Annotated in this window: 110 protein-coding genes, 1 tRNA gene and 1 riboswitch (1 of these 112 running past the window's edge); of the genes, 58 read left to right on the top strand and 53 right to left on the bottom strand. The window is 63.6% G+C overall.

Annotated features, from left to right (window positions below):
* Nucleotides 1-391: the start of a M20 aminoacylase family protein gene (locus tag NKJ81_RS08880; protein ID WP_352540219.1), read on the bottom strand. The gene continues 773 nt to the left of window position 1, outside the view; the window shows 391 of its 1,164 coding nt (coding positions 1-391); it begins with the start codon at nt 389-391; its stop codon lies off the left edge, out of view.
* Nucleotides 392-661: 270 nt separating this feature from the next.
* On the opposite strand from NKJ81_RS08880, the gene NKJ81_RS08875 reads away from it, so the two are divergent.
* Both NKJ81_RS08875 and NKJ81_RS08870 read left to right on the top strand, forming a co-directional pair.
* Entirely contained in the window at nt 662-1,840 is a 1,179-nt protein-coding gene (locus NKJ81_RS08875) for a D-alanyl-D-alanine carboxypeptidase family protein (RefSeq protein WP_352471494.1), read from the top strand.
* A gap of 4 nt (nt 1,841-1,844) precedes the next feature.
* On the top strand, nt 1,845-2,972 hold the full coding sequence (locus NKJ81_RS08870) for a CobW family GTP-binding protein (protein WP_352540218.1): 1,128 nt from the start codon (nt 1,845-1,847) through the stop codon (nt 2,970-2,972).
* Between the two features lie 194 nt (nt 2,973-3,166).
* Here the strand turns inward: NKJ81_RS08870 and NKJ81_RS08865 are convergent, their stop codons facing one another.
* From NKJ81_RS08865 to NKJ81_RS08845, 5 genes are all read right to left on the bottom strand, one after another.
* Entirely contained in the window at nt 3,167-3,442 is a 276-nt protein-coding gene (locus NKJ81_RS08865) for a sulfurtransferase TusA family protein (RefSeq protein ID WP_352471458.1), read from the bottom strand.
* A gap of 5 nt (nt 3,443-3,447) precedes the next feature.
* Nucleotides 3,448-4,776: a L,D-transpeptidase family protein gene (locus tag NKJ81_RS08860; protein WP_352471493.1), complete on the bottom strand. Its 1,329-nt coding sequence runs from the start codon at nt 4,774-4,776 to the stop codon at nt 3,448-3,450.
* Nucleotides 4,777-4,986: 210 nt separating this feature from the next.
* Nucleotides 4,987-5,937 (bottom strand): acetyl-CoA carboxylase carboxyltransferase subunit alpha, encoded by a 951-nt coding sequence (locus NKJ81_RS08855; protein WP_352471457.1) that lies wholly within the window; start codon nt 5,935-5,937, stop codon nt 4,987-4,989.
* 99 nt (nt 5,938-6,036) lie between these two features.
* Nucleotides 6,037-6,945 carry a site-specific tyrosine recombinase XerD gene (locus NKJ81_RS08850; RefSeq protein WP_352540217.1) on the bottom strand — a complete coding sequence of 303 codons (909 nt, stop codon included), beginning with the start codon at nt 6,943-6,945 and terminating at the stop codon, nt 6,037-6,039.
* Complete coding sequence (locus NKJ81_RS08845; RefSeq protein ID WP_023677884.1) at nt 6,942-7,091, bottom strand: hypothetical protein; 150 nt, start codon at nt 7,089-7,091, stop codon at nt 6,942-6,944. Before NKJ81_RS08845 ends, NKJ81_RS08850 begins: the two co-directional genes overlap by 4 nt.
* A gap of 158 nt (nt 7,092-7,249) precedes the next feature.
* Between NKJ81_RS08845 and NKJ81_RS08840 the strand changes: the two genes are divergently transcribed.
* The 4 genes from NKJ81_RS08840 to NKJ81_RS08825 are packed head-to-tail and all read left to right on the top strand — an operon-like array spanning nt 7,250 to nt 10,734.
* Nucleotides 7,250-7,852, top strand: a complete 603-nt coding sequence (locus tag NKJ81_RS08840) for a shikimate kinase (protein ID WP_352471455.1) — start codon at nt 7,250-7,252, stop codon at nt 7,850-7,852.
* Nucleotides 7,849-8,991: a 3-dehydroquinate synthase gene (gene aroB, locus NKJ81_RS08835; RefSeq protein ID WP_352471454.1), complete on the top strand. Its 1,143-nt coding sequence runs from the start codon at nt 7,849-7,851 to the stop codon at nt 8,989-8,991. The genes NKJ81_RS08840 and aroB overlap by 4 nt, the downstream gene beginning before the upstream one ends.
* Nucleotides 8,988-9,884, top strand: coding sequence for an HlyC/CorC family transporter (locus tag NKJ81_RS08830; RefSeq protein WP_352471453.1), 897 nt, complete (start codon nt 8,988-8,990; stop codon nt 9,882-9,884). Before aroB ends, NKJ81_RS08830 begins: the two co-directional genes overlap by 4 nt.
* A gap of 40 nt (nt 9,885-9,924) precedes the next feature.
* Complete coding sequence (locus tag NKJ81_RS08825; RefSeq protein ID WP_352540339.1) at nt 9,925-10,734, top strand: alpha/beta hydrolase; 810 nt, start codon at nt 9,925-9,927, stop codon at nt 10,732-10,734.
* Between the two features lie 3 nt (nt 10,735-10,737).
* Here NKJ81_RS08825 and NKJ81_RS08820 read toward each other — a convergent pair whose 3' ends face one another.
* Nucleotides 10,738-11,040 (bottom strand): BolA family protein, encoded by a 303-nt coding sequence (locus NKJ81_RS08820; protein WP_352540216.1) that lies wholly within the window; start codon nt 11,038-11,040, stop codon nt 10,738-10,740.
* A gap of 133 nt (nt 11,041-11,173) precedes the next feature.
* Here NKJ81_RS08820 and NKJ81_RS08815 point away from each other — a divergent pair, with 133 nt between their 5' ends.
* The 6 genes from NKJ81_RS08815 (at nt 11,174) to NKJ81_RS08790 (ending at nt 16,866) form a co-directional block, all read left to right on the top strand.
* On the top strand, nt 11,174-11,803 hold the full coding sequence (locus tag NKJ81_RS08815; RefSeq protein WP_036238769.1) for a J domain-containing protein: 630 nt from the start codon (nt 11,174-11,176) through the stop codon (nt 11,801-11,803).
* A 123-nt stretch (nt 11,804-11,926) separates the two neighbouring features.
* Nucleotides 11,927-12,913, top strand: coding sequence for a cobaltochelatase subunit CobS (gene cobS, locus NKJ81_RS08810; protein ID WP_352451201.1), 987 nt, complete (start codon nt 11,927-11,929; stop codon nt 12,911-12,913).
* An 11-nt stretch (nt 12,914-12,924) separates the two neighbouring features.
* Complete coding sequence (cobT, locus tag NKJ81_RS08805) at nt 12,925-14,823, top strand: cobaltochelatase subunit CobT (RefSeq protein ID WP_352451202.1); 1,899 nt, start codon at nt 12,925-12,927, stop codon at nt 14,821-14,823.
* Nucleotides 14,820-15,842 carry an esterase-like activity of phytase family protein gene (locus NKJ81_RS08800; RefSeq protein WP_352540215.1) on the top strand — a complete coding sequence of 341 codons (1,023 nt, stop codon included), beginning with the start codon at nt 14,820-14,822 and terminating at the stop codon, nt 15,840-15,842. The genes cobT and NKJ81_RS08800 overlap by 4 nt, the downstream gene beginning before the upstream one ends.
* 176 nt (nt 15,843-16,018) lie before the next feature.
* On the top strand, nt 16,019-16,387 hold the full coding sequence (locus NKJ81_RS08795) for an ArsR/SmtB family transcription factor (protein ID WP_352540338.1): 369 nt from the start codon (nt 16,019-16,021) through the stop codon (nt 16,385-16,387).
* Complete coding sequence (locus tag NKJ81_RS08790) at nt 16,384-16,866, top strand: SRPBCC family protein (RefSeq protein ID WP_352540214.1); 483 nt, start codon at nt 16,384-16,386, stop codon at nt 16,864-16,866. Before NKJ81_RS08795 ends, NKJ81_RS08790 begins: the two co-directional genes overlap by 4 nt.
* A 59-nt stretch (nt 16,867-16,925) precedes the next feature.
* On the opposite strand, the gene NKJ81_RS08785 is transcribed toward NKJ81_RS08790, so the two are convergent.
* The 3 genes from NKJ81_RS08785 to rpmB all read right to left on the bottom strand — a co-directional run bounded on the left by NKJ81_RS08785 (nt 16,926) and on the right by rpmB (nt 18,715).
* A complete protein-coding gene (locus tag NKJ81_RS08785) occupies nt 16,926-17,600 on the bottom strand; it encodes a polyamine aminopropyltransferase (RefSeq protein WP_352540213.1) in 675 nt (224 codons plus the stop codon).
* A 55-nt stretch (nt 17,601-17,655) separates the two neighbouring features.
* Nucleotides 17,656-18,336: a queuosine precursor transporter gene (locus NKJ81_RS08780; RefSeq protein ID WP_352451206.1), complete on the bottom strand. Its 681-nt coding sequence runs from the start codon at nt 18,334-18,336 to the stop codon at nt 17,656-17,658.
* Nucleotides 18,337-18,418: 82 nt separating this feature from the next.
* Complete coding sequence (rpmB, locus tag NKJ81_RS08775) at nt 18,419-18,715, bottom strand: 50S ribosomal protein L28 (RefSeq protein ID WP_006328411.1); 297 nt, start codon at nt 18,713-18,715, stop codon at nt 18,419-18,421.
* 612 nt (nt 18,716-19,327) lie between these two features.
* Here rpmB and NKJ81_RS08770 point away from each other — a divergent pair.
* The 3 genes from NKJ81_RS08770 to NKJ81_RS08760 are packed head-to-tail and all read left to right on the top strand — an operon-like array spanning nt 19,328 to nt 21,717.
* On the top strand, nt 19,328-20,119 hold the full coding sequence (locus NKJ81_RS08770; protein WP_352540212.1) for a DUF3108 domain-containing protein: 792 nt from the start codon (nt 19,328-19,330) through the stop codon (nt 20,117-20,119).
* 42 nt (nt 20,120-20,161) lie between these two features.
* Nucleotides 20,162-21,049, top strand: coding sequence for an aromatic amino acid exporter YddG (gene yddG / locus NKJ81_RS08765; protein ID WP_352540211.1), 888 nt, complete (start codon nt 20,162-20,164; stop codon nt 21,047-21,049).
* The gene (locus tag NKJ81_RS08760; RefSeq protein ID WP_352540337.1) at nt 21,049-21,717 is read left to right on the top strand and encodes a lysoplasmalogenase family protein; all 669 of its coding nucleotides are present in this window, start codon (nt 21,049-21,051) and stop codon (nt 21,715-21,717) included. Before yddG ends, NKJ81_RS08760 begins: the two co-directional genes overlap by 1 nt.
* 4 nt (nt 21,718-21,721) lie before the next feature.
* Here the strand turns inward: NKJ81_RS08760 and NKJ81_RS08755 are convergent, their stop codons facing one another.
* Both NKJ81_RS08755 and gloB read right to left on the bottom strand, forming a co-directional pair.
* Nucleotides 21,722-22,150 (bottom strand): cupin domain-containing protein, encoded by a 429-nt coding sequence (locus tag NKJ81_RS08755; RefSeq protein WP_352540210.1) that lies wholly within the window; start codon nt 22,148-22,150, stop codon nt 21,722-21,724.
* Nucleotides 22,151-22,171: 21 nt separating this feature from the next.
* Complete coding sequence (gloB, locus tag NKJ81_RS08750; protein WP_352540209.1) at nt 22,172-22,939, bottom strand: hydroxyacylglutathione hydrolase; 768 nt, start codon at nt 22,937-22,939, stop codon at nt 22,172-22,174.
* A 98-nt stretch (nt 22,940-23,037) separates the two neighbouring features.
* Here gloB and NKJ81_RS08745 point away from each other — a divergent pair, with 98 nt between their 5' ends.
* From NKJ81_RS08745 to NKJ81_RS08735, 3 genes are all read left to right on the top strand, one after another.
* Nucleotides 23,038-23,820, top strand: coding sequence for a class I SAM-dependent methyltransferase (locus tag NKJ81_RS08745; RefSeq protein ID WP_023677904.1), 783 nt, complete (start codon nt 23,038-23,040; stop codon nt 23,818-23,820).
* Nucleotides 23,821-24,042: 222 nt separating this feature from the next.
* Complete coding sequence (locus tag NKJ81_RS08740; protein WP_352540208.1) at nt 24,043-25,875, top strand: ABC transporter ATP-binding protein/permease; 1,833 nt, start codon at nt 24,043-24,045, stop codon at nt 25,873-25,875.
* Between the two features lie 76 nt (nt 25,876-25,951).
* Nucleotides 25,952-26,758 (top strand): DUF1194 domain-containing protein, encoded by an 807-nt coding sequence (locus NKJ81_RS08735; RefSeq protein ID WP_352540207.1) that lies wholly within the window; start codon nt 25,952-25,954, stop codon nt 26,756-26,758.
* A gap of 18 nt (nt 26,759-26,776) precedes the next feature.
* On the opposite strand, the gene NKJ81_RS08730 is transcribed toward NKJ81_RS08735, so the two are convergent.
* Entirely contained in the window at nt 26,777-27,802 is a 1,026-nt protein-coding gene (locus NKJ81_RS08730; protein ID WP_352540206.1) for an RNA polymerase subunit sigma-70, read from the bottom strand.
* A 42-nt stretch (nt 27,803-27,844) separates the two neighbouring features.
* A complete protein-coding gene (locus NKJ81_RS08725; RefSeq protein ID WP_352540205.1) occupies nt 27,845-28,591 on the bottom strand; it encodes an SDR family NAD(P)-dependent oxidoreductase in 747 nt (248 codons plus the stop codon).
* Between the two features lie 235 nt (nt 28,592-28,826).
* On the opposite strand from NKJ81_RS08725, the gene NKJ81_RS08720 reads away from it, so the two are divergent.
* Nucleotides 28,827-29,147, top strand: a complete 321-nt coding sequence (locus tag NKJ81_RS08720) for a DUF1330 domain-containing protein (RefSeq protein WP_352540204.1) — start codon at nt 28,827-28,829, stop codon at nt 29,145-29,147.
* 85 nt (nt 29,148-29,232) lie between these two features.
* Here NKJ81_RS08720 and NKJ81_RS08715 read toward each other — a convergent pair whose 3' ends face one another.
* The 3 genes from NKJ81_RS08715 to metX form a co-directional block, all read right to left on the bottom strand.
* Nucleotides 29,233-29,580: a hypothetical protein gene (locus NKJ81_RS08715; RefSeq protein ID WP_352471436.1), complete on the bottom strand. Its 348-nt coding sequence runs from the start codon at nt 29,578-29,580 to the stop codon at nt 29,233-29,235.
* Nucleotides 29,581-29,710: 130 nt separating this feature from the next.
* Nucleotides 29,711-30,325 carry a methionine biosynthesis protein MetW gene (gene metW / locus NKJ81_RS08710; RefSeq protein WP_352540336.1) on the bottom strand — a complete coding sequence of 205 codons (615 nt, stop codon included), beginning with the start codon at nt 30,323-30,325 and terminating at the stop codon, nt 29,711-29,713.
* Between the two features lie 115 nt (nt 30,326-30,440).
* On the bottom strand, nt 30,441-31,610 hold the full coding sequence (gene metX, locus NKJ81_RS08705) for a homoserine O-acetyltransferase MetX (protein ID WP_292661143.1): 1,170 nt from the start codon (nt 31,608-31,610) through the stop codon (nt 30,441-30,443).
* Nucleotides 31,611-31,686: 76 nt separating this feature from the next.
* Nucleotides 31,687-31,764, bottom strand: a riboswitch (SAM riboswitch).
* Nucleotides 31,765-31,902: 138 nt separating this feature from the next.
* On the opposite strand from metX, the gene hisC reads away from it, so the two are divergent.
* Nucleotides 31,903-33,012, top strand: a complete 1,110-nt coding sequence (hisC, locus tag NKJ81_RS08700; protein ID WP_352540203.1) for a histidinol-phosphate transaminase — start codon at nt 31,903-31,905, stop codon at nt 33,010-33,012.
* Between the two features lie 6 nt (nt 33,013-33,018).
* A complete protein-coding gene (locus NKJ81_RS08695; RefSeq protein ID WP_352471433.1) occupies nt 33,019-33,954 on the top strand; it encodes a prephenate/arogenate dehydrogenase family protein in 936 nt (311 codons plus the stop codon).
* Nucleotides 33,955-34,087: 133 nt separating this feature from the next.
* On the opposite strand, the gene NKJ81_RS08690 is transcribed toward NKJ81_RS08695, so the two are convergent.
* On the bottom strand, nt 34,088-35,089 hold the full coding sequence (locus NKJ81_RS08690) for a DUF2125 domain-containing protein (RefSeq protein ID WP_352502688.1): 1,002 nt from the start codon (nt 35,087-35,089) through the stop codon (nt 34,088-34,090).
* Nucleotides 35,090-35,203: 114 nt separating this feature from the next.
* On the opposite strand from NKJ81_RS08690, the gene NKJ81_RS08685 reads away from it, so the two are divergent.
* On the top strand, nt 35,204-35,737 hold the full coding sequence (locus NKJ81_RS08685; RefSeq protein ID WP_352471431.1) for a gamma-glutamylcyclotransferase: 534 nt from the start codon (nt 35,204-35,206) through the stop codon (nt 35,735-35,737).
* Between the two features lie 20 nt (nt 35,738-35,757).
* Here the strand turns inward: NKJ81_RS08685 and NKJ81_RS08680 are convergent, their stop codons facing one another.
* Both NKJ81_RS08680 and NKJ81_RS08675 read right to left on the bottom strand, forming a co-directional pair.
* Entirely contained in the window at nt 35,758-36,033 is a 276-nt protein-coding gene (locus tag NKJ81_RS08680; protein WP_352540202.1) for a hypothetical protein, read from the bottom strand.
* A 166-nt stretch (nt 36,034-36,199) separates the two neighbouring features.
* Nucleotides 36,200-36,628, bottom strand: a complete 429-nt coding sequence (locus tag NKJ81_RS08675; protein WP_352540201.1) for an alcohol dehydrogenase catalytic domain-containing protein — start codon at nt 36,626-36,628, stop codon at nt 36,200-36,202.
* 347 nt (nt 36,629-36,975) lie between these two features.
* Here NKJ81_RS08675 and NKJ81_RS08670 point away from each other — a divergent pair, with 347 nt between their 5' ends.
* The gene (locus tag NKJ81_RS08670; protein WP_352540200.1) at nt 36,976-37,923 is read left to right on the top strand and encodes an aldo/keto reductase; all 948 of its coding nucleotides are present in this window, start codon (nt 36,976-36,978) and stop codon (nt 37,921-37,923) included.
* A gap of 78 nt (nt 37,924-38,001) precedes the next feature.
* Nucleotides 38,002-38,622 carry a LysE family translocator gene (locus NKJ81_RS08665; protein ID WP_352540199.1) on the top strand — a complete coding sequence of 207 codons (621 nt, stop codon included), beginning with the start codon at nt 38,002-38,004 and terminating at the stop codon, nt 38,620-38,622.
* A gap of 27 nt (nt 38,623-38,649) precedes the next feature.
* Here the strand turns inward: NKJ81_RS08665 and NKJ81_RS08660 are convergent, their stop codons facing one another.
* Nucleotides 38,650-39,450, bottom strand: coding sequence for a lysophospholipid acyltransferase family protein (locus NKJ81_RS08660; RefSeq protein WP_352540198.1), 801 nt, complete (start codon nt 39,448-39,450; stop codon nt 38,650-38,652).
* A 106-nt stretch (nt 39,451-39,556) separates the two neighbouring features.
* Nucleotides 39,557-40,465 carry a LysR family transcriptional regulator gene (locus tag NKJ81_RS08655; protein WP_352540197.1) on the bottom strand — a complete coding sequence of 303 codons (909 nt, stop codon included), beginning with the start codon at nt 40,463-40,465 and terminating at the stop codon, nt 39,557-39,559.
* Nucleotides 40,466-40,596: 131 nt separating this feature from the next.
* Between NKJ81_RS08655 and NKJ81_RS08650 the strand changes: the two genes are divergently transcribed.
* The gene (locus NKJ81_RS08650) at nt 40,597-41,217 is read left to right on the top strand and encodes a pyridoxamine 5'-phosphate oxidase family protein (protein ID WP_352540196.1); all 621 of its coding nucleotides are present in this window, start codon (nt 40,597-40,599) and stop codon (nt 41,215-41,217) included.
* Nucleotides 41,218-41,246: 29 nt separating this feature from the next.
* Here the strand turns inward: NKJ81_RS08650 and NKJ81_RS08645 are convergent, their stop codons facing one another.
* From NKJ81_RS08645 to ftsE, 3 genes are all read right to left on the bottom strand, one after another.
* On the bottom strand, nt 41,247-41,837 hold the full coding sequence (locus NKJ81_RS08645; RefSeq protein WP_502898855.1) for a YdcF family protein: 591 nt from the start codon (nt 41,835-41,837) through the stop codon (nt 41,247-41,249).
* Nucleotides 41,838-42,099: 262 nt separating this feature from the next.
* The gene (locus NKJ81_RS08640) at nt 42,100-43,083 is read right to left on the bottom strand and encodes a cell division protein FtsX (protein WP_352540194.1); all 984 of its coding nucleotides are present in this window, start codon (nt 43,081-43,083) and stop codon (nt 42,100-42,102) included.
* Entirely contained in the window at nt 43,076-43,735 is a 660-nt protein-coding gene (gene ftsE / locus NKJ81_RS08635) for a cell division ATP-binding protein FtsE (protein WP_023677923.1), read from the bottom strand. Before ftsE ends, NKJ81_RS08640 begins: the two co-directional genes overlap by 8 nt.
* A gap of 236 nt (nt 43,736-43,971) precedes the next feature.
* Here ftsE and NKJ81_RS08630 point away from each other — a divergent pair, with 236 nt between their 5' ends.
* The 3 genes from NKJ81_RS08630 to NKJ81_RS08620 all read left to right on the top strand — a co-directional run bounded on the left by NKJ81_RS08630 (nt 43,972) and on the right by NKJ81_RS08620 (nt 45,553).
* A complete protein-coding gene (locus tag NKJ81_RS08630; RefSeq protein WP_352540193.1) occupies nt 43,972-44,262 on the top strand; it encodes a hypothetical protein in 291 nt (96 codons plus the stop codon).
* Nucleotides 44,263-44,447: 185 nt separating this feature from the next.
* Nucleotides 44,448-44,990 (top strand): hypoxanthine phosphoribosyltransferase, encoded by a 543-nt coding sequence (gene hpt / locus NKJ81_RS08625; RefSeq protein ID WP_254816654.1) that lies wholly within the window; start codon nt 44,448-44,450, stop codon nt 44,988-44,990.
* A gap of 191 nt (nt 44,991-45,181) precedes the next feature.
* A complete protein-coding gene (locus NKJ81_RS08620) occupies nt 45,182-45,553 on the top strand; it encodes a response regulator (protein ID WP_352540192.1) in 372 nt (123 codons plus the stop codon).
* Nucleotides 45,554-45,571: 18 nt separating this feature from the next.
* Here the strand turns inward: NKJ81_RS08620 and NKJ81_RS08615 are convergent, their stop codons facing one another.
* Nucleotides 45,572-46,522 (bottom strand): DMT family transporter, encoded by a 951-nt coding sequence (locus NKJ81_RS08615; protein WP_352471417.1) that lies wholly within the window; start codon nt 46,520-46,522, stop codon nt 45,572-45,574.
* Nucleotides 46,523-46,745: 223 nt separating this feature from the next.
* Here NKJ81_RS08615 and NKJ81_RS08610 point away from each other — a divergent pair, with 223 nt between their 5' ends.
* A complete protein-coding gene (locus NKJ81_RS08610; RefSeq protein ID WP_352471415.1) occupies nt 46,746-47,603 on the top strand; it encodes a LysR substrate-binding domain-containing protein in 858 nt (285 codons plus the stop codon).
* Nucleotides 47,604-47,674: 71 nt separating this feature from the next.
* Here the strand turns inward: NKJ81_RS08610 and NKJ81_RS08605 are convergent, their stop codons facing one another.
* Entirely contained in the window at nt 47,675-50,290 is a 2,616-nt protein-coding gene (locus NKJ81_RS08605; RefSeq protein WP_352540191.1) for a TIGR02302 family protein, read from the bottom strand.
* A gap of 212 nt (nt 50,291-50,502) precedes the next feature.
* The gene (locus NKJ81_RS08600; protein ID WP_352540190.1) at nt 50,503-51,444 is read right to left on the bottom strand and encodes a threonine/serine dehydratase; all 942 of its coding nucleotides are present in this window, start codon (nt 51,442-51,444) and stop codon (nt 50,503-50,505) included.
* Between the two features lie 50 nt (nt 51,445-51,494).
* On the opposite strand from NKJ81_RS08600, the gene NKJ81_RS08595 reads away from it, so the two are divergent.
* A complete protein-coding gene (locus tag NKJ81_RS08595) occupies nt 51,495-51,797 on the top strand; it encodes an ArsR/SmtB family transcription factor (protein WP_352471409.1) in 303 nt (100 codons plus the stop codon).
* Between the two features lie 10 nt (nt 51,798-51,807).
* On the opposite strand, the gene lysA is transcribed toward NKJ81_RS08595, so the two are convergent.
* The 3 genes from lysA to argH form a co-directional block, all read right to left on the bottom strand.
* Nucleotides 51,808-53,076: a diaminopimelate decarboxylase gene (lysA, locus tag NKJ81_RS08590; protein WP_352540189.1), complete on the bottom strand. Its 1,269-nt coding sequence runs from the start codon at nt 53,074-53,076 to the stop codon at nt 51,808-51,810.
* A gap of 15 nt (nt 53,077-53,091) precedes the next feature.
* On the bottom strand, nt 53,092-53,298 hold the full coding sequence (lptM, locus tag NKJ81_RS08585; RefSeq protein WP_352540188.1) for an LPS translocon maturation chaperone LptM: 207 nt from the start codon (nt 53,296-53,298) through the stop codon (nt 53,092-53,094).
* 71 nt (nt 53,299-53,369) lie between these two features.
* Nucleotides 53,370-54,770: an argininosuccinate lyase gene (gene argH / locus NKJ81_RS08580; RefSeq protein ID WP_352540187.1), complete on the bottom strand. Its 1,401-nt coding sequence runs from the start codon at nt 54,768-54,770 to the stop codon at nt 53,370-53,372.
* Between the two features lie 35 nt (nt 54,771-54,805).
* Here argH and tlpA point away from each other — a divergent pair, with 35 nt between their 5' ends.
* The gene (gene tlpA / locus NKJ81_RS08575) at nt 54,806-55,489 is read left to right on the top strand and encodes a thiol:disulfide interchange protein TlpA (RefSeq protein WP_023677933.1); all 684 of its coding nucleotides are present in this window, start codon (nt 54,806-54,808) and stop codon (nt 55,487-55,489) included.
* A gap of 2 nt (nt 55,490-55,491) precedes the next feature.
* Here the strand turns inward: tlpA and NKJ81_RS08570 are convergent, their stop codons facing one another.
* Nucleotides 55,492-57,924 (bottom strand): bifunctional diguanylate cyclase/phosphodiesterase, encoded by a 2,433-nt coding sequence (locus tag NKJ81_RS08570; RefSeq protein WP_352540335.1) that lies wholly within the window; start codon nt 57,922-57,924, stop codon nt 55,492-55,494.
* 294 nt (nt 57,925-58,218) lie between these two features.
* Here NKJ81_RS08570 and ugpB point away from each other — a divergent pair, with 294 nt between their 5' ends.
* The 4 genes from ugpB (at nt 58,219) to ugpC (ending at nt 62,427) form a co-directional block, all read left to right on the top strand.
* A complete protein-coding gene (gene ugpB, locus NKJ81_RS08565; protein ID WP_352540186.1) occupies nt 58,219-59,529 on the top strand; it encodes a sn-glycerol-3-phosphate ABC transporter substrate-binding protein UgpB in 1,311 nt (436 codons plus the stop codon).
* An 81-nt stretch (nt 59,530-59,610) separates the two neighbouring features.
* Entirely contained in the window at nt 59,611-60,495 is an 885-nt protein-coding gene (ugpA, locus tag NKJ81_RS08560) for a sn-glycerol-3-phosphate ABC transporter permease UgpA (protein WP_352540334.1), read from the top strand.
* Nucleotides 60,496-60,503: 8 nt separating this feature from the next.
* The gene (gene ugpE / locus NKJ81_RS08555) at nt 60,504-61,352 is read left to right on the top strand and encodes a sn-glycerol-3-phosphate ABC transporter permease UgpE (RefSeq protein WP_352540185.1); all 849 of its coding nucleotides are present in this window, start codon (nt 60,504-60,506) and stop codon (nt 61,350-61,352) included.
* A 7-nt stretch (nt 61,353-61,359) separates the two neighbouring features.
* Nucleotides 61,360-62,427, top strand: a complete 1,068-nt coding sequence (gene ugpC, locus NKJ81_RS08550; protein WP_352452447.1) for a sn-glycerol-3-phosphate ABC transporter ATP-binding protein UgpC — start codon at nt 61,360-61,362, stop codon at nt 62,425-62,427.
* Between the two features lie 22 nt (nt 62,428-62,449).
* Here ugpC and NKJ81_RS08545 read toward each other — a convergent pair whose 3' ends face one another.
* The 3 genes from NKJ81_RS08545 to NKJ81_RS08535 all read right to left on the bottom strand — a co-directional run bounded on the left by NKJ81_RS08545 (nt 62,450) and on the right by NKJ81_RS08535 (nt 66,289).
* Nucleotides 62,450-63,532, bottom strand: a complete 1,083-nt coding sequence (locus NKJ81_RS08545) for an ABC transporter ATP-binding protein (protein ID WP_023677939.1) — start codon at nt 63,530-63,532, stop codon at nt 62,450-62,452.
* Entirely contained in the window at nt 63,529-65,112 is a 1,584-nt protein-coding gene (locus tag NKJ81_RS08540) for an ABC transporter permease (RefSeq protein ID WP_352540184.1), read from the bottom strand. The genes NKJ81_RS08545 and NKJ81_RS08540 overlap by 4 nt, the downstream gene beginning before the upstream one ends.
* 169 nt (nt 65,113-65,281) lie before the next feature.
* A complete protein-coding gene (locus NKJ81_RS08535; RefSeq protein WP_352540183.1) occupies nt 65,282-66,289 on the bottom strand; it encodes an iron ABC transporter substrate-binding protein in 1,008 nt (335 codons plus the stop codon).
* Nucleotides 66,290-66,491: 202 nt separating this feature from the next.
* On the opposite strand from NKJ81_RS08535, the gene NKJ81_RS08530 reads away from it, so the two are divergent.
* Both NKJ81_RS08530 and NKJ81_RS08525 read left to right on the top strand, forming a co-directional pair.
* Nucleotides 66,492-67,034, top strand: a complete 543-nt coding sequence (locus tag NKJ81_RS08530) for a sigma-70 family RNA polymerase sigma factor (protein WP_352489432.1) — start codon at nt 66,492-66,494, stop codon at nt 67,032-67,034.
* A gap of 7 nt (nt 67,035-67,041) precedes the next feature.
* Nucleotides 67,042-67,680, top strand: a complete 639-nt coding sequence (locus NKJ81_RS08525; protein ID WP_352471395.1) for an NrsF family protein — start codon at nt 67,042-67,044, stop codon at nt 67,678-67,680.
* A gap of 8 nt (nt 67,681-67,688) precedes the next feature.
* Here NKJ81_RS08525 and NKJ81_RS08520 read toward each other — a convergent pair whose 3' ends face one another.
* The 7 genes from NKJ81_RS08520 to NKJ81_RS08490 all read right to left on the bottom strand — a co-directional run bounded on the left by NKJ81_RS08520 (nt 67,689) and on the right by NKJ81_RS08490 (nt 73,243).
* Complete coding sequence (locus NKJ81_RS08520; RefSeq protein ID WP_023677945.1) at nt 67,689-68,567, bottom strand: 3-hydroxybutyryl-CoA dehydrogenase; 879 nt, start codon at nt 68,565-68,567, stop codon at nt 67,689-67,691.
* A 114-nt stretch (nt 68,568-68,681) separates the two neighbouring features.
* On the bottom strand, nt 68,682-69,611 hold the full coding sequence (locus NKJ81_RS08515; RefSeq protein ID WP_023677946.1) for an electron transfer flavoprotein subunit alpha/FixB family protein: 930 nt from the start codon (nt 69,609-69,611) through the stop codon (nt 68,682-68,684).
* A 156-nt stretch (nt 69,612-69,767) separates the two neighbouring features.
* Nucleotides 69,768-70,517 (bottom strand): electron transfer flavoprotein subunit beta/FixA family protein, encoded by a 750-nt coding sequence (locus NKJ81_RS08510; protein ID WP_023677947.1) that lies wholly within the window; start codon nt 70,515-70,517, stop codon nt 69,768-69,770.
* Between the two features lie 208 nt (nt 70,518-70,725).
* Complete coding sequence (locus tag NKJ81_RS08505) at nt 70,726-71,529, bottom strand: rhomboid family intramembrane serine protease (RefSeq protein WP_352540182.1); 804 nt, start codon at nt 71,527-71,529, stop codon at nt 70,726-70,728.
* A gap of 25 nt (nt 71,530-71,554) precedes the next feature.
* On the bottom strand, nt 71,555-72,136 hold the full coding sequence (locus NKJ81_RS08500) for a cob(I)yrinic acid a,c-diamide adenosyltransferase (RefSeq protein ID WP_352540181.1): 582 nt from the start codon (nt 72,134-72,136) through the stop codon (nt 71,555-71,557).
* Between the two features lie 25 nt (nt 72,137-72,161).
* Entirely contained in the window at nt 72,162-72,353 is a 192-nt protein-coding gene (locus NKJ81_RS08495; protein ID WP_023677950.1) for a twin transmembrane helix small protein, read from the bottom strand.
* Between the two features lie 23 nt (nt 72,354-72,376).
* Nucleotides 72,377-73,243, bottom strand: a complete 867-nt coding sequence (locus NKJ81_RS08490) for an SDR family oxidoreductase (RefSeq protein ID WP_352540180.1) — start codon at nt 73,241-73,243, stop codon at nt 72,377-72,379.
* A 57-nt stretch (nt 73,244-73,300) separates the two neighbouring features.
* Between NKJ81_RS08490 and NKJ81_RS08485 the strand changes: the two genes are divergently transcribed.
* A complete protein-coding gene (locus NKJ81_RS08485; protein WP_352540179.1) occupies nt 73,301-74,155 on the top strand; it encodes a YihY/virulence factor BrkB family protein in 855 nt (284 codons plus the stop codon).
* On the opposite strand, the gene NKJ81_RS08480 is transcribed toward NKJ81_RS08485, so the two are convergent.
* Both NKJ81_RS08480 and gluQRS read right to left on the bottom strand, forming a co-directional pair.
* Nucleotides 74,122-75,012: a DMT family transporter gene (locus NKJ81_RS08480; RefSeq protein WP_352540178.1), complete on the bottom strand. Its 891-nt coding sequence runs from the start codon at nt 75,010-75,012 to the stop codon at nt 74,122-74,124. The two genes, NKJ81_RS08485 and NKJ81_RS08480, sit on opposite strands and share 34 nt — an antisense overlap.
* 127 nt (nt 75,013-75,139) lie before the next feature.
* Complete coding sequence (gene gluQRS, locus NKJ81_RS08475) at nt 75,140-76,015, bottom strand: tRNA glutamyl-Q(34) synthetase GluQRS (protein WP_352471387.1); 876 nt, start codon at nt 76,013-76,015, stop codon at nt 75,140-75,142.
* A gap of 122 nt (nt 76,016-76,137) precedes the next feature.
* Between gluQRS and NKJ81_RS08470 the strand changes: the two genes are divergently transcribed.
* Both NKJ81_RS08470 and NKJ81_RS08465 read left to right on the top strand, forming a co-directional pair.
* On the top strand, nt 76,138-76,779 hold the full coding sequence (locus NKJ81_RS08470; protein WP_352471385.1) for a DNA-3-methyladenine glycosylase family protein: 642 nt from the start codon (nt 76,138-76,140) through the stop codon (nt 76,777-76,779).
* 129 nt (nt 76,780-76,908) lie between these two features.
* Nucleotides 76,909-77,466, top strand: coding sequence for an HNH endonuclease (locus NKJ81_RS08465; protein WP_023677956.1), 558 nt, complete (start codon nt 76,909-76,911; stop codon nt 77,464-77,466).
* Between the two features lie 151 nt (nt 77,467-77,617).
* Here the strand turns inward: NKJ81_RS08465 and NKJ81_RS08460 are convergent, their stop codons facing one another.
* The gene (locus NKJ81_RS08460) at nt 77,618-78,136 is read right to left on the bottom strand and encodes a disulfide bond formation protein B (RefSeq protein WP_352540177.1); all 519 of its coding nucleotides are present in this window, start codon (nt 78,134-78,136) and stop codon (nt 77,618-77,620) included.
* A 29-nt stretch (nt 78,137-78,165) separates the two neighbouring features.
* On the bottom strand, nt 78,166-78,753 hold the full coding sequence (locus NKJ81_RS08455) for a YqaA family protein (protein ID WP_023677958.1): 588 nt from the start codon (nt 78,751-78,753) through the stop codon (nt 78,166-78,168).
* Between the two features lie 456 nt (nt 78,754-79,209).
* On the opposite strand from NKJ81_RS08455, the gene NKJ81_RS08450 reads away from it, so the two are divergent.
* From NKJ81_RS08450 to NKJ81_RS08410, 9 genes are all read left to right on the top strand, one after another.
* A tRNA-Leu gene (locus NKJ81_RS08450) sits at nt 79,210-79,294 on the top strand.
* A gap of 643 nt (nt 79,295-79,937) precedes the next feature.
* Nucleotides 79,938-81,377: an NAD(P)-binding domain-containing protein gene (locus tag NKJ81_RS08445; protein ID WP_352540176.1), complete on the top strand. Its 1,440-nt coding sequence runs from the start codon at nt 79,938-79,940 to the stop codon at nt 81,375-81,377.
* 24 nt (nt 81,378-81,401) lie between these two features.
* On the top strand, nt 81,402-82,577 hold the full coding sequence (locus NKJ81_RS08440) for an acyl-CoA dehydrogenase family protein (protein WP_352540175.1): 1,176 nt from the start codon (nt 81,402-81,404) through the stop codon (nt 82,575-82,577).
* A 13-nt stretch (nt 82,578-82,590) separates the two neighbouring features.
* Nucleotides 82,591-83,946, top strand: coding sequence for an LLM class flavin-dependent oxidoreductase (locus tag NKJ81_RS08435; RefSeq protein ID WP_352540174.1), 1,356 nt, complete (start codon nt 82,591-82,593; stop codon nt 83,944-83,946).
* Between the two features lie 7 nt (nt 83,947-83,953).
* Nucleotides 83,954-84,295: a DUF3088 domain-containing protein gene (locus tag NKJ81_RS08430; RefSeq protein ID WP_352540173.1), complete on the top strand. Its 342-nt coding sequence runs from the start codon at nt 83,954-83,956 to the stop codon at nt 84,293-84,295.
* A gap of 4 nt (nt 84,296-84,299) precedes the next feature.
* The gene (locus NKJ81_RS08425) at nt 84,300-85,481 is read left to right on the top strand and encodes an acyl-CoA dehydrogenase family protein (RefSeq protein ID WP_352540172.1); all 1,182 of its coding nucleotides are present in this window, start codon (nt 84,300-84,302) and stop codon (nt 85,479-85,481) included.
* Nucleotides 85,478-86,833, top strand: coding sequence for an LLM class flavin-dependent oxidoreductase (locus NKJ81_RS08420; RefSeq protein WP_352540171.1), 1,356 nt, complete (start codon nt 85,478-85,480; stop codon nt 86,831-86,833). Before NKJ81_RS08425 ends, NKJ81_RS08420 begins: the two co-directional genes overlap by 4 nt.
* 74 nt (nt 86,834-86,907) lie before the next feature.
* The gene (locus tag NKJ81_RS08415) at nt 86,908-87,984 is read left to right on the top strand and encodes an LLM class flavin-dependent oxidoreductase (protein ID WP_352540170.1); all 1,077 of its coding nucleotides are present in this window, start codon (nt 86,908-86,910) and stop codon (nt 87,982-87,984) included.
* A 68-nt stretch (nt 87,985-88,052) separates the two neighbouring features.
* Entirely contained in the window at nt 88,053-88,913 is an 861-nt protein-coding gene (locus NKJ81_RS08410) for an NADPH-dependent oxidoreductase (protein WP_352540169.1), read from the top strand.
* 31 nt (nt 88,914-88,944) lie between these two features.
* On the opposite strand, the gene gcvA is transcribed toward NKJ81_RS08410, so the two are convergent.
* On the bottom strand, nt 88,945-89,955 hold the full coding sequence (gene gcvA / locus NKJ81_RS08405) for a transcriptional regulator GcvA (protein WP_352471368.1): 1,011 nt from the start codon (nt 89,953-89,955) through the stop codon (nt 88,945-88,947).
* A gap of 342 nt (nt 89,956-90,297) precedes the next feature.
* Here gcvA and NKJ81_RS08400 point away from each other — a divergent pair, with 342 nt between their 5' ends.
* Together NKJ81_RS08400 and NKJ81_RS08395 are read left to right on the top strand one after the other, a co-directional pair.
* Nucleotides 90,298-91,893, top strand: coding sequence for an ABC transporter substrate-binding protein (locus NKJ81_RS08400; protein WP_352540168.1), 1,596 nt, complete (start codon nt 90,298-90,300; stop codon nt 91,891-91,893).
* A gap of 96 nt (nt 91,894-91,989) precedes the next feature.
* Complete coding sequence (locus NKJ81_RS08395) at nt 91,990-93,585, top strand: ABC transporter substrate-binding protein (protein WP_352540167.1); 1,596 nt, start codon at nt 91,990-91,992, stop codon at nt 93,583-93,585.
* A gap of 80 nt (nt 93,586-93,665) precedes the next feature.
* Here the strand turns inward: NKJ81_RS08395 and NKJ81_RS08390 are convergent, their stop codons facing one another.
* Nucleotides 93,666-95,105, bottom strand: a complete 1,440-nt coding sequence (locus NKJ81_RS08390) for an FAD/NAD(P)-binding protein (RefSeq protein WP_352540166.1) — start codon at nt 95,103-95,105, stop codon at nt 93,666-93,668.
* A 181-nt stretch (nt 95,106-95,286) separates the two neighbouring features.
* Here NKJ81_RS08390 and NKJ81_RS08385 point away from each other — a divergent pair, with 181 nt between their 5' ends.
* Nucleotides 95,287-96,648, top strand: a complete 1,362-nt coding sequence (locus NKJ81_RS08385; protein ID WP_502904279.1) for an LLM class flavin-dependent oxidoreductase — start codon at nt 95,287-95,289, stop codon at nt 96,646-96,648.
* Nucleotides 96,645-97,736, top strand: a complete 1,092-nt coding sequence (locus tag NKJ81_RS08380) for a rhodanese-like domain-containing protein (RefSeq protein WP_352540164.1) — start codon at nt 96,645-96,647, stop codon at nt 97,734-97,736. Before NKJ81_RS08385 ends, NKJ81_RS08380 begins: the two co-directional genes overlap by 4 nt.
* Nucleotides 97,737-97,772: 36 nt before the next feature.
* Here NKJ81_RS08380 and NKJ81_RS08375 read toward each other — a convergent pair whose 3' ends face one another.
* From NKJ81_RS08375 to NKJ81_RS08355, 5 genes are read right to left on the bottom strand one after another with little or no spacing between them, the layout of a single operon-like run.
* Nucleotides 97,773-99,035, bottom strand: a complete 1,263-nt coding sequence (locus tag NKJ81_RS08375; protein ID WP_352540163.1) for an FAD-dependent oxidoreductase — start codon at nt 99,033-99,035, stop codon at nt 97,773-97,775.
* Nucleotides 99,036-99,040: 5 nt separating this feature from the next.
* A complete protein-coding gene (locus NKJ81_RS08370) occupies nt 99,041-100,258 on the bottom strand; it encodes an acyl-CoA dehydrogenase family protein (protein ID WP_352540333.1) in 1,218 nt (405 codons plus the stop codon).
* An 18-nt stretch (nt 100,259-100,276) separates the two neighbouring features.
* A complete protein-coding gene (locus NKJ81_RS08365) occupies nt 100,277-101,314 on the bottom strand; it encodes an ABC transporter substrate-binding protein (RefSeq protein WP_352540162.1) in 1,038 nt (345 codons plus the stop codon).
* Between the two features lie 9 nt (nt 101,315-101,323).
* Complete coding sequence (locus tag NKJ81_RS08360; RefSeq protein ID WP_352540161.1) at nt 101,324-102,508, bottom strand: LLM class flavin-dependent oxidoreductase; 1,185 nt, start codon at nt 102,506-102,508, stop codon at nt 101,324-101,326.
* Between the two features lie 60 nt (nt 102,509-102,568).
* On the bottom strand, nt 102,569-104,179 hold the full coding sequence (locus tag NKJ81_RS08355; protein ID WP_352540160.1) for an ABC transporter substrate-binding protein: 1,611 nt from the start codon (nt 104,177-104,179) through the stop codon (nt 102,569-102,571).
* Between the two features lie 314 nt (nt 104,180-104,493).
* Between NKJ81_RS08355 and NKJ81_RS08350 the strand changes: the two genes are divergently transcribed.
* From NKJ81_RS08350 to NKJ81_RS08330, 5 genes are read left to right on the top strand one after another with little or no spacing between them, the layout of a single operon-like run.
* Nucleotides 104,494-105,480: an ABC transporter permease gene (locus NKJ81_RS08350; RefSeq protein ID WP_352449708.1), complete on the top strand. Its 987-nt coding sequence runs from the start codon at nt 104,494-104,496 to the stop codon at nt 105,478-105,480.
* Nucleotides 105,480-106,478 (top strand): ABC transporter permease, encoded by a 999-nt coding sequence (locus NKJ81_RS08345; RefSeq protein WP_352471358.1) that lies wholly within the window; start codon nt 105,480-105,482, stop codon nt 106,476-106,478. Before NKJ81_RS08350 ends, NKJ81_RS08345 begins: the two co-directional genes overlap by 1 nt.
* A gap of 2 nt (nt 106,479-106,480) precedes the next feature.
* Nucleotides 106,481-107,479: an ABC transporter ATP-binding protein gene (locus NKJ81_RS08340; protein WP_352471356.1), complete on the top strand. Its 999-nt coding sequence runs from the start codon at nt 106,481-106,483 to the stop codon at nt 107,477-107,479.
* A complete protein-coding gene (locus NKJ81_RS08335) occupies nt 107,457-108,404 on the top strand; it encodes an ABC transporter ATP-binding protein (RefSeq protein ID WP_352471355.1) in 948 nt (315 codons plus the stop codon). Before NKJ81_RS08340 ends, NKJ81_RS08335 begins: the two co-directional genes overlap by 23 nt.
* A gap of 19 nt (nt 108,405-108,423) precedes the next feature.
* A complete protein-coding gene (locus tag NKJ81_RS08330) occupies nt 108,424-109,479 on the top strand; it encodes an aldo/keto reductase (RefSeq protein ID WP_352471354.1) in 1,056 nt (351 codons plus the stop codon).
* Nucleotides 109,480-109,592 lie beyond the last annotated feature (113 nt).

Below are 109,592 nucleotides of genomic sequence, written 5' to 3'. Positions count from 1 at the left end.
CCGCGACGGAGCCGGCGAAATTGCGCGTTTCGGCGAGGTATTTGGCGGCACCCAACAACATAGCGGTGTGGCCGTCATGGCCGCAGGCGTGCATCTTGCCGGGGACGGTCGAGGCATAGGATTTGCCGGTGATCTCGTTGAGCGGCAGGGCATCCATGTCGGCGCGCAGGCCGATGGTCGACCCTTCGCCGTGGCGGCCGCGGATGATGCCGACGACGCCGGTCTTGCCCAAACCCGTCACGATATCGTCGCAGCCGAAAGCCTTCAGCTTCTCGGTGACGAAAGCGGCGGTCTTGAAGACGTCGAAATTCAGCTCCGGCGTCTGGTGCAAATGGCGGCGCCAGCCGGCCACCTCGTCCTGCATTTCGGCGGCTCGGTTCAGGATCGGCATGATGGTTCCATTTCGCTGTTGGAGCAGGCGGTCTTGGCCTGCTGCTTTGCAATTGTGCCTGCTGCCTTGCAACCATGCACGCTGCTTTGCATTGTGCTGCTGCTTCCACATTGTGATCGGCAGCACTTTGCCATGTTGACGTCACATAGAGTAAATAGCACCGCGACTGTGGTCCGGGAACAGAGGGCCGGACCATTATCCTGGCGATCGTGTAACGAAATCTTACGGAGCCAGGTGCGACTGCGGCAAGAGGCTATTTCGGTTTTCATGATGCGCTACAGGCATTTCCTCAGACTGTTGGTGGCGGGCACGGTGGTGCTTGCGTCGCTGGCCGGGCCTGCCTTGGCCAATCCGACAATCCTGTTCGACCTGAACAGCGGCAAGATCCTGCAGCACAAGGAGGCGTTCAGGCGCTGGTACCCGGCGTCGCTGACCAAGCTGATGACCGCCTATGTGGCGTTTCGGGCGATTGCCGCGGGCGAGGTCCAGCTCGATTCGCCGATCAAGGTAACGAAACATTCCGCCGGCGAGCCGCCGAGCAAGATGGGCTTCAAGCCGGGCTCGGTGATGCGGTTGGACAATGCGCTGAAGATGATGCTGGTCAAATCGGCCAACGATATCGCCATGGCGGTCGGCGAGAATATCGGCGGTTCGCAAGCGGCTTTCGCCGAGCGCATGAACGCCGAAGCGCAGAGGCTCGGCATGAGCGGGTCCCATTTCGTCAATCCGAACGGGCTCTATTCGCCGGACCAGTATACGACGGCGCGCGATCTCGCTTTGCTGGTGATGGCGATTCGCAAGGAATTTCCGCAATATGCCCCCTGGTTCTCGATCGAAGGCCTTGCCGTCGGCAAGAAGGCGATCTCCAACTACAACCTGCTGATCGGCCGCTATCCGGGTGCCGACGGCATGAAGACGGGTTTCGTCTGCTCGTCCGGTTTCAACATGATCGGCTCGGCGACCCGCAACGGCCGCACCCTGGTCGCCGTGGTGCTCGGCGAACGATCGGCAGTCACCCGCGCCGAGGCGGCGGCAAAACTGCTCGACCAGGGTTTTGCAACCCCGGCGCCGAGCTGGCTGACGGTCGCGGCGCTGCCCGCCTATGGGGACACCATGTCGGCCAACGACATGAATGACGAAATCTGCAAGAAGAAGCCGGTCGAGGAGCAGTCGGAGGCCGCCCCCGCGGTCGGCGACAAGGGCAAGGACGTGCCGAAATCGCCCTATCAGGAAAAGCTCGACCATGTGCCGACGCTGATCGCCGTCGGCCTCGGCGGCGCCACGGGGCCGAAGCCGAAGGCGATGGTCGACGCTTCCGGGCAGGAATATGCCGACGTGCCGCTGCCGACATGGCGGCCGGACCGGGCGCCGCCGGCCGGCGCCGAGCCAGTTGTGGCCGGATCCGCCACCGCCGCGCAGGTCCAGCAGCCGGCCAAGGCGCTGAACTAGCCGCATGGCCGGCTTCCCGATCCCCGTTTCGGTGCTCACCGGCTTTCTCGGTGCCGGCAAGACGACGCTGCTCAACCGGCTGCTCCGGGATCCGGCGCTCGCCGACACCGCCGTCATCATCAACGAGTTCGGCGAGGTGGCGATCGACCATCTCCTGGTCGAGCAGGCCTCCGACGGCATCATCCAGCTCTCCGACGGCTGTCTCTGCTGCACGGTGCGCGGCGAGCTGGTCGACACGCTGGCTGACCTCGTCGACCGGCTGCAGACCGGCCGCATCGACCGGCTTGCCCGCGTCATCGTCGAGACCACCGGGCTCGCCGATCCCGCCCCCGTACTGCAGTCGATCATGGCACACCCCGCCCTGGTCCAGGCCTTCCGGCTCGACGGCGTCATCACCCTGGTCGATGCCGTCAACGGCAATGCGACGCTCGATGCGCATGTCGAGGCGGTGAAGCAGGTGGCCGTCGCCGATCGCATGGTGCTCAGCAAGGCCGACCTGACCACGGATGCAGGCGATGTCGAGGCGTTGCGGGCGCGGCTCAGGCAGCTCAACCCGGGCGCCGTGGTGCTCGACGCGGGCGAGGCAAGCACCGCGACCCTGTTCGATAGCGGCCTCTACAATCCGGCCACCAAATCCGTCGATGTGCAGCGTTGGCTGGGCGAACAAGCCGGCCACGACCATGACCACGGCGGGCATGATCACGACGGGCATGATCACGACGAGCATGACCATGCCGACCATGATCACCATGACCACAGGCACGATTCCCGTGTGCGTTCGTATTCGCTGGTTCATGACGGGCCGGTGCCGTTTTCGGCAATCGAGATGTTCCTCGATCTGTTGCGCTCGGCGCATGGCGAGCGCCTTTTGCGGATGAAAGGCGTCATCGAGCTTGCAGAAGACCGGTCGCGGCCGCTGGTTATCCATGGCGTGCAGAAGATCCTGCATCCGCCGGTGCAACTGCCGGCCTGGCCGGACAGCCAGCGCCGCACCAGACTGGTGCTGATCACGCTCGACATGCCCGAAGACTATGTCCGGCGGCTGTTCGCCGCCTTCACCAACCGGCCGTCGATCGACACGCCGGATCGCGCAGCACTGGAAAGCAACCCGCTGGCTATTGCCGGATCGTGATCTCCCCCCTTGAGGGGGAGATGTCGCCGAAGGCGACAGAGGGGGTCGCCTCGGCTGGCGCGACCCCCTGTGGGACGAAAGAAAAGGTTGGCGCTTCACGCGCGGCAACCCCCTCTGGCCTGCCGGCCATCTCCCCCTCAAGGGGGGAGATTATCCCGCTCAGCCGCTTTCGCCAGAACGAGCTAAGTCGAGACTCAGTCGATCCCGCGCTCGACCAGGAAGCGGTGGCCGCCTGCCATCGCCGTCGTTTCGATCAGCCGATGGCCGCTCTCGGCGCAGAAGGCGGGAATGTCGATGACGGCGAGCGGGTCGGTGGTTTCGAGCCACAGGCGGCTGCCCGGCTGCATTGCGGCCAGGCGCTTTTTTGCCTTGAGCACGGGCAACGGGCAGTTCAAGCCTTTGAGGTCGTAGACGGCAGCGGGGCTGGTTGAGGGCCTGTCTTCCTGGCCCCCATCTTCCTGTTCAAGCATGAACCTCAGCCGCCAAACATGCCGAGCAGTTTCTTCTTCAGCCTTGTCGCCGTGCTTTCGGCGTCCGCAGCCTGCGTTTCGGCGACCGGAACGGCCTCCGCGGATGGCGCGACGGTTGCGGTCGCGACAGGCGCTTCGGCCGCCGACTTGGCAGCATCCTTTTCGGCCAATGCCTGCGCCTTGGCGGCTTCCTTCTCGGCCAGGGCTTGCGCCTTGGCTGCCGCTTTCGCTGCCTTCGCCGCTTCTATCGCGGCAAGCCGCTGTTCCTCGGCCTTCTGCTTGGCAGCCTTTTCGGCGTCGAGCGCTGCCATCTTGCGGCCCGCCGGCGAATCGATGCGGCCCATGCGTGCCGTTTCGGCCACGGTGCCGTCCGGGTTGAGCGAGGGCGGCTCGATCGGCACGCGTTCGCCGCGCGCACGCCGTTTCGACCAGTCGGAAACGATGCTGGCTTCCTTGATCCCGGCGATGGTCGGCTTGGGTGCCGGCACGCTGGCCTTCATGGCGCCGTTGAAGGCCGCCTCATAGGTGCTTTGATAGGCGTTGATGGCGCTCTTCAGCGAATCGGGCTGGGTGGTCACAGGGCAAGCGCCGGTCGGATTAAACGTCGAGCCGTCGGCCGCTACCTGGTTGAAGACGTAGCGCTTCTCGCAGACGTCGACTTTCGGCGGCACCTTGGTGACCTCGAAATTGTCGTAGCCGACCTTCAGCATCTTCCAGAATTCGTAGTTCGGATCGTTGCGATAGCGCGCCATGTTGGCTGCGGTCATGCGGAACGGAAAAGCCTGGATCTGGAACTCGGTCTGGCCGCCCTGGAAGGCGTCGCGGCCGAAAGCGTAGATCTGCTCGATCTGGGCGTCGGTCATCGAATAGCAGCCGGACGACGAGCAGGCGCCATGGACCATCAGGTTGGAACCGGTGCGGCCATTGGCGCGGTCATAGGCGTTCGGGTAGCCGATGTTGAAGGACAGGTGATAATTCGACCGCGGGTTCATCTGTGCCGGGCGGACCGTGTAAAAGCCTTCCGGCGCCTGGCGGTCGCCTTCGGTGAACTTCGGTCCGAGCTTGCCCGACCATTTGCAGATGTCGTAGCTGGCGACCAGGTCGTAGCGGCCGTTGGTCTTGGCCTTCCAGATTTCGAGCTTGCCTTCTTCCTTGAAGATGCGGGCCATCACCGAAGAGGTGCGGACCATTCCCTTGGCCGTCATCTCGGCCAGGATCTTGTCCGGCAGCGGCTTGTTGGCTTGCGGCGCAAAATCCTTCATCGAAGCGTCATTGCAGCCGGCGACGCCGATCGCAGCGATCAGAACTCCGGTGCGGGCAAGCTTGGCAAACATGGATATGGCTATCGTCTTCATCTCTGCGCCGCGGATGCCGCAGCTGCTAAACCGACCGCTGACGGACCTTAAGCCCGTTAACCTTGAAAATTCCTTACCGCAAGCATGCGGCGCGTCCCCTTACGTTAAGCTCACTGAGCCGAATGCAGCGGCATTTTTGTGGCGAAACTGGTTCACGCCGCCACATTTCAGGCCGCGTGCCTGCGTTGGTTACAGATTGCGGCCCATCGCCAGGTATTTCTCGCGGCGATGCTCGCGGAAGTCGGTGTTGGCGCCGGAGAATTCCTTCATCGTCCTGGCGATGAGGTCGCCGGTGGCGGCGATCACCGTTTCGGGGGCGCGATGGGCACCGCCGAGCGGCTCGGCGATGATGGCGTCGATGATCTTCAGCTCCAGCAGGTCCTGCGCCGTGATCTTCATATTGGTCGCAGCATCCTTGGACCGCGTGGTATCGCGCCACAGGATCGAGGCGGCGCCCTCCGGCGAGATCACCGAATAGATGGCGTGTTCGAGCATGTAGACGCGGTTGGCGGTGGCGATCGCTATAGCGCCGCCCGAGCCGCCTTCGCCGATCACCACCGAGATCGACGGCACCTTCAGGCCAAGGCAGGCCGAGGTCGAGCGGGCGATGGCTTCCGCCTGGCCGCGCTCTTCGGCGTTGACGCCGGGATAGGCGCCGGCCGTGTCGACCAGCGTCAGCAGCGGGATCTGGAAGCGGTCGGCGAGTTCCATCAGCCGCACCGCCTTGCGGTAGCCCTCCGGCCGCACCGAGCCGAAATTATGCTTCAGCCGGCTTGCCGTATCGGAACCCTTCTCCTGGCCGATGATCGCCACCGGCTCGCCGCGAAAGCGGGCGAAGCCGCCGACGATCGCCTGGTCCTCGCCGAAATTGCGGTCGCCGGCAAGCGGCGTGAAATCGGTAAGCAGGCCCTTGATGTAGTCGATGCAATGCGGCCTGTCCGGATGGCGCGCCACCTGCACCTTCTGCCATGGCGTCAGCGCCTTGTAGGCGTCGCGCAGCGCATCGCGCGAGCGCTTCTCGAGACGGGCGATCTCATCGCCGACATCGACCGCCTCGCCGTTCTCGGCAAGCTTCTTCAGCTCAAGGATCTTGCCTTCGAGATCCTGCACAGGCTTTTCGAAATCGAGGTAATTGTACATTCTTGGGCGAACCGGCAAGTCGGAAGGCAATGACTGACGCAAGCCCGAAAATGCAGGCTGGGCGCGGTGGAGCGTCGTTCTCACATAGCGACATGACGCCTAGTCGGCAAGCGGATGATGATCGTTGACCAGACGCACCAGCCGCTCCTCCAGCACATGCGTGTAGATCTGCGTCGTTGAAATATCGGCATGACCGAGCAGCTGCTGCACGGCCCTGAGATCGGCGCCGTTCTGCAAGAGATGGCTGGCGAAAGCATGGCGCAGCACATGCGGCGATATCTTCGCCGCGGCAATGCCGGCCCGTGCGGCAAGCGCTTTCAGCTCGCGGGCAAAGACCTGTCTCGAGAGATAGCCGCTGTCGGCGGCGGCCGGAAACAGGAACGGGCTGTCGGCAAGAGCCGGCACCGCCGCCCGGGCGGCAAGCCAGGTCCGCATCGCCGTGCGCGCCTTGGCCGACAGCGGCACCATGCGCTCCTTGTTGCCCTTGCCGCGCACCATGAAGAAGCGGTCGTCGCGCTGCGCCACCGTCACGGGAAGGCCGACCAGCTCCGAAACGCGCAAGCCGGTGGCGTAGAGCACCTCGACCAGCGCGTGCAGGCGCAGCGCCGCCAGCCTGTCGGCGCCATGCATGGAGGCCTCCTGCGCGGCGCGGTCGAGCAGCCGGCCGGTATCGGCTTCGCTCATCGTCTTCGGCAGCGGCCGGCCCTTCCTCGGGCTGTCCAGCGTGCCGGTCGGATCGTCGCCGCGCAGGCCCTCGGCATAGAGAAACTTGAAGAACTGCCGGATCGCCGACAATTTGCGCGCCTGCGAGGTGGCGGCAAAGCCGCGCGCGGCGATGTCGTCGAGATAGGCACGGATGTCGGCGCTGGTGGCAGCGGCAAGCCCACCGCCGATCCCGGCGGAAGCGTCTTCGAGGTCGCGGCGATAGGAGGAAAGCGTGTTTTCGGCGGCGCCGCGCTCGGCGCTCATCATCTCCAGGAAGGCTTCGATGCGAGCGGCGCTGTTCATTTTTTGGGATTGAGCTTTTCCGGAGGGATACGCACGCTCATTTCCGCCTTCCTCGGCTCGACGAACATGACCAGGGCGAACATCGCGCCATAGACAATGCCGGCCAGAATCGCGAGCGTCACGACAAAGCGAAACAGTGTTGGCATTAATTTTCGCCCGTCGTCTTATTCTGCATTTCCAACCCTGTGCCCTTATGAGACGCCAATCCGGCCAATTCAAGGGTGAAGCCCATAGTCCCGGTTGCGCCGCGCTTGACGCAAACAGGCTTTTGATGTCGATACGCCGCCAAAGAGGCCCTAGAAGCATGAACGCGCTACCAGCAAATCCTCCGGGCGAGAGCCATGCCGCGCTGCTCGGCCGGCTGGGCGGCCGTTCCATCGTCTTTGTCGGGCTGATGGGCGCCGGCAAGACGGCGATCGGCCGCAAGGTGGCGGCGATGCTGGCACTGCCCTTCATCGACAGCGACCAGGAGATCGAAAGCGTCTCGCGCATGAGCGTCCCGGACCTGTTCGAGCGCTATGGCGAGGCGGAGTTCCGGGCACTGGAGCAGCGCGTCATCCTGCGTGTGCTGGAGCACGGGCCGCAGGTGCTGTCGACCGGCGGCGGTGCCTTCATGAACGCGCAGACGCGCGAGGCGATCGCCAGCCATGGCGTTTCGGTTTGGCTGAAGGCCGAGATCGACCTGTTGATGGAGCGCGTTTCCAAGAAACAGAACCGGCCGCTGCTGAAAAGCGCCGATCCGCGCGCCGTGCTTGAACGGCTGATGGCGGAACGCTACCCGGTTTATGCCGCGGCCGATGTCGTCGTGCCGACCCGCGACGACCGCAAGGAGATCATTGCCGCCGAAGTGGTGGACGCGCTGCGCGGCCATCTTGGCGTTGCCGGCATCGACGAGGTGCGGTCGTGAGCGCTGATGCAACGGTCACTGTCGAAGTCGGGCTTGGCGAGCGTGCCTACGACATTTTGATCGGCCCCGGCCTGCTGTCACGCGCCGGCGCCGAGATCTCGCGCCGTCTGCCGGGAACGCGGGCGGCGGTCGTCACCGACGAAAACGTCGCTAGCGCGCATCTCGCAGCGCTTGCGGCCGGCCTGGCAAGCGGTGGCATCCAACATGCCGTCATCACGCTGCCGCCAGGCGAAAAGACCAAGAGCTTTGCGCATCTCGAGGAGGTGGTCGACGGCGTGCTGGCCGCCAAGCTGGAGCGCGGCGATGTCGTCATCGCGCTCGGCGGCGGCGTCATCGGCGACCTGGCCGGCTTCGCCGCCGGCATCGCGCGGCGCGGCATGAACTTTGTGCAGGTTCCGACCTCGCTGCTGGCGCAGGTCGATTCCTCCGTCGGCGGCAAGACCGGCATCAACAGCAAGCGCGGCAAGAACCTCGTCGGGGTATTCCACCAGCCGAAGCTGGTGCTGGCCGACACCGAAGTGCTCGACACGCTGCCGATCCGCGAGTTTCGCGCCGGCTATGCCGAACTGGCCAAATATGGGCTGATCGACCGGCCCGAGTTTTTCGCCTGGCTGGAAGAAAACTGGCGTCAAGTGTTTGCCGGCGGGCCGGAGCGGGCTGCGGCCATCGCCGAGGCCTGTCGTGCCAAGGCCGACGTCGTTGCCCGCGACGAGTTCGAGACCGGCGACCGCGCGTTGCTCAATCTCGGCCACACCTTCGGTCATGCGCTGGAGGCGGCGACCGGCTATGGCGGCGCAAGGCTCGTGCATGGCGAGGGCGTCGCCATCGGCATGGCGCTGGCGCACCGCTTTTCGTCAAGGCTCAATTTGGCGAGCCCCGACGACGCTGCGCGTGTCGAGGCGCATCTTCGCGCCGTCGGTCTGCCCTGGCGGATGGCCGACATTCCAGGCGAACTGCCCGACGCCGAGACGCTGTTCTCCTTCATCACCCAGGACAAGAAGGTGTCGCGCGGCGCGCTGACCTTCATCCTGACGCGCGGCGTCGGCCAGGCCTTCATCGCCAGGGATGTGCCGGCCTCGGAAGTGCTGGCGTTCCTCCGGGAGAACCATCCGGGTCGGCAGGAAAGCCGGCCGGGATGAGCCAGGCCGGCTGGATCGCGGCTGCCGTGCTCGCCGGCCTCGGCGTGCTGGGCTTCGTCTTGCGCCGGCGCCTGCTCGCCGCCTTCGGCTACGAGCTGCAACGCATGGAGCCGCAGCGCTCTGCGCGCGAGGAACTGCGCGGCGCCGTCGACGATTTCCGCCGCGACGGCCAGGTGGTGCGCGAGGACCGCGCCCGCATCGGCGGCCTGTTCGACCTCGAGGAGCTCGAAGTGTCGGACGTCATGGTCCACCGCACCAATATGCGCTCGGTCAACGCCGACGACCCGCCCGAAGCGGTGGTTCGCGAGATCCTGCAGAGCCCGCACACCCGCATGCCGTTGTGGAAGGGTTCGCTCGACAACATTGTCGGCGTGCTGCACGCGAAGGATCTGCTGCGCGCGCTGAACGAGGTCGGCAACGATTTTTCCAGGATCGACGTGATGAAGATCGCGTCGAAACCGTGGTTCGTGCCCGACACCACGACGCTTCAGGAGCAGCTCAATGCCTTCCTGCGCCGCAAGGCGCATTTCGCCATCGTCGTCGACGAATATGGCGAGGTCGAAGGGCTGGTGACGCTGGAGGACATCATCGAGGAGATCGTCGGCGAGATCGCCGACGAGCACGACATCGACATCCAGGGCGTCAAGCAGGAGGCCGACGGCTCCGTTGTCGTCGACGGCACGGTGCCGATCCGCGACCTTAATCGGGCGCTCGACTGGAACCTGCCGGACGAGGAAGCCACCACCATCGCCGGCCTTGTCATCCACGAGGCGCAGTCGATCCCGGACGAAAAGCAGGCCTTTACGTTTCACGGCAAGCGCTTCGTCGTCATGAAGCGCGACAAGAACCGTATCGCGCGGCTGAGGATCAAGCCGGCGATGCTTGGAGAATGACAGTGCGCACCTTGTGGCAGCCGTGGGCAGTCAGGCGTTGATGAAGATCGATCGGCGAAGCCTGCTTCTGGCGTCGATGGCGGCGCTGCTGCCGGGACAGGCTGCGGCGGCATTGCGGCTGCGTTCGCCGTCGCCCGAAACCTTCGACTATGGGCCGGCCAAGCTCGACATTTATTCCCGCGACGGCGCAAGCGGCCTGCCGGTCGTCTTTTTCGTCCATGGCGGCGCCTGGCGAGTCGGCAACCGCGGCAACGTCAATGCCAAGCCGCAATTCCTGCTCGACAATGGCTTCGGCTTCGTCTCGATCGACTACCGGATGCTGCCCAAGGCCGACGTCGCCACCCAGGCGGCAGATGTCGAACTGGCCTATCGTTACGTCCGCGCCAACATCGCCAGGCATGGCGGCGATCCGGACCGGATCGTCGCCATGGGCCATTCGGCCGGCTGCCATCTCGTCGCATTGACCGGGCTGCGCGGCGGCCTGCCCGGCGTCGCAGCGCTGGTTCTCGACGACACCAGGGCCTACGATCTGGAGGCGCTGGCCAGAAGCGGCGGCATGGCAGGGGTCTATGCCCGCGCCTTTCCCGATCCGGCACAGTGGCGCGCGCTGTCGCCTGTCACCTATGTGGAAGGCCGCAAGCACCCGCCGACCTTCATCGCCCATTCGCGGGCGAAAGCCCGCGCGGCGGACGCGCAGGCCTTCGCCGGGCGTCTGCGCGCCACCGGAACCAGGGTCACGCTGTTCGACGGCGGCGCCTATTCGCACATGTCGATCAATCGCGACTTCGGCACCGAGGGCGATGCATTGACCGCAGCGGTGATGGCTTTCCTGAGGGCGAGCCTCGGCTGAAATCTACCAGCGGGTCTTTTCGCCGGGCGCTGCCGGCTCGATCGCCAGGGCATGCACGCCGGATTTCAATTCCTCGGCCAGCAATGTGTTGACGGCGCGGTGACGTTCGACGCGGCTCATGCCGGCAAAGGCTGGCGCGACGATGCGGACGCGGAAATGCGTCTCGCCGGCGCCGTCGAAGGTGGCGTGATGGCCGGAATCCACATGATGATGCCCGGCATGGAGATGGCTTTCGTTGATGACGTCCAGCCGTTCCGGCGAAAACGCCTTTTTCAGCTTATCTTCCATCGTTGCCTGTATGGACATCGCCGCTTCCCTTCACCACATCTATGTCATCGCACAAAATTCGCAATTCGCCGGTTTTATGCCGCGATTCAGCGGTTAGGGCGATCATCGCGAAAATGTCAATTCTTGTTTCGCATGCGCGAACAGCCCATAAATGGGTGAGATGAAGCCGTACCCAAAATATTTCGAAAAGATTCGCATCCGCCCGGAGAAGGACGCGGAGCTGAAGTCGCGTTCGCCGATCTGCCAGTGGGATGGCTGCAAGGAGGCCGGTACCCACCGTGCCCCGGTCGGACGGATGAAGGAAGGCGAGTATTTCCAGTTCTGCTTCGACCATGTGCGCGAGTACAACAAGGGCTTCAATTATTTCTCGGGCGTTCCCGACACCGAGATCGCGCGCTTCCAGAAGGAAGCCATGACCGGCCACCGGCCGACCTGGAAAATGGGCGTCAACGGCGCATCGACCCGCTCCTCGCCGGACTTTGCCCAGGCGCGCTCCGGTCGCGCCGGCTACTACAATCGCATGCGCGATCCGTTCGACCTGTTCAAAGGCCCGAAGGACCCGCGCGAAGCACGCGAGCGCAAGGCCAAGCCGCTTGAGGCCAAGGCACTGGAAACGCTTGGCCTTGATACAAAGGCAACTGGCAAGGATATCAAGGCGCGCTATAAGGAACTTGTGAAACGCCACCATCCGGATGCGAATGGCGGCGACAGAGGTTCGGAAGACCGGTTCCGCGATGTGCTCCAGGCGTATCGCGTGCTCAAGCAGGCAGGTTTGTGCTGAGCGACCTTACGGTTCGTGTCGTTTTCCAACTTTCATAAGGTTGGAAAAGGCTCTAAGACCGCCCCCGAACAAAATCGATTGCCGGCGAAACGCGGCGTTTCGCTTGTGGAGACGTTGATAGAGATGAACAAGGTCGATCGCGACATCGCCAACCTGCCCGACACCACGGTGTCGGTGAAGGAGACATTCGGCTTCGACTCCAAGATGGTGGTGCCGGCCTATGCGGTGACGAGCGAGCATGTCCCCGACATCGATCCGGACTACCTGTTCGACAAGAACACGACCATGGCGATTCTCGCCGGCTTTGCCTACAATCGCCGCGTCATGGTGTCGGGCTATCACGGCACCGGCAAGTCGACGCATATCGAGCAGGTCGCCGCCCGCCTCAACTGGCCCTGCGTGCGTGTCAATCTCGATAGCCATGTCAGCCGTATCGACCTCGTCGGCAAGGACGCCATCGTGGTCAAGGACGGGCTGCAGATCACCGAATTCCGCGACGGCATCCTGCCCTGGGCCTATCAGCACAATGTCGCGCTGTGCTTCGACGAGTACGATGCCGGCCGCCCGGACGTGATGTTCGTCATCCAGCGCGTGCTGGAATCGTCGGGCCGGCTGACGCTGCTCGACCAGAGCCGGGTCATCCGCCCGCACCCGGCCTTCCGGCTGTTTTCGACCGCCAACACGGTTGGGCTGGGCGACACCACCGGCCTCTACCACGGCACCCAGCAGATCAACCAGGCGCAGATGGACCGCTGGTCAATCGTCACCACGCTGAATTACCTGCCGCACGACAATGAAGTGAACATCGTGCTGGCCAAGGCCAAGCACTACCGCGATGGCAAGGGCAAGGAGATCGTCAACAAGATGGTGCGCGTCGCCGACATGACGCGCTCGGCCTTCATCAACGGCGATTTGTCGACGGTCATGAGCCCGCGCACGGTTATCACCTGGGCCGAGAATGCCGAAATCTTCGGCAATATCGGCATGGCGTTCCGGCTGACCTTCCTCAACAAATGCGACGAGCTGGAACGCTCGCTGGTCGCCGAGTTCTACCAACGCGCCTTCGGCGAGGATCTGCCGGAATCGGCGGCGAATGTGGTGCTGGGCTAAGCAGAGTCTCGATGGCGGGTCCGGGCGACAACACGCGAAACAAATCCAAGACCGGCGCTGAGAACGACAGCTTCAAGCGCGCCGTCACCGTCTGCATGCGCGCCATCGCCGGCGACAAGGATCTCGAGGTCGGTTTCGCCAAGGATCGGCCGGCGCTGGCCGGCAGCCGCGCCCGGCTGCCGGAACTGCCGAAGAAAGCGTCGAAGGCGGACATCGCCATCACCCGCGGGCTCGGCGATTCCATGGCGCTGAAGCGCGCCTGCCACGATGCGCGCATCCACACCAGGCTGGCCCCGGAAGGCAAACAGGCCCGCGCCATCTATGACGCGGTCGAGCAGGCCCGGGTGGAGGCGATCGGCAGCCGCGCCATGCAGGGCGTCGCCGACAATATCGGCTCGATGCTGGAGGACAAATACGCCAGGGCCAACCTCGTCGACGTCAAGGACAAGGCCGACGCGCCGATCGAGGAAGCGCTGGCGCTGATGGTGCGCGAAAAGCTGACCGGCCGCACTGTGCCGAAGAGCGGCGAACGGCTGGTCGATCTCTGGCGCCCCTGGGTCGAGGAAAAAGCCAGTGCCGATCTGGACGGGCTGTCGGCAAAGCTCGACGACCAGCAGGCGTTCGCCCGCGTCGTGCGCGAGATGCTCGCCTCCATGGAAATGGCGGAGGAGCTCGGCGACGACCAGGAGACGGAAGACTCCGAGGACAACGACGAAAACCAGCCGCAAGGCGAGGAGCAGAGCGAGGAGGGCGGCGAAGACGATTCGGGCTCCGAGCAGTCGCAGTCCGAGGATACAGAGGCATCGTCGGACGACGAGCAATCGGCCGAGACGGAAGCCTCCGACGCCACCGCCGAGGATCTCTCCGACGATGACGACGCCGATGCGGAGACGCCCGGCGAGGCGCGCCGCAATGACAATCCCTTCACCAATCTGCCGAAAGAGATCGACTACAAGGTCTTCACCACGGCCTTCGACGAGACCGTTGGTGCGGAGGAACTGTGCGAGGAGGAGGAGCTCGACCGACTGCGCGCCTTCCTCGACAAGCAGCTCGCCAACCTTTCCGGCGTCGTCGGGCGGCTGGCCAACCGGCTGCAGCGCCGCCTGATGGCGCAGCAGAACCGCTCCTGGGATTTCGACCTCGAAGAAGGCTATCTCGATCCGGCACGGCTGGTGCGCGTCGTCATCGACCCGATGCAGCCTCTGTCCTTCAAGCAGGAGCGCGATACCAAATTCCGCGACACGGTGGTGTCGCTGGTGCTCGACAATTCGGGTTCGATGCGCGGCCGGCCGATCACGGTCGCCGCGACCTGCGCCGACATCCTGGCGCGCACGCTGGAACGCTGCGGCGTCTCGGTCGAAATCCTCGGCTTCACCACCCGCGCCTGGAAGGGCGGGCAGGCGCGCGAGAAATGGCTGAAGGAAGGTAAGCCGCCGAACCCCGGCCGGCTCAACGATCTGCGCCACATCATCTACAAATCCGCCGACCATCCGTGGCGGCGGGCGCGCCGCAACCTCGGCCTGATGATGCGCGAGGGCCTGCTCAAGGAAAACATCGACGGCGAGGCGCTGCTGTGGGCGCACAACCGGCTGATCGCGCGGCCGGAGCAGCGCAAGATCCTGATGATGATCTCGGACGGCGCGCCGGTCGATGATTCGACGCTGTCGGTCAATCCGGGCAATTATCTCGAGCGGCATCTGCGCGCCATCATCGAGCTCATCGAGACGCGCTCGCCGGTCGAGCTTTTGGCCATCGGCATTGGCCACGACGTCACCCGCTACTATCGCCGCGCCGTCACCATCGTCGATGCCGAAGAACTGGCCGGCGCCATGACCGAGCAGCTGGCCTCGCTGTTCGCCGAGGAAACCGTGCGCGACACGCGGCGCGGCGGCATGCGGCGCGCCGGATGATTTTTTCCCGCGGCGGCTTTTGGCAGAAGCTTTTGGCCGCCATTGCGTTGTTCGGCATCACTTTGGCCCCGGCTGTCGCTGCCGGCCCGGCCTCGGTCGAGCCGGCCGAAATCTCGGCACGGCCGATCAGCGAATTCCATATCGGCCGGCCGGACAAACAGTTCGGGCCGCTCGAATTCGTCGGTGGGCTCGAAATGACCTCGTCGACGCGCGATTTCGGCGCGCTGTCGGCACTTCGGTTCCTCAAGCCCGGCAGCGATTTCATCGGCGTCGCCGACACCGGCTTCTGGTTCTTCGGCACCCTCGTCCACGATGCCGAGAAGCGGCCTTCCGGCATCCAGAATTTTCGCATGCAGCAGATGGTCGATTCGGCCGGTCAGCCGATCGACGAGAAATGGGCGGTTGATGCCGAAGGCCTCGCGGTCAAGGACGGTATTGCCACGGTCGGTTTCGAGGGCGATCACCGTATCGCAGAGTTCAAGATCGATCCGGACATGAAGGCGCCGTTCAGGCAATTGGACTTCCTGATTCCGGCTTGGGAACTTCGCCGTAATCGCGGCTTTGAGACCGTCACCCGCGCCAATCCCAACGGGCAGCACGCGGGCGGACTGGTCGTGGTGTCGGAAAAGAGCCTCGACAAGGCCGGCAACATCTTTGCCGCGATCATCGAAGGGCCGCACAAGGGCGTCTTCACCGTCAAGCGCAATGGCGATTTCGACATCACCGACGGCGCCTTCCTGCCGGACGGCGACCTGTTGCTTCTGGAGCGCAGTTTTTCGATGGCCGGCGGCGTCAAGATGCGGCTGCGGCGCATCTATGGCGAAGGCGTCGAGAAGGGCGCCGTCGCCGACGGGCCGGTGCTGCTCGAAGCCGACATGGGCTACCAGATCGACAACATGGAAGCGCTCGACGTCTGGACCCGCGACGATGGCGCGCTGATCGTGTCGCTGATGTCCGACGACAACCACTCGATCCTGCAGCGCAATCTTTACCTGGAATTTGTGCTGCACGAGGATTGACGCGCGACAGGCCTGCTGGCTGACAGCGTCGCTGGCGTTTCCGCGCCGTTTTGCAGCGCCGGCAATTTCCCCTGGCAATGACCCGCGTCGCGGGTTTTCCAGCCGGCTGTCACCATCTGCAAAAATACTTTAGTCGTGACTTGACAATTTGTGTCATCAGCGAAATACTCAAGTCCATGCTTAAGTATTCCGAGATCGACAGCATCCTGCGGGCTCTTGCCGAGCCGACGCGCCGGGCAATCCTGGAAAGGCTGAGCCGCGGGCCGGCCACCGTCAGCCAGTTGGCGGAGCCGTTCGGCATGACCTTCGCCGCCGTACTCCAGCATCTCCAGGCGCTGGAAGCGTGCGGGCTGATCCGCAGCGAGAAGGTCGGACGCGTGCGCACCTGCCGGATCGAGCCCGGCGGGCTAGCCCCGCTCGCCGACTGGATCGCCGCCCGCCGTACACCGGCCGAACGCCAGCTCGACCGTCTCGGCCAGATCCTGGCGGAGACTGACCAACCGGACGCAACACCCCACGACCAGGAAAAGGACGAAAAGAAATGAACCAGATTGCCCCCGTGAACGACCAGTCCGTCATCCATTCAAGCTTCACGATCGAGCGGACCTACCCGCAATCGCGCGAACGCGTCTTCCTCGCCTTTGCCGACAAGGCGACGGTGCGGCGTTGGCGCGTCGAAGGCGACGGCTTCACCATCGCCGAATTCACCTTCGATTTCCGTGTCGGCGGCAGCGAGGTTTCGCGGTTCAGCTACCAGGGCGGCCCGGAGATCAGGCTCGATGCGCAGTTCCAGGACATCGTCCCTGACCGGCGCATCGTATTTTCATACCGGATGGCGGTCGGGGCGCAGCCGCTGTCGGCGTCGCTCACCACGGTCGAGCTTGCACCTTCCGGCGAGGGCACCCGCCTGACCTATACCGAACAGGGTGCGTTCTTCGATGGCGTCGATTCAGCGCAAGGGCGCGAGGAGGGCACACGCGGGCTGCTGCAGGCGCTCGCCGCCGAGCTTCAGAAGGGGAAGTAGAGGTTCGTCGGCGTGGCGGGCGGCGATCACAAGGCCCGCCCGGATTGCAAGGTGGTGGCCTATTGCCCCTTGGTCGCGAGCCAGACGATGTGCCGGGCGCCGCGTTTGCCGTGAGCCCGCACCTTGACCTCCTCGACCGTGAAGCCGGCCTGCTTGAGCCTTCGGGTGAAACCTGCGTCAGGGCCCTGCGACCAGACCGCCAGCACACCGCCGGGCTTGAGAGCTGCTCTCGCGCTGATCAGGCCGGCTGCGCTGTAGAGCGCATCGTTGGCCTTGTAGACGATGCCCTCGGGGCCGTTGTCGACATCGAGCAGGATCGCGTCCCAGGCCGAAGCTTGCGATCGGATGAGCTGACCGACATCGGCCTCACGAATGCTGACGCGCGGGTCGTCAAGGCAGCCGCCGAACAGCTCGGCCATCGGGCCGCGCGCCCAAATCACGACCGCCGGCACCAGTTCGGCAACGGTGACCTGGGCGTCGTCGGCAAGCTCGGCCAGCGCCGCGCGCAAGGTAAAGCCCATGCCGAGGCCGCCGATCAGGATGTTTGGGGTCCGGCGGCCGGCAATCCTTTGGCAGGACAGTTTCGCCAGCGCCTCTTCGGAACCGCTGAGCCGGCTGTTCATCAGCTCGTTCGCGCCAAGCATGATCGAGAATTCGCCGCTGCGCCGCTTCAGGCGGAGTTCCTGTCCGCCGTCAGGCGTTTTTGCCGAGTCCAGTTGAAGCCAGGGGATCATGCTCGATAGTCTTTGAGCATGATCTTGTCCGAAAACCGGTTCCCACTTTTCGGGATCATGCTGCCAGTGCCGGCTGGCTCCAGCGGGCGGCAAGCAGCCGGTAGGGGATCAGCGCCACCACCGCTATGATCAGCTTGACGCTGAGATCGCCGAGCGCCCAGGAGACCCAGCGCATCGTCTCGACCGGCAGCACGCCCATCAGCGGCGCGGTTTCCAGCGCAAAGCCGTCGTTGGGCCCGGCGAAGGCGAACGCCGCCGCGAAGGCGACGGTGAAAAACACCACCGTATCGAAAACGGAGCCGACCAGCGTGCCGACGATCGGTGCGCGCCACCAGCTCTGCCGGCGCAGCCGGTTGAACACGGTGACGTCGAGCAACTGTGCGGTGAGGAAGGCGGCACCCGACGCCGCGGCAATGCGCACCAGCCGGTCGGCGGCGGTCTCGAATTCGATCAGGCCGTGGCGAAACAGCAGCGGTGGGATGACGATCGAGCAGATCACCGCTGTCATGAAGCCGACAAAGACGATCCTGCGCGCCACCGCCGGCCCATAGCGGCGGTTGGCGAGATCGGTGACCAGGAAGGAGAACGGATAGGTGAAGGCGCCCCAGGTCAGGATGTCGGCCAGCGACAGCCCGCCGATTGCGCCTTGCATCGGGAACTGCACGAGGATGTTCGATGCCACGACGACGAGCGCCATGGCCGCCACGAAGGGCAGGTACCGCGAGAGGAAAATCATTTTTTTATCCTGGGTAATGGAACCAGCGGAACGCGATCCGGAGTTCGGACCACGCCCTGGAAGGCGGCTGCCGCCGAAAAACTCAGGCGGCCGGCTGCTCGGCGAGCTTCTTGGCGATCTGCTTCTTCAACAGGCGGGCGCGCTGCGACAATTCCTTGGCATCGGCCTTGGCCAGGAAGGCGTCGAGGCCGCCGCGATGCTCGACCGAACGCAGCGCGTTGGCCGAAATGCGCAGGCGCACGTTCTGGTTCAGCGCTTCCGAGATCAGCGTCACATTGACGAGATTGGGCAGGAAGCGACGCTTGGTCTTGTTGTTGGCGTGGCTCACATTGTTGCCGGACATGACTGCCTTGGCAGTGAGTTCGCAGGTGCGGGACATGGTTCTAACCTTCGGTTCTCGGTCCTGGCCAAACATTCGACCCGCGCCGGGTGGCGCGCGGTTTCGGTCAGGCGGCCTTATGGAAAAAGTTGGCGTTCCATAGTTGCATTTCGCCGAGGCGTCAAGCTTGGGGTTGGTTAGTGCCAAGGGAATCAATCAAAAGATGACCCGATGCCGGCGCTGCCCCTCATCGCCTGCCGGCACCTTCCCCCGTATAGTGACGGGGAGAAGGGGCTGGGCCGCAGGCTCGGCGCTTTCTGCAACTCCGCAAATTGGCGAAACCGTTTGCAAGGCGACCTTCTCCCCGTCCCTATACGGGGAGAAGTGCCCGGCAGGGCGATGAGGGGCTGCGCAAACCTGTCGCGATTTTCCAGGTGGCCACATTTTGTTCTTGCTTTGTGCCGGCAGCTATGCTACTAATTTCGGTATGGTGCTAATTGGCTCCAACGACCCGCCCGTCGAGGCGGGTTTTTTATTTTGGCCGTCGACCAGCCCCACCGTCCCTGCCGACGCCGCCTTCACATTAAGGCCGGAATTCAGCCTATAAGCGGTCGCACAGGGACATGCCAGATCGGAGCCGCCCGTCTCCGGTCGACAATCAAGGACCCGCCCATGCCTCGTTCTTTCCTCCATGCCCTGGTCGTGCTGTTGGCCGTCGCGCCGCCGACAACGGCTTCGGCCGCTGAGCCGCAATCCTTCACGGGCGAGTATTCGGTGTCGTTCCTCGGCCTCTCCGTGGCCAAGGCGAAATTCTCCAGCCATTACGAGGGCGACACCTATTCGATCGAGGGCAGCGTTTCCGCCGCCGGGCTCGCCACTTTGTTCGACGATACGCGGGGCACGATCTCGTCGAAGGGCAAGATTTCGGGCAAGCAGTTGCAGCCGCAAGCGTTCCACGCCGACTACACGTCCGGCAAGAAGGCATCGATGATCGACATCCAGTTTGCCAACGGCGTCGTCACCTCGACCAAGGTCGTGCCTGAACCGAAGAAGCGCAATCCCGAGAATTGGATACCGCTGGCCGGCAGCCATCTCGTATCGGTCCTCGATCCGATGGCCGCCACCGTCATCCATGCCGACAGCCTCGACCAGGTCTGCGGGCGCACGGTGAAGCTCTATGACGGCGAAATGCGTGCCGATCTGAAACTGACCTACGAGTCCAAAGGGTCGATCTCGGTGGCCGGCTACAAGGGCGATACGGTCACCTGCAGGCTGGGCTTCGAGCCGGTGGCCGGTTACCGCAAGAACCGCAAGGCGCTAAACTACCTGAAGAAACGCAGCAGCATCATGGTGACGTTTGCACCGGTCGGCCAAAGCGGCGTATATGCGCCGATCCGCGCCACGGTCAGCACGCAAATCGGCCCGTTGACGATCAGCGCGGAGCGGTTCGAAGCAAACGAATAGGCGTGACGGTGCGCCGCCAACGATGGGCAGGGGGCGACCGGTATGGCGCGCGCAACACTGATCGGCTTCTCCGCGGTCGCCATGTGGGCGCTGCTGGCGCTGCTTACGGATGCTTCGGGCGCCGTGCCGCCGTTCCTGCTTTCGGCAATCACCTTTACGATCGGCACTTGCGTCGGGCTGGTTGCCCGGCTGTTCATGCCGGCAGCTGATGGCGCCGCGAAGATACCGCGCCAGGTTTGGGCGATCGGCATTGCCGGCCTGTTCGGCTACCACTTCTTCTATTTCACCGCGCTGCGCAATGCGCCGGCCGTCGAGGCCAGCCTGATCGCCTATCTGTGGCCGCTGCTGATCGTGCTGGGGTCGGCGCTGATGCCGGGCGAGCGGCTGGCCTGGAACCACGTCGCCGGCGCGCTGCTCGGCCTTGCCGGCACGGTCCTGATCGTCACCAAGGGCGGCGGGCTTGCCTTCGATGCGCGTTATGCCTTCGGCTATGCAATGGCCGGCGTCTGCGCGGTGCTGTGGTCGTCCTATTCGCTGTTGTCGCGACGCTTCCCGTCGGTGCCGACCAGCATCGTCACCTGGTTCTGCGCCGCCACCGCGGCACTTTCGCTGGTCTGCCATCTGTTGCTGGAAGAAACGGTGCTGCCCAACGGCGCCGGCCAGTGGCTGGCCGTGCTCGGCCTCGGTCTGATGCCGGTGGGGGCGGCGTTCTATGCCTGGGACATCGGCGTCAAGCGCGGCAACATCCAGGTGCTGGGGGCGGCGAGCTATGCCGCACCGCTGCTGTCGACGCTGGTGCTGATATCAGCCGGCTTCGCCGAGCCGTCATGGCGCATCCTCGCCGCCTGCGTGCTGATCACCGGCGGCGCGGCACTGGCGGCGAAATCGCTGTTGCTGCGCAAGAGGGCCGCGAGCGAGGCAAACGCGTGATGCCGTTTTCCGGCGGCATCGATGCCAATGCCAATGCGACGCTGCTGTTTTCGCTGGCGGCGGCGGTGATTTACGCGTTCAGCCTCGGCATGCCGCCGCGCCTTTCGCGGTCGGCGGCAAGGACATTGGCGGTGGCGATGCTGGCGGTGCTGGTCGCGCAGCAGGGCGGCCCATGGCTGCTCGTCGCCGCGCTGGCGCTCAGTGCCGTCGGCGACGCCTTCCTGTCGCGCGACGGCGAGAAGGCATTTCTTGGCGGCACGGCCAGTTTTCTTGCCGCGCATGTGCTTTACGTCGTGCTGTTCCTGCGCGCCGGCAGCGGCCTCGGGCTGCTCTCGGCCGAACCGTGGCGAGGAATTATTGCCCTGGCGATGTCCGTGTTGGCGCTGGCGATGATTTTCGCGCTCTGGCGCCGCATCGGCCCGGCCTTGCGTTTGCCGATTGGCATCCATGCCGCGGCGCAGCTTGGCATGGGCATTGCGGCGCTCACCCTGAACAGCGTCTGGGTCGTCGGCGGCGTCATCCTGCTCATGCTGTCCGACGGGCTGCACGCCGCGGAAAAGTTCCTGCTGCCCGCCATCTCGGCGCACCGCATTTGGGTGCGCCATGGGGTCTGGGCGCTGTATTATGCCGGCCAGCTGGCGATCACGCTGGGTTTGCTGCTGGGCTAGGTGCCTAGGGCGTTCCCGGCAGCCAGCCTGGTTCGGCGAGTTCGAAGGCGGAGAAATCGAAACCCGGCGCCACGGTGCAGCCGACCAGGGTCCATTCGCCGAGGCTGCGTGCCGACTGCCACCAGCCTGCCGGCACGACGATCTGCGGCCGCTCGCCCGCGGCAAGCGCCGTACCGAGGATCTGCTCGATGACGGGACCGCCTTCTCGGTGTATCGACAGCGCCAGCGGCGCACCGTCATAGAAATGCCAGACCTCGGCCGCGTCCTTGACCCGGTGCCAGGCCGACAATTGGTCCTTCTCGAGGAGGAAATAGATCGCCGTCGAATGGCCGCGGGTGCCTGCCGCGCCGTCGCGAAAGGTCTCGGCATACCAGCCGCCTTCCGGATGCGGCTTCAGGCCGAGCAGGGCGATGATTTCGGCGGAACTGGTCATGACCCTAGCTCCTGGCGCCGCTCAGAAATTGTCCTTGCGCTTGCGGGTCTCGGCGAACACTTCGGCGTCGGAGGCGTTCTCGAGGCCGAGATGCCTGCGGATCGCCGGATCGTGCCAGCGCAGGAACGGATTGGTCGACAGTTCCTCGCCGATCGTCGTCGGCAGCGTCGGCTTGCCGTCGGCACGCAGCGCCTCGACCTTGGCGGCACGCTCTTTCAGCGCCGAATTGGTCGGGTCGACGGTCAGCGCGAAACGGGCATTGGCCAGCGTATACTCATGGCCGCAATAGACGACCGTCTCGGCCGGCAGCGCCGCGAGCTTCTTCAGGGATTCGTACATCACCGGCGGCTTGCATTCGAGCAGCCGCCCACAGCCGAGCGCAAACAGCGTGTCGGCGGCGAATGCTACTTTCGACGCCGGCAGATGATAGGTGACATGGCCGGCGGTATGGCCGGGCGTGGCGATGACCTCGATCCGCTCGTCGCCGAGATGGACGACCGAGCCTTGCTCGACGGTTTCGTCGATGCCGGGAATCTTCGCCTTTTCGGCTTCCGGCCCGACAATGCGCAGCTTGAAACGCTCCTTCAGCGCCAGATTGGCCTCGACGTGGTCGAGATGGTGGTGAGTGGTCAGGATCATCGTCGGGGTCCAGCCGGTGCGCTTGATCGCCGCCAGGATGGGCGCCTCCTCGGGCGCATCGATGAGCGCCGTCTGGCCGCTTTTCGGGTCGTGCACCAGCACGCCGAAATTGTCGCTGCGGCACATGAATTGTTCGATCTCGACCGGCATCGCATCTCTCCCTTTATTGCCGCAGACATAGGGCGCCTGCCAGCCGATGTCATCTGCCTTTGTTGAACTTGGACTGCTTCGAAGCTACCGTTCCGCGCATGCATTCAGACATTGTCGATCTCCGTTCGTTTTATTCGACCACGCTCGGCCGCCTGGCCGAACGCTCGATCACCATGGCGCTGTCCTCGATATGGGCCGTCGTGCCCAACGAGCGGCTGGTCGGCCTCGGCTACACCTTGCCGTGGCTGGAGCGCTTCGGCAGCGATGCCGAGCGCGTCTTTGCCTTCATGCCGGCAACGCAGGGCGCGGTGGTCTGGCCGGCGACCGGGCCGACGGCGACCGCCCTGGTCTTCGACGAGGAACTGCCGCTGGTTGATTCCTGCATCGACCGCATGCTGCTCGTCCATTCGCTCGAACATGTCGAGAACCCACGCGAGACGCTGAACGAGATCTGGCGGGTGCTGTCGCCGGCCGGCCGTGTCGTCATCGTCGTGCCCAACCGGCGCGGCGTCTGGGCACGCTTCGAGCATACGCCTTTCGGCAATGGCCGGCCGTTCTCGCGCGGCCAGCTGACCGAATTGCTGCGCGAAGCGAATTTCACGCCGGCGGCGTGGTCCGATGCGCTGTTCTTCCCGCCGTCGCCGCGACGTTTCATGATGCAGTTCCATAATGTGCTGGAACGCGCCGGCCGGCGCTTCTGGCCAATCTTTTCTGGCGTTATCGTCGTCGAGGCGCAGAAGCGGCTCTATCAAGGCGTGCCGGTTGCCCAGCGCGCGTCCCGCCGCGTCTTCGTGCCGGTTCTCTCGCCGCATGGCGCGCCGACGCTTGGCCGGGCTGTCGCGGGCCGGACGTCCGACACCGCCAGGATGACGCGTTCGTGATCCGACGCAGGCTTTTTCTCACCAAAAGCGCGTCGCATTAGACCGGCCTCGTACGACGCGCTTTAGGTTGTTGTTTCATGCATGTCGTTATCGCAAAACCGCTGCACACTTTTGCGCGACATGCATTGTCTGTCGCGGACGGGTTGGCTACCCGATTGAAGGCATACGCGGTCGATTCTATGACCGGGTTTCAGCATCGCTTCCGAATGCAAGGATCCACTCATGGCTGATCTTCCGGATGTCGAGGCCAGCGCCCAGAAGCTTGCCACGTCGATCGAAGCCAGCAGCCTGCGTGAGCAGCTGGCAACAATCAAATTGGCACTGACCAGCTCGCCAGTGCGAAAACAATTGCTTTGGGCAGCGATCGGCATCGTCGCCGTCATCGTGGCGAGCTCGATCGGGCAGGTTCTGCTCAATCGCTGGAACCAGCCTTTCTACGACGCGCTTGCGCGGCGCGACATGCCGGCTTTCCTGCATCAGCTTCTGGTCTTTGCCGGCATCGCCGGCGGGCTTGTGGTGCTCAATGTCGGCCAGACCTGGCTCGACCAGATGCTCCGCCTGAAGCTGCGCGAGGCGCTGACGCTCGACCTGATCGACGAATGGATGCGGCCGGCGCGTGCCTTCCGGCTGACCCATGCCGGCGCCATCGGCGTCAATCCCGACCAGCGCCTGCAGCAGGATGCCGGGCATCTCTCCGATCTTTCCACCGGTCTTGGCATCGGCCTGCTGCAGTCCTGCATCCTGCTTGCCTCGTTCGTTGGGGTCCTGTGGTCGCTGTCCTCCGGCTTCGTCTTCCACATAGGCGGCCATTCGCTGGCCATACCCGGCTACATGGTCTGGGCGGCGATCCTTTATGCCGGCACCGCCTCCTGGTTGAGCTGGCTGGTCGGGCGACCGTTGATCCGCTTCAACAACGATCGCTATACGCGTGAAGCGGAGCTGCGCTCCTCGGTGGTTCGCGTCAACGAGAATGTCGATGCCATCGCGCTCGCGCATGGCGAGTCCGATGCCAGGCGCCGGCTCGAATTCGATCTCGGCATGGTGCTGGGCGCCATGCGGCGCATCTACAGCGCCCAGATCAATCTTTCCTGGGTTACCGACACCTATGGCTGGATCACTGTCGTCGCGCCGATCCTGGTCGCCTCACCGGTCTATTTCGCCGGCGATATCAGCTTTGGCGGCTTGATGATGGCAGTCGGCGCTTTCAACCAGGTCCATTCGTCGCTGCGCTGGTTCATCAACAATATCGGCGGCATCGCCGATTGGCGCGCTACGCTGATGCGGGTCGCCGACTTCCGCATCGCGCTTGCCGACACCGACGCGCTGCACCATACGGAAAGGCGCATTTCGTTCGGCGAAAACCCGGACGGCAGCCTGACCTTCGAGAAACTCGAGGTCGCCTCGCCGGAGGGATGCACCAAGCTTGCCGAGCCGCATGTCGAAATCCGCGCCGGCGACCGGGTCATGATCACCGGAGATCCGGGCGCCGGCAAGACGCTGTTCTTCCGGGCCATTGCCGGTCTGTGGCCATGGGGCAGCGGACGGATCGGCATGCCGGCCGGAGAAGCGCCGATCTTTGTTCCGCGTACCCCCTATTTCCCGCTCGGCAAGCTGCGCGAGGTGCTCAACCATTCAGACGGCGCGGCGGAGGCGAGCGATGCCGAGATCTCGGAGGTGCTGGCCGATGTCGGGCTGCAACGCCTGTCGTCCTCGCTCGATCGCTCGGCGCGCTGGGAGCGTGAGCTCAGCGACGACGAGCAGCGTCTGCTGGCCTTTGCCAGGCTGGCCTTGCGACGGCCGAAATGGGTGATCATCGACGAGGCGCTGGACGCGTTCGACGGCCCAACGCTGAGGCAAGTGCTGTCGATGCTGGAGAAGCGCCTTCCCGACGCCGCGATCCTCAATATCGGCCGCGGCCAGCACAATGCCCGCTTTTTCCGGCGGGCGTTGACCATCGTCAAGGATGCCGGCCAACCGCCACTCAAGCCGGCCCGTATCAGGGCAGGTGCCATCGAACCGCCCCCGGCGATCGCCTCGACCGGCCGAAAGAAATAGAGGGCAAGCTTTATTTCGCCGCGATCGCGGCGAAAAACTGTCGCGATCGTTTCAGATGGGAACGTTCCGATCGGCCATGCTTGACGCACTCGCCCTGCTCGCCTGCCTTGCCTGCACCCCGGCGGCACCTGCGGCCGCGCCGGCCGATGCAATTGCCGTCGATGTCGAGCTGGTGCTGGCCGTCGACATCTCGCAGTCGATGGATGAAAGGGAGTTTGCCCTGCAGCGCGCCGGCTATGTCGCGGCGCTGCGCCACCCCGACTTCATCAACGCCGTGCGCGCCGGCACCTTCGGCCGCATCGCCATCGCCTATTTCGAATGGGCCGGCACCATCCGCGACGATGCGGTCATTGCCTGGCAGGTCGTCGACAGCAAGGAGAGCGCCAACGCTTTCGCCGACAAGATCGCGGCCCGCCCGTTCAGGAGCTTTCGCGGCACCTCGATTTCCGGTGCTGTGGCTTTCGGCGCCGAGCTTTTCGACGGCACGGCCTTCACCGGCAAACGCCGCGTCATCGACGTCTCGGGGGACGGCCCAAACAACACCGGCTTGCCGGTCACAACGGCACGCGATGCGGCACTGGCGAAGGGCATCGTCATCAACGGGCTGCCGATCCTGGTCAGCCCGTCACCCACCTTCAGCCATCTCGACCGGTATTATGCCGAATGCGTTACCGGCGGGCCGGGCTCGTTCGTGCTGCCGATCTATGCCGCTTCCGAATTCGCCACCGCCACTCGCCGCAAACTGATCCTCGAGGTCAGCGGCATCGAGTATCCCAAGGTGGATCCGAGGACGATCCGCATCGACGCACCGATCGACTGCCTGCAAGGTGAGCGCGACCGAAGGTTTTTCTCGGACCCCTATTTCCCGGAACTCGACCGATAAGGCTGGCCCAGGGGTAAGCTAGGCTGGTGGCAGGCCGAAGGCCGGGAACAGAGATGGCCCGAGCGGCCCTATGAAGATCGTCAAGGAAGCGATCCCGCCCTCGGCTGCGTCGAACACATGCAGGGAATGGGCCCGCCATTCAGGGCCATCGTGGCTGCGGGAATAAACCCCGACCGCCGGCTGGGCATTGGCGCGGGTGGCCAGCGTGCGGAAGCCGCCAAACCTCGGCCAGACGGTCTCGAAGAAACCGCGGATCGCTTCGCGGCCTTGATACCATTCACGCCAAGGCGGCATGGTGTAGATGGCGTCCTCACGCAGCAGCTCGATCAAGCTGTCGAGATTGGCGGCCTGCCAGGCCTGCATGTAGCGTTCGAGCAGCAGGCCTTCTTCGGGGCTGGGCCGTGATCGGCTGGCCGGCCGTCCCTGAGGATAGCGCGCCGCCAGCGTTGCGCGGGCCCGTTGCAACGCGCTGTTGATCGAAGCCGTCGATCCGCCCAGCAAACGCGCCGTCTCGACAGCCGACCATCCGAGGACGTCGGCAAGCAGCAGCGCGGCGCGCTGCCTGGGCGGCAGATCCTGGATCGCCGCGACGAAGGCGAGCTGGACGGCCTCGCGGCTCTCGTAACGGGCTTCCGGACCTGGCTCGCTGCCGGCAACGTCTGGAAGCTCGGCGTCGGGGTAGGGCTCCAGCCAGGCGATGTCGGCTACGGGCCCGCCTATGGCCGCCCCGTGCGAGGGCGGCCGTCCGGGTTCCCGGAGAATGCGACGCGCCCTCGACCTCGCCTTGATGGCGTTGAGGCAAGCGTTGGTCGCGATCATGTAGAGCCAACCGCGAACCGAACCTCGCCCGTCGAACTCCGATCTTGCGCGCCAGGCGCGAAGCAACGTGTCCTGGACGAGGTCGTCGGCCTCGTGCAGCGAACCCATCATGCGATAACAATGCAGCTTGAGCTCGCGGCGATGCGCGGCCGTGACCTTCTCGAAGGCCAGCCGATCGAGGATCGGCTGGCGTGCTGGTTGCAGAGGTGGTTGAGCGTCTGTCATGTGGCTTCTGCGGTTACGAGCGAGCGTTGCATTACGCGCCCCTCAGGCGGCCGGGGCAAGCCCGCTACCGCTCACCATGAAGGAACTGCCTTGCGGCCGGCCGGTGGCGAGTGCGACCACCGCCCGTCCGACATCGGCCGGCGTTTGCATGTCGGTCATGGCGGCGATGAAGTCCGCCGGCTGGATGCCCATATAGGCCGCTATGCTGTCGACGCCGGCCTTGCCCACGCCGGTTTCCGGCATGATGCGCATCGGCGCGAGCGCCATGAAGCGCAGGCCGAGGCCAAGCCGGTCGGCCTCCTTCTGGCTATGACCGGCCAGGAACATCTGCATGCGTTTTGCGCCAGCATAGCCGCCGGCGTTCGGTGGTCCGCCGGTCAAGGCCGCGCCGCTGGAGATCAGAACGATCCGGGTCCCCGGCTTGAGCGGACGCCGCAGAGCGGCCCGGCAAAACAGGAACGACGCCTTGACGTCCGTGTCCCAATTTGCCGAGAACGCCTTCCAGTTCTGTTCATGCACCGGCGCAGAAGGCGCCAGCGCACCTGCGCAGATCACCAGTACGTCCGGCTCAAGCGCGGCGAAGACCTTATCCGGGGCGGAGTCCATCGTAGCATCGGCCGCGAGCGTCTTCACGCCCGAGACCTCCCAGGCAAATTGCGCCAGGGCCTGTTTTCCGCGGGCGACGGCCAGCACCGTCGCTTTCTCCTTGAGGGCGGCCTCCGCGATGGAGCGGCCGACACCACGGCTGCCTCCGACGACGACGACATTCTGATTTTGCAACGATCCCATGGATCACCTCTCTATTCCCGGCCGCCGGACCATCCAGGCGCGCTCATCGATAAGGACAGCGCAGGTGGGTGGAAATCATCGGTGCCAGGCGGAAATATCTTTCAGCTGACGGCAGCGGCGCGTCGGTTTTGTATTCAGTGTCATTACCTCGGGGGTAATCGACCTGTGCGCGACGTCTCGGCAAACTGCTCCCATCAAGCCGGTTGTCCGGCCTTCGACCACAAGGAGTTACGCCATGACCGCCTACGCCGTCGCCCATATGCGCCAGGTCACGCCGGGACCGCAGATCGTCGAGTACCTGCACAAGATCGATGCCACGCTGGAACCGTTTGGCGGCCGCTTCGTGGTGCACGGAGGCGAGGTGGAAGTCGTTGAAAACACCTGGCCGGGCTATCTCATAGTCATCGAGTTTCCCAACCGGCAGCAGGCACGTGCATGGTACGACTCGCCCGCCTATCAGGAGATATTGCCGCTGCGTACCGGCAATTCCCGGTCCGACGTGGTCTTCGTTGATGGCGTCCAGCACCCGCACAAGGCCACGGACGTGCTTGAATAGAGGGAATGATCGGGTACAACCGGCGTCTATGGTGCCGCCATCTATCTGGCGGCACCGAATTTGGATCGCGTCTGCATCGGCAGCTTCACCGCCCCTGCAGCACCTTGATCGCGTTGGACATGTCGCCATGCGACAATGCAGCCAGGTAATCCGAGTAGTTGATCCTCCCGTTCGCGAAGCCGTTCATCAATCGCGTGCAGAACGTGTGTTCCAATCCGGCATCCGGGACGTTCATGAGCGCGGCGAGGTTTGCCCTTTCAACCTTGCCGAACCGCATCTTGAATTTGGTCATGCACCGCTGGATCGCCTGCCGTTTCAGCGCCGGGCTGCCGCTCAACGCGACTTGTCCATTCTGGAAATCGGTCTTCGACGTCGTGCATCCGGAAATCAAAGTGGCCGACATCAAAGCTGTTGCTAATACTAACGTCTTCATTGCTTCCCCCAAACCAACCCGTTTGAGACCTGTTAAAGCAACAAAGAATGCCGGGCAACTTCATTGGATTGAAAATTGAAAATATGGTTTCTTGCGCAGGTCTGAGGTTCGTTGCTTCTGCCTGTCAAACCTATCGTTTCAGCAGGAATATCGCTTGCTGGCCGAAAAAGTTCCAGAACCACCAAGGCATGGAGAAGCCGATCCGCTGGCCGTTGGCGTCGAGCGCGGTTGCCTTTTCCACCGTCGCGCCAAGCTCGTCGCACAGATTGACGAAGTCGCGAATGGTGCAGAAATGGATGTTGGGCGTGTCGTACCAGGAATAGGGCAGGTCCTTGGTCACCGGCATGCGGCCGTTGAAGAGCAGCGAAAGGCGCACCCGCCAGTGGCCGAAATTCGGGAATGAGACGATGGCGCGGTTGCCGATCCGGAGCAGTTCGTCGAGCACCAGCTTCGGATTGCGGGTCGCCTGCAAGGTCTGCGACAGAACGACGAAGTCGAAACCCTTGTCGGGATAGAATTGGAGATCCTTGTCGGCATCGCCTTGAATAACCGACAGGCCGCGCGCCACGCATTCGTTGACGCCGCGCTGCGACAGTTCCAGCCCGCGACCGTCGACCTTCTTGGTCTCCTGCAGCAATTCGAGCAGCAGGCCGTCGCCGGAACCGACGTCCAGCACCCGCGACTGCGGCGGGATGAGATCGGCGACGACTTCGAGGTCGACGCGCTGGGCGCGGTTGACGCTCATGCCTTCGGCTCTTGCTCGGCACATGATCCTGATCCGAAAAGTCTGCAACTTTTCGGGGTCATGCGCTGATGCCTGGCGCATGGTCCTGATCCGAACAGCCTGCAACCTTTCGGGGTCATGCGCCAAGCCCTCTTGCCCGGGCGGCCGAGGCGATGAAGCCTTTGATGGCGGCGAACAGTTCGGGCTCGTCGAGCAGGAAGGCGTCGTGGCCGCGGTCGGTCTCGATCTCGACGAACGAGACCGAAGCGCCGGCCGCGTTCAGCGCGTGCACGACCGAGCGGCTCTCCTCGGTCGGGAACAGCCAGTCGCTGGTGAACGAAACCAGGCAGAAGCGCGTCTTGGTGCCGGCGAAGGCATCGGCCAACCGGCCGCCATGGTCGGCGGCGAGATCGAAATAATCCATCGCCCGTGTCATGTAGAGATAGGAGTTGGCATCGAAGCGATCGACGAAGGTCATGCCCTGATGGCGCAGATAGCTCTCGATCTGGAAGTCGGCATCGAAACCGAAGGTCAGGGCTTCGCGGTCCTGCAGGTTGCGGCCGAACTTGCGGTGCAGCGCTGCTTCCGACAGATAGGTGATGTGGGCGGCCATGCGCGCCACCGCCAGCCCCTTTTCCGGCCGCTTGCCGTGCTCGAAATACTTGCCGCCATGCCAGTCCGGGTCGGCCATCACCGCCTGCCTGCCGACCTCGTGGAAAGCGATGTTCTGCGAGGAATGGCGGGCGCCGGTGGCGATCGGCAGCGCCGAGAAGACGCGCTCCGGATAGCTGGAGGCCCATTGCAGCACCTGCATGCCGCCCATCGAGCCGCCAAGCACGCTGAACAGCTGTTCGATGCCGAAATGCTCGACCAGCATCAGCTGCGCCCGCACCATGTCGCGGATGGTGATGATCGGCAGGTCGAGCCCGTAGGGCTTGGCGGTGGCGGGATTGGTCGAGGCGGGGCCGGTGGAGCCGAGACAGCCGCCGATGACGTTTGACGAGATGACGAAGAAACGGTCGGTATCGATGATCTTGCCGGGACCGATCAGCACTTCCCACCAGCCCGGCTTGCCGGTCACCGGATTGGTGTTGGCGACGTGCTGGTCGCCGGTCAGCGCATGGCAGACGAGGATGGCGTTGGAGCGCGCGTCGTTGAGCGTGCCATAGGTCTGGTAGGCGATCTGGAACGGCGACAGCAGCGTGCCGGCGTCGAGCTTGAGCGGCTTGTCGGCGCCGAAACGCAACACCGGGCTCGACGGCTGGTCGGCCTCGTTGTTGGTTTTTCGAGCGCGCAAAGCGACCATCACATCTCCTTGCCCGGCCTTCAGTTGTCCACCGGTCTGGGCAACAAAAAACCGGCCATGCCTTCGCAAAGCCGGTTACAAGATGCAAACGGCCCTTTAGCAAGTTGTTTAACGTGGCTGCAAGCCGACCGGCCAAATCACCACGGAACTGTAGCCGTTCTTCTATGACTCGCGCATGGCTTCGTCAACGGCAAGTTCTTGATCCCGAATTGCCGGCCCTCGACATTCCGGGCCACGGCTTGTATTTCCGCTGCGGCTTCCGGATGGAGGCACTCTCGACGGATTTCATGAAATGAGCCAGACACCGGATCAGACACGTCCAAGGCCCCGCGCCGGCATCATGGACATCGAAGCCTATGTGCCCGGCAAGAGCGCGGCGCCTGAAGGTGTCGCCAAGGTCCATAAATTGTCGGCGAACGAGAACCCGCTCGGTCCTTCGCCAAAGGCGATAGAGGCCGCGCGCGCGGTCGCCGACAAGCTCGCGGTCTATCCCGACGGCAGCGCCAGGCGCCTGAGGGAAGCGATCGCCGAGGTGCACGGGCTCAACCCGGCGAACATCGTCTGCTCCAACGGCTCCGACGAGATTCTGGGCCTGCTGGCGCAGACCTACCTCGCACCCGGCGACGAAGCCATCATCACCGAACACGGCTTCATGGTCTACAAGATCTACATACAGTCGGCCGGTGCCGTCCCGGTAACGGTCAAGGAGACCGATGAACGCGCCGACATCGATGCGATCCTCGCCGCGGTGACGCCGGCTACCCGGATCATCTTCCTTGCCAATCCAAACAATCCAACCGGCACCTACGTGCCGTTCCAGGAGGTGCGCCGCCTGCATGCCGGCCTGCCGCGAAACGTGCTTCTGGTGCTGGATGCAGCTTACGCCGAATATGTCCGGCGCAACGATTATGAAGCCGGCGTCGAGTTGGTGGGCAGCGCGGAAAACGTGGTCATGACCCGCACTTTCTCCAAATTGGGCCTGGGCGGGGCGCGGATCGGCTGGATGTATGCGCCAATGCACGTCATCGACGCGATCAACCGCGTGCGGGGACCCTTCAACGTCAATGCGACGGCAATCGAGGCCGGCATCGCGGCGATCCACGACCGCGCCCATATCGAACGCAGCGTCGCGCACAACGAGACCTGGCTGGCCTGGCTGAGCGAGCAACTAAGCGGGCTCGGGCTGCGGGTGACACCGAGCGTCGGCAATTTCATCCTTATCCACTTTCCCGAGGACAAAAAGCATTCGGCGGCGGCCGCCGACGACTACCTCAGTGCGCGCGGCTACATATTGCGGCGCGTTTCCGGCTACGGTTTTCCGAACGCGCTGCGCATGAGCATCGGCACCGAAGAGGCCAATCGCGGCGTTGTCGCAGCACTCGCGACATTCCTGAAAAGCTAGAACACCATGACATCACCGATGTTCGAAAAAATCGCGCTGGTCGGCATCGGCCTGATCGGCTCGTCGCTGGCCCGCGTCATCCGCCGCGAGGGGCTCGCCGGCCAAATCGCGATTTCGACGCGCAGCGAAGCGACGCTGGCACGGGCGAGCCAACTCGGCCTTGGCGACACCTATACGACGGATGCGAAAGAGGCGGTTCGCGATGCTGATCTGGTTATCGTTTCGGTGCCGGTCGGCTCTTCAGGCACGGTCGCCGCGGAGATCGCGCCGGCGCTGAAGAAGGGCGCCATCCTCACCGATGTCGGCTCGACCAAGGCATCGGTGATCGCGCAGATGCAGCCGCATGTGCCTGATGGCGTGCACTTCATCCCCGGCCATCCTTTGGCCGGCACCGAAAAATCGGGACCGGACGCCGGTTTTGCCGAACTGTTCGAGAACCGCTGGTGCATTTTCACGCCGCTGCCCGGTACCGATCCCGCAGCACTGGAAAAGCTCTCGGAATTCTGGCGCCGCTGCGGCTCCAACATCGACACGATGGACCCGCAGCATCACGACATGACGCTGGCCATCGTTTCGCACCTGCCGCATATCATCGCTTACAACATCGTCGGTACCGCCGACGATCTGGAGTCGGTGACCAAGTCCGAGGTCATCAAATACTCGGCTTCCGGCTTTCGCGACTTCACTCGTCTCGCGGCGTCCGACCCGACCATGTGGCGCGACGTCTGCCTGCACAACAAGGACGCCATTCTCGAAATGCTGGCGCGGTTTTCCGAGGATCTGTCCTCGCTGCAGCGGGCGATCCGCTGGGGCGACGGCGAAAAACTGTTTGACCTGTTCACCCGGACCCGCGCTGTCCGCCGCTCGATCATCGAGGCCGGCCAGGACATCGATGTACCGGATTTCGGTCGCCAGGCAGTCGAACACCCGCCGAAGGGATAAGCCGCGGCAGGCCGATCGCAGGCCGGCCCGGCTTAGAGCGGTTCATCGTTTCACAGAAACGCCGAACGGCTCTATCTCTTTGTTTTGCGCAATTCCGGACGGAAAACCGTTTCACACTTTTCCTGGGATTGCTCTAGTCGAGCGGCTTGATCTTGCCGAGCGGGATGAAGCCGAGCGAGGCCTTGCCCCTGACGATCTTCAGCGGCATCGACGGCTGGTTGCCGAGCAGCGCCAGTCCGGCAAAGCCGGTCTGGATCTCTTTCTTCTGCTCGGGGATGGCGGTGGCGAGGATTGCCGCCACGGCCTTTGGATCATTGAGCCTGATCGTCAGGTCGGCATTTATGAGACCGTCGTCATCGACCGACAGCGGTCCGGAAACGGTGATGCGCGCAGTTCCGGACGACAGATCGAGCTCGTGGATTTCGGCCGCCTGGCCGCGCAGGCTCGTCGGATTTGCCTTGATCAGTGTCAGGCCGTTCTTCAGCGTCACGTCGCCGCTGCCGTCGAGCGGCGGCAAGACGCGCCCGCCGATGGCCGCCGCGTCGATTTCAAGATCGGTGAAATTGCCGGCATAGTCGATGTCCGGGCCGTTTGGGCGCAATTGTCCGGTGGCGGTTCCGGCGCTGAACAGCGAGACGGGATCGGTGTCGTCTGCCGGATCGGTCTGGCCGGACAGGCCTTCTGCCTGCAGCGAGAGGCGCCTCGGCAGCGGCCAGGACAGCTTCATGTCGGCCCGCAGATCATCCCAGTCGATCCAGAGCGGGGTCATGCCGGGAACAGAGGTCCTGAGCGGCCCCCTGAGCTCGGCGGCAGGCGACAGAAGCCGGGTGATCTGCGTGGCGGCGTTGATCTTGCCTGTCGATGCCGCGACGTTGCGGCTGTCGTCCTCGTAAGCCAGGCTGTCGCAGGAAACGGTGAAGCTGAAGGGATAGCCGCTGACCGCGAGATTGGCGCAGTCGGCCTTGATGCCTTTGTCGTCGAGATCGGCGACCGCCTTTTTGGTGGCGCTCTCGACCAGGTCCGCCAGGTAGAACCAGCCGGCGCTGTAGATGCCGAACAGCACGAGGATGAAAGCGGCAAGCCACAACAGGCGGCGACGTTGGCTGGGCGGCGGGCGCTCGTCACTTGACGTCATGCTGCGGCTTTCGTTAACGCGGGGTGGCACGGGCGGGCTGTCGCTTGCGGCACCAACAGGTAGACGGACTGAAACACCACCGGTGAGGTGGTCGTCACAATCAGGCTTGGCGATATGGGCGATTTTTGGGTTTTTGGCTACGGCTCACTGATCTGGCGACCGGGATTCGCACATGTCGAGACGCGGCGCGCCCGCCTGCATGGCTACCGCCGTTCGCTCTGCGTCTATTCTTTCGTGCATCGCGGCACGCGCGAACGGCCGGGCCTGGTGCTCGGCCTCGACCGCGGAGGCTCCTGCATCGGGCTGGCGTTCCGGGTTCCAGGCGAGCTGCGCAACGAGGTCATTACCTATCTGCGCGAACGCGAGCTGGTCACCAACGTCTATCTCGAACGTGTGCTCAGCGTTCGCCTCGACAAGGGTGAAACGGATAGGGGCAAGACGGTCGACGCCGTCGCCTATGTCGTGGACCGCAGCCATGAGCAATATGCCGGTGCGCTCGACCCGGCCGAGGCGGCGGCCGTCGTTCGCGGCGCCGTCGGCCAATCGGGGAGGAATGAGGATTACGTGCTCAGCACGCTGGAGCACCTCGAAGCACTGGGTATAAGCGACCACTGGCTGGAAGACGTGACGAGACGGATCGCGACGTAGCTTCGGTGCCTTGACGCGGGCTACATCCTGAAAATCTGTTTTCCAAGATCGGCGCGATCCAGGCTGTTTGCCACGGCAAGCTTGAACTCGGTCAGCGCGTGGAGACCGCCGACAGGAACGTGGAAGCCGGGCTGGCCGAATGTGTCGATAATCTCGCATAGCACAGGCCGGTCGGCTTCGGCCGGCGGCGAAAAGAAATAGCGATAGATATTCGCCCTGATCTCGACGCCGCTCAGCAACACGTCGAAATTGTGCAGTTCGAAGCGCTCGGCACTCATTCCGCCATTGATCACCATCTGCCCGCCGAGCGCGCCAGGGTGCGGATCAATTCGCCGCTGACAGGTCCGCCGACATTGTCGATAATCCCATTCAATCCGGCGCCGCCGGTGATATCCATCACCGCTTCCCGGATACCTGCCTTCAAGTCCGAAAGGTCAAGAATGGCGGCGGCGCCAAGCGTCTTCAGATCGAAGCTTTGGTGCGAGCGCCGCACAAGCGCGATGACGTTGATGCCGCGTCGTTGGGCATCTGCCCGGCGCGTTCGACAGGATAGCCGGCAGGCAACGGGATCAGCCATTCGGCGGGAATGGCGGCGTACTCGGCCCAGCTGCCATAATAGCTGAACGCGACAAGCATCCCCGGTTCCAACCCGACGTTCGCGCCAACGGCTTCGACGATGCCGGCGCCATGGTTTCCGGCGATCTGCCGGGGAAAATGCGGCTTCTTCGGTTCGGGATAGAGGTTCTGGATAAACAGGAAGTCGCCCGGATTGATCGAGGCCGAGACCATCCTGACCAGCACCTCGCCGTCGCTGATCCGTGGCATCGGCAGGTCATCCACATAGAGCACGTCGCGCGGCGAACCGATGGCGTCAAATACAATTGCTTTCATGCCGGTCTCCATAACAAACGATCCGAGGCCAACAGTCTGAGCCCCGGCCAGACCGTGCCGAGACTTGCGTCGGCGCGGCGGAACCTATGGCCGGCCGGCAAAGGTCTGAATTGGCAGATTTGACAATCTATGTGCCAAACTTGCCAGATCGTTTCTTCAGAGGCTGCTGGTTTGGATGCCCCGGGACCAGCGCCTTGGGGCCGGACACGGCGCGGCGGGTCGCGGCTTTGTGAAGCGCGGGCGGGCTGGAAAAGAGGCTATGCGTTTGACGTCGCCACGGCGCGACATAGGTTAGCCCGATTGGCGGCTCCCATCCGCCCCAGCATGAATCACCATGGAGATCAGCCTTGCAGAAACGTCGTCTCGGTCGCACCGACCTATCCATCGCGCCATTGGTTCTGGGCGGCAATGTGTTCGGCTGGACCGCCGATGAGAAAACCTCGTTCGACTTGCTCGACCGCTTTGTCGACGCCGGTTTCAACGCCATCGACACGGCCGATTCCTATTCGCGCTGGATTGCCGGCCACCAAGGCGGCGAATCCGAAACCATCATCGGCCGATGGATGAAGAGCCGTGGTAACCGCGACAAGGTTGTCGTCATCACCAAGGTCGGTTCGGATATGGGACAGGGCAAGAGGGACCTGTCCGCCGCCTATATCGAAAAGGCCATCGATGCTTCGCTGAAGAGGCTGCAGGTCGATAGCGTCGATCTCTATCTGTCGCACTGGCCCGACCCGGCGACCCCTTATGAGGAAACGCTCGGCTCTTACCAGAAACTGCTCGACAAGGGCAAAATCCGTTATGCCGGCGCTTCCAACCTCGACGCCGCCCAGTTGCGGGCCGCACTTGACGTAGCAAGCCTGCGCGGCCTGCCGCGCTACGAGGTGCTGCAGCCGGAATACAACCTCTACGACCGCTCGTCCTTCGATGGTCCGCTGCGCGATCTCTGCGCGGCCGAGGACATCGGCGTCATCACCTATTTCAGCCTTGCCAAGGGGTTTCTGAGCGGCAAGTACCGGAGCGAGGCCGACCTCGGCAAAAGTCCGCGCGGTGGCGGTGTGAAAGGCTATCTCAACACCCGCGGCATGCGCATTCTCTCAGCGCTCGACGCGGTGTCGGCCAGACATTCGGCCAAGCCGGCGGAAGTGGCGCTTGCCTGGGTCATGGCGCGGCCCGGCGTCACCGCCCCGATCGCCAGCGCGACGACGCTCGACCAGCTCGACAGCCTGGTGCGTGCCGCGTCGTTGCAGCTCAGCCCGGACGATATCGCCGAGCTCGACAAGGCCAGCGCGTAGCCGCGCACGATCGTTCAAGACCGGCGCCGCTGCCTTGCCCTACCGTCCCTGCCTCATCACAGGATGCAGGGACGCCGCATGGCCGGACAGGGTCTTCTCGATCAGCAGCTATGGCAGCGATTGCTGGCGCTTGTGTTGGCGTCGGCCATCGTCATGGGCAGCCCGGGGCCGGCGACGATAAGCGTCACCGCGACCGGCGCCGCGTTCGGCCTGCGCGGTTCGCTGCGCTATGCCTCGGGAATCGTTGTCGGGACGGCTCTCGTGCTTTTGGTGGTGGCGACGGGCATCATGGCCGTTCTCACCGCGCTGCCGAAGCTCGCAGCGCTGTTGGCGGTCGCGTCAGCAGCCTACATCCTCTATCTGGCGTTGAAGATAGCGACGGCGCCGCCGCTGGCGGCACGCATTGGTGGAGCGGCACCTCCCACTTTCCTGGGCGGGTTCCTTCTGGCCGTTGCCAATCCGAAAGCCTATGTGGCGATTGCCGCCGTGTTCGCCGGCGCGTCTCCTGGCGCCGGCGGTCTTGCTATTTCAGCCAAGCTGGCGGTCCTCGCCTTGATGATTGCTGCCATTCATCTCTTGTGGCTTCTCGCCGGCGCGGCTTTTGCACATTTGCTGCGCAAACCGCTGGCGTCGCGGATCATCAATCTGGTGTTTGCCGTGACGCTGGTTGCAACAGCCGCCCTGGCTACCTTGCCGTGAGCCTTTCTGGCATGCGCGGCGGGTGTCTCAGCCTTTCAATTCAGGTTTCGCATCGAGCTCACCAAGCCGTTTCATTGCCGTCGGCGGCATCGGCGGCGGGTTCGGCGTCTGTGCCGCCTCGACGAGAAGCTGGTCGCAGGCGGCCTCCGTCTCGCCGATCAGCCGTTGCATGAATTCGTCCTTGCCGAGGCCGGGCGGGATCGGTGGCAGGAAGCGCGCCTTGATCGTGCCAGGATAGCGAAGGAATTTGCGGCGCGGCCAATAGAGACCGGCAACGTGGGCGACCGGCACCACCGGAATGCCAAGTTGCGCGTAGAGTTCGACGATGCCGTATTTATAGACCGGCTCGTCGCCCGGCGCCCGGCGGGTGCCCTCGGGGTAGATGATCAGCTGGCGCGGATTGCGCGCCAATTCCTGTTTGGTCGCGGCGATCACCGTCTTCAATGCCTTCGAGCGGCTGCCGCGGTCGACCGGAATCATCCGCATCTTCAAAATGTACCAGCCGAAGAACGGGATCCAGGTCAGCTCCCGTTTCAATATGTAAACGGGATCGTCGAGATAAGGCAGGAAAGCGATCGTGTCCCAGAAGGACTGGTGCTTCGGCGCCAGGATGAAGGAGCCGCCAGGCAGGTTTTCCCGGCCGGTGATCTCACTTCTGGTGCCGGCGATCTTGTCGTAGAGCCACATGCTGGTGCGCGACCAGAATTTCGGCACGAACCAGGCGCGATGGCGTGGCGACAGGAAATAATACGGGGTCCAGAGGATCATCTGGACGATCAAATTGAGGTAGAAGGCGAGATTGAACGCCAGCGAGCGGAAATACAGCATACAGCAAGTGCCCGGTGAGGAGGTGTGCGTTGGTTACACCAAGCGCCCGCAAAAAGGAAACGCTGCGAGGCGGGCGATCGGCCCGGCCTTGCGAGGGCCGTCTTCGTCACGTTTCCCATGCGGCCTGCAGCAGGCGCTGTCTCAGGCGCGGGGCGGCGAAGTCGAGGAATGCGCGCAGCTTCACCGGCAGTAGCCCCTGGCCGGCATGGACGAGGCTCACCGGCCATGGGTCTGGCTCAAACTCTTGCAGCACCGGGCGCAGCGTACCCGACCGGACTGCGGCGGCGATCTGGTAGGAAAGCAGCCTCGTCACGCCGACGCCGGCAATCGCCGCATCGATCGCTGCCTCAGCCGTGTTGACCCGTAACCTGGAGCGGATCGGCACGCTGAATTCGGTCTTGCCGGTGGCGAAGCTCCAGGCTGCGGCGGTGAGCCCTTCGAAGGTGATGGCACTGTGTGCTGCAAGCTCCTGCGGCGTTTTCGGTGTGCCGTGCTCGGCGAGATAGGCCGGGCTCGCGCAAACGACGCGGCGGATTGAACCCAGGCGGGTGGCGATCAGGCTCGAATCGGCAAGCTCGCCGATGCGGATGGCGAGGTCGATGTGCTCTTCGACCAACTGGGTTATCCGGTCGGCGAGTGTCAGCCGCACACCTACCTCAGGATAGACGGAGAGGAAGCTGGTGACGACCGGCAGCACATGCAGGCGGCCGAAGACGATCGGCGCAGTGACGATGAGTTCGCCGGTCGGGGCATTGTATTCGCCGGCGGCTATTCGCTCGGCCTCGCCGACCTCGTCGAGAATGCGACGACAGGCGGCGAGATAGGCATGGCCTGCATCGGTCAGCGACAGCTGCCGCGCCGAGCGGTTCAACAGCCGTGTCTTCAAATGCTTTTCCAGGTCCGAAACCTTGCGGCTGACCGTCGTCAGCGGAATGCCGAAGCGGCGCCCGGCAGCCGAGAGGCTGCCTGTCTCCGCCGCGGCAACGAAAAGCGACATGGACTGGAGGCGATCCATAGCTCTCCCGAAAATTTGCCCTCCCGAAAAACGGAAGGATAGATTGCAGATATGGCATCTGCATCTCGAAGATGGAAGGACCTATTTCCTGACTAGCAATACAGCGCAGCTTGGCGCTTGAGGAGGCTTCCATGAACGCTCACACCAGCGATGTTGCTTTCACCCCGACGGTGAAGGCGATTCAGGCGCGCAAGGGCTCGCGCCAGGCCTATGCCCGTGTCGAGGAGCGTGGCGGCTGGCAGGCGGCAATCACGCCCGATCTCGCCGCCTTCATCGAGGCGCAGACCAGCGTCTTTCTGTCGACCGCCAATGCGGACGGGCAGCCTTACATCCAGCATCGCGGCGGGCCTGCCGGTTTCCTCACGGTGCTCGACGAACGGACGATCGGCTTTGCCGATTTTTCCGGCAACAGGCAGTTCATCACCCAGGGCAACCTCAGCGACAACCCACAGGCTTTCCTATTCCTGATCGATTATGCGCACCGGCAGCGCATCAAGATCTGGGGCAGGGCGCGCGTCGTCGAGGGCGATGCCGAGCTGACGGCAAAGCTGATGCCGCAAGACTATAAGGCGCGACCCGAGCAGGTTATCCTGTTTACGGTTTCGGCTTGGGATTCAAATTGCTCGCAGCACATCCCGCAGCGTTTCGAAGCGGCCGACGTGGCGGCGGCGCTGGGCGAACGCGACAAGCGCATCGAACGGCTCGAACAGGAGATCGCACGCTTGCGATCAGATGCTGCAGCCAGGGAATAAGAGCTAGGGAATAAAAGTGCCGGTGCCGTTCAGTTTCCGCCCGCGGCGTCGGCCAGCGTGACGCCGTTGGGCGATTGCTTCACCGGCATGATGCCGCGCGCCAGCGCCAGCAGGTATTTGTTATATTCGGTGAACAGCACGCGCAGCGCTTCCGGCTTGGTCAGCCAGCCGCCATTCTCGAGGTTGGTGTTGACCACCGGATAGGGTTCGAGCCTGGCGCCGTGCAGCAGCCGGCCCATTTCCAGCAGGCTGCGCGGCATGTGATAATTGTTGGTGACGAGAATGACGGTGCCGTAGGCATGGTCCTCGACCCATTTGGCACTTTCCTCGGCATTGCCGATCGTGTCGAGCGCGGCGCGGTCGATGTCGACGCAGCAGGAAAACAGCCTCTTGTCGCCGCCGGTCGCGGCCTGAAGCTGGCGGCGGCTGGCGGAGGGATGGACGCCGCTAATCAGCAGCCGCTCGCCCTTGCCTAACGCAAGCAAGCCCATCGCAGCGTCGAGGCGCGACTGGCCGCCGGTCAGCACGATGATAGCGTCGGCCCTTGCCGGATTGGCGGGCGTAGTCAGGCGGCTGACGGTATTGGCGAACCAGCCGAAGCCGGCGACAAACAGCGCCATAAAGGCGAGCAGAAGGAGAGCCGAGATGCGCAAGGAGCGGGCTGCCAGCAGCCGCCCACGTTCGGCGAACTGATCCGGCTTGGCAAATTCATCAGGCTCGGCGAATACAGGCGGGCGCGCAACCAGCACTGGCATGCATCCAGCGGTATCGGTCGAGTCCCGAACGTCCATCATGAAATGGTTAATCCCGAAATACGGCCTTTGGTAGGAAAAAAATGCAATTTTCGTGACGATGCGTTTTCATCCGTGATCGATCTTTCCTTTAGCCGGCGTCCGGCTGGCGAATGTCGATGTCGCTGAGATAGGTAACCACGGTGAAATGGGAGGTTGCCGCCGTCAGCGCGCCGATCACCAGCACCATGACAGCGACCCCGAGATAACCCGCCGAGCCGATGGCGAAATTGCCGAACAGGGCGGTCGCCTGGTCGGCCTGCGGCGTTGCCATGTTGCGTGACGACCACCAGGAGAAGACGATGAAGACCAGGATCGCCGCGGCGCCGCCTGCCGCGGCGCCCTTCATGCCGGTGACCAGAAAATGCCGGCGGAATTCGCGCGCGATGAAGCGCGCCTCGGCGCCGACAAAATGCAGCACCTCGATGATGTGGCCATTGCCGGCCATGGCGCCGCGCGTTGCGAATACCACGGTCAGCACCGTCGCCGACAGCATCAGCGCCAGCACTGCAATACCGATCGTTACCGTGGTGCGGGCCATGGCAACCAGCCGGTCGACCCAGGTGCGATGATCGTCGAGCGAGGCACTCGGCAGCTTCGGCGTGATCGCCGCGCGCAGTGCGGCGAAATCGGGCGGACTATTCTCGTCGATGGTGATGATGATCAAGCGCGGCACCGGCAGCTCATCGATGTTCAGGCCCGAGCCCAGCCAAGGCTCGAGCAGCCGGGCCGTCGCTTCGCGGTCGACGATCCGGGCGCTTTTCACGCCAGGGAATTCGCCGGCGATCTGCGAGGCCAGCGCAAGTGCGGCCTCCATGTCGAGGCCGTCGACCGGCTTGATCTGGATGGTCGCCTCGCGCGAGATCTGGTTCTCCCAGACGGAGGCGGTGTCACGCACCAGCGTGACGGCGCCAAACGTCAGACAGGACAGAAACGTCATGATGGCGATGACCAGCACCAGCGCCCGGCCGGCGATGTTCTGCGCCGGCACGATCGGCGCCATTTTGCGCTGGACGCGGGGCTTTGCCGCCGCGGAGTCCTGACCCTCGAAATGTTCGACGGAGAGCTCAGTCATAGATGTCCAGCCTTCCGCCGGCCAGGATCATTCGCCGTGCGTCCACCTGTTCCATCAGGCCGAGGTCGTGTGTGGCGATCACCACGGCGGTGCCCAGCCGGTTGAGCTCGATGAACAACCGCAGCAAGCGTCGCGCCAGCGGCGGGTCGACATTGCCGGTCGGCTCGTCGGCGAGCAGGATCTCGGGCTGCTCGATCAACGCCCGGGCAATGGCGGCGCGCTGCTTCTCGCCGCCAGACAGCACCGGTGGCAGTACATGCATGCGCTCGCCGAGGCCGACCCATTTCAGCAGCTCGGTGACGTCAGTGCGATAGGTCGCCTCCTCGCGGCCGCGCACGCGCAGCGGCAATGCCACGTTCTCGTAGGTGGTCATATGGTCGAGCAGGCGAAAATCCTGGAACACCACGCCGATGCGACGTCTCAGATGCGGCAATTCGGTGCGCGAGATGCGCGAGCGGTCCTTGCCGAAAATGGTGATCAGGCCGCGCGTCGGCTTCAGCGACATGAACAAAAGCCGCAGCAACGTCGTCTTGCCGGCGCCTGAAGGTCCGCTCAGGAACTGAAAGGAGCGCTCCGGAATGTGCAAGGAGATGTCGCGGAGAATCTCCGGACCCATGCCATAGCGGAGGCCGACATTTTCGAAGCGGATCACTTTCGACGACCTGAAATTCTCGGCGGCAAGATGCCAGCCCTTTCTGTGGAAAGACCATCGGCCGGCATGGTTAACCGACGGTTAATTTGGGGGCTTTTCGAGCGAGTCACAGGGGTTCCGGTGGGGAAGCGTTAACCATTTCCGTTTACCCGAAAGAAACGAACAGCGAACAGGTGCGGTAGTATTGGGCCATGATGGCTGAGGATCGAACCGCGCGCCCGGTTTCCGGCGAAATCATGACCGATCCGGCCGCCGAGCCGGAACGCATCATGCGCGACGTGACCGCCGAGGTCATCGATGCCGACTATGAGGTGCTGCCCCGCCATTTTGCACGTCAAGACTTTGCGCCGCCGCCTGCGCGCATGATTTCCATGCCTTCGATCGAAGGCATGGACATGTTGCGCAAGCCCGAAACCGCCGTCGAACGGCCGTTGTGGGTGCATGGTGGGCCGATCTTCTGGATTGTCGGCGTCGGTGCCGTCTTTGCCGCCTTCTGGATTTCGGGCGGCCATGCGCTGGTTCGTTAGAACGGCGCCAGAAAATCAACAGGTCACCAGATAAACGATTCGCGACGCGCTGGGACATCCGACCGTTCGCGGGCGCTCTGCGAAAGATTTGGCCTTGCCAGACGGCACGACATGCCTAGAAACGGGTTGAAGACCGTTTCGGTCGGCTTCGCCTACAAAGGCGATCATTTCTGGAAGGGCAGCCAATGCCAGTTGTGCGCGGCAAGGACATCGAAGTCCTGTTTTCGGCGTCCGCCATCGCGCGGCGGAACCTGGAACTTGCCAAGGAGATCGCCGGGCACGACTACCACGACCTTCTGGTAATCTCGGTGCTGAAGGGATCGTTCATCTTCGCCGCCGATCTTATCCGTGCCATGCACGATGTCGGCCTGTCGCCGGAGGTCGAGTTCATCTTCATCTCCAGCTATGGCGCCGGCACGACCAGCGGTGAGGTGAGGGTGCTGCGCGACATCGACAACGAGGTCGCCGGCCGCGATGTGCTTTTGATCGACGACATTCTGGAATCCGGCAAGACGCTGAGTTTCACCCGCGACCTCATGCTGTCGCGCGGCGCGAGGAGCTGTGCCATCGCCGTGCTGCTCGACAAGCGCATGCGCCGCCAGACCACGCTCAACGCCGACTATGTCGGCTTCGACTGCCCCGATTATTTCGTCGTCGGTTATGGCATGGACGTCGCCCACGCGTTTCGCGAATTGCCGTTCGTCGGCATCGTCAAGGGCGACGCCTGAGGCCTTTTGAAAATTCTACTCCGGCGGTCATCTGACGCGGTTTTCTGCGCTTCCGGTGCTCACGGACTCGAACGTCCGCTCCGGGTCTCGAAAACCACGTCATATGACTCGGCGGAGCGAATTTTGAAAAGGCCTCATGGCCTTCCTGGCTTTCAGGAAACATCAACTTTTCCTCGCCAAATATCCTGCCCATGGCAAATCTCCTGATCGTCGAGGACGATGAATCCGTCCGCACTCTCGCCGCTCGCGCGCTCGAGCGCGCCGGGCATAATGTCACTGTCGCCGCGGACGGCGCACACGGCCTTTCTCTGATCCGGGCGGCGCAAGGGAGCTATGACCTTGTGCTGTCCGACATCCGCATGCCGGAGATGGACGGCATCGAGATGGCCAAGGCGGCAGCGGCGCTGTTCCCGGCGATGAAGATCATGCTGATGACCGGCTATGCCGACCAGCGCGAGCGCGCCGACGAATTGGACGGCATTATTCTCGACGTCGTGCAAAAGCCGTTCACGCTGGCTGAAATCCGCGCCCGCGTCGAACAGGCGCTCGCCTGCTTCGCCTAAGTCCAAGGCCGACCGCCTTCAGGCAGGGTCGCAGGTCGCCGTATTGGCTGGCACGCCGCTCCGGTGCCGGCCGGCATTGAGCGCAAAAAGCCCGGCGCCGATGATGAGGGCTGCGCCGGCCGCCGTCGCTGGTCGCGGCACCTCGGCAAAGAACAGAAAACCCCATAGCGGCGACCAGATGATACCGGTGTATTCGAAGGTGGCGACGCTGTTGGCGGGCGCCAGCCGGTAGGCCTGCGACAACAGGATCATGCCGGCCGAGGCAACGAAGCCGCATGCCCCCATCTTGAGGAGGTCCGGCGTCGCCGGCCAGACCCATGGCCGGACGAGGAATTCGAGGCTCGGATGCACGGCGTGGTCAATGCCTGCCAGCCAAAACAATGCCGCCACCAAGGCGGCGCCGACCAGATAGGCGCCGTTCTGATAGAACGCCATGACAGTCGAGGATTCGGTGTCGCCGATCTTGCGTGCCATCAGCTGCGAGAAACCGTAGAGCAGAGCCGAACCTAGCGACAGCAGCGCTGCCCAGTCGAACAAGCCGGCGCCCGGGCGCACCATGACCAGCACGCCGAGCATGCCGACCAGGACGGTGGCGAGCGCCTGCCAGGACACGCGTTCGCCGAGATAGGGGCCGGCCAGCGCCATGATGAACAGCGGCGCCATGAAATAGAGCGCCACCGCGTCAGCCAGCGGCAGGGCGGCGATTGCCAGATAGTAGGCCGTGTAGGAGGTGAACTGGATGAAGGCGCGCATCGTCAGCATGCCGAACCGCTTCGACAGGATCGCCTGCAATCCGACATCGGCGTGGACGAGGAAAACCAGGATCGGCAGGGCGACGATCGAGCGGATCGCCATCACCTCGGTGACTGGATAGTGGCTCGACACCGCCTTGACCAGCGGGTCCTGCAGCGAAAAGACCAGCACGCCGAGACAGAGGCTGAGGATGCCGAGCACAAGCCGATTCTGCATAGGCGCTCCTGTCTCCCGCGTGCGCGGCCGAAAGCAGGCCTGCATCCGGGTAAAAAGAACCCGCCACCGTTTCGGGCAGCGGGTACGAGTGAGGACTTTTGATTGGTCCGCAGCCGATTTCGCGGCCGCATATCCAATGGGTAAGGCGACTATCGTCCGCCGTTTGACATGTTGCAAACGAATTGGAATGATGCCAGCAATCAGATTTTCTTATGGCGGGCACATGCGACCCAATCTCGACAGCGACCTGTTGCGCACCTTCGTGGCGGTCGCCGACACCGGCAATTTCACCAAAGCGGCGGAGCGGGCCGGCCGCACCCAGTCGGCAGTCTCGATGCAGATGAAGAGGCTCGAAGGCATGATCGGCGACAGCCTGTTCGAGCGCGGGTCGCGCGGTGTAGCGTTGACGCAGCGCGGCGGCGAACTCATCGCCAACGCCAGGCGTATCGTTTCACTGCTCGACGAGACGGCGGCATCGATGGTCGCGGCGCCGCTTGGCGGGCCGGTGCGCATCGGTATCCCGGAGGAATATGGCCACGCGATCCTGTCGCGGGCACTCGGCGTCTTTGCCAAGCGCCATCCTCAGGTCGACATCACCGTCCGCTACGCGCATTCCGGTGCGCAAATCGCGGCGCTCGCCGCCGGCGAGCTCGATCTGGCGGTGGTGTTCGAATGGCAGGATCTGTCAGGCGGTGAGGTGCTGATGCATGACCCGACCGTATGGGTGACGTCGGAGCTGCATCACATGCATGAGGAGCGGCCGGTGCCGATCGCGCTCTACAACCGTGCCGGTTGGTGCAAGGATTTCGCCATAAAGTCGCTGGAACAGCGCGGTCTCGCCTATCGTGTCGCCTACACCAGCGATACCAATGGCGGCCTGCGGCTCGCCGTCACCTCCGGATTGGCGATTGCGCCGATCTCGCGCAGCAACATCCCGGCCGGCTGCCGCGAGCTTACGGCCGCCGACGGGTTCGGCGACATCGATTCCTCGAACGTGGTGCTGCGGCGCAATGCGAACGCTTCCGGCGAGGCAATCGACGGCATGGAAGAGGCGATCCGCGAGGCTTTCACCAACCGTTAAAGCATGCCACTCAGCTCGGCGCTGGCGGCCACCACGGACTGCGCGCGGCGATCTTCCGAATACAGGCAGCCTTACTTCAGCTCCAGCAACCGCTCCAGATAGCTGCGCTCGATATCGGGGCTGAGTGCGTTGCCGAGCCGCTTGCGGATCGCTTCGAGGATCTGGCGGGCACGCTGCACGTCGATCTCGTCGGGCACTCTCACCGAACTTCCGTCGTCGGGACCCTCGCTGGTGCGAGGCCGCCCGAGCGGGTCACGGTCGGCATTCTGCTGGCGTCCGCCCTGGCCGTTGCCGCCCTGGTCGCCTTGCATCGCCTGCAGTTGCTTCATCATGTCCTTGGCGCCCCTGCGCAAGGCTTCCAATGCGCGGCCCTGGTGACCGACGGCCTGGTCGCCTTCGCCCTCGCCGAGCGCCTGTTCGGCATTGCCCATGGATTTGCCGGCCTCGCCAAACCCCTCATTGGGGTCGAGGCCCATGCCTTCGAGGCTCTTCCTCAATTGATCGAGCTCGCTCTGCAGCCTGCCCTGGCCTTCCTGCAATTGCTTCAGCGCGTCAGCAAATTCCTGCGGCGTCATCGGGTTCGGCCGGCCGAGGGGATCGCGGTCGTCACCTGGGCCGGGCTTGCCCTCTTCGCCCATCGGGCCTGGCTCACTGTTCTCGCCGAGCTGCTCGTCGCGGTTCTGCCCGCGCTGTTGCTGGCCGCGCTGCATCTGGTCCATGCGGAAAGTGTCGTTCATCATCTCCTGCTGGCGCCGCATGATTTCGCCCAGCTTGTCCATCTGCTGGCGCATCTCGCTGTCCTGCTGACCGCCCTGTTGCTGGCGGCCTGCCTGCAGATTGTTCATCATATCCTGCAGCTCCGACAGCAATTGCTGCGCCTGGTCGCGATTGCCGGATTTCGCCAGGTTCTCGATCTGGTCCATCATGCGGTCGATGTCGCTCTGGCGCAGTTCCTGGCCGTTCTGCTGCATCTGTGGCGCATTCGGATTCTGCTGCGCCCGCGCCGCGAATTCCTGCAGGAACTGGTTCATCGCCTCGCGCAGTTCCTTCATCGCCTTCTCGATCTCTTGGTCGCTGGCGCCGTTCTTGATCGCATCCTGCAGCGCCTGCTGCGCTTGGCGCAGCCGCTTCTCGGCCGCCGACAGATTGCCTTCCTCAATGCCGAGCGCGATCTCCCAGAGGTAAGCGACCTCGTCGCGCAACTGGTCGTCGCTGTCTGCCATCTTCAGCCGGGTGCGGGCGCTCATGATGGCGAGGTAGTGCGCCATGTTGTCGAACGTGTCTTCCGGCCTGAGCGTGATTGCATCCATCAGGTCGAGCACGCGGTCCTTGGCATAGGCGTCGAGCGCCAGTATGCGGCGCTGCTCGACCACAGCCCGCGCCAACGGGTTGGAGAATGGCCGCTCCGGCATCACCAGCGTCTTGGTTTCGCTGGTCGCCGTGTGTCCGGCACCGTCGGTGGCGACAAGCGACAGCTTGACGTTGCCACCTGCCCAGACATGGTCGGTCAGGTCCTTCGTCGTCTTAGCGGCATTGGCCTTGCCGCCGCGGCGCGGCAACGTCAGCGGCATTTCCGGCGGGCCATAGAGCGGATGCGCGTTGGGCACTTGCGGATCGGCCAATGCGAAAACCGCCTTGGCGGAGGCCGCGCCATAGTCGTCGTCGATCTGGTAGTTGAGTTCGAAGGCGCCGTTGACGGCGCGCTTCGGCTCGCCGACAAAGCGGATCTGCGGCGGCTTGTCGGGAATTATGGCGAAGGCCCAGCGGCCGAGCTCGCCGTCGCTGGACTGCAGCGTCAGCGTGCCGTCGGCCGTTAACTTGCCGCTGAACTGGCGCACGGTGGAAGGCGGTGCCGGACTTGCCTCAGTCTTGGCGGCTTGCGGCCCGGTCGGATCGATGGCGCGGGTGTTGCCGCCGGTGTCGGCGTAGCTCAGCGTTTCCTCGCCCGAACCGCCGGTGACGCGCAGCGACACATCGCTGCCCTCCGGAACCGTGAAGGTCGGCGGCGCTTGAGTGGCGTTGTTGGCCAGGACCGGGGCGTTCAGGAATACCGGCGGCCTGCCGGTATAGGCCGGCGGCGTCACCCAGGCATCAATGCGCGGCGGCACGACGTCGCGGGCGGCACGGGCAACAAAACCGTCGCTCAGCCTGCCGCCCGATGGCCCAAAGGAGAAGGCAAAGGCAGTGACCAACAAAAGCGCGGCAACGGCGCGCAGCGCCCACGGGTCGCGTTCCGGCACGCGTGTGCGCGGCACGTCGCCGCCAAGCTCGCCCAGCCGGTCCGCCATGCGCCGCTGATGCTCGCGCCACAGGGCTTGCGAAAAAATGCTTTCCTTGCCGCTCGGGCGATCGGTCTGGACCTGCACCGGGCTGTGCAGCAATCGGTTGGCCGCCTCGATGCGGCGGTCGACCTCGGCACTGGATGGCGTGCGGAAGAAACGCAGTGGATAGAGTGCGGCAAGCGCTGCGACGCCGAATGCCGTGATAAGACCGATCCGCGCCAGATCGGGCAAAAATGGGAACAGGCCGAGCCACGAAATGCTGAGGAACAGGCTGGCGACGATGATCAGTGGCAGCAGCAATGGCCAGCCGCGTTCGACGATTATCGAGACCTGCGTCCCCAGCCGGCTCAAGGCAAGGCGCCTGGCCAGACTGCGATCGCTGGTGAAAATGGGTCGTTGTGTCATCGGCCCTTCCTGGCCGGGCGGGATAGCCCAGGCCTCAAGAATCTATCGCATGGGCCCGAAAAGTCGATTTTCGGGAAGCACGATGCGAAGACCTAAAATCTTAGCGCGTACTCCGTGCGTCCAAGCGGATGCACATCGCCCTAAGGATACCAACAAACACGGCGAAGGCGAGGCGGTTCCCCAAAACGTGAACAATAATGCCCCGGATATTGTCAGAATTTCGCCGGATTGGCGTTTGCGCCGCAGACCAGTACGGCAACGCGCTCGCCTGCAGCCGGTGCGTAGCGGCCGGACAGGAGCGCCGCGAAGGCGGCCGCACCGCCCGGCTCGGAGATGATTCGCACGCGGTCCCACAGCGCCGCCTGGGCGGCGATAATGTCGTCGTCGCCGACCAGGATCGAGCGCTCGACGAATGCCTCGGCGATAGGAAACATCATTTCGCCGACACGCTTTGGCGCGAGCGAATCGGCGGCGATGCCCTCAGCCGGCGCGTCGACGGGTCGGCCCGCCTCGAAGGCGCGATGAAGCGTCGGCGCACCCTCCGGCTCGACCGCGATTATCCTGATGCGGCCGGAAAACCAGGCAGCGATGCCGCCGACCAGCCCGCCGCCGCCGACGGCGACCAGCAGGGTGTCGAGCTTCGGCAGGTCGGCCTCGATCTCGAGGCCGAGCGTGCCTTGCCCGACCAGCGTCTCCTCCTGGTTGAAGGCGTGGATCTGCAGCGCGCCGGATCTTTCGGCGAAGCTCTCGCTGGCGGCCAGCGCCTCGGCATAACGGGCGCCGCCGACGATCAACTCGGCGCCGTAGCCGCGGATGCGGTCCAGCTTGGCCTGCGGGCTCACTTCGGGAACAAAGATGGTCGCCTTGTGGCCGAGCCGCATGGCGGCATAGGCGACGGCGGCACCGTGGTTGCCGCCCGACGCGGCGACGACGCCGGCCGCAGGAACCGGCCGTTCGAGGAGATTGGTGAACGCACCACGTGCCTTGAACGAGCCGGAATGCTGCAAGCACTCAAGCTTCAGGTCGACAGGCAGAGGCGGGCGGCCGAAATCGGCCATGTCGACGCGCAGCACCGGCGTGTGGCGCACGAAGGGCCGGATGCGGGGTTCTATCGCCGCAATGCGCTCGCGTGTGATCGTGTGGCCGTGCAGCATGCTTTCACTCCCAGAGTTGACATTACTTAGTAACTTGGCAAAGTGCCTAAATGCAAGAGGTCGACGTTTTCAAAGCGATTGCCAACGAGCGCAGGCTCCAGATCCTCGATTGGCTCAAGGACCCGCGGGCGCATTTTCCGCCGCAGACGGACGGCGATCTGGTCGAGGACGGCGTCTGCGCGCTGCTGATGGCGGAGAGGCTGGGGATCACCCAGGCTACGCTCAGCGAGCATATGCGCGTGCTCACCCAGGCAGGGCTTTTGCGCAGCAAGCGCATCAAGCAGTGGATATTCTATCGCCGGAATGAGGACAGAATCGCCGAAATCAGGGCGCTCATTCAGCACCGGCTGTAGCTGCAGAGTTCTACTCCAACCAGTCCGGCACCGAGTCCAGTCCGATCAGCTCGTCATAGGTCTGGCGCGGACGCACAACGTGGAAGCGGTCGCCGTCGACCAGCACTTCCGGTACCAGCAGCCTGGTATTGTAGGTGCCGGCCTGAACGGCGCCATAGGCGCCGGCGGTGGAGACAGCGATCAGGTCGCCGGATTTCAGCCGGGGCAGGTCACGGTCGAGCCCGAGATAGTCGCCGGTCTCGCAAACCGGGCCGACGACGTCGACCTTCATGCGTGGTGCAGCGGCCGGCTGCTGCGCCACCGGCTTGATGTCGTGAAAAGCGTCGTAAAGCGTCGGCCGGATCAGGTCGTTCATCGCGGCGTCGACGATGAGGAAGTTCTTGGCGTCGCCCTCCTTCACGAAGATTACTTCCGACACCAGGATGCCGGCATTCCCGACGATCAGCCGGCCTGGCTCGAACATTACCTTCAGCCCAAGTTTGGCAACATGTTTCCTGACGATCCGGGCATAGGCATCGGGCAAAGGCGGCGGGTTGTTGTCGACGCGGTAGGGAATGCCAAGGCCGCCGCCGACATCGATGTGCTCGATGGCATGACCGTCGGAGCGCAAGGCGCCGACCAGCTCCACCAGCAGCGCAAAGGCGTCGTCGAAGGGCTGCAATTCGGTGATCTGGCTGCCGATATGGGTGTCTATGCCGGTGACCTTGATGCCCGGCAGCTCAGCCGCGCGCGCATAGACCTTCCGCGCATGCTGCCACGGAATGCCGAACTTGTTCTCGGCCTTCCCAGTCGAAATCTTCTTGTGCGTCCTGGCGTCGACATCCGGATTGATGCGCAGCGAGATCGGCGCGATCTTGCCCAGCGCGGTGGCGCGGGCCGACAGCAGCTCCAGCTCCGGTTCGGATTCGACGTTGAAACAGAGAATGCCGGCCGAGAGCGCAGAATCCATTTCGCGCGCGGTCTTGCCGACGCCCGAAAACAGGATCTTGCTTGCCGGGATGCCGGCCGCCAAAGCGCGGCGCAATTCGCCCTCCGAGACCACGTCGGCGCCGGCGCCGAGCCTTGCCAGCACCCTCAGCACGGCCTGGTTGGAATTCGCCTTCATGGCATAGCAGACGAGAGCATCGAGCCCGGCAAAGGCCTCGGTGAAGACGCGAAAATGCCTGGTCAGCGTCGCCGTCGAATAACAGTAGAACGGCGTGCCGACGCTGGCGGCGATGTCTGATATCGCCACGTCCTCGGCATGCAGCGCGCCGTCGCGGTAGTCGAAATGGTTCACGAGATTGGTCCGAAATCAGAGCAGCGGGTCGAGGATGAATTTCTTGTCCTCGACAGGTTTTTCCGGCTCCGGCGGCAAGGGTTGCTTGGCCTTCTCGGCGTCCTTGCGGGCCTGCACGGCTGCCGCGTACGGCGTGTCGAGCGCAGCCTTCCTGCCGCAGGCCGCAACGGTGGCCATTGCCGCCAGCAGCGTCAGCGTCACCAAAATCCTGCTTCTGGTCATCGTGCCATCCGTCCGAAACTGTTGCCCGCAGCCGCTTCTAGCCGAGTTTTGCGGCCATTGCACCCCGCGTCTTACGCCTTGGCGAGCCGCTTTTTCCAGTAGCGGATCTGCTTGCGCACCTCGGACGGCGCGGTGCCGCCGAAGCTCGTGCGGCTCTTTACAGAATTCTGCACGGCAAGAACCGAAAACACGTCGGCGCCGATACCGGGGTGAATGGACTGCAGATCCTCCAGCGAAAGCCTGTCGAGCCCGACCTTCTTCTCCTCGGCCAGCGCCACCGCCCGACCAGTGATATGGTGCGCCTCGCGGAACGGCAGGCCGAGCGTGCGCACCAGCCAGTCGGCGAGGTCGGTCGCAGTCGAATAGCCGGCGCCGGCCGCATTCTTCATCGCGGCAGTGTTCACCGTCATATCGCGCACCATGCCGGTCATCGCCGCCAGCATCAGGTCGAGCGTCTCGGCCGCGTCGAAGACGGATTCCTTGTCTTCCTGCATGTCCTTGCCATAGGTCAGCGGCATGCCCTTCATCACCGTCAGCAGGCCGACGAGATGGCCGGTGACGCGGCCGGTCTTGCCGCGCACCAGTTCGGCAGCGTCCGGGTTCTTCTTCTGCGGCATGATCGACGAACCCGTCGAGAAACTATCCGATAGCCTGACGAAGCCGAATTGCGGCGTCGACCAGATGATGATCTCTTCGGCCAGCCGCGACAGATGCGTCGCGCAGATCGCCGCCAAGCCCAGGAACTCGAGCGCGAAATCGCGGTCCGAAACACTGTCGAGCGAATTGCGCATCGGCTCGCGGAAGCCAAGCGCCTTCGCCGTCTGGTGCCGGTCGATGGGAAAGCTGGTGCCGGCGAGGGCGGCGGCGCCGAGCGGGCTTTCATCCATCCGCTCAATCGCATCGCGGACGCGCGACAGGTCGCGTGCAAACATCTCGACATAAGCCATGCAGTGGTGGCCGAAGGTCACCGGCTGCGCCGCCTGCATGTGGGTGAAGCCCGGCATCACCGTTGCCGCATGCTCCTCGGCCCGATCCAGGAACGCCGTGATCAGGCCCTTCAGCGCCTCGGTGACGCGAAAGCACTCGTCCTTGACCCACAGCCTGAGGTCGACCGCCACCTGGTCGTTGCGCGACCGGGCGGTATGCAGGCGGCCAGCGGCGGGGCCGATCAGCTCGGCCAGACGGGCCTCGACATTCATGTGGATGTCTTCCAGCCTGGTCGAAAACTCAAATGTACCAGCCTCGATCTCTGCCAGGATCGTGTTCAGCCCGTGAGCGATTTTTTTTTGGTCGGCCGCCGAAATAATGCCCGTTTGCGCCAGCATCTGGCTATGGGCGATCGAGCCGCGAATATCCTGCGCATAGAGTTTGCGGTCGAACGAGATCGATGCGTTGATCGCTTCCATGATTGCGGCCGGACCCGAGGCAAAACGTCCGCCCCACATCTGGTTGCTGGCCTTCTTGTCGTTCATCGCTATAACCCGTGCTCCGGAGCAGTTTTTGAAAAATGGCAGACGGCAATAGATTTTTCCCGGCTTTGCGTCTCATCCTCGCCGCTTTGGTTGCGGGCGTGCTGGCCGGCGCGGTCGCGGTATATGTCAGGGAAAGCAGTTCTGGCAACAAGGCGCCCGCGCAAGTGGCCGCCGGCGGCGGCAAGGACGACGTCGCCTGCGCCGCCAAGACCGACCGTGCCAAGAAGATCGCCGCCGCTGCCACCGGCCAGGTTGCCGCGCTTTTGCCGGCGGATCCGCCGCAATCGCTGAAAAGCCTTGCCTTCAACGGCCCCGACGGCAAGCCGACGACGATCGCCGATCATGCCGGCAAGACGGTGCTGCTCAATCTGTGGGCGACATGGTGCGCACCTTGCCGCGCCGAAATGCCCGCGCTCGATGCGCTGCAGAAGGAGATGGGCAGCGATGCGTTTCAGGTTGTTGCCGTCAACGTCGATGCCGGCGACGATGCCAAACCGAAGAAGTTCCTGGAGGACACCGGCGTCAAGTCGCTCGGCTACTATCGCGATGCCACGATGGCGCTGTTCAACGACGTCAAGACGCGCGGCCTGGCGCTCGGTCTGCCGGTCACCATGCTGATCGATGGGCAAGGCTGCCTGATCGCCCATATGAATGGCCCGGCCGAATGGTCGGGGCCGGATGCCAAGCGTCTGGTCGAGGCGGCGCTTCAGCCGGGATAGGCTCAGACCGTGCGCAGGCGCGGCTTGAGCACGGCAATGCTTGCGCCGCGTCGGCTGGCGGTGCGGATTGCCGGAGCGGCCACGCCCGTCAGTTCCCCGAATGTCTCGATCGGAGCCGGTTTGCCGAGGTAGTAGCCTTGCCCGATCTCGCAAGCCTCGGCGTCTAGGAATTGCAATTCACCCGGCGTCTCGATGCCTTCTGCCAGAACCGGTAGGCCGAGACCGCGTCCAAGCCCCAGCACGGCGCGAACGATCGCCGCGAACTGGGCGTTCTTGTCGACCGATTTGATGAACGACCCGTCGATCTTGATCTTGTCGAAGGGAAAGGCGCTGAGGTTGGACAGCGAAGAATAGCCGGTGCCAAAATCGTCCATCGCCACATGCACGCCAAGCGCCTTGACCTGCCTCAAGGTTGCCAGCGCGCGCGGCATGTCCTTCACCAGGGCCGTTTCGGTGATCTCCAGTTCGAGCCTGCCGGGGGCCAGGCCGGATCTCGTCAATGCGTCGTGCACCTTGCGGCTGAAATTCGGATTGTGAAGTTGCACGGCGGAGACGTTGACGGCGACCATCAGCGGGTTTGTCCAGCGAACAGCATCGTTACAAGCCGTCGTCAGCACCCAGTCGCCGATCTGCGCGATAGCGCCACTGTCCTCGGCCACCGGGATGAAAACGGCCGGAGAAATGTCACCCCGCTCAGGGTGCTGCCAACGGACCAGGGCTTCGAAGCCGATCATCCTGCCGCCGCGGATCTCCTTCTGCGGCTGATAGACGAGGTGGAACTCCTTGCGGGCGATCGCCTGGCGCAATTCATGCTCCATCACGCGCTTGTCGCGGGCCGCGGTGCCCATGGCCATCTCGAAAAACCGATAAGTGTCCCTGCCTTCGGTTTTGGCGCGATGGAGTGCCGTGTCGGCATGGCTGATCAGGCCGGCCTGGTCTTCGGCATCCAGCGGAAAGAAGGCAATGCCGATGCTGGCCGAGACGAGGCCGGAGCCGACCGAAACCCTGTTTTCCTCCCGGATCGCCGCCAGCAAGTCCTCGGCTATCCGGCCTGCGGCCAGGGGGTCGGGGAGGTTCGGAGCTATGATGGCAAATTCATCGCCGCCGAGACGCGCGAGCATCTGTCCGTTGCGCGGGATGCCGGAAATGCAGTGCGCCAGCTTCTGCAGCATAGCATCGCCGGCGCTGTGGCCGTAGAGGTCGTTGACTTGCTTGAACCGGTCGAGGTCAAGCAGCAGGAGCGCCAGATATCCATCCTTGCCGCCACGATCCATCGACGCGAATTCTGCTTCCAGCCGGGAAGAAAAGCTCCGCCGATTGGCAAGCCCGGTAAGCGGATCGAAATGCGCGAGGCGGAGGATCTCTTGTTCTGCCTTCTTGCGCTCACGGATGTCGCGAACGGCAAGCACCGTATGAGGCCTGCCGCAGTAGGTGATTCTCCTGGCGATCAGCTCGACAGGAATTCTCGCGCCGTCGCTGCCCCTTAACTTCGCTTCCTGCGCCTGTTCGCCGAAGCCGGACATATCGGCTGCGCTCTGTCCGTCGAAAAGCTCGCCGAGTTGCATCGTGTTCAGGGTGGCTGTCGCTGTTCCGGTCAGCTTCGCCATACTGTCATTGGCGCTGACGATGCGGGTGCCATCGCAAACGATCAGACCTTCCACCGCCGCATTGGCGAGATCGTGCATGCGATCGGCCTCGAGCTTCTGGTGGCGAAAGCGCAGATCGATCCACAGCGCGGCACCCGACAGCACAAGGATTACCAGGCTGGCGACCGCTGCGGCAAAGGCCTGGGAAATGGGCTCGATGGAATGTTCGGATATTTCAATCGAGGAATCCGGAATGATCGACACCGCGGCCATCGCGATGAAATGCAAGCTGCAAATGGCCAGCGTCAAAAGCGCGGCGCCGCCGAGAGTCGCGAGCGCTGACGGGCGGCGCAAGACGACAAGAAGCGCCAGTGCCGCGAGGCTTACGCCGGCCAGAAGCGATATCGCGACAAGGAGCAGGTTCCAAACGAGCCGGCCTTCGACCTCGAAAGCTGCCATGCCGATGTAGTGCATCGTCGCGATGGCGCCGCCCAGAATGGCGCCACCGACGAGGAAATGGTCGATGCCGCGGCGCAAGGTGGCGACCCACATCCCAAGCGCGGTCATGATAACGGCGGCGGCAAGCGAAAAGGCGGATAATCCCGGATTGTATGCGTTCGGTATTCCCGGCGTAAACGCGGTCATGGCGATGAAATGCGTCGCCCATATGCCGAACCCGGTCGAGGCCGCGGCGATCATCAGCCAGACAAGCCGGTTTCGCTCGGTCGATCGGCCGACATGCTTAAGGAGATTAACTGCTGAGAAACAAGAAATTCCACAGACGAGTGCAGCGAGCGCAACCAGTCTCAGGTCGTGCTGATTTACGATACAATTATAGACCGTCAGCATCCTGTTCACTCGGTCTGCCAAAACTAACAGGGGAGGTGTGACGGATTAGCTCTTGGAGATTTTAACGAATGGTTAACCCGCGGGCCATGAGGCGGGTCTTTTCGGGGGAAAACCGATGCCGCGCCGAAAAGGCGGTGATGTCGTTTCTGACGCCGCGCTTTCGGTAGCGAGTGCACTTTAGGAAGAAATGGTGTTCATTGATCCGCAACAAAACCGTTGTCCCATTGTCATCAGCGCCACATATTGGCTTTGCGGAGGTGCCCCCTTTCGCCAATGACAAACGGGAGATGAAACATGAAGTTCTTCGGCTTTGCGGCCGGTATCGCCGCCACCGTGACCCTGCTTTCCACCACCTCCGCCTTCGCCGTCACGCAGATCAGCTGGTGGCACGCCATGACCGGCGCCAACGCCGAGGTCGTCGCCAAGATCTCCAAGGATTTCAACGCCAGCCAGAGCGACTATGAGCTCGTTCCGGTGTTCAAGGGCACCTATCCGGAGACGCTGAATGCCGGCATCGCTGCCTTTCGTGCCGGGCAAGCGCCAGATATCCTCCAGGTGTTCGACGTCGGCACCGGCGTGATGATGGCGGCCGAGGGTGCGATAAAGCCGGTGGCCGATGTGATGACCGGCGCCGGGATGACTTTCGACAAGAGCCAGTATCTGCCCGGCATCGTCGGCTATTATTCGAAGCCGGACGGCACCATGCTATCGTTCCCCTACAACTCTTCCTCGCCGATCCTCTATTACAACAAGGACATCTTCCAGAAGGCAGGCCTCGACGTGAACAATCCGCCCAAGACGTGGAACGAGGTGTGGGAAGCTGCCAAGAAGATCAAGACGAGCGGCGCCGCCCCTTGCGGCTATACCTCGACCTGGCTGACCTGGATCCACCTGGAGAATTTCGCGGCGTGGAATGACGTGCCTTGGGCCACCCAGCAGAATGGCCTGGCCGGCGGTGATGTCGAACTCAAGATCAATGCGCCGATTTTCGTCAACCACTTCCAGGCGCTCGCTGACCTGGCCAAGGACGGCACATTCAAATATGGCGGGCGCACCTCCGAAGCCAAGCAGATATTCCTCGCCGGCGAATGCGGCATCTTCACCGAATCGTCGGGCGGCCTCGGCGATATCGTCAAGTCCGGCATGAACTATGGCATCGGCCAGCTTCCTTACGACAGTGACGCCAAGGGTGCCCCGCAGAACACGACGCCGGGCGGTGCCAGCCTGTGGGTGTTCGGCAACAAGTCGGACGAGGAATACAAGGGCGTCGCGGCCTTCTTTGCCTATCTGTCCAAGACCGATGTGCAGGAATATCTGTACCAGAAGTCGGGATATTTGCCAGTGACGCTCGCGGCATACGAGGCGACTAAGAAATCAGGCTTCTATGACAAGAACCCCGGCCGCGAGACACCCATCCTGCAGATGATCGGCAAGTCGCCGACCGACAATTCGAAGGGCGTGCGCCTGCCGAATCTGCCGCAGGTGCGTGATATCCAGAACGAGGAGCTGGAGAAGATGCTGGCCGGCCAGCAAACCGCCCAGCAGGCACTCGACAATGCGGTTGCGCGCGGCAACGCGGCGATCAAGGAAGCGCTGGAGAACTGACGGGATTATCTCAGTTAGTCGGTTGGAATATCGCCCACGCGAGCTCGCGCGGGCGATGCCTGGATAGCGAGGGAAATCAGCCTGTCTCCACGCGTCGTCTTTCCCAACAAGATCCTGCCCCACCTGCTGGTGGCGCCACAACTCGCCATCACCCTGGTTTTCTTCTACTGGCCGGCCGGTCAGGCGCTGTACCAGTCGATGCTCAGGCAAGACCCATTCGGGCTGAAGAGCAGGTTCGTCTGGTTTGCCAATTTCCGGAAGGTGCTGGCCGATCCGGCCTACCTCAACTCGATCAAGGTCACAGTAGTGTTCTCTCTTGCGACCGCGATCGTTGCCATGGTTGTGGCCCTGCTGCTCGCGGTCATGGCCGAGAAGGCCGTGCGCGGCAAAGGCCTTTACCGCACACTGTTGATATGGCCTTACGCCGTGGCGCCGGCGATTGCCGGCATGCTTTGGCTTTTCCTGTTCAATCCCTCGATCGGCTCGTTGGCCTATTTGCTGAGAAGCCTCGGCGTCGTATGGGACCCGCTGCTCAACGGCACCCACGCCATGATCCTGCTGGTGTCGGCTGCTGCCTGGAAGCAGATCAGCTACAACTTCCTGTTCTTCGTCGCCGGCCTGCAGGCGGTGCCGAAAACGCTGATCGAAGCGGCGGCCATGGACGGCGCCGGCGAAACCAAGCGCTTCTGGACCATCGTCTTCCCGCTGCTTGCGCCGACAACCTTTTTCCTGCTGGTCGTCAACACCGTCTATGCCCTGTTCGACACGTTCGGCATCGTTCATGCCGTCACCGGCGGCGGGCCGGGCAAGACGACAGAGACGCTGGTCTACAAGGTCTACAATGACGGCTTCGTCAATCTGATCCTGGGCGATTCGGCGGCGCAGTCGGTCATCCTGATGGCCATCGTCATTGCGCTCACAGTGATCCAGTTCCGCTATGTGGAACGCAAAGTCCATTACGGCTGAGGGCAGCGATGATCGGCCAGTCCCCGCTCCGCACCTTCATCGCCCATGCCGTGCTCATCCTCGGCATATTGATCGTGGCTTTTCCGATCTACTACACCTTCGTTGCCTCGACGCACACGCTGCAAACGATCCTCAGGCCGCCCCTGCCGCTCTTGCCCGGCGGCCAGCTATGGAACAATTACAGCGAGGCGCTGTTCGGCGGCATCGGTCGTATCGGCGGGGTCAGCGTCGGCAGGCTGCTCCTCAACACCATGATCATGGCGCTCGGCGTTGCGGTGGGAAAGATCTTCATCTCGATCCTGTCGGCCTACGCGATCGTGTTCTTTCGCTTTCCGCTGCGCATGACCTTCTTCTGGCTGATCTTCATCACCTTGATGCTTCCAGTCGAGGTGCGCATCCTGCCGACCTACAAGGTGATGGTCGATCTCGGCATGATCGACACCTATGCCGGCCTGATCGTCCCGCTGATCGCCTCAGCCACCGCAACGCTGCTGTTTCGCCAGTTCTTCATGACCATACCGGGCGAATTGGTGGAGGCGGCGCGTGTCGACGGTGCCGGGCCATGGCGCTTCTTTTTCGATATTCTGGTGCCGCTGTCGCGGACAAACATCGCCGCGCTGTTCGTGATCCTCTTCATCTATGGCTGGACGCAGTATCTTTGGCCGCTGCTCGTCACCAACAGCAACGACATGAATACCATCGTCATCGCGCTGAGAAAGATGGTTTCCTTCGCCGATGCCGACACCCAATGGCACCTGGTGATGGTCACGGCAATGCTGGCCATCGTGCCGCCGATCCTGGTGGTCGTGCTGATGCAACGCTGGTTCGTGCGCGGTCTGGTCGAATCCGAAAAGTGAGAAGCCGATGGCGACCGTGGATCTGAAGGATGTCAGGAAAATCTATCCCAGCGGCGTCGAGGCCGTGAAGGGCGTTTCCATCGCCATTCCCGACAAGGAGCTTTGCGTGCTGGTCGGCCCCTCCGGCTGCGGCAAGTCTACGCTGCTGAGGATGATCGCCGGGCTGGAGACGATTTCTGCCGGTACAGTCGCCATCGACGGCAAGGTGGTCAACGCCATTGGCCCGACCGAGCGCGACATCGCAATGGTGTTCCAGAACTACGCGCTCTACCCACATATGAAGGTCTATGACAACATGGCCTATGGCCTGCGCAACCGCGGCACGCCGAATGACGAGATCGACAGCAGGGTACGCTCGACTGCCAAGGTGCTGGAGCTTTCGGCGCTGCTCGACCGGCGCCCGCGCGAGCTTTCCGGCGGTCAGCGCCAACGCGTCGCCATGGGTCGCGCCATCGTGCGCAACCCGAAGGTCTTCCTGTTCGACGAACCGCTGTCCAACCTCGATGCCAAATTGCGCGGGCAGATGCGCATCGAGATCAAGAATCTGCAGCGCTCGCTTGGCGTCACCTCGGTTTATGTCACGCACGACCAGCTTGAGGCGATGACGCTGGCCGACATCCTCGTCGTCATGAACGCCGGCCTGGTCGAGCAGACCGGCGCGCCGCTTGATGTGTACGAGAAACCGGCCTCGACCTTCGTCGCTTCGTTCATAGGCGCACCGCCGATGAATCTGCTGGCGCTCACAGGGGCCTCCCCAAGCTCGGTATTGGCGGACGGTACTGTGATTGGCTTGGCGCCTCGACAGGGCAAGGCAGTGACACTAGGCTTTCGTCCGGAGGACGCCGACATCACCTTCGCGGCAGAGGCGCCGGCCGGCGCGCTCGCACTGCCGGCAACAGTGGAAGCGGTCGAACCGGTCGGTGCCGAAAGCTTTCTCCATTGCGTGGCAGCCGGCAGCCGCATCGTGGTGCGCGTCTCAGGCCGCGCCAGCGCCAAGCCAGGCGACCAATTGCGCGTCGTGGCCAGGTCCGAAAAGCTGCATTGGTTCGATCAGGCGGGCAAACGGGTCGATTGAAGTCGGCCTTGCGCAAAACCGTTCAGGCAAACACATGCGCCTTGCCCGACACGGTCAGCCGGACGATCTCGCCGATCGCCGGCGCGTCCATGCCCGGCTTGCGCAGGATCAACGGCGTATTGCCGATGGCGGCGGCGTCGGGCGGATCGGGGCTGTTCAACAGACGCACCGCGATGGTGCACATCGAGCCGGCGAACTCCGATTCCGTCACCTCGCCGAACAGCATGTCCGGCGTGCCGGACATGCCTTCACGCGATGTGCGTTTAAGCAACACCTGCTCCGGCCGCAGCATGATGCGGGCGACGTCGCGCCGCTCCGAGCTGTCGACAGCGATGCGGCCGAGTGGCGAGATGGCAAAGCCATCGGCGATCCTTGCCGGCAGGACGATGGCGTCACCAAGGAACTCGGCGACCATCCTGTCCTTCGGCTTGAAATAGAGCTCGCGCGGCGTGCCGACCTGCGAGAATTTGCCGTCGCGCATCACCGCGACCTGGCTGGCGAATGACAGTGCCTCGGCCTGGTCGTGGGTGACCAGGATGGTGGTGATGCCGGCGGTTTCAAGGAGCTCGGCCACGGCCTTGCGCATCGAGGCGCGCAGGCCGGTGTCGAGCGCCGAGAACGGCTCGTCGAGCAGCATCAGCCGCGGCTTCATGGCCATAGCGCGGGCGAGCGCGACGCGCTGCTGCTGGCCACCGGAGAGTTCGTGCGGACGGCGCTTCAGGATACCTTTGTCCAGCCCGACGACATAGGCGAGCTCGGCGATGCGCTCACTGCGCTTTTCCTCGTGACGGCCCATGCCGAAGCCGATATTGGCGGCGATGCTCAGATGCGGGAATAGAGCGCCGTCCTGCGCCACCAGCCCGATGCCGCGGCGATGCGCCGGCACGGCCGTGTCGCCATCGGCCAGCACCTCGCCATCAAGCACGATGCGGCCCTGGTCCGGCGCCTCGAAGCCGGCGATCAGCCGCAGCAAGGTGGTCTTGCCGCAACCGGACGGCCCGACGATTGCCGTACGGCTGCCGCTGGCCACGCTGAGGTCGACGCCGGCAAGTGCTGCGACGGGCCCGTAGTGCTTGTGGATGCCGCTCAGCTCGAGAAAGCTCATCGCCCGGCCATCCGCTTCGACTGGACGTAGAGCAACCAGGTCAAAGGCAGCGACATCGCCACCATGATCAGGGCATAAGGCGCCGCCGACGCATAGTCGATCTCGCCGCTATAGGACCAGAACGCCATGGCCAGCGTGCGGGTGCCGTTGGGCGCCAGCATCTGGGTTGCGGTCAATTCGTTCATGATACCCAGCGCGACCAACGCCATGCCGGCTGCGGCGCCCGGCGCCGACAGGCGGATGGTCGTCGACCACAGCGCCTTGAGCGGCGACCGGCCGAGGCTGGAGGCGGCGCGTTCGAGCTCGACCGGCGCCTGTGCGATCGACGCCCTGAGGCTAATCAGGGCGCGCGGCAGGAACATCAGCGCATAGGCGACCAGGATGGTGAACAGGGTCTGGTAGAGCGACATGGCGATACGCACGGCGATGGTGACCAGCGCCAGGGCGATGACAACGCCGGGCAACGCGCCGACGATATAGTTGCAGCCCTCCAGGACGCGTTGCAGCCGCCCCGGCGCGCGGATCGAAATCCACGCCATCGGCATTGCCGCGACGGTGGCAAGCAGCGCGCCGGCAATTGCTAGGAACAGCGTTTGGCCAAGCGCCAGGCCGATCTCGTCGAGCCGCCAGACATCGGCGCCGCCGGCCATGAGCCAGCGGCCGATAGTGGCGAACGGCACGCCGAGCGCCAGCAGCGTGGTAATGGCAGGCAGCAGCAGGCAAGGAATGGTGGCGCGCCCAAGGCCCGTGCGCTGCTGCTGGCGCGCAGCACCCGAACCGACGCGGGCATAGCGCTCCTCGCCGCGCACCAGCACCTCCAGCCCGAGCAGCACAAGGCAGCAGGTCACCAGCACGCCGGCCAGCATGTTGGCGGCGGGACCGTTGAAGGTCGACTGGAACTGGTCGACGATCGCGGTGGTGAAGGTGTCGAAGCGGATGAAGACATAGAGCCCGTATTCGGCCAGGAGATGCAGGCCGACCAGCAGGGAGCCGCCGCAAATAGCGAGCCGGAGCTGCGGCAGCACGACACGCCTGAACACACGCCACGGGCCGAGACCAAGGGCTGCCGCTGCATCCTCGAGAGCGGGATCGAGCCGGCGCAATGCCGCCGCCACCGGCAGATAAAGGAAGGGGAAATAGGCGATGACCGACACAAGCACGCCGGCCCACAGGCCGTGCAGTCTGGGCACCATGGTGACCCAGGCGTAACTGTGGACGAAGGCCGGAATGGCGAGCGGCGCCACCGACAGCCAGGCCCATAGGCGGGCACCCGGCAGATCGCTGCGCTCGGTCAGCCAGGCCAGCGTGACCGACAGCACGATCGAGATCGGCACCGCCAGCACCACCAGCAGGCTGGTGTTGACCAGAAGCTCGCCGACGCGCGGCCTGAACACCAGCGCCGCCACCGTTTCCCAGCCGGTCTGCACCGCCACCCAGACGATGAAGGCAAGCGGCAGCAGCGCGAAAAGCGAGACAAAGACGGCAGCCAACGCAATCCATGAGACCGACCAACGACGTGCCCGCACGGCCGTGGCGTCGGCCGGCAAGCCTGGGCGTGCGAGATCGATCGCGGATTGCATCAGATCAGACGTTGCGCCAGCTCCGCCCGGAGGCGGAAACGATCGGCGGCGGATAATCTCGCGGGTAGCTTGTGGTCATAGGCAAATGCCATCTTGAAAACAGAGCGCTCCTGTGGAAAGCGAATTCCCACAGGAGCGCAGTCGGTTGCCCTTTTAGGACGAACGCCGGCTAAAGCAAGCCGGCCGCCGTCATCAGGTCGGTCACCTTTTTCGAGTTCAGCGTCGTCGGGTCGACTTTCGGCGCCTGCAGATCGGCCAGCGGCACCAGCTTCGGATTGGACTCGGCGCCCTTGCCGACTGCGTATTCGAACGAATCGCCTGTTTTCAGCACGTCCTGGCCGCCATTGCCGGTGACCCATTTCAGGAAAGCCTGCGCTTCCTTCGGGTGCTTGCTCGAGGCCAGCACGCCGCCGCCGGAAATCGAGACGAAAGCACCGGGATCCTGATGCTTGAAATAGTGCAACTCGACGTTCTTGCTGTTCTCGCCGGTCTTGGCCTGATCGCCGTAGTAGTAATAGTGATAGATCACGCCGCCTTCGACCTCGCCGGCATTGACCGCCTTCATCACCGTGCTGTTGCCCTTATAGGCGGTAAAATTCGCCTTCATCGCCTTCAGCCATTCGGCCGTCGCCGCCTCACCCTTGAGCTGCAGAAGCGCGCTGACGATCGCCTGGAAATCGGCGCCGGAGGGCGAAGCGGCCCAGCGGCCCTTCCAGCTCGGATCGGCGAGATCGAGCAGCGATTTGGGCAGCTGGTCGGCGCTCAGCTTGGTCTTGTTGTAGGCAAAGACGGTGCTGCGCGCGGCAACGCCGACCCATTTGCCGCTCGCCGGCTGGTACTCCTGCGGAACCTGGGCCAGCGTCTCGGTGTCGACCGGTGCGAACAGGCCGGCCGCCTCGACCAATGCCATGGCCGGCGAATTCTCCGTCAGGAATACATCGGCGGGCGAAGCGGTGCCTTCCGCAACGATCTGATTGGAGAAATCGCTGTCGCCGCCATTGCGGACGGTAACCTTGATGCCGGTTTCCTTGGTAAATCCCTCCGCCCAAGCCTTGGTCAGGTTTTCGTGCTGGGCGTTGTAGACGACGATGCCCTCGTCCTCTGCCATTGCCGGGCCGGCGATCAGGCTGATTGCAAGTGCTGTCGCACCGGCAAGGGCGGAAAGAGCATATTTCATGGCGTCGTCCTCGATTTCGATTGGCTTTGGCTTGGCACGCTGCACCTATCAATACCTGACTGGTGCAGTCAACATTGCTGGCCCACTCAATCGCTCAAAAGGAGCAAACTTTCGTGATGCTCAGCTAATTTGCCTTGGACATTATTTCGCCGGCCACGTAACAAATCAGCGCCGAGACGCGAATATCGGGGAGTGAACTCTTGTGAGCGGCAAGGACGAAGCCGAGCTTTCACGGCTGTTGCGGGCCGCGATCGCCGGAGACGAAAGAGCCTATGCCGACTTTCTGCACCGGATCGCCGCGCTCGTTCGTGGCTTTGCCCGGCGCAAGATCGTGCAGGGCGGGGTGGATCCCGAGGATGTCGTGCAGGAAACCTTGCTGGCCATTCATGTGAAACGACACACCTGGCGCCATGATGCGCCGGTGCTGCCTTGGGTCTATGCAATAGCCCGCTTCAAGCTGATCGATGCGTTCCGGCGGCGCGGTCGGCGGATCGAGATCGAGATCGACGAAATCGCCGAGACCTTTGCCGAGCCGGAATCGGAGACGGTGAGCGAGCGCGACGTCAACCGGGCGCTCGACAGCCTGTCGCCGGCACAGCGTTCCGTCGTCTCGGCCGTATCGGTCGAAGGCCGGTCAATCGGTGAGACCGCGGCCAAATTCGGCATCAGCGAGACGGCTGTGCGGGTGTCACTGCACCGCGGGCTTGCCGCCATTGCCAAACGGTTCAGGGCGGGGCGGGAATAAGAATAACATGAGGACCGAAGATTTCATCAGGGCGCTTGACGCCGATGCCCGCAGCAAGGCGCTGCCGCTAGGCACCGCCTGGTGGCTTGCCGCCGGCGTGGCCATCGTGATCGCGGCCGCGGTTTTCTGGCTGACGATCGGCCCGCGCCCCGACATTGCGATCGCCATGCACACGATGCGGTTCCTGTCCAAATTCGTCTTCACGATTGCTCTTGCCGTCAGCGCCTTTGTCCTGGTGCGTGGGCTGTCGACGCCCGGTGCATCGACCGGCCGGGCGGTGAGCTGGATGATCGCCGCGCCGCTGCTGGTGATTGTGGCTGTGATTTTCGAACTCTTCGCCGTGCCTGCGTCCGACTGGGGCACGCGCCTGGTCGGCACGAACATGGTCATCTGCCTGACCTTCATTCCGTTGATCGGGATCGGCCCGCTTGCCGTCTTTCTCGCGGTGCTGCGCCATGGCGCGCCGACAAGGCCGGTGCTTGCCGGTGCGGCCGCGGGCCTGCTTGCCGGCGGGCTGGCGGCGACCTTCTATGCGGCGCATTGCTTCGACGATTCGCCGCTTTTCGTCGGCACCTGGTATACGATCGCGGTCGCCATCCTTGCTGTGCTCGGGGCGCTCGGCGGACGACTTTTTGTGCGCTGGTAGCGAGGTGATCAGCGTGTCGGAACGGGATGCTCGCCGCGATAGTCGTAGAAGCCGCGCCCGGTCTTGCGGCCGAGCCAGCCGGCCTCGACATATTTGACCAGCAGCGGGCAGGGGCGGTATTTCGAATCCGACAGCCCGTCATGCAGCACCTGCATGATCGACAGGCAGGTATCGAGCCCGATGAAGTCGGCAAGCTGCAGCGGCCCCATCGGATGGTTGGCGCCGAGCTTCATGGCGGTATCGATGGCGTCGACCGAGCCGACACCTTCATAGAGCGTGTAGATCGCCTCGTTGATCATCGGCAGCAGGATGCGGTTGACGATGAAGGCCGGGAAATCCTCCGAGACGGTGATCGTCTTGTCGAGCTGCTTCACATAGGTTTTTGCCGCCTCGAAGGTCTGGTCCTCGGTGGCGATGCCGCGCACCAGTTCGACCAGTTTCATCACCGGAACCGGATTCATGAAATGTATGCCGATGAAGCGTTCCGGCCGGTCGGTCTGCGAAGCCAGCCGTGTGATCGAGATCGATGACGTGTTCGTCGCCAGGATGGCCTCGGGGTTGAGCTGCGGGCAGAGCTGGGCATAGATCTTGCGCTTGACCGTCTCGTCCTCGGTCGCTGCTTCGATCACCAGATCGGCGCCCGCAAGGTCGGCCATGGCCGGTGCCGCGGAAATGCGCGCCATCGCCTCATTGCGCAGCTTTTCCTCGAGTTTGCCGGAGCCGACCTGACGGGCCATGTTGCCGCTGATCGTAGCGATGCCCTTTTCGATGCGGTCGGGCGAAATATCGTAAACCAGCACCTTATAGCCCGCCAGCGCCGACACATGGGCGATGCCGCCACCCATCTGGCCCGCGCCGATGATGCCGATCGTTTCGATCTTGCTCATTACCCGATCCCGTCGAGGCCTTTGCGGCCCGTTTTTTGTGCAGTGCAAACTAAAAGGGCGGGGCGACTTCGTCTACCCCACCCCTCAGAATTTAATACGCTTTGGCAGAAGGCGTCAAAGCGCCTTTTGCAGTTCCGGCAGAATGACGAAGAGATCGCCGACGAGACCGTAGTCGGCGACCTGGAAGATCGGCGCTTCCTCGTCCTTGTTGATGGCAACGATCACCTTCGAATCCTTCATGCCGGCAAGGTGCTGGATGGCACCGGAGATGCCGACGGCAATATAAAGGTCGGGCGCTACCACCTTGCCGGTCTGGCCGACCTGCCAGTCGTTCGGCGCATAGCCGGCATCGACGGCGGCGCGAGATGCGCCAACCGCCGCACCGAGCTTGTCGGCGACCGGCAGGATGACCTCCTGGAACTTCTCGGAGGAGCCCAGCGCACGGCCGCCCGAGATGATGATCTTGGCCGAGGTCAGCTCTGGACGGTCGGTCTCGGAGAGCTTGTTCTCGACAAAGCTCGACAGGCCGGGATTGGCCGCCGCCTGGACCGTCTCGACCGGCGCGGAACCGCCCTCGGGCGCTGCCTGGAAGGAAGCGGTACGCACCGTGATGACCTTCTTGGCGTCACTGGACTGCACCGTCTGGATGGCGTTGCCGGCATAGATCGGCCGCTTGAAGGTGTCGGGCGACACGACTTCGATGATTTCAGATATCTGGGCGACATCGAGCAGCGCCGCCACGCGGGGCGCGACGTTCTTGCCCGACGAGGTCGCCGGCGCGATGATCGTCTCGTATGGCTCAGCAAGCGAAACGACGAGTGCCGCCAGCGGTTCGGCGAGACGCTCGGTCAGTTCGTCGGCGTCGGCGAGCAGCACCTTGGTGACGCCCTTGAGCTTGGCGGCGGCGTCCGCTGCCGGCTTGGCACCTTTGCCGGCAACCAGCACATGCACGTCCGAACCGATCTGCAGCGCCGCCGAAAGCGCCTTGGCGGTCTGGTCGGAAAGCGCAGCGTTGTCGTGTTCGGCAATCAGAAGAATAGCCATGATGTTTTCCTGACTTTCGTCTTCGAGGCTCCTGAAATCCGGTCAGGCCGAGTCGAAAACGGTTGGTTTCGAGAACCGGAGCGGAGCGTACTTCAGTACGTGAGCACCGGAAGCGGAGAAACCGGCCGTTTGCAGGCCGGGCCTCATCGGATTTCCTTAGAGCACGCCGGCTTCGTTCTTCAGCTTGTCTACCAGTTCGGCGACGCTCTTGACCTTGACGCCCGCCTTGCGGCCGCCCGGCTCCTCGGTCTTGATCACTTTAAGCCGCGGCTTGACGTCGGCGCCGTAATCGGCAGGGCTCTTCTCGTCGAGCGGCTTCTTCTTGGCCTTCATGATGTTGGGCAGAGACGCGTAGCGTGGCTGGTTCAGCCGCAAATCGGCCGTGACGATCGCCGGCATCTTCAGTTCCAGCGTCTGCAGGCCGCCATCGACCTCGCGCGTCACCGTGGCCTTGTCACCGTCGAGCACGATCTTGGAGGCGAAGGTGCCCTGCGCCCAGCCGAGAAGTGCGGCCAGCATCTGGCCGGTCTGGTTGGAATCGTCGTCGATCGCCTGCTTGCCGAGAATGACAAGGCCGGGCTGTTCTGCCTCGACGACGCCCTTCAGCACCTTGGCGACGCCCAGCGGCTCAGTCTGCTCGTCGGTCTTGACCAGGATGGCGCGGTCGGCGCCCATGGCGAGCGCCGTGCGCAAGGTCTCCTGTGCCTGCTGCGGCCCGATCGACACGACGATGATCTCTTCGGCCTTGCCAGCTTCCTTCAGCCGGATCGCCTCTTCGACCGCGATCTCGTCGAACGGGTTCATCGCCATCTTGACGTTGGCGAGTTCCACCGCCGAACCGTCCGCCTTCACCCGGACCTTGACGTTCGCATCCACAACCCGCTTCACGGGCACAAGGATCTTCATTTGCCTGTCACCTCTTTCACGATAGTCTCTTCACGCTCGTCGGGCGCGCTATAGCAGCGTGCACCTCTTCATAGTTGTCGAAAGCCGACATTCCGGACGGAATTCTGGTCTTCGCCACGCCAGTAGGGTGGCGCTTCCGTAGTTGCGGCGACCCCGCGCGTCAATATCCGGGGCGCACTCGGATCCTCGGCGAAGCACTCAAATCGGTTCAGTCCGGACCGGAAACGCTTCCCCGGCCCCAGCGCGGCGCCGGCTGCGCAGGTTGTGGGTCGCTTGGCGCCGGCTCCCCGGCTACGGGCGCCGGACCGGCGACCACGGCTGGCTCCTCGTCTGCGCCGGCGAGTAGCGGTACGCCGCGGCTGCGCAAGACAAGCACCAGCACGGCTCCAGCGATGATGCCGCCGATATGGCAGGCCCAGGAAACCTGATCCTCGCCCCCCTGGGAGAACATGAAGATCTGGAACAGGATCCACAGGATCAGCGGGATGAACGCCGGGATGCGCAACGGGATGCGCGCGAAGACCAGCACCCATACCTTCACCCGCGGATATAGGATCAGATAGGCGGCGACCACACCGGCGATGGCGCCCGACGCGCCAATCAGCGGCACCCGCGAATCCCAGGCAACCAGACCCTGGAGGAAAGCGCCGGCGATGGCGCAAAGCAGGTAGAAGACGAGGTAGCGGACATGGCCAAGTGCATCCTCGACATTGTCGCCGAACACCCACAGGAACAGCATGTTGCCGCCGAGGTGGAAGATATCCGCGTGCAGGAAGGAATAGGTCAGATAGCTCAGGCTCTCCGGAATGACGACAAATTGCGGAGCGAGCTCGACGCTGTCATGCACAACCGACGGGATGAAACCGAGGCCCATCACCGCGGCGTTGGCGAAATCCTCGCCGCCCAATGTGGTGACAAAGTAGATCAGCACGTTGAGCGCGATCAGGCTGATCGTCACATATTGCAGCTTGATGTGCCGCAGCCGGTTGGTGTCATAAAGCGGGATAAACATCAGGCCTCTCCCGGTTCCGGCAGATTCAGCGGTTCTTGCCGGGAACCCATAGCACGTCGGCATTTCCGTTGTCATTGACCGCGCGTGCGGCGACGAACAGAAAGTCCGAGACACGGTTGATGTATCTTATCCCCTCGCGGTTGACCTGCTCGTCTGGATCTTGCGACAGCGCAACCATGACGCGCTCGGCGCGGCGGGCCACCGTGCGGGCGAGGTGAAGGGCAGCCGCTGCCGGCGTACCGCCGTTGAGCACGAAGGATTTGAGCGGCTCAAGGTCCTTGTTGAGGAGATCGATATCCTGTTCGATGCGGTCGGTCTGCGAGGCGATGATGCGCAACGGCTCGTAGTCGAGCGGCTTGCCATTATCGGGGACTGCCAGATCGGCGCCGAGGTCGAAAAGGTCGTTCTGGATGCGGCCGAGCATCGCATCGATCGCCGGATTTACTGCCGCGGTATGAATGCGGGCCATGCCGATGCAGGCATTGGCCTCGTCGACCGTGCCGTAGGCGTCGATGCGAAGGTCGGATTTCAGCCGCCGCTCGCCGGAGCCGAGACCGGTGGTGCCATCGTCGCCAGTGCGGGTGTAGATCTTGTTGAGTTTGACCACGGGGTACCTCCCGGCTGGTGCTGCGTCACTTACGGGTGAAATACACCGCCAGCATGATCAGCACCAAGGCCACGAACTGCAAGAGCACGCGCGTCTGCATCAGCTTGTTGGAGGTCATGCTGGAGCCGCCGCGCATCATGTTGATGAGGCCGCGGATCAGCACGATCACCACTGCGACCATGACAAGAACGGCGAGGATGTTGAAGACGGTTGCCATGGTGTGTTCCAGTTGAATTGCGTTCAGGCGCGATTGGCGAGCAGACGGTAGAGTGCAGAAGCCGGCAGGATGCGTTTAAGGATCACACCGATCCTGGCCGGCACTGTTACCACATAATGCGGGCGCGGGCGCCGCGACAGAAGCGCATGGTGCAAGGCGGCATAAACCACCTCCGCCCCGGGCTTCAGCCGCGATGTGCTGCCGCCGGCCCGCAGCCGTTTGAGTTGCGCCGCATAGGCGAGGCGATGAACGGAATTCTCGTGATCGATATTCGCCAGGAACCATGCGAGGCTGTTGCTGGCGATCTTCGATTTCACCGGCCCCGGCTCGATCAGCGAAACATGGATGCCGCTACCCCGGAGTTCTTGATAGAGGGACAGCATCAGCCCTTCGATAGCGTGCTTCGATGCCGAGTAGGCGCCGCGAAAAGGCACCGGCGCGAGGCCGAGGATCGATGAGCAATGAACGAGACGACCATGGCCCTGACGGCGCATCACCGGTACGACGCGGCGAGTGAGATCATGCCAGCCAAAGACATTGGCCTCGAACTGCTGCCGTAAAGCCTCGACCGGCAGGTCCTCGACGGCGCCGGGTTGTCCGTAGGCGCCATTGTTGAAGAGCGCACCGAGCCGGCCGCCGGTCCGTTCCAGCACCGACGCCACCAGCGCCTCGATCGATCCGGGCTCGGTGTAGTCCAGATAAAAGGCCTCGATGCCGTCGGCCTCGAGCGCGGCGATATCTTCGGGCTTTCGGGCCGTTGCGAACACCCGCCAGCCTTCCCTCTTAAGAGCATAGGCGCAATAGGCGCCTATACCGGAAGAGGCACCTGTGACAATGATGGTGCGCAACTCTTCTCCGGGAGGAATGGTGGTTTGACCTAGGGTTGTCATTTACCGCAAACCCTTCCCATATTCGCGGCGTCGGGACAATCGAAGGGAACGCGGTTCTTGTTGCGGAAGATCGTAGCCCTCAAACGCGTCCTCTACGACGCGCTCGGCCATTTCAACACCGACGACGGCTGGGCAATGGCCAGCCATCTGGCGATCACCGCGCTGATGGCGCTTTTTCCTTTCCTGATCTTCGCCACGACGCTGGCGAGTTTTTTCGGCGCGCAGGCTTTCGCCGACACCGCCGTGCACCTTGTGTTCGACACATGGCCCGAGCAGATCGCCAAACCGATCGCGCGCGAGGTACTCAACGTGCTTACCGTCCGGCGCAGTGACCTGTTGACCTACGGTATCATGCTTGCCGGATATTTCGCCTCGAACGGCATCGAGGCGCTGCGCACCTCGCTCAACCGGGCCTATCGTGTCTCGGAAACGCGCGGCATCATCTACCGGCGGGTGCAGAGCATCATCTTCGTGCTGATCGCGACGGCCGGGTTTTTGGCCATCAGCGTGCTGCTGGTCTTCGCGCCGTTGCTGGCACGGCTGGCCGAGTCGCATTTCGAATGGATAAAACCTTATATGGGCACGATCACGCTGTGGCGGTACGTCATCGCCTCGGTCGTCATCATCGGCGGCCTGTTCGCCGTGCATTTCTGGTTGCCGGCCGGCAAGCGCCGCTTCGTTTCGATCGTGCCTGGCATCATCTTCACGCTGGTCGGCTGGCTCATCGGGTCGACCATCTTCGCCGCCTATCTCGATCATTTCTCGTCCTATGTGACGACCTATGCCGGCCTCGCCTCGATCATGATCGCCGTCGTCTTCCTCTACATCGTATCAGCGATCTTCATCCTCGGCGGCGAGCTCAACGCCGCGATCAGCCGCTATTTAGAGGCGCGTGCCCGCGTCGGCGGCTGAGCCGTCGCCAGCCCGACGCCGAGCGTCGCGATCGCCATGCCGGCGATCTGGAGCGGGCTCAAGTGCTCACCGAACAATGCCCAGGCGATGACCGCGGTGACGGCCGGCACGAGGTAAAACAGCGAGGCGACCTTCGACATTTCGCCGTCGCGGATCATCACCATCAACAGGAAGATGGCGCCGATCGACAGCACCAGCACGAGCCAGGCCATGGCGAAGATCAGTTCGCCATTGACGATGACCGTTCGCGTCTCGAAGGCTAGCGAGGCCAAGGCCATTACAGATGCGCCGCCGACATATTGCCAGAACGTGGCAGCCACCAGATCGCCGCCTGAAGCAAAGCGCTTCTGCCAGATCGTGCCGGCGCTCATGCCGAGCACCGAGACAAGTGAGGCGCCCAGCGTCTCGGCCGTCACCCCGCCGCCGAGCGCGCCGAGCTTCGGCCAGAGCACGATCACCACACCGATCAGCCCGAGGCCGAGACCGGCCCAGTGGCGCGGCAGGATGGCCTCGCCGAGAAGCCGGCCGGCGAACACTGCCGTGATCAGCGGCTGCAGGCCGACGATCAGGGCTGAAAGCCCAGCGGGCATGCCCCGGTGGATGGCCCAGAACACGCCGCCGAGATAGACCCCATGCATCAGGATGCCGGCGCCGGTCGCGTGCAGCGCCTCGTCGCGGGTGGCGCGGCTCGAACCAAGTGCGGCCATCAAAGCGACAAGCAGGATTGCGGCCAGGACAAAGCGCGCGGCCAGGAACGTAAAGGGCTCCGCCCACGGCATGGCATAGCGCGCGCCGATGAAGCCGGTCGCCCACAGGACGACGAAAGAGGCGGGGATGAACCGCTTGAGGCTGTGCATTTTTCCGGGGGCCACGCGTCGGTGAGGACTGATTGTCGCGCTTGCTCTAATGCCGTTCCGAGCGGAAGGCAAAACCAAACCGTTGATCCATAGACTCATTTCCATTCAAGGAATGCCGTTGGCGCCGCTAGAGACCGACCAGCCGCCTCACATCGTCCGGCGATGCGCCGGTCTTACGCTGGGCGGCAAGGCCGGTATCGCCAAGACTCTTCGACAGTTTTCGTCCGTCCGGGCCGAGGATCAGGCGATGGTGAAAATAGGCCGGCTGCGGCAGGCCAAGCAGTTGCTGAAGCAGCCGCTGCACGCTGGTCGCGGAATAGAGATCCTGGCCGCGCACGACATGGCTGACGCCCTGCAGCGCGTCGTCCATGGTGACGGCGAGGTGATAGCTGGTCGGGATTTCGCGGCGCGCCACGACCACGTCGCCCCAATCCTGCGGATGGGCTTCGACACGACGCGTCGCGGAGAGCGTCTCGTTCGTGTATTCGGCCCATGACAGGTCCTTGCCGGCGCGCGCTATTGCCGCATCGACGTCCAGCCGCCAGGCAAATGGCACATTTTCGGCCTGGCGCCGCTTGCGTTCGCTCGCCGTCAACGCCTTGTCGGCGGCAGGATAGAGCGGCACGCCGTCCGGGTCGCGCGGCCAGTCGCGGCCACGCTTCTCGCTGTCGGCGATGAAGGCGCGGATCTCACTTCTGCTCATGAAGGCCGGGTAGACAAGTTCTTCCTCGATCAGCCGCTCGAGCATCGCCCGATATTCGGCAAAATGCTCGGACTGGCGGCGCACCGGTTCCTCCCAGCCAAGCCCCAGCCATTTCAGGTCGCGAAAAATGCCTGCCTCGAATTCCGGCGTGCAGCGTGTCGTGTCGATATCCTCGATGCGCAGCAGCAGGCGTCCGCCCGTCGCCTTTGCCAATTTCTGATTGAGCAGCGCCGAATAGGCATGGCCGAGATGCAGTTCGCCGTTCGGGCTCGGCGCGAAGCGGAATGTCAGCAGTGTCATTGTCCGGCGGCAATCGGGTTGTGTGGCGCTTTCGCCAATTGCTACTTTGCGCCGGTGGCGTCGTGCGTCCAGAGGGACACGTGACGAAGCGTGCGGCACTTTTGATTTTGGAACAAGCAGACATGCAACGCATCGCCAGTCTCGACGACATTGCGCAAGGGCTGGATAGGCTTTGCTTACTCGACCCACGCCTGGAAAGAGTGCGCGGCATGGCCGGCGAGGTGCCGCTCAGGCTATCGGAGCCGGGGTTCAGGAGCCTTGCTTCCATCGTCGTTTCGCAACAAGTGTCCCGCGCGAGCGCCGACGCCATCTTCGGCCGGCTGACGAGACTGCTCGATCCGCTGACGCCGCAGGCGATACTTGCCGCCGACGAGGTGATCTTTCGCGAGGCCGGGCTGTCGCGACCCAAGCAGCGCGGCCTGCTTGCCGTCGCCCGGGCGGTGGCCGACGGGCTCGACCTCGATCACCTCTGTCGGCTCGATGCAAGCGAGGCGATCGCGGCCATGACCAGGGTGCCGGGGATCGGCCCGTGGACGGCTGAAGTCTACCTTTTGTTCGCCGCCGGACACCCGGACATCTTTCCGGCGCGCGACGTTGCATTGCAGAGCGCGGTCGGCCATGCACTAGGCATCGACCCGCGTCCGCCGGAGAAAATGCTGATCCGGCTTGCCGAATCATGGAGCCCGTGGCGCGGTGTCGCATCGCGGCTTTTCTGGGCTTATTATCGCGAATTGAAGGGCAGGGATGCCGCGCCTCCGGCCTGAATCCGCAAAAAAGCATTGAAATCATGCGTTTTTGAGACCCGGCATGATCGACAATCCGCTTCACATCCCTGTCATGTCGGGCTTACAGTATCCGCGCCGACCGGTTCTAGGGTGAAGGAGGTCAACGACGTGACGGTTGCCGTATCTCCGGATGGGCTTCCAGCGCTGGTGCTGAACGCGGATTACCGTCCGCTCAGCTATTACCCCCTGTCGCTCTGGTCCTGGCAGGATGCCATCAAGGCGGTGTTCCTCGAGAGGGTGAACATCGTCGCCGAATACGAACACGCCGTCTCTTCACCGACATTTTCGATGAAGCTGCCGAGCGTCGTCAGCCTGAAGGCTTACGTGAAGCCGTCGAGGCATCCGGCGTTTACCCGTTTCAACGTCTTCCTGCGTGACCGTTTCCAATGCCAATATTGCGGCACGCCGGACGATCTGACGTTCGACCATGTCATTCCTCGCCATCGCGGCGGCGCCACGACCTGGGAGAATGTCGTCGCTGCCTGCTCGCCCTGCAATCTGAGGAAGGGCGGCATGATGCCGGCCCACGCCAAGATGTGGCCGCTGCAGAAGCCCTACCAGCCGACGGTGCATGATTTGCATAATAACGGCCGGCTGTTCCCGCCCAACCATCTACACGAAAGCTGGATGGATTATCTGTACTGGGATGTCGAACTCGAGCCGTGAGATCATCCGATAATTTGGGAGGCTGGCCGTCTGAAGCGATTTTCTGCGCTTCCGATGCTCACGGACCAATGTCCGCTCCGCTTCGGTTCTCGGCAATCACTCCACCCGACTCAGCCTGCCGAATTCTTGGATGATCTCGTGTCGCGCTAAATCAGTCGCGGGCGAAGGCGCTGCGGAAGGCTACGACTGCCAGGACAAAGCTGGCGATGGCGTTCCAGCCGGCCAGCGACAGGCCGAGGATGCGGAGCGCCGCCTTGTCGCAGGAGGGCGGGACGAATTTGTCGAGCGCATCGAGCACGCCCTTGCCGCCGGTGTCCACCGGCCCGGCGGCTGCGGTGCAATCGGTCGGGCCTGGCCACCACGCCCATTCGACGCCGGAGTGATAAACGCCGAGATAGCCGCCGTAGAGCATCAGCAGGCCGCAAATAGCCAGCAGGCCACGGCTTACCCAGGCTGGCGCGTGAAGAGCCGACGCAAGCACCGCCAGCAGCATCAAGGGCACGCCGACGTAGTAAGGCGTGCGCTGCTCGAGGCAGAGCTTGCAGGGGATGTAGCCGCCGAGATACTGGAAGGCCAGCGCCGAGCCGACCGTGGCGGCCATGGCGACAGCGAGAAACAGGGCGGTGCGCAGCCGCTGGCGTCCGGTATCGGCATTCACGGTCGCTGTCATCGGGCTCAGTCCATTCGGTTCGATGCCGTTCAGACGGCGTATTTGACGACGATATAGAGCAAAATCAGGGCAGCGGCGGCGGCGCCTGCAATCTGGCCGAGGCGCTTTTCGATGAAGTGGCGGATCGGCTCGCCATAGCGGCGCAAGAGCCACGCGAGAAACAGGAAGCGAGCACCGCGCGCCACGATTGCCAGCACGATGAACAGCAGCAAAGGAACACCGATGACGCCTGACAGGATCGTGACAACCTTGATCGGCGGCAGATGGGCGAGGCCGGAGGTGACCAGCATCAGGATGATGAAGCCAACACCCGACGAGACGCGCATCGCCTCGAACTCGTCATATTTGCCATAAAATTCGAGGATCGGCCGCGCCACCGCATCATAGGCATAATGGCCGATGAACCAGCCGGCGATGCCGCCCAGCACCGAGGCGACGGTGGCGACCAGCGCGTAACGATAGGCGCGATCCGGCCGCGACAGCGCCATCGGCAGATAGAGGACGTCGGCCGGCACCAGGAACACCGAGCTCTCGACGAAGGCGATGAAGGCCAGCCACCATTCGGCGGATTTGCTCGCCGCCAGCGACAAGGTCCAGTCGTAAAGTCCGCGAAGCATCGGCACTCCTAATGCACGCCCAAACCAGAAGCGGTCTTGGGATCACGACATGTACAAACAAGACTTGGAAGCGCCCAGCATCAACCTCGTCGGACGAGGTGCGCTTCAATGACATGCGCCGCCTGTCTAGAAAGATTTTCCGCGCTGCACAATGGCAGATGCTTCACGAAATCGAAAGGCTGAGGCTTGAGCGAGCTCAGATGTCGGGATTTGGCCAGTTGACGAACAGGCCTCCAACCGTATAGTCCGCGCCCATCCAGGCCGCCCGGCCTGAGCCCCTATGGCGGAATTGGTAGACGCGCTCGACTCAAAATCAGGATGCGTCTACCGTCAGCCCGCAGGGTAATAGGATTGGAGGTCAATGGGTTAGGAGTTAAGAGCCGCTTAATTCTCGAACTGCCACCCTCTGCGTAGGTGCAGCATGAGAGCGTTGAGAGGTAAATGAGTTAGCGCCTTGCGGGTGTGGTGGAATTGGTAGACGCGCTGGATTCAAAATCCAGTTCCGAAAGGAGTGTCGGTTCGAGCCCGACCACCCGCACCAACTATCGGCCAACAAACTTTGAGAACGGCGGTCATTTCACCTGTCGCGCCAGAGTTCGAATCGTGTCGGCCGCCCACCTCCACCAGGATACTCCGCAATGTCCGGTGATGGATGGGACAGATCAATACATAAAATCAATATGTTATGAGAGATCGTGTGCAAAAACTGCACACGAAAGGTCCGCTACTCTTCTGGTTTTCGTTCCTGCGATGGAGTAGCCGACGGGCCTCTTGGGACGCCTGTTGAGTAGCTGCGCTGTCCTATCCTGCGAGGACCGTTGCTGGTGTATCCGCGATCTGCCGTCTTTCAGATGGCGGACGTCACCCATGTCGGTCGACCAAGATCAAGCTTGATCCCGCTGACCACGCGACGCCGCTGATGTGCTCGACACCAATGCCCGACTGCGTCGGCGCATAACGCGTGAGCCGTAAGAAATAAAATGACCAGTGCGCTTGAGCCCGCTGCAATATCAAAAAGATGCCCCGGCTTCAGGGAGGCCACACGCGCCGCCCATTCGTCGGCTGTGAAAGCGCGTCGTTGCAATGCAAGTGAAAAAAACTACCGGCCAATCAAAGCGAACATTTCTGGACTGTTTGCCGACCGAGGCGGAGTTTGATGAGGCTCAACTTCAGCCGGGACCGAAATGGCCTTACCGACCGATCCAGATCACCACGCCCGGGAGACGCTCCGGCTGATCGGCCCCGATCCGCAGAACTGGGTGCCGGACCGGGAAGGCATCGACCACAATGTCTTCATCGTTGGCGGTGGGCAGACGGGGGCGACCTTTGCCTTCGCGTTGAGGCGTGCCGGCATCGGCAAGGTTACTGTCGTCGACGCGGCACCGGTTGAAAGCAAGGCCGGCATCTGGTTCACTCATGCACGGATGAACCGGCTGCGAACGCCAAAGGGCTTGCCGGGGCCGGAACTCGGCTTGCCGGGCTTGAGCTTTCAGTCCTGGTACGAAGCCCGCCACGGTGCGGAAGCCTATGCCGGATTCGACCGCATCGCACGGACGGATTGGGCGAACTACCTGAAATGGTATCGCGCGTTCCTCGGTATCGGCATCCGTTACGGCACGCGTCTCATTCGCATCGAGCCGGCCGGCGGGCTTTTTCGCCTCCACCTCGAAGCCGACGGCACGCCATCGGTCGAAACGGCGCGCAAGATCATTCTGGCCAATGGCTTTGGCGGCAGCGGCGGTCCAGTGATACCGGCGGTACTTGCCGCCTTGCCGCGGGGCCTTGTCGCACACAGTTCGGCGGCAATCGATTTTGCCTCGCTCAAGGGCAAGGCAATGGCTGTCGTCGGGTCGGCGGCTTCGGCATTCGATGCGGCCGGAGCTGCCCTTGAGGCCGGCGCGAAATCGGTGCGTCTCTTTGCCCGCCGCAACAGCATTGCCAGTGTGCCGATCAACCGCGTGCGCGGCTATCCCGGCGCCTATGACAATTATCCTCGGCTGCCCGATGCGGTGCGCTGGCGCCAGGCATTGCGCTTCCGCGAGGCCGGTTCAACGCCGCCGCTCGATGCGGTGGAGCGGGCGGTGCGGCACCAGAATTTTCATCTCCATCTCGGTGCCCCCTGGACAAATGCGGATGTCGAAGACGGCAAGGTCGTCACCGATATCGCAGGCGAGACGTTTGCGTTCGACTTCGTCGTCGCCGGCACCGGCTATTTCGCCGACCCGACGCGCAAGCCTGAGTTCGCCGATTTCGCCGCCACCATCCGGCTATGGCGAGACCAGTACGCGCCGCCGGAAGCAGAGCTGGATGAATTTTTCGGCGCCCATCCCTATCTCGGCCTCGGCCATGAATTTCTCGAGAAGGCGCCGGGGGAGGCGCCATTCCTGAGGAATATCCATGTCTTCAATCCCGGCGGCTTTGTCAGTTTCGGCCTGCCGATCGGCGATGTGCCGTCGATCAGGCGCGATGTGCCGGCCGTTGTCGCGCGCATCAGCCGCGATCTCTTCCTCGCCGATCTCGACAGCCATGAGAGCCGCATAACCGGGAGCCATCCGGCCGAGTTCGGCGAAGACGCCTATGCCGCTTCCGTCTCGCGGCCGGCGCAGACCATCGCGGCGGAATAGACGCATTTCCATGGACAAACGCCGATGACCTTCAGCCCTGACCTTTCCGACCCGTTCGTCGCCACGGCGGTCGAACTGCGCGAAATCTTCGATCGGGATGCCGTGGCGCGCGACAAGGCCGGCGGCCGGCCCGTCGAACAGATCCGCCTGCTGAAGGAAAGTGGTTTGCCGTCGGCGCAGATTCCCAAGCGCTATGGCGGCAAGGGCGCACCCTGGCTGTCGGTGCTTCGCGTCGTGCGCGAATTCGCCCGCACCGACGGCTCGCTCGCCCATCTCTACGGATACCATCATCTGCCGCTCAATGGCGTGCTGTTCCGTGGCACGCAGGCGCAGAGGGACCGGCTGCTGACACGCTCGGCAAGGGAGAACTGGGTCTGGGGCAATTCCGGCAACGCCATGTCGAAGACGTCGACGGCCAGGCGCAACGGCACGGGCTGGATCCTGAGCGGCTTTCGGCCGTTCTCCTCCGGTTCCCACATCGCAGACTACATCCAGGTTGCCTGGGAGGACGGCCAGGATAGACTAGCGGCAGCGATCCCGGCTGACCGTGAGGGCATCGTCATCGAGGATGACTGGGATGGTGTCGGCCAGCGGCAGACCGGCAGCGGCAAGGTGACGTTCAAGGACGTGCATGTCGGCGACGACGAACTGATTGGCTCGCCCGCGGTGCCGCTGACGCCGTTCCAGACGCTGACGTCACTGTTCCAGCAGGCAGTCCTGCTCAACCTGTTCGTCGGCAGCGCGCAAGGAGCGCTGAGCGAAGGCCGGGACTATACGGTCTCGCAATCGCGCCCCTGGGTCTATTCCGGCTATGAGAAACATACCGACGATCCGTTCGTGCAACGCAAATATGGCGACCTCTATATCCGCACGCTCGCCGCGGCCGAACTGGCCGATATAGCAGCATGCAGCCTCGATGCCGCCTATGGCCAGGGCGAGGCGTTGACCCTGGAGCAGCGCGGGCAGACGGCGATCGATCTCGCCACCGCCAATGTCTACGCCGGACAAGTCGGCCTCGACGCGTCGAGCGAGGTTTTCGAGGTGATGGGCGCCCGCTCAGCCACCAAGGCCAACGGCTACGACAGGTTCTGGCGCAACGTGCGCACGCACACGCTGCACAATCCGGCCGAATACAAGAAGCGCACGATCGGCACCTGGTTGCTGACCGGGGAATTCCCGGCCGGCGGACTGTACCGCTGAGGAGGCGAAAAAAATGGCCAGGCGCAAGGACAAGCTCAAGCTGGGAGCGTTTCTGCTCTTCACCGGTCACCATGTGGCGGCCTGGCGCCATCCAGCGGCAGGCGAGGGGACCAGCCTCGGCGACTACGTCGAACTTGCCCGGCTGGCGGAAGCGGCCAAATTCGACGCGATCTTCTTTGCCGATGGCGTCGCGGCGCGGCTGAGCAACCTCGAGGCCGCCAGCCGCAAGGCGCATAGCGGCGTCTATCCGTTCGAGCCGATCACGCTGCTGTCGGCACTGTCGGCTGTGACCAGGAACATCGGCCTCATCGCCACGGCGTCGACCAGTTTTTCCGATCCCTACAATCTGGCCCGCCAGTTCGCGTCGCTCGACCATTTGAGCGGCGGGCGCGCAGGCTGGAATCTGGTCACCTCTTCCGATCCGGAGGCTGCGTTCAATTTCGGCCACGACACGCATATCCAGCACGGCGAGCGCTACGACCGCGCCGAGGAATTCGCCGATGTCGTGCTCGGCCTGTGGGACAGCTGGGAGGATGACGCTTTCCCGCGCGACAGGGAGAGCGGACGCTATTTCGACAAGGACAAGCTCCACGTGCTGAACCACAAGGGCCAGCACTTCAAGGTGCGTGGTCCCCTGAACACGCCGCGAACGCCGCAAGGTCGTCCGGTCGTGGTCCAGGCCGGCGCGTCGGGTCCGGGCAAAGAGCTGGCGGCTCGTACCGCGGAAGCGATTTTCGCCGCGCAGATCACGCTCGACGAAGCCACCGCCTTCTATGCCGACGTCAAGGGCAGGCTCGGCAAATATGGCCGCTCGGAGGATGACCTGAAAGTCCTGCCAGGCATTTTCCCGGTCGTCGGCCGCACTGAAGCCGAGGCGCGGGGGAAGTTCGAACAGCTGCAGGATCTCATCCAGCCGGAAGTCGGCCTCGGTCTGGTCTCGGCGCTGGCCGGCGGCTTCGACCTCAGCGCCTATCCGCTCGACGGGCCGGTGCCGGATTTGCCGGAGACCAATGCCGGCAAGAGCCGGCAAGCGCTGGTGATCGATCTGGCGTGGCGCGAGAACCTGACGATCCGGCAGCTTTATCTGCGCATCGCCGGCGCCCGCGGCCACTGGCAGGTGGTCGGCACGCCGCAACAGATCGCCGACACCATGGAAGAGCGGTTCGAGAATTACGGCGCCGACGGCTTCAACATCATGGCGCCGATCATGCCCGGCGGCCTGAAGGATTTCATCGAGCTGGTGGTGCCGGAACTGCGCCGCCGTGGCCTGTTCCGCGACGAGTATGAGGGCAGCACCTTGCGCGACAATCTCGGCCTGAAGCGACCGGCAAACCGTTTTTCGCGGCATGCCGCGGCAGCTGCGGAATAGGCCGGCAATGGCGCGCGACACGCTCTTTCTCATCCAGCCGGGTTTCGCCGACCCAAATCAGCCGGGCCAGACGTTCGTCTGCCCCTATTGCAACCAGGTTGAGGGATTGCTCGCAGCCTTTCCCGATCTCGCCGCCAGACTCGACGTTGAGCGCGTGCCGTTTTCGAGGCCGAGAGGCAAGGTGATCGACGCGCTCGGCGAACGGCACCAGTCGCTGCCGGTGCTGATCATCGGCAGCAATCCGCCCGCCGACTTGCCGACGGCCAAGGGCAAGGTCTTCGCCGATGACACCAGGCGCATTCTTGCACTGCTTGCCGAGCGCCACGGCTTCCCGCAGCTGCATGAGTGAGACGATGACCTTCGATCCCGATACGTCCAATCCATGGATCGCCAAGGCGGTCGAGCTGCGCGACATCTTTGCCCGCGATGCGGTCGAGCGCGACCAGCTTGGCGGCAGGCCTACCGAACAGATACGTCTTCTCAAGCAAAGCGGCCTACTCACCATCGTGATCCCCAAGGAATTCGGTGGCGCCGGGGAACCCTATTCGACGGCGCTGAAGATCGGGCGCGAGTTCGCCAAGGTCGACGGCTCGATCGGCCATATCTACGGCTACCATTTCAGCGCACTGATCGCCGCCAGGCTCAATTCGGACGAACCGCGCTCAGCCGATCTGCTGCGGCGTTCGGCTGCCGGCGACTGGTTCTGGGGCAACACCGGCAACAGTTTTTCCAAAACGCTGTTCGGCCGCAAAGATGGCGAGTGGACGATCGTAAACGGCTTCAAACCCTTCGCCTCCGGCTCGCATGTCGCCGACTATCTTTCGACCTCGTGGGAAGACGAGGTCAGCGGCGAGAGGAAATTCGCGGCGATCCCCGCAAATCGCGAAGGCATCACCGTTCTCGACGACTGGGACGGCATCGGCCAGACGCAGACCGGCAGCGGCAAGGTCGCCTACAAGGACGTCAGGATCCACGACAGCGAGTTGGTGCGCGGTTGGGTCAACGCGTCGTTGCCAATCCGCACCATCGGCCCGCTGCAGCAGCAGAGCGTGTTGCTCAATGTCTTTGTCGGCACGGCCCAGGGCGCGCTGCTGGCGGCGCGAGATTATACGCTCATCAGTTCGCGGCCGTGGATGTATTCCGGCGTCGAGCGCCATATCGACGATCCATGGATCAAGCGGCAGTATGGCGAGCTCTGGGTCAAGACGCGGGCGGCGACGGCGCTGGCCGATCGCGCGGCGGCGGCGATCGATCATGCGATCGCGCGCGGCAAGGCGCTGACCGAGCAAGAACGCGGTGAGGCGGCGGTTGCCGTCGCCGCGGCCAATGTGCTGGCAGGCGATGTTGCGCTCGAAGTCACGACCGAGATATTCGAGGTGATGGGTGCCCGCTCCGCAGTGCGCAAATACGGCTTCGACCGCTTCTGGCGCAACGCACGCATTCACACCTTGCACAACCCTGCCGAATACAAGACCCGCACTGTCGGCACCTGGTATCTGACCGGCGCTTATCCCGAGCCCGGCGTCTTTCGATGAGCGGCCGGCAGCTCCATCTCAACGTCAACATCCTGCATGCCGGCTTCTCGCCGGCGGCATGGCGGATGGACGGCGTCGACCCCTATGCCGCCTTCACCGTTGACCACTATGTGCAGGTGGCGAAGATCGCAGAGCGCGCAAAGCTCGACGCCGTATTCCTTGCCGACCAGGCGGCGATATCGGACCGCATTGACTATCGTCCGATCACGTCGCTGGAGCCGACCATCGTGCTGGCGACGGTAGCCGCCGCAACCGAGCGCATCGGCCTGATCGCCACCGCTTCAACCAGCTTCAACGAGCCCTACAATATCGCCAGGCGCTTCGCGACGCTCGACCATGTCAGCGGCGGACGCATCGGCTGGAACATCGTCACCACGGCCGATCCCGCCTCGGCCCGCAATTTCGGCCTCAACGGTGCCATCGATCATGGCCGGCGCTACGAGCGGGCGGCGGAATTCGCTGACATCGTCAAGGCATTGTGGGACAGCTGGGAGGACGATGCCTTCATCGGTGATGTCGCCAGCGGGCGCTTCGTCGATGCCACCAAGGTTCACGCCATCGACCACAAGGGCGCACATTTCTCGGTGCACGGGCCGCACAATGTGCCGCGTTCGCCGCAAGGGCATCCGGTGGTCGTCCAGGCCGGCGGGTCCGATGACGGCAAGGACCTCGCCGCCCGCCACGCCGAAGCTGTGTTTTCCGCATCGCAGTCTTTCGAGGAAGCGCTCGGCTATGCGCGGGAACTTAAGGCGCGTGCCGTCGCCTATGGCCGCACCGGCGGCGTGCCGCTCAACCTCGCCGGCCTAGCCACCATCATCGGCAGCACAGAGGGGGAAGCGGAGCGGCGGCAAGAAGAGCTGTGGGATCGCATTCCGCTCGACTACAGCCTTGGGCGGCTGTCCGGCGTGCTCGGCATCGATCGCGAGCGGCTGAAGCTCGATGAGAAGTTGCCGGAACGGATTCAACTGCCCCCCAACGGCGGCCACACCTTCTTCAAGGCCACGCTCGCGCTCGCCCGCAGCAATGATTTCACGGTTCGCCAGCTGATCCGGGCGCTGAACGGCAGCACTGGCCACCGCACCATCGTCGGCACGCCGGAGCAGATCGCCGACGATATCGAAAGATGGTTTGTCGCCGGCGCCGCCGACGGCTTCAACCTGATGCCGGACGTGCTGCCGACCGGACTGGAGGTCTTTGTCGATACGGTGGTGCCGATCCTGCGCCGGCGAGGGCTGTTCCGAACGGAATATGAAGGGCGCACGCTGCGCGACCATCTCGGCCTTATCAGGCCCGAAAGCCGCTTTGCACCGCAGCCGAGCAAGGCGCCAGGGCTGCTAGGGGCAGCCCTTTGAATGATCATCAAAATACAACGGAGCGGAGGGTCCTGCCATTGACCTCCATGCCCGGCCAAAATACAGGCCCGACAATGAGCGCTGACACCGAGTTTCTTTGGTACATCCCGAACCAGGTCGCTCCCGGTCACCGCGGCGAGCCGGCCGTCGAGAACCACAACAGCCTGGAGACGCTGACCAGCCACGCGAAGGCGCTTGAGGAATACGGCTGGAAGGGCGCGCTGATCGGTACCGGCTGGGGTCGGCCCGACACTTTTACTGTCGCGGCCTCGCTCGCCGCGCGGACCACCTCCTTCGAGCCGCTCATCGCGATCCGCCCGGGGTACTGGCGGCCGGCGCACTTCGCATCCGCCGTAGCCACGCTCGACCAGCTGACCGCCGGTCGCGTGCGTATCAACATAGTGTCAGGCAAGGACAACCTCGCTGCGTATGGCGACAGCGAAGGTGACCAGATACATCGCTATGCCCGTACCAGAGAGTTCATGCGCCTGGTTCGCAGACTTTGGACTGAAGAGAACGTGACCTTTGCGGGCGAGCACTTCGAGGTCACTGGCTCTACCGTGATGCCCCGCATCCATGTCCGTGGCGATCGTCGCCATCCCAAGCTCTACTTCGGCGGCGCGTCGGAGGCGGCGGAGCGGGTGTCGGCCAGCGAGGCGGATGTCCAGCTCTTCTGGGGCGAGCCGCTCGACGGCGTCCGGGAGCGGATCGAGCGGCTCAAAGCCTTGAGCAGGGAACTCGACCGAGACCTCCCGCCTCTGGAGTTCGGGTTGCGGGTCACCACGCTGGTCCGCGACACCGCTGGGCAGGCCTGGGCGGACGCAGAAGCGAAGGTCGACGAGATGGCCAAGGGCCAGGGAGCCGGCTGGAACGATCACGGTCAGGCGGTAGCGGTGGGCCAGCAGCGTCTGCTCGATCTGCACGCGCGCGGCGAGGTGCTGGACGACAATCTCTATACTGCGCCGGGCAAATATGGCGGCGGCGGCGCTGGCACCACCTGGCTGGTCGGCTCGGCCGCCGACGTCGCCCGCTCGCTCGGCAGATACCGGGATCTGGGCATCACGCATTTCGTGCTCTCGGACACGCCGTATCTTTCCGAGATCAAGCGGCAAGGCGATCAGTTGCTTCCGCTTTTGCGCAACGGGGCCTAAGCCGCGCTTCTTGAATGACCTGGGGTCGTCAGAACACCGGATAAGCCAGATTGCCAGTAGGGAAGACGATGTCACAGCCGGCCGCCTTCAGCATCCGCCCTTCCGACGCTGACCTGCGTGGTGAAGCGGCGCTACGGCGGCGTTATCGAGCGCCGCAAAGCGCGCATACCGGAACCTGGAACGAAGCCCTCGAGGCGATCCTTTCGCATCGCTCGGTCCGCAATTATCTCGCCAAGCCTCTTCCCGAAGGGACGCTGGAACTGATCGTCGCCGCCGCCCAGTCGGCGCCGACTTCTTCCAATCTCCAGGCGTGGAGCGTCATCGCGGTCGAGGATCCGGCGCGCAAGGCGCGGCTTGCCGAACTGGCGGCGATCAATCGCCATATCGAGCAGGCGCCGCTGCTGCTGGTCTGGCTGGCCGACCTGTCGCGGCTGCGCGCCATTGCCGAGGCAAACGGCCGGGTGGGCGAGGGGCTCGATTATCAGGAGAGCTTTCTGCTGGCCGTGATCGACGCCGCACTTGCCGCACAGAACGCCGTGGTGGCGACCGACGCGCTCGGGCTCGGCTCCTGCTACATCGGCGCGATGCGCAATCATCCGCAGGAGGTGGCGCGCGAACTCGGCCTCCCGCCGGAAACCGTGGCGGTGTTCGGCCTGACCGTCGGCTATCCCGATCTCCTGGCTGCGACTGACATCAAGCCCAGACTGCCGCAGGCTGCGGTGCTGCACCGCGAGCGCTATCGATCAGAGCCCGATCCGGACGATCTTGCAGCCTATAACCAGAGGCTTCGTTCATTCCAGCAGGAGCAGGCGATGCCTGTGGTCGACTGGACAGAGTTGGTTTCGAACCGTATCGGCAGCAAAGCAGCGCTGAAAGGCCGTGATCGCCTGGGCGAAGTGCTCAAAGCGCTGGGCTTCAAGCTCAAATAGGCGCGCGCCTGCTCGCGAGACCGCGGCGAGGCTATTCGGCCGCGATAATGGCGATGCGCGCCGGAAGCGCCGCCGGCGGTGGGACGTCGAGAGCGCCGAGCTGGCGCGCCTCGGCCTTCAGCCAGCCATGAAAGCGCTCGACCGTCTCCAGCTTCGCCTTGTGCGGCGTCGTCGCAAAATAATAGGAAAACTCGACCGGCTGCGGTGAGCCGAATGGACTGACCAGACGCCCCGCGGCGAGGTCAGGCTCGGCCAGCCGGAATTTGCCGAGACCGATGCCCTTGCCGGCAGCAGCTGCGTCGAGCACCAGTGACGATTGGCTAAGCCGTATACCGCCCTCGACAAAGCGGCCGGACAGGCCGTTGGATCTCAGCCAGCCCTTCCAGTCAGGGCAGCTTGGATCGCGTTCCGGACCGTCCTCATGCAGGATCGGTGCGTCACGCAGCCCCTCCGGCCCGCGATAGAGACCGTGCATGCGAGCAAATTCCGGGCTGCAGACGGGCAGCACCGCTTCCGAAAACAGCCGTTCCGTCAGCAGGCCGCTATAGGCGCCCGACCCGTAGCGGATGACGCAGTCGACGTCTTCGCTGGCAAAATCGGCAAGCCTGGTCGATGCGTCGACCAGCACTTCTAGGCCGGGTACCGCGTCGCGCAGTGCGTCGAGGCGCGGGATCAGCCATTTGCTGGCGAAGGAGGGCGCGACCGACACTTTGATCGGCGCATCCTCCTCGTCGCCGGAAATCCGCGCGACCGACTCGACAACGACGTCGAAAGCCTCGGTGAGGCCGGGCATCAGCGCCTGGCCGGCCGACGTCAGCAGAAGCTCGCCACGGTTGCGATGGAACAGCGGTTGACCGAGGTGATCCTCGAGCAGGCGGATCTGCTGGCCGATGGCGGCAGGCGTCACATGGAGTTCTTCGGCCGCCCGCGTAAAGCTCAGGTGGCGGGCGGTTGCGACAAAAGCGCGAAGCGACGTCAGCGGCGGAAGCCTCGCCAGCGTCGGCCGCAGCTTCCTTGATTTTGCGCGAATGAGATCGACCATGGAGCGCATTCAACACGTTCAGGCCGGGCGCGACGAGGGCGGGCTTTGCGCCAAAGTGCCCGGTGGAAAATTTCGTTTGCCGCAGCGTCGCGGCAGCGGGAACGGAAATCTAAAAAATCGTAATGTCTACAATTCTTGTAGAAATAAGATCGGAGCGCTGATTTGGGCGTCGAGCAGCTTTGCCAGATCCTGGAATGAAACGGTCGTGCGAAGCGGTGCTTTCGGCAGACGATAGAAAATCATTCTTCCGGTTTTGCGGCGTGGCAGGGATCATCGCGTCGAGGCGCCGGAGTGTGTTCGGCCGCCGGATGCCATCGTAGCCGTTTTCCGGAGCTCAAGGCCATGTCTGTCAATCGTCGTCATTTCAACCAGCTGCTGTTGCTTGGCGGTGCGAGCTTCGCATTGCCCGGGGTTTCCTTCGCTGCCGAAGGAACGCCGGTCCAGGGTGGCACGCTCAACTGGGCCTACTATCCCGACCCCACGTCGCTGATTGCCATCAACACCTCGTCGGGCACCGGCCAGGCGATCGGTCCCAAGGTGAATGAAGGTCTGCTTGATTTCGCCTATGACCTCAGCCCGAAACCGCTGCTGGCGACGGAGTGGTCGATCAGCGATGACGGCCTGCGCTACACCTTCAAGCTGCGCGAGGGCGTCAAATGGCATGACGGCAAGGACTTCACGTCGGAAGACGTTGCCTTCACCATCTTCCGGCTGAAGGAGGCGCATCCGCGCGGCCGCATCACCTACCAAAACGTGACCGTGGTCGAGACGCCCGATCCGCACACCGCCATCATCGTGCTTTCAAAGCCGGCGCCCTATCTGATCACGGCACTGAGCAGCTCGGAATCACCGATTGTGCCGAAGCACGTCTACGAAACGTTCAAGCCGGCGGAACAGCCGAAGCTCGAACAGACGATCGGCACCGGTCCCTTCATTCTCAAGGAATGGGTGCCCGGCAGCCATCTGATCTTCGACCGCAATCCGGATTATTGGGACGCGCCTCGGCCCTACCTCGACCGCATCGTCCTGCACGTCATCCTCGACCCGGCCGCGCGTTCGGCGGCTCTTGAAACCGGCGAGATCGATATCGGCGCCAATCCCGTGCCGCTGGCCGACATCGAACGGCTGAAGGCAAACCCCGCTCTGGTCGTCGACACCAACACCTACGCCTATTCCGGCCCACAGCAGCAATTGTTCTTCAATTACGAGAACGAAATCCTGACCAAGCGCGATGTGCGCCTTGCCATCGCCCACGCAATCGACCTGCAGAAGCTGGTCGACATCGCGCTCTACGGTTATGCGCAGGTATCGCCGAGCCCGATCAGCACGGCGCTGCCCAAATGGTATGACCCCAGCATCAAGGCGCGCGAGCCCGATACCAAACTGGCGGAGAAGCTGCTCGACGACGCCGGCTATCCGCGTGGCGCCGATGGGACGCGCTTCAAGCTCCGGCTTGCCTACAACGCGTTCCTGCCGGCGTCCTATGCCGATTTCATCAAGCAGTCGTTGGCGACGGTCGGCGTCGATGCCGAGATCCTCAAGCTTGACCTGTCGACGTTCCTGAAGACCGTCTACACCGACCGCGCCTGGGACTTGGTGGTCGAGTCGCTGTCGAACACCTTCGATCCGACGCTCGGCGTCCAGCGCGCCTACTGGTCGAAGAACTTCAAGATCGGCCTCGTCTTCTCCAACGCTAGCCACTACGCAAACCCCGAGGTCGACCAGATCCTCGAAGCCGCGGCAATCGAGCCCGACGAGACCAAGCGGCGCGAGCTCTGGTACAAATTCCAGCACATCATCCATGACGACGTGGTGTCGGTCGATCTGGTCGCCGCCGGCGCCCAGATCGTCGCCAACAACAAGGTCCGGGATTTTGCGCCCGGCGCTCAGGGGATCAACAACAGCTTCGCGCAGATATGGCTCGCGCCAAACGCCTAAGCGTTCTGCAAGCCCTCTGGTTGGGACCGGCGCGTGAAAACGACGATCCCGACTTTTCTCCATCAAAGATAAATCGCGCAATTCGGAGTACCGACCATGACCATCAATCGACGCCTGTTCAATCAGTTCCTGCTGCTGGCCGGCGCGAGTGCTGGACTTCCCGCCGGGGCATTCGCAGAAGACGCAAAGCCGGTGGCCGGAGGCACGCTCAACTTCGTCTACTATCCCGAGCCCAACCAGATCGTTTCCATCAACACCAGCGCTGGCGGACCGGCCACCATCGGTCCGAAGATTTTCGACGGCCTGCTCGCCTACGACTACGATCTCAATCCGCGACCGCAACTGGCCACCGAATGGTCGATCAGCGACGACGGGCTCGAATACGTCTTCAAGCTACGCCAGGGGGTGAAGTTCAGCGATGGCCATGATTTGACCTCCGAGGACGTGGCCTTTTCTATCTCCCGGCTGCGCGAAGCGCATCCGCGCGGGCGCATCACCTTCCAGAACGTCACCGACATCGACACGTCGGACCCGCATATCGTGAAGATCAAATTGTCGAAGCCATCCGCCGCCCTGATTTCGGGGCTGGCCGCGACGGAATCGCCTGTCGTGCCCAAACACATTTACGAGAAGCTGAAGCCGGCCGACGATCCGTCCTTCGAGCAGATCATCGGCAGCGGGCCGTTCGTGCTGAAGGAATGGGTAAAGGGCAGCCACATCCTCGTCGAAAAGAATCCGACCTATTGGGATGCGCCTAAACCCTATCTCGACCGGATCATTTTCCGCTTCATCACCGATCCGGGCGCGCGCGCCGCGGCGCTCGAAACGGGCGAGGTCGACATCGGACCGAACCCGGTGGCCTTCGCCGATCTGGAGCGTTTCAAGGCGCTGCCGCAATTCGTCGTCGACAGCACGGTCTTCGCCTATAGCGGCCCGCTGCACCAACTGATCATCAACCTCGAAAACCCGATCCTGAAGGAGAAGAAGGTCCGTCAGGCAATCGCGCACGCGATCGACCTCGACGCGATCAATGCAATCGTGTTTTACGGCTATGGCCAAGTCTCGCCGACGCCGATCAGCGTCGTCAACAAGAAGTATTTCGATCCCGATGTGAAGGCCGCGACGTTCGATACGGTGCTCTCGGAAAAACTGCTCGACGAGGCCGGTTTCAAGCGTGGGGCTGACGGCGTACGCTTCAAGCTCAGGCTCACCAACAATCCCTACAACCCGTGGGGCTATGCCGACTTCCTCAAGCAGGCATTGGCCAAGATCGGCATCGATGCCGAGATCGAAAAATTCGACTTCGGCACCTATGTCAAAACCATCTACACCGACCGCACTTGGGACCTGTCGACGGAATCCTGCGGCAACATCTTCGATCCGAGCGCCGGCGCACAGCGGCTCTACTGGTCGAAGAACATCAAGAAAGGGCTGCCGTTCTCCAACGGCGCGCACTATGAGAACCCGGAGGTTGACCGGTTGCTGGAAGCCGCATCGGTCGAGCTAGACGAGGCCAAGCGCAAGCAGCTCTTCTTCAAGTTCCAGGAGATCATCGCCGACGAGTTGCCGATCATCAATCTGATCGCGCCACCGACCATCATCATCGCCCGCAAAACCGTCAAGAACTACGCGCCTGGCGCCGAAGGCCTGTCAGCGAATTTCGCCGACGCCTATCTCGACCCGAACGCCTAAATCTGCCGGGCAATCATGAGAGAAGGGCCGCATAGAGCTGCGGCCGTTTTCGTTTCTTCCATTTCGCAAAGCTGGTAACTTCAGGCCAAAGCACGCAGCCTTGGGCTGGCGCCGACCAGAAGGCCGGCAAGGGCTATGGCCTGCGCTAGTTGTTCGCCGATCGAGCTCGATTCCCAGGCGACGCCGCGCAGCGGATGGCCGATGGCGAACAGATTGCCATGGGTCTTGCCGTTACCGGCAATCACTTGGCCGCCATGCGTCGCGTCGATGCCGAAGCCGGTCGCATGGGGCCTGACGATGCCGTTCTCAAGCAGGCTGCGGACGAATGGATCGGCGATCCGCCGCCAATCATGCTCCTGATGGCCGCGGCAGTTGACGACGCCGTCGAAGCGCAACCGTTCGACCGCGCCGGTATCACGCCAGCGGATTTCAGCGACGATGCCGTTTGCCTGCGGATGGAGTGCCAGCACCCGTCCCGCTCGACCCGTCCAACGGCCTTGGCTTCGCGCCAGTGCCACGCGCTCAAAGCTCGGTGGCGCCGCGCGGTGCGCGGTGACATCCCAGAAGGCGCGCAGATGGCGTGCGAACTTCAAGCGCTCCTTGTCGGTGGCGCCTTGCCACAAGGCCAGGATCCACGGCCGGATCGTCAGCGGCAGCCCTTGCCAGTCCAGGCCGGTGGGTTCGATTGCCCGGCGTTCGGCCTTGACCAGTGCGAGAAGCGCCCTGGTGGTTTTCGGCAGCGGCCGCCCGGCGAGGAAATCGCGCCACGCTTCCGCGTTGCGCCGAGGTTCGACGATCTGTCCGCGCCGCGACACGACGCGATAACCGCCCTTGAAGCCGCGCGCTTCCATGCTGGCGACGACGTCGACCATGCTGAGGCTGGAGCCGATCAGCAGCAGTTCCTTGCTGCCGGCGAGCCGATCGAGCGCCGCCGAATCCCAGGGATTGGCGACATAACGGGGATCGCTGACGATGGCTGCTTCCGTGGTGGACGGCTGGCTCTGGAACACCCCGGTTGCCAGTACCGCCTCATCCGCCAGCAATTGCTGGCTATCGCTGGTGCCGACGCATACCCCGGACGGACCGGTCAGCATGTCGACGGCGGATGCCTTGATGTGGCGCAGCGAAGAACGCGGATCTGCTTCTCTGATCGCTCTCGTCAGTTCCGACTGGACATAGCTGCCGAACAGCCAGCGCGGCGGGCTTGAGTCCGGGACATCCTCGGGCGGTGTCCAGCCGTGCTCCGGCCCATTCGCCATAAGCCAGCGAACGAGGTGATCGGGATCGTCCGGATGCAGCGAGAAGATGCGCGCCGCGCCGTTGACGAGGTGTTGTGGATCGACGGTGCTATAGGCAACGCCGCGACCAAGCTCGGCCCGGCGCTCGATGATGGTGATTGCCAGCGGCTCAGTTGAACGGTCGAGCAGCTTGATCGCGGTAACCGCGCCGGCAAAGCCGCCGCCAACGATGATGATTGAACGAGGGATCGAGCGTAGCGGGGAGGAAGGGGTATGAAGCATCAAGAACCTTTGCGACGCCGGTGGTCGTGGCTCCAGCCCATCGCCCCGGCAACGATCATCGTGCTTTCCCGTAACCCGATGTCAAAAAACAATAATTGCCAGCTGACGAAAGGCATTCTTTCACTCAGCGGGTTTGGCAGGCGCTAGATAGGAACGCCCTTTGCGACCAGCCCGAGAACCGCTGATGACTGAAAATCGAAAGATAAGGCTTGGAGCCTTTGTTCGCGGATCGGGCCATCATGTCGCTGCCTGGCGCCATCCCGATGTGCCTGCCAATCCGGGCCTGAGCTTCCAGCACTATGCGGACGCCGCGCGCACTGCCGAGCGTGGCCTGTTCGACATGGTGTTTCTGGCCGACAGTCTCAGCGCGCGCAATGGCGAGCAGCCGATCGACACCTTCGAGCGCACCGGCCATGTCGTGCATTTCGAGCCGCTGACGCTTTTGTCGGCGCTCTCGACCATCACGCAAGGGATCGGGCTCGTTGCGACCGCCTCGACCACCTATTGGGAGCCGTTCCACTTGGCGCGGCTGTTCGCTTCGATCGATCATCTCAGCGGCGGCAGGACAGGCTGGAATGTCGTCACCTCAGCCGATGCGCCGGCGGCGGCGAATTTCAGCCTCGACCAGCATCCCGTTCATGCCGACCGTTACGCCCGCGCCGAGGAATTCGTCGCTGTCGCGCAGAAGCTTTGGGACAGCTGGGACGACGATGCCTTCGTCGCCGACAAGGCTTCGGGGATCGCCATCGACCGGCGCGGCATCCACGCCCCGGACCATGCCGGCCGGCATTTCCGCGTCAAGGGACCGCTCAACGTCGCTCGCCCACCGCAGGGCCATCCCGTCATCGTCCAGGCGGGCTCGTCCGATGCCGGCCAGCACTTGGCGGCGCGGACGGCGGAGGTGGTTTTCACCGCCCACCCGACCATCGAATCGGCGCGCGGCTTTTACGGCGAACTGAAAGGCCGGCTGGGCTCGTTTGGCCGCTCCGCCGACAGCTTGAAGATCATGCCCGGTGTCTTCCCGGTCGTCGCACCGACGCGCACGGAGGCCGAGGACAAGTTCGATGCGATCCAGCGCCTGGTCGATCCTGTGGTTGGTGTGGCGCTGGTTTCAGGATTGCTCGGCGGTGTCGATCTTTCCGGCCATTCACTCGACGGACCGTTGCCGGAACTGGGCAGTTCCGATGCCGTGAAGAGCCGCCTGAAAGTCGTTTCCGAATTGGCCGCGAGCCGGAACCTGACCATCCGCCAATTGTATCTCGCCGTTGCCGGCGCGCGCGGCCATTTCCAGATCGTCGGCACGCCAAAGGATGTGGCCGACATGATGGAGGAGTGGTTCGCCGGTGGCGCGGCGGACGGCTTCAACGTCATGCCGCCGATCCTGCCGACGGGCCTCACCGATTTTGTCGACCTCGTCATTCCGGAGCTGCAGCGGCGGCGTCTGTTCCGGACTGCTTACGAAGGCGGGACGTTGCGCGAGAACCTCGGCCTTGCGCGTCCGATCCGTGGCGCCGCTGAACAGCAAGAGAGGAAAGCATCATGAGCGACAGGACGATCGATTCGAAAATGTTTCGCCAATGGCTGGCGGATGGCGAAGAACTGGCGGTGCTAGACATTCGCGACAGCGCGACTGTCGGATACGCATCGCCGCTGTTCGCCACCAACCTGCCCGCGGCTCAGGTCGAGGCCGAGATCGACCGCTTCATCCCGCGCAAATCGGTGCGCACCGTGCTGGCGGACGACGGCAGCGGCGTTGCCGAGCAACTTATCGAACGACTGGTGGGGTATGGCCGTACCCAGCTGTTTTCGCTGAACGGTGGAATTCCGGAATGGACGCAAAGCGGCGTTGAAGACCTGCCGACCTTCGATACGCCGGGCGTCGATTTTTCGCTGGCGATCCGCGACGAGAAGGGGACCCCGGTCGTCAGCGTTGAAGAGCTCGCGGTGCTCAGAGGCCGAGGCGCCGACGTGGTGGTGCTCGACAGCCGCACGGTGGCGGAGTTCGAAAAGGACCATGTGCCGGGCGCCATCAGCGTGCCGGGCGCCGAGCTGGTGCTACGCTTCGCCGACCTGGTGCGTTCACCGGAGACGCAGGTTGTCGTCTCCTGCGCCGGCCTGCCGCGCGCCATCATCGGGGCGCAGACACTGATCGATGCCGGCGTGCCCAACCGGGTCGCCTATCTGCACGACGGCACCAGGGCATGGCGCGAGGCCGGTCTTGCACTCGAAACCGGCAAGACCGCAATCTATGGTCCGGCAAGCGAGGATGCCAAGCGTTTCGCCGGGGAGCACATCGCAAAGCTTGCCGAAGGCGACAGCTTTCCCCGCATCAATGCGGCCACGGCCGCAAACTGGGCGAAGGACGAAACGCGGACGACCTACCTGCTTGACGTGCGCACGCCCGACGAGTTCGCCGAAGCGCATATTCCGGGGTCGATCGCGTCTGAGGGCGGGCAGTTGCTCGGTGTCGCCTATCGCACCATCGCCGTGCGCGGCGCCCGCGTCGTGCTGATCGACGATCTGCTCGGTGTCCGCGCGGCGACGACGGCGCATTGGCTGCAGCGGCGCGGCTTCGAGATCGCGATCCTCTTGTACGACTTCCAGTCGACCAGCCTGGTGGAAGCGGCGTAGGGCAGGAGCACTGTCAGGCGATTTTTTCGGGGGCCACTATTCGGCGGCTTCCGATTGGCGGCGACGGCCCGCCAGCACGTTCTTCTGCATCGCCGTCAGCGAAGACCGCACGGCTTTGGCGCCGTGCTCCAGCATCTTGGCCTCATACTCCGACAGCGCCTGGAGAAGCGGCTTGTCGCCGCGTTTGGCGGCCACCAGCTCCGGCACCAGCAGTCCGGCGTCGTAGATCGCGGTGTTGCCGCCAAGCGCGCGAAAATAGGTCATGGCGTGGATGGCATCGCCAAGCAGCGTCACCGGTTTCGTCGGCCAGGGATCGACAGGCTCGGAGCTGTGGACATGAAGCAGCGCCACCGTCGATGGGTCGGTGTAGCGGATGAGGTTGAGGATTTCCGGGTTCCAGTGGGCGATCTTCGAGATCAGCAGGTCGATCAGTTCTGAACCGGAGAGCTTTGCCAGCGCGTCGTCCGTGGCAAGTTCGTTCTTTTCATAGGCGGTGTTCCACCAGACATAGCTGGTGGTGTTGTTGAAATGGAAACCGGAAAAATCCTTGTGGGTGGCGTCGTCCAGCCCGATCAGTCCATGCTTTCGGAAGGCGTCGACATTGACCCTGTGGCTGGTGACCATAAGCCCATGACCTTCGGTTGGCCTGACGCCGGCATTGTAGTCGAGTAGCACCGGCGAGATCTGGTGAAGGGCTGCGGCATGCAGCGTCATCTTGCCGGCCAGCCGCCTGACGCCGGTGTCGAAGCTCCTGGCATGCGGCGCCAGTTGCTGGCGCACGCGCGAGCGGGCGCCGTCGGCACCGACCAGCACATCGGCATGGATTGTCGAGCCATCCTCGAAATGCGCTACGACCGAACCATCCGGCTGCTCGTCGTAGCGGGAGAAGACCTTGCCGTAGCGCACGATGCCGTCGAGGCCGGACAACAGCACCTGGCGCAGCGTGATACGGCTTACCGATTTTTCGATATGCGTGTCGTCGGCCTCGCCCGGCGCGTTGCCGCCGCCCCAGGCATCCTCGCCCAGGATGTTGAAATTCTCGTCGAGCAGGATGTTGCGATCCGGCGCCTGGCCGAGCGTGGCGACAAAAGCGTCGTAGAGTTCCGGCGGTAAATTGGCGATCAGCGAATCGATGCCGCGCTGGCGGATGCGCAGACGAAAACCCTGGACATAGTCGGTGCGGGCGCGGTCCTTCTCGAAGACCGCGACACTGATGCTGTTCTTCTTCAGGCCTTGCGCCAGTGTCAGGCCGCCGGGGCCTCCGCCGATAATGGCGACTTCGACATGTTCTGTTGTCATGGCGCTCAACCGACCGCCACGAGCCTGGGCTTGCCAGCGGCAATAGCCGGTGTCTCGGCCAACTGCCGGGCGGTATGGCGGCTGAGCGTCGCCTTGGCGGCGATCGTGCGGATCATGTGGTTCTGCGGTGCGTGGGAACGGGCGGTCAGCGCATCACGGTGGTGGCGCTCAAGCTGGAAATCTCTGTTAAGGCCTGGATTGCCGGCAACCTCCAGCGCCAGCGAGGTGACGGCAACGGCATTGTCGATGACGACATGCCTGACCGTCATGCCGTCGGTGCCCACAGGCCGGCCGGCGTCGACATCTTCGGCGAGTGAACGCAGCAGCCGCGCGCTGCTCGCAAGCCGAACCTCTATGTCGCCCAGCCCTGACTGGATGTGCGGCACGGTCGACAGCGGCGCACCAAGACTTGCCGGCGCGTGCGTGCTGACAAAGGAGACCAGCCGGTCACGGGCAGCACGGGCGGCACCGTGGTAGACAGCGCCGATCAGCGAAAAGAAGAACGCCGTCGCGCTTTCCTCGCGCCTCAGCGGCTCGGATGCCGGCTGCGCCTCGGTGATGTCTTCGGCAGGAACCGCAACATTATCCAGAATGATGTCGTCGCTGGCCGTCGCCCGCATGCCGGCGGCGTTCCATGTCTTTTCGACGCGAAATCCAGGCGCGTCGGTCGGCACCAGGAATGAAGCCAGACGCGGCTGCGGCTCGTCGGTCAGCGCCAGCAAGTTCACCCATTTCAGAATAGGAATGCCGGTGACGTAGTTCTTGTGGCCGGATATCCGCCAGACGTTGCCGTCCCGCCGGGCAATGGTTTCGGGCGGCTTGCCATGAGCTGGCGAGCCGATCCGGGGCTCGGCCTGGGCGGCGTTGATCAGGGCAGGGCCAAGACGCCCGGCCTCGACAATCCGCTGAACCAGATGGCGCGGCCATTTTCCGGATTTCCGCATCGCATACTGGCTGTTGTAGTGCATGGCCAGCACCAGCGCTGTCGACGGCTCGCCACGACCGATCTCGGCGATCACCGCCTGTGCTTCCGTCAGCCCGCCACCGAAGCCGCCATGTTCGCGCGCCGTGACCAGGCCAAGCAGCCCCGCCTGGTGAAGCCGGTCGAAATTGGCGAATGGGAATTCCCCGGTCGCGTCGTGATGCGCGGCGGTCAGCGCGAAGTCGTCGGCGAGGCCGGCCACTTTCTCGAGGAGTTGCGGAAACTCGGCAATTGTCGACATCATGACGTTGGCTTTCTCTCAGGCGGCGGCCCGAATGTTCACCAGATCGAGCGGCCGGCGATCGACCCAGTGCTCGACGTCGAAATCGCCGGCGAGGAAGCCCCAGTCGCGCAGGAAACTCTTATAGTGGGAAACCGCTGCGACGAGCTCAGGCTGCAGTCCGAGGCCGAGATGCTTATGGACATCCGGACCATTGGCGGCCAGCACCTGTTCCTCGGTGGCCCCGGCTTCGCGGGCAACAAAGCGCTGCGTCTCTTCCGGATGCGCCTCGGCCCAGGCACTGGCGCGCAGGATGGTCTCGATCAGTCGCGCGACCAGATCGGGGCGTTGTTCCGCCAGCAGTTCATCGACGGTCAGCACGCGCGGCGAACCGGAATTGATGCGGATGTTCGGGTCGGGGTGGAAGCCGAATTCCACGACCTGGATGGCGCCGATCAGATTGGCGACATTGATGCCGGCCGTGCCCTTGACATAGATGGCGTCGACCTCGCCCCGGATCAGGGCTGCGGCTTCCTCGCCATAGGCCTGCTTGCGCTTGAGGCCGAACAGCGACGGTCCTTCCTGGCTGTCGAGCACGCTGTCGGCCAGCGCTATGTCGACGATCTCGACGTCGCCATAGCCAAGGCCCTCGAGCGAGAGCGCCGAGACCAGTCCCTTCAACGCCGTCGCTCGCATGAAGTCGACGATTCCCTCGGGGCGCCGGGCGATGCCGAAGCGACGGCCTTTCAGGTCCTGGATTGTCCTGATGCCGGAACCGGGCAGGGCGATGATTGCCTGGAATTCGTCGGTCCAGGTGATGCCGACGAGACGCGTCTTGCGCCCTTCGGACCGCGCGCGGATCGGCGGCACGTTGCCGCCGTGGCGGAACGACCAGTCGAGCGTGTGGTTGAAATGGCTCTGGCGGATGTCGCGATTGGGCGAATCGATGATCGACTTCAATTCAATCCCCTCCTTGCGAAAGGTCTCGTCGAGAAGCCCGAGCTGTGCGGCGAGCCCGACAGGCGTCGGCACCGGGCAGCGTGTGTACCAGATTTCGGAGATCGCAGTCGCGGTCATGATGGCTCCTTAGGTGTTGCGCAGGCCGGCCTGCTTCATCAGCGGCAGGATGTTCTCGCCGAAGAATTCGAGGTCAGGCTTGAAATCGAAGAAGGACAGCTGCAGGCCGTCAATGCCGGCGTCCTTCAACTTGACGAACCGGTCGACGATCTGTTCGGGCGTGCCGATGAGATAAATGTTGCCGCCGACCTTGGCGTAGGGATCGTCGCGGCCCTCGCGTCCTTTCCAGGCCTGGGCATCGCTGTTGAAGGTCTGGAAGCCTTTCGGCGTGCGGCTGTCGGCATGGGCGACGATCTCATCGGCGACCGCCCAGGCCTCCTTCTCGGTCGGCCTGCTGATGACCAGCGGGTTGAGCAGCGTGCGCACGGTGCGGCCGACGCCGAGGGCTGCGTCCTTCACCTTCTTCGTATGCGCCGGCAGCGCTTCCAGCGCGCTGGCGATGTCGGAGCCGGCCGGGCTGGTGACGAAGACGATGTCGGAATAACGGCCGGCAAAGGAAATGCCGGCGTCGGAGCCGGTGGCATTGACCAGGATCGGCCGTCCATAATTCGGCTTGGGCGTGACGAAGCCGCCATTGAGCTTCCAGCTCGATTCTCCGGAGAATGAGAAATTCTCGTCGTCCTGCCACAGTCGCTGCAGCACTTCGACGAACTCGGCGGCGAGTTCATAGCGGCGGTCGTGCTCGATACGGTTCCAGCCGAACATTTCATGTTCGACGGCGCGATGGCCGGTGACGACGTTGATGCCCCAGCGGCCGCCGGAGATGTGGTCGAGTGTGGCGCCGAATTTCGCCAGATGCAGCGGGTGCCACGGGCCGTAGAGAACATGCATGGTCGAGATCAGCATGATCTTCTTGGTGATCGCGGCCATGGCCGCGACGGAGACGAAACTGTCCAGCGCCTGGCCGTTGAAGACACCGCCATAACCGCCCTTGGGCAGCCACTGGCTGAGCGCGAAGACGAGGTCGAAGCCAAGCTCCTCGGCCTTCAACGTCAGGTCGCGATTGTAGTCGAAGCGCCAGTCGGTCGAGCGCGGCAAGGTCGAGTTGGTCCAGCCACCGGCCTGGATCGGCAAGAATAGCCCGAGCAGCACCGGCTGCTGAAGCGCTTTCGACAGCGGGCTGTCCGGATAGTCGGTCGGCGCCTTGAAGAAGGGCGTGCCGACGATGGAACCAGGCTTGTGGGCGAGCGTCATGGCGAACTTTCTCGGGTGGAGGAAGGGAACCCGTGCGAAGGACCGCGCACGGGTCAGGGCTCAGGCGACGATATGGGCGGTTGCGAGGGAGCCGGCATTGCCCTCGGCGCCCACCGTGTGACCGGCTATGCGCCTGTTGTAGAGGGTGATTTCCGGTTGGCTGACGATGCCGATATCGGGCAGGTCCTCGACAAGGATCTGCTGGATCGCGGCCCATTGCTCGAAGCGCTTTTCGTGGTCGACCTCGACGGCGGCCGCTTCAAGAAGTTCGTCGACCTTGGCATTGCTGTATTTCGAACCGTTGGAGAACGGCACGCCGGGTTTGAAATTTTTCGACCAGTAGAGGCGCTGTACGCCTACCGTCGGGTCGAACAGATTGCTCATGCCGTTGAAGGTGAAGTCGAAGTCGCGGTCGGTGTAGATGCGCTTGGTGTAGGTGGCGAAATCCTGGCTGCGCACGGTGACCTCGATCCCGACCGCGGCCAATGCCTGCTTGATGTAATCGGCGCCGCGCTTGTAGGTTTCGCCGCTCGGGACATAGTCGTGGACAAGCTTGAGCCGGGTACCGTTGGCGTCGCGCGGCAAGCCTGCTTCATCGAGCAGTTTATCGGCGGCGGCCGTGTCGACCGGATAGGTCTTCAGGTCGGCGACGAACCACTTCTTCAGATTGGGGTTGATCGGGCCTGGAATGGTTTCGCCATAGCCATAGTTGATCGTCTCGCGGATGACGTTGCGGTCGATGACATGGGCGAAGGCACGGCGGACGCGAACATCCTGGAAATAGGCTTTCTCCAGGTTGAATTCGACCCGGCTGATGCCATTGGAATATTGGTAGCCCTGCTTCTCGAAGCCGATATGCGGCAGCGTCTCAAAACGCTGCAAATCGCTGTACGGAATCGGCGTTGCCGGCGCCAGATCGATCTCGCCGGTCTCCAGCGCCAGCGCGCGCGCCGAAGCGTCCGGGATGAAGCGCACGATCAACCGGTCGAGATAGGGGCGCGGTGCGTCCCAGTAGTCAGGATTGCGTTCGTAAACGATGTGGCTGCCGCGCACCCATTCTTTGAAGACGAACGGGCCGGTGCCGACCGGAGCGACGTTGACCGGATTTTCGGCTGCCTTTGTGCCGTCATAGAGGTGCTTCGGCACGATTGGCGTTTCGGCCGCAGCCAGGGCCGTGATCAAGTAAGGCGCCGGCCTCGACAGAACCAGCGCTACGGTCAGCGGATCCGGCGTCTGGATGTCTACAAGGTTGAGGAAGGTGTTGCGGCCGCGCGGATGAACCTCTCTGATCGTGGTGATCGAATAGGCGACGTCGGCGGCGGTGAACGGCTGGCCATCATGCCACTTCACGCCTTCGCGCAGCTTGAAGGTGTATTGCAGCCCATCGCCACTGACTGACCATTGTCTGGCCAGGGATGGGCGCGGCGTGAGATCGAAATCATAGGTCAGCAGGCCCTCGGTGGTCTTTGCCGAGACGTAGACCGAATTGAATGCCGTGTGGGCGATGGTCGTCAGCACAGGCGGCTCAGCCGAGAGCACCAGCGTCGCCGTTCCACCCTGTTTCGGCTCGGCGGCGTAGGCGCTGCGCGATGCAGGCAACAGGGTCGCTCCGAGCGCGGCCGCCGAGATGCCGAGGAACCTGCGGCGGTTCGGACTGAGGAAATGAGACATAGCGTCCTGGTCCTTTTTTGCTGCCGGACCCGATCGGCCGATCGTCGGCCGCCAGGCTAAAAATCCGTCGTTCCAAGAGCGGGCCCGTTTGCGAAAAGATTTGGCCGACCTGCTCCCGCGCTTAAGATTTCATACTTCAAACAGCTAAGTTTGTAGTATGAAATAAAATTCTATTCTGCAATGAAGCCATTTGCAGGATAAAATTTCTTAAATCAGGTTTGACAATGTCTATAAATCTTGTCAACTAAAAAGCGCGGAACTTTCCGGGAAACAGCAAACCCGCATCGTCAGCCACAGCCGGGATAGCGAAAACGATGTCGACCCTGACGCGCATTGGCAGAACCTTCCGGCGCACCGCCATCCAGGCGGTGCCGACCGTTCTGGGCATCGTCATCCTGAACTTCTTCCTGCTGCAGCTCGCGCCCGGCGATGCCGCCGATGTCATGGCCGGCGAGGCTGGCTCGGCCACTGTCGAAACGATGGCGGCGCTTCGCCAGCGCTTCGGGCTCGACAATCCGCTTCTCGTCCAGCTGTTCAACTATCTCTACAATCTGGCGCATTTCAGCCTCGGCTTTTCGCCGCGCTACGGCATGCCGGTCGCCGACCTGATCGGCCAGCGGCTGCCCGGCACGCTAGTGCTGATGGCGGTGGCTCTGGCCGTCGCCATTGTGCTCGGCCTCGCCCTTGGATCGGTGATGGCGGTGTTTGCCGGGCGCCTGCCGGATCGTGTGCTCTCCGTTATTTCGCTGCTGTTCTATTCAATCCCGGGTTTCTGGATCGGCTTGATGCTGATCGTGCTGTTTTCGGTCAAGCTCGGCTGGCTGCCGAGCGGCGGCTCGGGAACCATCGGCAGCAACCTGACCGGCCTTGCCGGGCTCTGGGACAGGGCGCGCTACATGATCCTGCCGGCACTGTCGCTGGCGCTGTTCTACGTGGCGATCTATGCGCGGCTGACACGAGCGGCGATGCTGGAGGTCCAGTCGCAGGACTACGTGCGCACCGCCGCAGCCAAGGGCCTGCCGCCGGCCATCATCACCATTCGCCATGTCCTGCGCAACGCGCTGATCCCCATTACCACCATGGCCGGCATGCATGTCGGCGGCATGCTCGGCGGCGCCGTGGTTGTCGAGACTGTCTATTCCTGGCCCGGCCTCGGGCGTCTCGCCTTCGAAGCGGTCATGGGCCGCGATTTCACCGTGCTGCTCGGCATCCTTCTGTTGTCGTCGCTGCTGGTGATCATCGCCAACGCGACCGTCGATCTTCTGCACGCCTGGCTCGATCCCCGCATCGGAGTACGCTGATGGCTTCCACCGATTTCGCCGCGGGCGATGCCCGTTCCCGCCGTCTCCATGCCGATGCCCGCGGGCCCGCGGCACCGCCTGAACCCGAGGCAAAGAGTTGGAGCAATCTCCACGCGCCCGACGCACGCTCCGCTTCGGCAGCGTCGGTGCCGATAGCCGCTGGCGGGCGTGCGCTGAAGGTTTTCCTGCGCAATCCCAACGCCATGTTCGGCGTTGTGTTCCTGTCACTGGTCGTGCTGGCCGCACTGCTGGCACCAGTCCTCTATCCGGCCGATCCGCTATCGATGGTGGCGCGGCCCTTCCTGTGGCCGGGCCAGAACCCAGCCTTCCCACTGGGCACGGACTCCATGGGCCGCGATGTGCTTTCGGGCATTCTGCATGGCGCACGGATTTCGCTGTTCGTCGGCCTGGTGGCGACCGCGCTCGGCCTCAGCTTCGGCATCCTGGTCGGCGCCGCCGCCGGCTACTTCGGCGGCTGGATCGACGACCTGCTGGTGCGCCTGATCGAGATCTTTCAGACCATACCGAGCTTCGTGCTGCTGGTCGTCATGGTGGCGATCGCGCAGCCGACCGCGCCTGTCGTGACAGTGGCGATCGCCGTCATCACCTGGCCGACGGTGGCGCGGTTGACCCGCGCCGAGTTCCGGGCCATCCGCGAGAAGGATTTCGTCATGGCCGCCCGCAGCCTCGGCTACGGCCATGTCCGCATTATCTTCCGCGAGATCCTGCCCAATGCGCTGCCGCCGTTGATCGTGACCTCGTCGGTGATGGTGGCGACCGCGATCCTGATGGAATCGGCGCTGTCCTTCATGGGCCTCGGCGATCCCAACGTCGTCAGCTGGGGCTCGATGATCGGAGCGGGCAGGGAATTGATCCGCACCGCTTGGTATCTGACAGCGCTTCCGGGACTGGCGATCGTCTTTACCGTGCTGGCGCTGAACCTGATCGGTGACGGCCTCAACGACGCGCTCAACCCGCGCTTCTCACAGGAGCGATAGAGATGGCGGCTCCTTTGCTCAGGATCGACAATCTGACGGTTCGCTTCCCGACCGCCGAGCCGGTCAGCCGGCTGAGCTTCGAGGTCGGTGAGGGCGAGACGCTGGCGATCGTTGGTGAATCAGGCTCCGGCAAGTCGCTGACCGCGCTCGCCCTGATGCAGCTTCTGCCGCGCTCGGCGAAAATACCCAATGGCAGGATCGAATTCGCCGGCAAGGATCTGCTTGGTCTCGACCAGAAGGCTATGCGGAGCCTGCGCGGACGCGAGATCGCCATGATCTTCCAGGAGCCGATGACGTCGCTCAATCCGGTGCTGACCATCGGCCGGCAGATCACCGAGGTGCTGACGCTGCACGAAGGCATACGCGGCAAGGCAGCGCGGAACCGTGCCATCGAGCTTCTCAATCTGGTTCGCATTCCCGATCCGCAGCGGCGCATCGATGACTATCCGCACCAGCTTTCCGGCGGCATGCGCCAGCGCATCATGATTGCCATCGCCGTCGCCTGCCGGCCGCGCCTGCTGATTGCCGACGAACCGACGACGGCGCTCGACGTGACCATCCAGGCGCAGGTGCTCGACCTGCTCGATACGCTGCGCCGCGAACTGTCGATGGCTGTCATGCTCATCACCCACGATCTTGGTGTCGTGGCACAATGGGCCGACAAGGTCGTCGTCATGTATGCCGGCCGCAAGGTTGAACAGGCGCTGCCGGACGCACTGTTCAGAACACCCCTTCACCCCTATACGCGCGGCCTGCTGGCGGCGTCGCCGCGGCTGAAGACCAATCTCCACTACCGCGACGCCAGGCTGACGGAGATTCCCGGCAGTATCGTCTCGGCCGCCGGCGAAAAGGGCTGCCCGTTCCGCCCGCGCTGCGCGGTGGCGCGCGACAGCTGCGCCCATTTCGTACCCGACCTCGTCGAGGTGAGCGAGGATCGTCTAGTCGCCTGCCCCTACAGCTTCATTCCGGAGGTTGCGCATGGCGCTGCTCTCGGTCTCTGACCTTTCCACCCATTTCCACGCCCAGGGCGGCACGCTGCGCGCCGTCGATGGCGTATCCCTCGAAGTCGGACGCGGCGAGACGGTTGGTCTCGTCGGCGAAAGCGGTTGCGGAAAATCGACGCTAGGCAAGACCATCATGCGGCTGGTCGACCCGACTAGCGGCAGGATCGAGTTCAACGGCACCGACATCACCGTTCTCGACACGCGCCGGCTGAAGGCGGCGCGCCGTAATATCCAGATGATCTTCCAGGATCCGTTCGCATCGCTCAATCCGCGCCACACGATCGGCGACATCCTGACAGCACCACTGAAGGTCCATGGCATCGGCAACACGGCCGAGCGGCGCACCATCGTCGAGGACATCATCGAGCGTGTCGGTCTGCCGAGGGATTCGCTTGGCCGCTACCCGCATGAATTTTCCGGCGGGCAACGCCAGCGCATCGGCATCGCCCGGGCGCTGATCCTCAATCCGGAACTGGTTGTGTGCGACGAGCCGGTGTCGGCGCTCGACCTTTCGATCCAGGCGCAGATTCTGAACCTGCTGGTCGACATGAAACGTCAGCTCGGCCTGTCCTATCTCTTCATTTCGCACGATCTATCAGTCGTTCGCTATTTCGCCGACCGGGTGCTGGTGATGTATCTCGGACGCATTGTCGAAAGCGCCGACAATGCGGCGCTGTGGACCTCGCCAAAGCATCCCTACACGCGCGCGCTGATGGATGCCGTGCCGGACCCGGCGCGCCGACGTCAGGCCGCGCCGATCCATGGCGATCTGCCAAGCCCGCAGAACATCCCCAGCGGCTGCCGTTTCCATACCCGCTGCCCGCTGGCGACCGATCTGTGCCGTTCGCAGGAACCGGCGTTCCGAGCGATCGCGCCGGGACACCATGTCGCCTGCCACTACGCCGAACCAACCATCAACTGAAATTCAACGGAGCAGAAAAATGTCCGACTACCGCTATCTTGGCCGCAGCGCCCTGAAGGTTTCGCCGCTCAGCCTGGGCACGATGATGTTCGGCGGGCCGACCGAGGAGACGGTCGCGCATCGCATCATCGACAAGGCGCGCGAGCAAGGCATCAACTTCATCGACACCGCCGACGTCTACCACAACGGCAAGTCCGAGGAAGTCGTCGGTCGCGGTATCAAGGTGACGCGCGATCATTGGGTCGTGGCGACCAAGTTCGTCAACTCGCATGACAAGGGGCCTAATCTCGGCGGCCATTCGCGCAAATGGGTGATCCAGACGGTCGAGAACAGCCTGCGGCGCCTGGGAACAGACTATATCGACCTGTTCTACTTCCACCGCGCCGTCTTCGATGCGCCGCTGGAAGAGCCGGTGCGGGCGATCGCCGACCTGATCCGCCAGGGCAAGCTGCGCTATTTCGGCGTCTCCAACTTTCGTGGCTGGCGCATCGCCGAAGTCGCGCATCTGGCCGATGAACTCGGCATCGACCGGCCGGTAGCCAGCCAGCCGCTCTATAACATCGTCAACCGCACCGCCGAGGCCGAACAGCTGCCGGCGGCCGCCTACTACGGTCTTGGCGTCGTCTCCTACAGCCCGCTGGCGCGCGGCGTGCTGACCGGCAAATACGAGCCGAACCAGGCGCCTGCCGCCGACACGCGGGCCGGCCGTGGCGACAAGCGCATCGCCGAGACCGAGTGGCGCCCGGAATCGATCGAGATCGCCAGGCAGATCGCGGCGCACGCAAAGTCACGCGGCGTCTCGGCCGCCGATTTCGCGCTGGCCTGGGTGTTGAACAACCGGCTGATCACGGCGGCGATCGCCGGCCCGCGTACCGAGGAACAGTGGGACAGCTATGCGAAGGCATTGGACTTCAGGCTGAGCGCCGAGGACGAGGCCTTTGTCGACCGCCTCGTCACTGCCGGTCATGCCTCAACGCATGGGTTCAATGATCCGAGCCATCCGGTCGAAGGCCGCGTGCCGCGTTCGGAGCCGGCCGCGCCGATCCCGCTGACACGGCCTCTGCGCGCCGCCTGACGGTCGCCGACGAAATGGCGGGGCCGGCGGCCCCGCCCGCGTTTCCAATTGCTTTGGACAGATGAGAGAGCCCATGAATTTCCACGTCGAACGGCTGCGCCAGAACATCGTCG

The sequence above is a fragment of the Mesorhizobium sp. M0018 genome, from assembly GCF_040323955.1.
Taxonomy (GTDB): Bacteria; Pseudomonadota; Alphaproteobacteria; order Rhizobiales; family Rhizobiaceae; genus Mesorhizobium.
The sequence above is the reverse complement of the archived record's forward strand: the minus strand, read 5'-3'. Positions and strand labels throughout refer to the sequence as shown.

What these genes read in the sequence shown, in the direction of transcription:
- NKJ81_RS08875 (WP_352471494.1), top strand. Translation starts at nt 662, where the DNA reads ATGCGCTACAGGCATTTCCTCAGACTGTTGGTGGCGGGCACGGTGGTG.
- NKJ81_RS08870 (WP_352540218.1), top strand. Translation starts at nt 1,845, where the DNA reads ATGGCCGGCTTCCCGATCCCCGTTTCGGTGCTCACCGGCTTTCTCGGT.
- NKJ81_RS08865 (WP_352471458.1), bottom strand. Translation starts at nt 3,442, where the DNA reads ATGCTTGAACAGGAAGATGGGGGCCAGGAAGACAGGCCCTCAACCAGC.
- NKJ81_RS08860 (WP_352471493.1), bottom strand. Translation starts at nt 4,776, where the DNA reads ATGTTTGCCAAGCTTGCCCGCACCGGAGTTCTGATCGCTGCGATCGGC.
- NKJ81_RS08855 (WP_352471457.1), bottom strand. Translation starts at nt 5,937, where the DNA reads ATGTACAATTACCTCGATTTCGAAAAGCCTGTGCAGGATCTCGAAGGC.
- NKJ81_RS08850 (WP_352540217.1), bottom strand. Translation starts at nt 6,945, where the DNA reads ATGAACAGCGCCGCTCGCATCGAAGCCTTCCTGGAGATGATGAGCGCC.
- NKJ81_RS08845 (WP_023677884.1), bottom strand. Translation starts at nt 7,091, where the DNA reads ATGCCAACACTGTTTCGCTTTGTCGTGACGCTCGCGATTCTGGCCGGC.
- NKJ81_RS08840 (WP_352471455.1), top strand. Translation starts at nt 7,250, where the DNA reads ATGAACGCGCTACCAGCAAATCCTCCGGGCGAGAGCCATGCCGCGCTG.
- NKJ81_RS08830 (WP_352471453.1), top strand. Translation starts at nt 8,988, where the DNA reads ATGAGCCAGGCCGGCTGGATCGCGGCTGCCGTGCTCGCCGGCCTCGGC.
- NKJ81_RS08825 (WP_352540339.1), top strand. Translation starts at nt 9,925, where the DNA reads ATGAAGATCGATCGGCGAAGCCTGCTTCTGGCGTCGATGGCGGCGCTG.
- NKJ81_RS08820 (WP_352540216.1), bottom strand. Translation starts at nt 11,040, where the DNA reads ATGTCCATACAGGCAACGATGGAAGATAAGCTGAAAAAGGCGTTTTCG.
- NKJ81_RS08815 (WP_036238769.1), top strand. Translation starts at nt 11,174, where the DNA reads ATGGGTGAGATGAAGCCGTACCCAAAATATTTCGAAAAGATTCGCATC.
- cobS (WP_352451201.1), top strand. Translation starts at nt 11,927, where the DNA reads ATGAACAAGGTCGATCGCGACATCGCCAACCTGCCCGACACCACGGTG.
- cobT (WP_352451202.1), top strand. Translation starts at nt 12,925, where the DNA reads ATGGCGGGTCCGGGCGACAACACGCGAAACAAATCCAAGACCGGCGCT.
- NKJ81_RS08800 (WP_352540215.1), top strand. Translation starts at nt 14,820, where the DNA reads ATGATTTTTTCCCGCGGCGGCTTTTGGCAGAAGCTTTTGGCCGCCATT.
- NKJ81_RS08795 (WP_352540338.1), top strand. Translation starts at nt 16,019, where the DNA reads ATGCTTAAGTATTCCGAGATCGACAGCATCCTGCGGGCTCTTGCCGAG.
- NKJ81_RS08790 (WP_352540214.1), top strand. Translation starts at nt 16,384, where the DNA reads ATGAACCAGATTGCCCCCGTGAACGACCAGTCCGTCATCCATTCAAGC.
- NKJ81_RS08785 (WP_352540213.1), bottom strand. Translation starts at nt 17,600, where the DNA reads ATGATCCCCTGGCTTCAACTGGACTCGGCAAAAACGCCTGACGGCGGA.
- NKJ81_RS08780 (WP_352451206.1), bottom strand. Translation starts at nt 18,336, where the DNA reads ATGATTTTCCTCTCGCGGTACCTGCCCTTCGTGGCGGCCATGGCGCTC.
- rpmB (WP_006328411.1), bottom strand. Translation starts at nt 18,715, where the DNA reads ATGTCCCGCACCTGCGAACTCACTGCCAAGGCAGTCATGTCCGGCAAC.
- NKJ81_RS08770 (WP_352540212.1), top strand. Translation starts at nt 19,328, where the DNA reads ATGCCTCGTTCTTTCCTCCATGCCCTGGTCGTGCTGTTGGCCGTCGCG.
- yddG (WP_352540211.1), top strand. Translation starts at nt 20,162, where the DNA reads ATGGCGCGCGCAACACTGATCGGCTTCTCCGCGGTCGCCATGTGGGCG.
- NKJ81_RS08760 (WP_352540337.1), top strand. Translation starts at nt 21,049, where the DNA reads ATGCCGTTTTCCGGCGGCATCGATGCCAATGCCAATGCGACGCTGCTG.
- NKJ81_RS08755 (WP_352540210.1), bottom strand. Translation starts at nt 22,150, where the DNA reads ATGACCAGTTCCGCCGAAATCATCGCCCTGCTCGGCCTGAAGCCGCAT.
- gloB (WP_352540209.1), bottom strand. Translation starts at nt 22,939, where the DNA reads ATGCCGGTCGAGATCGAACAATTCATGTGCCGCAGCGACAATTTCGGC.
- NKJ81_RS08745 (WP_023677904.1), top strand. Translation starts at nt 23,038, where the DNA reads ATGCATTCAGACATTGTCGATCTCCGTTCGTTTTATTCGACCACGCTC.
- NKJ81_RS08740 (WP_352540208.1), top strand. Translation starts at nt 24,043, where the DNA reads ATGGCTGATCTTCCGGATGTCGAGGCCAGCGCCCAGAAGCTTGCCACG.
- NKJ81_RS08735 (WP_352540207.1), top strand. Translation starts at nt 25,952, where the DNA reads ATGCTTGACGCACTCGCCCTGCTCGCCTGCCTTGCCTGCACCCCGGCG.
- NKJ81_RS08730 (WP_352540206.1), bottom strand. Translation starts at nt 27,802, where the DNA reads ATGACAGACGCTCAACCACCTCTGCAACCAGCACGCCAGCCGATCCTC.
- NKJ81_RS08725 (WP_352540205.1), bottom strand. Translation starts at nt 28,591, where the DNA reads ATGGGATCGTTGCAAAATCAGAATGTCGTCGTCGTCGGAGGCAGCCGT.
- NKJ81_RS08720 (WP_352540204.1), top strand. Translation starts at nt 28,827, where the DNA reads ATGACCGCCTACGCCGTCGCCCATATGCGCCAGGTCACGCCGGGACCG.
- NKJ81_RS08715 (WP_352471436.1), bottom strand. Translation starts at nt 29,580, where the DNA reads ATGAAGACGTTAGTATTAGCAACAGCTTTGATGTCGGCCACTTTGATT.
- metW (WP_352540336.1), bottom strand. Translation starts at nt 30,325, where the DNA reads ATGAGCGTCAACCGCGCCCAGCGCGTCGACCTCGAAGTCGTCGCCGAT.
- metX (WP_292661143.1), bottom strand. Translation starts at nt 31,610, where the DNA reads ATGGTCGCTTTGCGCGCTCGAAAAACCAACAACGAGGCCGACCAGCCG.
- hisC (WP_352540203.1), top strand. Translation starts at nt 31,903, where the DNA reads ATGAGCCAGACACCGGATCAGACACGTCCAAGGCCCCGCGCCGGCATC.
- NKJ81_RS08695 (WP_352471433.1), top strand. Translation starts at nt 33,019, where the DNA reads ATGACATCACCGATGTTCGAAAAAATCGCGCTGGTCGGCATCGGCCTG.
- NKJ81_RS08690 (WP_352502688.1), bottom strand. Translation starts at nt 35,089, where the DNA reads ATGACGTCAAGTGACGAGCGCCCGCCGCCCAGCCAACGTCGCCGCCTG.
- NKJ81_RS08685 (WP_352471431.1), top strand. Translation starts at nt 35,204, where the DNA reads ATGGGCGATTTTTGGGTTTTTGGCTACGGCTCACTGATCTGGCGACCG.
- NKJ81_RS08680 (WP_352540202.1), bottom strand. Translation starts at nt 36,033, where the DNA reads ATGGTGATCAATGGCGGAATGAGTGCCGAGCGCTTCGAACTGCACAAT.
- NKJ81_RS08675 (WP_352540201.1), bottom strand. Translation starts at nt 36,628, where the DNA reads ATGAAAGCAATTGTATTTGACGCCATCGGTTCGCCGCGCGACGTGCTC.
- NKJ81_RS08665 (WP_352540199.1), top strand. Translation starts at nt 38,002, where the DNA reads ATGGCCGGACAGGGTCTTCTCGATCAGCAGCTATGGCAGCGATTGCTG.
- NKJ81_RS08660 (WP_352540198.1), bottom strand. Translation starts at nt 39,450, where the DNA reads ATGCTGTATTTCCGCTCGCTGGCGTTCAATCTCGCCTTCTACCTCAAT.
- NKJ81_RS08655 (WP_352540197.1), bottom strand. Translation starts at nt 40,465, where the DNA reads ATGGATCGCCTCCAGTCCATGTCGCTTTTCGTTGCCGCGGCGGAGACA.
- NKJ81_RS08650 (WP_352540196.1), top strand. Translation starts at nt 40,597, where the DNA reads ATGAACGCTCACACCAGCGATGTTGCTTTCACCCCGACGGTGAAGGCG.
- NKJ81_RS08645 (WP_502898855.1), bottom strand. Translation starts at nt 41,837, where the DNA reads ATGGCGCTGTTTGTCGCCGGCTTCGGCTGGTTCGCCAATACCGTCAGC.
- NKJ81_RS08640 (WP_352540194.1), bottom strand. Translation starts at nt 43,083, where the DNA reads ATGACTGAGCTCTCCGTCGAACATTTCGAGGGTCAGGACTCCGCGGCG.
- NKJ81_RS08630 (WP_352540193.1), top strand. Translation starts at nt 43,972, where the DNA reads ATGACCGATCCGGCCGCCGAGCCGGAACGCATCATGCGCGACGTGACC.
- hpt (WP_254816654.1), top strand. Translation starts at nt 44,448, where the DNA reads ATGCCAGTTGTGCGCGGCAAGGACATCGAAGTCCTGTTTTCGGCGTCC.
- NKJ81_RS08620 (WP_352540192.1), top strand. Translation starts at nt 45,182, where the DNA reads ATGGCAAATCTCCTGATCGTCGAGGACGATGAATCCGTCCGCACTCTC.
- NKJ81_RS08615 (WP_352471417.1), bottom strand. Translation starts at nt 46,522, where the DNA reads ATGCAGAATCGGCTTGTGCTCGGCATCCTCAGCCTCTGTCTCGGCGTG.
- NKJ81_RS08610 (WP_352471415.1), top strand. Translation starts at nt 46,746, where the DNA reads ATGCGACCCAATCTCGACAGCGACCTGTTGCGCACCTTCGTGGCGGTC.
- NKJ81_RS08605 (WP_352540191.1), bottom strand. Translation starts at nt 50,290, where the DNA reads ATGACACAACGACCCATTTTCACCAGCGATCGCAGTCTGGCCAGGCGC.
- NKJ81_RS08600 (WP_352540190.1), bottom strand. Translation starts at nt 51,444, where the DNA reads ATGCTGCACGGCCACACGATCACACGCGAGCGCATTGCGGCGATAGAA.
- NKJ81_RS08595 (WP_352471409.1), top strand. Translation starts at nt 51,495, where the DNA reads ATGCAAGAGGTCGACGTTTTCAAAGCGATTGCCAACGAGCGCAGGCTC.
- lptM (WP_352540188.1), bottom strand. Translation starts at nt 53,298, where the DNA reads ATGACCAGAAGCAGGATTTTGGTGACGCTGACGCTGCTGGCGGCAATG.
- argH (WP_352540187.1), bottom strand. Translation starts at nt 54,770, where the DNA reads ATGAACGACAAGAAGGCCAGCAACCAGATGTGGGGCGGACGTTTTGCC.
- tlpA (WP_023677933.1), top strand. Translation starts at nt 54,806, where the DNA reads ATGGCAGACGGCAATAGATTTTTCCCGGCTTTGCGTCTCATCCTCGCC.
- NKJ81_RS08570 (WP_352540335.1), bottom strand. Translation starts at nt 57,924, where the DNA reads ATGCTGACGGTCTATAATTGTATCGTAAATCAGCACGACCTGAGACTG.
- ugpB (WP_352540186.1), top strand. Translation starts at nt 58,219, where the DNA reads ATGAAGTTCTTCGGCTTTGCGGCCGGTATCGCCGCCACCGTGACCCTG.
- ugpE (WP_352540185.1), top strand. Translation starts at nt 60,504, where the DNA reads ATGATCGGCCAGTCCCCGCTCCGCACCTTCATCGCCCATGCCGTGCTC.
- ugpC (WP_352452447.1), top strand. Translation starts at nt 61,360, where the DNA reads ATGGCGACCGTGGATCTGAAGGATGTCAGGAAAATCTATCCCAGCGGC.
- NKJ81_RS08545 (WP_023677939.1), bottom strand. Translation starts at nt 63,532, where the DNA reads ATGAGCTTTCTCGAGCTGAGCGGCATCCACAAGCACTACGGGCCCGTC.
- NKJ81_RS08540 (WP_352540184.1), bottom strand. Translation starts at nt 65,112, where the DNA reads ATGCAATCCGCGATCGATCTCGCACGCCCAGGCTTGCCGGCCGACGCC.
- NKJ81_RS08535 (WP_352540183.1), bottom strand. Translation starts at nt 66,289, where the DNA reads ATGAAATATGCTCTTTCCGCCCTTGCCGGTGCGACAGCACTTGCAATC.
- NKJ81_RS08525 (WP_352471395.1), top strand. Translation starts at nt 67,042, where the DNA reads ATGAGGACCGAAGATTTCATCAGGGCGCTTGACGCCGATGCCCGCAGC.
- NKJ81_RS08520 (WP_023677945.1), bottom strand. Translation starts at nt 68,567, where the DNA reads ATGAGCAAGATCGAAACGATCGGCATCATCGGCGCGGGCCAGATGGGT.
- NKJ81_RS08515 (WP_023677946.1), bottom strand. Translation starts at nt 69,611, where the DNA reads ATGGCTATTCTTCTGATTGCCGAACACGACAACGCTGCGCTTTCCGAC.
- NKJ81_RS08510 (WP_023677947.1), bottom strand. Translation starts at nt 70,517, where the DNA reads ATGAAGATCCTTGTGCCCGTGAAGCGGGTTGTGGATGCGAACGTCAAG.
- NKJ81_RS08505 (WP_352540182.1), bottom strand. Translation starts at nt 71,529, where the DNA reads ATGTTTATCCCGCTTTATGACACCAACCGGCTGCGGCACATCAAGCTG.
- NKJ81_RS08495 (WP_023677950.1), bottom strand. Translation starts at nt 72,353, where the DNA reads ATGGCAACCGTCTTCAACATCCTCGCCGTTCTTGTCATGGTCGCAGTG.
- NKJ81_RS08490 (WP_352540180.1), bottom strand. Translation starts at nt 73,243, where the DNA reads ATGACAACCCTAGGTCAAACCACCATTCCTCCCGGAGAAGAGTTGCGC.
- NKJ81_RS08480 (WP_352540178.1), bottom strand. Translation starts at nt 75,012, where the DNA reads ATGCACAGCCTCAAGCGGTTCATCCCCGCCTCTTTCGTCGTCCTGTGG.
- gluQRS (WP_352471387.1), bottom strand. Translation starts at nt 76,015, where the DNA reads ATGACACTGCTGACATTCCGCTTCGCGCCGAGCCCGAACGGCGAACTG.
- NKJ81_RS08470 (WP_352471385.1), top strand. Translation starts at nt 76,138, where the DNA reads ATGCAACGCATCGCCAGTCTCGACGACATTGCGCAAGGGCTGGATAGG.
- NKJ81_RS08460 (WP_352540177.1), bottom strand. Translation starts at nt 78,136, where the DNA reads ATGACAGCGACCGTGAATGCCGATACCGGACGCCAGCGGCTGCGCACC.
- NKJ81_RS08455 (WP_023677958.1), bottom strand. Translation starts at nt 78,753, where the DNA reads ATGCTTCGCGGACTTTACGACTGGACCTTGTCGCTGGCGGCGAGCAAA.
- NKJ81_RS08445 (WP_352540176.1), top strand. Translation starts at nt 79,938, where the DNA reads ATGGCCTTACCGACCGATCCAGATCACCACGCCCGGGAGACGCTCCGG.
- NKJ81_RS08440 (WP_352540175.1), top strand. Translation starts at nt 81,402, where the DNA reads ATGACCTTCAGCCCTGACCTTTCCGACCCGTTCGTCGCCACGGCGGTC.
- NKJ81_RS08435 (WP_352540174.1), top strand. Translation starts at nt 82,591, where the DNA reads ATGGCCAGGCGCAAGGACAAGCTCAAGCTGGGAGCGTTTCTGCTCTTC.
- NKJ81_RS08430 (WP_352540173.1), top strand. Translation starts at nt 83,954, where the DNA reads ATGGCGCGCGACACGCTCTTTCTCATCCAGCCGGGTTTCGCCGACCCA.
- NKJ81_RS08425 (WP_352540172.1), top strand. Translation starts at nt 84,300, where the DNA reads ATGACCTTCGATCCCGATACGTCCAATCCATGGATCGCCAAGGCGGTC.
- NKJ81_RS08420 (WP_352540171.1), top strand. Translation starts at nt 85,478, where the DNA reads ATGAGCGGCCGGCAGCTCCATCTCAACGTCAACATCCTGCATGCCGGC.
- NKJ81_RS08415 (WP_352540170.1), top strand. Translation starts at nt 86,908, where the DNA reads ATGAGCGCTGACACCGAGTTTCTTTGGTACATCCCGAACCAGGTCGCT.
- NKJ81_RS08410 (WP_352540169.1), top strand. Translation starts at nt 88,053, where the DNA reads ATGTCACAGCCGGCCGCCTTCAGCATCCGCCCTTCCGACGCTGACCTG.
- gcvA (WP_352471368.1), bottom strand. Translation starts at nt 89,955, where the DNA reads ATGGTCGATCTCATTCGCGCAAAATCAAGGAAGCTGCGGCCGACGCTG.
- NKJ81_RS08400 (WP_352540168.1), top strand. Translation starts at nt 90,298, where the DNA reads ATGTCTGTCAATCGTCGTCATTTCAACCAGCTGCTGTTGCTTGGCGGT.
- NKJ81_RS08395 (WP_352540167.1), top strand. Translation starts at nt 91,990, where the DNA reads ATGACCATCAATCGACGCCTGTTCAATCAGTTCCTGCTGCTGGCCGGC.
- NKJ81_RS08390 (WP_352540166.1), bottom strand. Translation starts at nt 95,105, where the DNA reads ATGCTTCATACCCCTTCCTCCCCGCTACGCTCGATCCCTCGTTCAATC.
- NKJ81_RS08380 (WP_352540164.1), top strand. Translation starts at nt 96,645, where the DNA reads ATGAGCGACAGGACGATCGATTCGAAAATGTTTCGCCAATGGCTGGCG.
- NKJ81_RS08375 (WP_352540163.1), bottom strand. Translation starts at nt 99,035, where the DNA reads ATGACAACAGAACATGTCGAAGTCGCCATTATCGGCGGAGGCCCCGGC.
- NKJ81_RS08370 (WP_352540333.1), bottom strand. Translation starts at nt 100,258, where the DNA reads ATGTCGACAATTGCCGAGTTTCCGCAACTCCTCGAGAAAGTGGCCGGC.
- NKJ81_RS08365 (WP_352540162.1), bottom strand. Translation starts at nt 101,314, where the DNA reads ATGACCGCGACTGCGATCTCCGAAATCTGGTACACACGCTGCCCGGTG.
- NKJ81_RS08360 (WP_352540161.1), bottom strand. Translation starts at nt 102,508, where the DNA reads ATGACGCTCGCCCACAAGCCTGGTTCCATCGTCGGCACGCCCTTCTTC.
- NKJ81_RS08355 (WP_352540160.1), bottom strand. Translation starts at nt 104,179, where the DNA reads ATGTCTCATTTCCTCAGTCCGAACCGCCGCAGGTTCCTCGGCATCTCG.
- NKJ81_RS08350 (WP_352449708.1), top strand. Translation starts at nt 104,494, where the DNA reads ATGTCGACCCTGACGCGCATTGGCAGAACCTTCCGGCGCACCGCCATC.
- NKJ81_RS08345 (WP_352471358.1), top strand. Translation starts at nt 105,480, where the DNA reads ATGGCTTCCACCGATTTCGCCGCGGGCGATGCCCGTTCCCGCCGTCTC.
- NKJ81_RS08340 (WP_352471356.1), top strand. Translation starts at nt 106,481, where the DNA reads ATGGCGGCTCCTTTGCTCAGGATCGACAATCTGACGGTTCGCTTCCCG.
- NKJ81_RS08335 (WP_352471355.1), top strand. Translation starts at nt 107,457, where the DNA reads ATGGCGCTGCTCTCGGTCTCTGACCTTTCCACCCATTTCCACGCCCAG.
- NKJ81_RS08330 (WP_352471354.1), top strand. Translation starts at nt 108,424, where the DNA reads ATGTCCGACTACCGCTATCTTGGCCGCAGCGCCCTGAAGGTTTCGCCG.